Origin of the sequence: Colwellia sp. BRX10-3, from assembly GCF_014077505.1 — a bacterium.
Classification (GTDB): domain Bacteria; phylum Pseudomonadota; class Gammaproteobacteria; order Enterobacterales; family Alteromonadaceae; genus Cognaticolwellia.
This window is the reverse complement of record NZ_JACGWA010000003.1, coordinates 1-115343: the sequence shown is the minus strand read 5'-3', so window position 1 is coordinate 115343 and position 115343 is coordinate 1. Positions and strand designations below refer to the sequence as shown.

Genomic DNA, 115343 nt, shown 5'->3' with positions numbered 1-115343 from the left:
TTTAGCTTTAGCCCAAATATCATTGAAAAAACACCTTTACCTTATTTTAAAAAGTACTATAAGTTAATCATAAGCTTACACTTCAAAAGTATTAAAAATATAAAGTTAAATTAGATAAATAAATTGTCCAAGTTCAACTTTGTTCATTAAGCTACTTCGGCTATACTACGCGCCAATATTTATCAGGAATTTATTATGAGCGCAGTTTTAAAATCAGCCCTATCTCCAAGCCAAAACACGCAGTTAGAAAAGCTTGAAAAACGTTTACGACGTCATGTTGGTCAAGCTATTGCCCAATACAATATGATTGAAGACGGCGATAAAATAATGGTGTGTGTGTCAGGTGGTAAAGACAGCTATGCCATGCTTGAGATATTAATGCTTTTGAAAAAGTCTGCACCTATTCATTTTGACTTAATTGCGGTTAACCTCGACCAAAAGCAACCGGGTTTTCCTGAGCATATATTACCAAATTACCTTGAATCAATTGGTGTCGCTTATAAAATCGTTGAAGAAGACACCTACGCTATCGTTAAAGAGAAAATTCCTGAAGGGAAAACAACCTGTAGCTTATGTTCACGTTTACGCCGAGCATTGCTGTATAAAGCGGCGAAAGCGTTAGGAGCCACTAAAGTTGCACTGGGTCATCATCGCGACGACATGCTAGAAACCTTAATGCTAAATATGTTTTACGGCGGTAAGCTTAAATCAATGCCAGCAAAGCTTGTGTCTGACAATGGCGAACATGTAGTTATTCGTCCATTAGCATTTTGTAAAGAACAAGAGCTAATTCAGTATGCTGCGCTAAAGCAATTTCCTATTATCCCTTGTAACTTATGTGGTTCACAGCCTAACTTACAACGTCAAAACATTAAGGCAATGCTACAAGATTGGGATAAAAACCATCCTGGGCGAATAGAATCTATGTTTACTGCGATCAAAAACGTTGTGCCTTCACATTTATGTGACAGCGAACTCTTTGACTTTAAAGGTATCAATTCAAGCTCTGGGATTATCAACGGTGGCGATACCGCTTTTGATCAAGAAACCTTTGCTCAAGCAGTACCTGAAAATAACCCTGTTAACATTCATCAAGAAAATTTATTGAAAGTAACAGAGATAAAATAATATTACCTAAACTTTTCAATGATTAAGCCATATTTAACGTTAGCTTATGAAGCACAGCGTATTGCTTGGTTTAATGTTGGCTAACGGTTTAGTTTTAATCTTAGAGTAAATTATTTTACAGTTTTGCCGTTCAGTATAGTTTTATACTTGGAACGGCAAAGCTACTAAAGATCTATTTATTTGTAAGATTAAAGTATGGACGATTATGTCGGATCATCTCAGTGAGTTCTAAAACATAATCCGCACCACGTTCAGAGTAAGCTGTTAAGCCTGTAGCTAATATTTCTGGTGCCAGATGTTGGTTTTGTTCCCTTAATTGGCCACGAATAAGCCTAAATACGTTATAGGCCCGATGCGTATTAATGTTATGTAAATAGCGCTCAACGCCTTGTTTTACAGAACTGTATGCGGCGACTTCATGTGCTGCACCTGAATTACGACTATTCGGCACCATGCCACACCCCTCGCTATAACACCAAACACCGAAAAAATTTAAACCTATTCGGGCGAACCGAGAAGTCCCCCAAGCTGACTCATTTGCCGCCTGCACTAATACAAGCGCTTGCGGAATAACGTCTACTTTAAGCTGTAATTCATAGAGCTGCTTTAATAGTGAGAATTTTTTACTGACTTTATATTGCGTAATTAACTTTGCTACTAACGCTTCATCTTCGACGCTAAAAGGTTGCTCTAAGGTCAACTGTTCTATTAAACGCTCTACTTCAACACGCTTAGCAAGTATCTTTTTATTTTCAGCCATTACCGCAGGCTTAATAAAAGCGAAAAATTTTCGTTTTTTCTCTTTTACATCTCGAATTTTGGCAAAGTTAGGTAAATTAACATCATGCAGTGGTTGTTCAACTTTTTTAATCACCTTTTTTGGCGATTTTGTCGTTTTCTGCTCAATAATTTGTTCGGTCTGTGTACTTTCCGGTAAAGGTAAAAAAGTAAATGGTGCAATTAAACCAACACCAAACAAAGTGAAAAAAATCAATCCTAAGAAAAACTGTTTATTAAATTTCATCAAGTCAAAAGCTCCTTATGCAATTATTTTTAGTATTATTCACTGAGCAAACTTTACAAAGTAATAGCCATTAAGCAGAAAAAGTGTCCGTTATTGTTTTACTTTGATCTGCAGATGTTTGCATTTGTAAACCAAATATTTCTCGATACAAAATCCCCTTAACGTTATAAAACAATGGCGCTAAATAAGCCAAACAGAAAAGGAAAAATGCGATCGCAATAAAGCCTAATTCTGAAGCACCAGCAGCGGCAACAGGTAAAGCAGAAACCAAAACTGCCAACGCTAGAATCAAATAAATTGAAAATATTTTAAACCATTGAAAACGTGTCGCTTGAATACTGACCCAAATTGCTTTTATAGGTGACATTTTCTTTTCTACCACCAAAGGCAATACTAGCGACAAGGCTACCGCTAAAAATATTCCGGGTAAATAAAATAATGTTAAACCTATGGTAACTAAGGTAGACGTTAGTAAGGCACTAACCGCAACCCAACTGCCGCGTTTTAAAAAGCCAAAAATCAATTTTGGTTGAGTTTTTAAGCCAACAGAATGAAAAACGCCCATCATTTCAACACCAACAATAAATGGATAGACAACTAAAGTCACAATAATATTGAGTAGAGTTGCTGATTGTTGGTCTTGAATTGCTACTTCAATGCCACCTAATTGGCTGCTAACTAACATTGAAACCAACATACCAATGATCAAACAGGTTAATAACCCTAAATTAATCGCCATGCGCGACTTCAAGGTAATTTGCCATGCTTCTTTCAATATAGCCGCTACATCAAGTTCATACTCGCCTTTAACGGCTTCTTCAACACTACCACCAACTTTTACAACAGGAAGTTTTTCCACAAAAAATATTACCTAATGATTAAACGTATAATTAACGCTTATTTTATCTTAATTGCCGTCAGTATATCGCAATTCGTAGGTGTGTGTGAATAAGCTAAAAGAGTTATTCATATTATAAAAGGCTAAGCGTTGTTTTTAATATTTTTCAGTAAGGTTTGAAAATAATTCGCGCCTTTCTTCTCGGCTAAGGCGATATTATTATCAGGAATAGCTTCAGGGTTTTTATAGACACTGAGCACTTTAGCCATGCTTTGTTCGCGAATTAAATGCAAAGTGGGATAAGGTGAGCGATTAGTATAGTTGCCAGCGTCATCATAATTGGCATCTGCAAAACAATATTCAGGATGAAAGGTCGCCAGTTGAAATATGCCCTCAAAGCCATATTCAACGATAAGGTGATTGGCATCATCAACCAAATCTAAAAAACGATTAAAGTCTCGAAAACCTTGATTATAAATAACTAAACTCGTTTCGATTTCAGGCTTATCATGTAAGTAATGACATTGCGCTAAAAGTTCAACTAAGGCTGATTTAAGCTGTTCTTTATCACTGGAATGATAATGAATAGTGTTATTAACAAACTCTTTTTTTGCGAACGGGCAAAAGTTTAACCCTATAATCACTTGCTCTAACCATTGCTTGGTTTGTTCAATTTCAGGTATTGCGCTCATAACAACTTATCTCAATATTTTACTTAATTCACTTGCTGGCTTTCAATTATAGATAATCACTTACTGGCTTTTACTTCTCACAATTTTATAACTGAAAATCCATTAGCTGTTAGCACTTTGTTGTAGTTGCCACATATTATAATAATGACCTTTTTTAGCGATTAGGTCTTGGTGTGTGCCCTGCTCAATAATTTCGCCTTGTTGCATAACAATAATATTATCGGCGTCCACTATGGTCGATAAACGATGAGCAATGACTAAACTGGTTCTATGTTCAGCTACTTCTTTAATGGCGCTTAATATCGCTTGTTCTGATTGGCTATCAAGTGAAGACGTTGCTTCATCGAATACTAATATACGAGGATTCTTTAAAATAGTGCGGGCAATAGCAACCCGTTGTTTTTCTCCACCAGAGAGTTTTAAACCTCGCTCGCCAACGACCGTTTCCATACCATCAGGTAATCTCGAAACAAAATCAGACAAATGAGCAAGCTTAAAGGCGTTATTAACTCTTTCTTCATTGGCTTCAGGTTCGCCATAATTAACATTAGCAAAAAGTGTATCGTTAAATAGCACAGTATCTTGCGGCACAATACCAATGTTTTTTCTTAGCGAATGCTGTGTTACTTCACGGATATTTTGCCCATCAATGGTAATTTTCCCACTGTCACAATCGTAAAACCTAAACAACAACTTAACTAAGGTAGATTTACCTGAGCCACTTTCACCAACCACAGCAATTTTGTGCCCTGATTTAATAGTGAATGATATATTTTTAATAATGGGCCGTTTTACATTATAAGCGAACGATACACCTTCAAATTTAATTTCTGCCTGAGATAAAGCCAAAACAGCGGCATTTTCGCTGTCTTCTATTGTCGGCTTTCTTAACATCAATTCAAACATGTGTTCTATATTGGCAAGTGAGCCTTTAATTTCACGGTAAACAAAACCTAAAAAATTAAGCGGGATAAAAAGTTGCATCATAAAGGCGTTAATCAGTACAAAGTCGCCTAATGTCATATTTTCATAGGTTACTTCATACGCGGCTAGTGCCAACATTGCGGTCATCGAACAAGAAATAATAAGCGCCTGGCCGCCATTTAAAGCAAATAAAGATAAGCGGTTCTTCATTTTGGCCTGCTCCCAAGTAGCCAATTGGCTATCATAGGCTTTGGCCTCAAAATCTTCATTGGTGAAGTATTTTACTGTTTCATAATTGAGTAAACTATCGATAGCGCGGGTATTACTTGATGAATCAGCCTTATTGGCCTCGCGTATAAAGCGTGTGCGCCAGTCGGTAGCATAAACCGAGTAACCAACATATAACACGATAGAAGATAAGGTAATTAACGCGAACCAAATACCGTAATTTACTAATAAAATACCCACTACCATGATAATTTCTATCAGCGTTGGAATAATATTAAAAATCATAAAGCGCATTAAAAAATTAATGCCTGAGGTGCCACGGTCAATATCGCGCGATAAACCACCTGTTTGGCGATTTAAATGAAAGTCTAAATCCAATTTATGCAGGTGCTGAAAAACCTTTAAACCAATTCTGCGGATCGCGCGTTCGGTAACACGGCCAAATAAGGTATCGCGAATTTCTGCAAATATAACAATGGTAAGTCTTGCTAAACCATAAGCGCCAACTAAAGCAAATGGTACTAAGTAAATTCTATTCTCTTGTTGGTTATCTAAAACATCAACAATGTCTTTAAGAATAAAGGGTAAATAAACGCTCGCAATTTTTGTCAGCACTAAGCAAGCTAAAGCTAAAAAAATTCGCGTTTTAAATTCAAACAGATAGGGCATTAAAAGTTTAACAACACGCCAATTAAAGGTCGTTACTTCATGTTCGCTTTGATGGGAAGATCTGCGCATAATAGCTGGTAATTTCCACTTAAATTTTAGTTATGGTTAACTGTTTTAATGTTGAGTATATTAACATCGATACTATACGAATATCTGACAAAACTTTACTTTTGAATTAACATTTTTTTGCCCATGTACTTTCCAAGTAGTTGTGCTAACGTGAGGCTTTTCTATTAACACGGTAACTAGCAATTATGTTTGCCTTAATTAACAATGTTATTGATCGTTGTTTTTTCACGGTTACTTTTATATTAGGCGTGCAGCTGCCTGAGTTTATACAGCAATATCAACAACGTCTTGCCGGCCACTTAGCTGAATCCAGCTCGCAATTAGACCAATTTGAGATTATTGCTCAGCAACATTTTGATGGCAGCTTGATGACCATGATCACACGCTATAAAGAGAATACTGAAGCGTCTATTATCAGCACAGGCGAGTTGATTGAACGTTTGTCAGTGCGTGTTGATTATCTGGCAAGTCATTTAGAGCAAATTACCCAACCTGATTATCTAAACCGTGTTTATCAATTTATTTGGCATTTAGATCAACAAATTGCTCAGGGTACAGCAGAGCATTTTTCCATGGCTATTCCGCTTGAGTTAAATGCGATTGCCACAGGGGGAATATTAGCGATTAGTGCATTGTTAATGAAAGAATTAACTGTTTTTGCCGTTAAACGTCCTTTTATTAAAGTAAAGCAAGATAAGGTTATTGAAAATAATTCGAAGTAAATCATCGCGTAGAACTAAAAAAGGCTGCCGAAGCAACCTTTTTTATATTGTACTAATGCAAAACTGACTTGCTAACTTATTCGCCGTTACCGTCTTCAACGCGACTTTTAAGTTTTTGACCCGGACGAAATGTCACCACTTTGCGTGCTGAAATTGGAATGTCTTCACCCGTTTTAGGGTTACGTCCAGGGCGTTCGCTTTTCACACGAAGGTCAAAGTTACCAAAACCAGACAATTTAACTTGTTCGCCTGCTTCTAAGGTTTCACGAACTTCTTCGAAAAACACTTCAACCATATCTTTTGCGTCGCGCTTACTTAGCCCAACTTTTTCAAATAAATGTTCTGCTACTTCTGCTTTTGTTAGCGCCATTATTCAATCCCTCAGAGATGCATTTAGTTCAGTTTTCAATGTATCAACCACTCGGTTAACTACGTCAGTGATATCCTTTTCTTCTAAGGTTTTATTATTATCTTGCAATGTCATTGCGATTGCTAAGCTTTTAAAACCAGTTTCAATACCACTACCTCGGTATACATCGAACAAGTTTAGATCAACTAAATAATTTCCGCCAACCTTTTCAATAAGTTGTAGTACTTTATTTGCACTAACTTGCTCATCAATCACTACAGCTATATCACGTCTGTTAGCCGGAAAGCGAGATATGTCGCGTGCTTGCGGGATATTTAGTGTACAAACTTCAGCCAATAAAAGTTCAAAAACTAATGTGCGACCATTAAGGCCTAATTTTCGTTCTAATTCAGGATGTAAGGCTCCAACGTGTCCAACTAGCACACCATTTTTGTGAATTGCGGCCGTTTGCCCTGGATGTAACGCGTCAACTTCTACCTTTGAAAAGACAAAATCACTTTCGTTGTTTGTTAAACCCAGTAACGCTTCAACATCTGATTTAATATCATAAAAATCGGTTGCTGCTTTTTCGATATCCCAATGTTCTTCACTACGTTGACCACTTAAAACACCCGCAATCATATTATCTTGGCGAACACCATTTTCTACACTTTCATCAGGAATAAAGCGTAAGCCGGTTTCGAATAAACGTACGCGGTTTTGTTGACGATTTTGATTATAAGCAACAGATTGTAATAAACCTGTCCATAAGCTCACACGCATTTCTGACATTTCAGACGAAATAGGATGCGGTAAAGTCATAGTAGCTTGGCCTGGATGAAGCTGCGCTTGTACTTTTGGGTCAACAAAACTATAGGTGATCGCTTCTTGATAACCACGATTAACTAAAACATTGCGTAATTTGCTTAACGGTAACTGTGCTTCTTTTTGCTCACGCATTGCCAATGTTGCTTTTGGTGAAACATTTGGAATATTGTTGTAACCAAAAATACGGGCAACTTCTTCAATTAAGTCAACTTCAATGCTGATATCAAAACGGTATGCAGGTACCACAACGGTCCAAACTTTATCTTGGTTCTCGCCATTTTGTGTAATATTAAAGCCTAAACGCGTTAATATTTCGCTAACCGTTGCATCATTGATATGGTAACCAATACGGCCATCCAATTTTGCACGGCGAAGTGTAACGGTTCGCTCAGCAGGGATGTTTTCTATCGATACCGCTTCAACGATTGGTCCGGCTTCACCACCCACTATTTCTAGTAATAATTGTGTCGCACGCTCCATTGCATCACGCTGTAGTTGTGGGTCAATACCACGTTCATAGCGATGCGATGCGTCAGTATGTAAACCATATTGACGGGCTTTACCTAAAATAGCTAAAGGTGCGAAGAAAGCACTTTCTAAAAATATGTCTTTTGACTCACTAGTAACACCTGAGGCCAAACCACCAAAAATACCGGCCATAGCTAATGCTTTTACATTATCGGCAATCACTAACGTTTCTGTCGATAATGTTACTTCATTGCTATCTAACAAGGTTAGTTTTTCAGCTTCATTAGCGAAACGCACATCGATACCGCCTTCAATTGCTGACAAGTCAAAGGCATGCATCGGGTGACCTTGCTCGAGCAATACGTAGTTAGTCACATCAACTACAGGGTCAATTGAACGCGTACCACAACGACGGAGTTTTTCTACCATCCATAAAGGCGTTTGGGCTGCAATATTAATATTTTTAATCACGCGACCTAAGTAGCGCGGACAAGCTTTTTCAGCTGACAAAGTAATTGCCACTGTATCGTCAATGGTTGGCGTAACGACTTTAATAACTGGCTCAGTAACGCTTAAGCTATTTAATACGCCCACTTCACGTGCTAGACCTTTTAAGCCGAGACAATCGCCACGGTTAGCAGTTAAGTCAACGTCAATTGTTACATCGTTAAGATCAAGGTATTCACGAACACACATACCAATAGGCGCATCACTCGCTAATTCCATGATGCCATCAGCACTTTCAGATAAACCTATTTCTGACTCACTACACAGCATGCCGTTTGAGGCAACACCGCGAAGTTTCGCTTTTTTAATTTTAAAGTTACCCGGTAAAACAGCACCAACGGTGGCAACGGCAACTTTTAAGCCTAAACGACAATTTTTAGCACCACAAACAATATCGGCAAGTTCACCATCATTGTAATCAGGTCCTAAATTGATTTTTGTTACTTGTAATTTGTCAGCATCAGGATGCGGACCACATTCAACCACTTCACCAATCAACACACCACTAAATTCACCTGCAACAGGTTCTACGGCATCAACTTCAAGGCCAGCCATGGTAATTTGATGTGCTAATTCATCTGAAGATATAGCAGGATTTACCCACTCACGTAACCAAGATTCACTAAATTTCATTATATGGCTTTCCTACTTGAACTGTTTTAAGAAGCGAAGATCATTTTCGAAGAATGAACGTAAGTCATTTACGCCGTAACGTAACATGGTTAAACGTTCAACCCCCATACCAAAGGCAAAACCGGTATAAACTTCAGGATCAATGCCAACGCTGCGCAGTACATTCGGATGCACCATGCCACAACCTAATACTTCCAACCATTTGCCATTTTTACCCATAATGTCTACTTCCGCAGAAGGTTCAGTGAATGGGAAATATGACGGACGGAAGCGAATTTCCACTTCTTCTTCAAAAAAGTGATGTAAGAAGTCATGCAACACACCTTTTAAATGTGTAAAACTGACATCTTTATCAACCATTAAGCCTTCCACTTGGTGGAACATAGGCGTATGGGTTTGGTCGTAGTCGTTACGATAAACTTTACCTGGCGAGATAATACGCAAAGGTGGTTGCTCTTTTTCCATGGTGCGAATTTGCACACCAGAAGTTTGGGTACGTAGCACTAACTTAGGATTAAAGTAAAAAGTATCGTGGTCTTGACGTGCAGGATGATGCTCAGGAATATTCAAAGCATCAAAGTTATGAAAGTCGTCTTCAACTTCCGGTCCTTGCTTGACTGAAAAGCCTAAATCACCAAAGAAACTTTCGATACGTTCAATTGTGCGGGTAACTGGGTGTAATCCGCCTAGCTCATCGCCACGGCCTGGCAATGTTACGTCTATAGATTCAGCCGCAAGTTGTTGCTTGATAACTTGGGCACGTAGCAATTCACCACGTTCAGTTAACAGTTTTTGTACTTGCTGTTTAGCGATGTTAATCACTTGACCCGCTTTGGGCTTCTCTTCTTTTGGTAACTTACTTAGGCCTTTCATTTGTTCTGTGAACAAACCTTTTTTTCCTAAGAAATTAACGCGAACTTGGTCAAGTTCTGCAGGATCAGTCGCCGCAGCAATTGCTTGTTCTGCCTGCAATATAATATCGTCTAAATTCATGAGTTCCTCTAAAGCGTGTTTAAAGCGCCCATAGTTTTTAGTACAAAAATATAGGGCATTAACATCGGCCTAATATTGGCCTTTAGCTAGACTTTTTCGATTAATAAAATGGTGAATGATTTTACACAAAAAATCACTGATAGAGTAGCGTAAATCTACGTTTTTCAAGAAAAAGTTAGTGCTAATTCATTATTGATTTCTAAAATAGAAATTATTCGGACAATAATACACTTAAAATAACAGCTACCCCTAGATCTGAAAGATAAAGTGTTTGGTTTAGACAAATAAAAATGGCTTCAAATACTGAAGCCATTTACTTGTTCAAAGCATATTACTGTTGGGAGTTTCAATGCAGTTAACGAAAAAAATTAAAGATTGTAGCCAACTTCATCATGCTCAGTTAAATCTAAGCCTGTGATTTCTTGCTCTTTCGACACTCTTAGTCCGCCAGTCAATAACGCGACTAATTTAAATAATATGTAAGATACAACAGCGGTATAAAGAATAGTCGAGCCGATACCAATCAGTTGTACTGTGACCTGTCCTATCATAGTACTAATACCTTCAGCGTAACCGAAACCACTAAATGCACCTAACTCAGTTGAGGCAAAAACACCGGCGAGTAAAGTTCCTAAAATACCGCCAATACCATGCACTGGAAACACATCTAACGAATCATCGATTTTAAGTTTATGTTTGATGTAAACCGTCGAATAAAAACAAATTATACCGGCTGAAACACCAATAATTAAAGCACCGCCTGGCCCAACAAAACCTGACGCTGGCGTAATGGTACCTAAACCTGCAACCATCCCGGTTACTGCACCGAGCACACTGGCTTTACCAAATTTTTTCCACTCAATAGCAGCCCATGTAAGCGCCCCGGCTGAAGCTGACAAATGAGTAACTAACATCGCCATTGCAGCGTCACCATTTGCGGCTAATGCACTACCACCATTAAAACCAAACCAGCCAACCCATAACATACCAGCGCCTGTTACTGTCATCGTAAGGTTATGAGGCAACATAGGTGTTTTAGGGAAACCGTGACGAGGCCCTAAGACTAGCGCTGCCACAAGAGCCGCAACACCTGCAGTGATATGAACAACAATACCACCAGCAAAATCATAAACGCCCATTTGTGCAAGCCAACCACCACCCCACACCCAATGGGTAACCGGAGCATAAACTACCAAAAGCCATAATCCTGAAAATAACAAGACCGCAGAAAACTTCATTCTTTCAGCATAAGCACCAATAATTAGCGCAGGCGTTATCACGGCAAAAGTCATTTGAAACAGCATGAATAAACTTTCAGGAATATCACCCGAGAGTGTTTCTTTAGTCATTCCAACCATAAGGACTTTACTAAAATCGCCAACCCACGCATTACCTTCTCCAAAGGCTATGCTGTACCCTACGATAAACCACAAAATAGATGAAACACCCGCAATGGCAAAACACTGCATTAAAATTGATAGAATATTCTTTCTACGTACTAAACCACCATAAAACAAAGCTAAGCCTGGTAATGTCATCAATAACACCAGTGCCGTGGCAGTTAATATCCACGCGGTATTAGCGCCGTTAAGGGTTGATTCTTCAGCAAAACTCGGTAGAGAAAAAGTTAAAGCTAAAAGTGTGATAATTATTTTATTCATTTTTACATCCACTATTTGAATATTTTTAGGCTCAATGCTTAACAGCCAAATTTATTTCTATTGCTTGATAATATTTATTAAATAGCGTCATCATCTAATTCACCGGTACGAATACGCGTAATACTTTCAATATTAGTGACAAATATTTTTCCGTCACCAATTTTTCCTGTTTGAGCAGAGCTAACAATAGTGTCAATAACGCGCTCAGCGAAGTCATCCTTAACCGCAATTTCAAATTTTATTTTAGGTAAAAAATCCACCGAATATTCAGCTCCACGATAAAGTTCGGTATGGCCTTTTTGACGACCAAAGCCTTTAACTTCTGTCACTGTCATACCGTCGAGGCCAATTTCGTTTAACGCTTCACGGACATCATCCATTTTGAAGGGTTTAATAATTGCTGTTATTAGTTTCATTCGATCACCTTTAGTGCATTTACAATCAATTTTAATTTTATTATTCAGTAACACTAAGCACCATTTGTACCCAAAATAAAAAATGCAATCAATACAGAAGATTAAGCTATGAATAGTAAAAAAACGCCAACCTACAAGCACCAACTTAGCGCATAAAACATTCAAAAAAGTTCGATAATGGTGCAACACCTTAATTTTGCATCACAAATGGGCACATAAATTAAAGTGAAGTGGATAGCAGATATTCAGGCTAATTTTTTACAGAGTGGAGGTTAAAAATATATTGATTGAGTATCACTCTCTTTCACATCGACGTACTAATGCGATAGAGCCATGTTCTTAATGGACGTAAGTTATTAGAGTAATGCAGGAGCAATTACCGAGATGTACTAATGCCGTGGAGCCATGGATGGCTAGGAACGGCCATGTGATCGCAGCATACCGCTCGTCCTAAGTATAAAAAAGCCCCGCTATTGCGAGGCTGTTTTACGCTTAATCACTAAAACCTAGTCAATCAGTTGATATTCTTCACGTAAAATATCAATAATTTCTTGTTTAGGGTTTTGTGATAACACGATTTTTTTACCAATAATTTTTTCTGCAATCGCAAGATAAGTCGCTGATAAAGCCATTAGCACAGAGGCAGGTAACTCATTATCACGAGCCAGTGCTTCACGCTCGCTCATACGGTCTTTATTCAAAAGAATATCGGGATCAGGAAAGTGACTCAGTAATAATTGACGGAAACCTTCTTTAGAGTTTTCAACAATTTTACCCGCGCGATATTGCTCGCCATCCCAAATGCGTGATGAATCAGGCGTGCCTACTTCATCCATATAGATAAGCTTGTCATTGCCGTTACGATCTTTGACATAACCAAACTCAAATTTAGTATCAACAAAAATTTGATCAAGTTTCGCTAATGCTGCTGAAATAACATCAAAACCTTCGGTTAATAGCTTTTCATACAAGGCTATATCGTCAGCTGATTTGAAATTAAAGGCAGCGAAATTATCTTCAATGTTTTTACGCGTAATATTGACGTCATCAACGGCTGGCACATCAGGAACATCGAGTAGAATGCCTTTTGTTGATGGTGTTTGCAGCAATTTTGGTAATTTACTGTCTTTTTCAAGACCATCGCTGAGTTCAATCCCACAAAATTCGCGTTCGCCTTTTGCATACGAACGCCACATTGAACCCGTAATGTATTGGCGACAAATAGCTTCAATCATTACAGGTTTAGCTTTTTGCACTATCCAAACAAATGGGTGTGGTATATCAAGAATATGGCTATCAGCTAAACCTTGCTCTTTAAATAATTTAAACCAATGATTAGAAATGGCATTTAATGCTGCACCTTTGCCAGGAACGCCTTTCATGCCGCCCTCACCGCGCCAAATACAGTCAAACGCTGAAATTCGGTCACTGATCACCATAATAGCTAAAGGTGTATCTTGTGCAACATCATAGTTTTTTTCTTGAATTAAGCGACGACTGTCAGCTTGAGTTAACCAATAAACAGAACGCACTTTTCCGCTATGAACAGCAACATCAGTACGGATAGGTAAATCATTATTTACCGCTAGAATTTGATCAGCAAGACTCATAATAAGACCTTCACTTCCTATAATAAAATTAAACTTTTAAATAAACAGGCTTGATTATAGATTTGATAAACCAGCTTAGTTAACGGTTCATTATTGTGGTTTCATTTTTCCTGACTTTTTAGTCAATTTTTTATCTTCTAAAAAAAGAAAAGGACGCCTAGGGCGTCCTTATCTCAGAGCTAATATCTCAAACTATGCTAAAGAAGCTTGCGCTTTTTCAACTAAGAATGTGAAAGCTGCTTTATCGTATACTGCAATGTCAGCTAGGATCTTACGATCGATTTCAATAGAAGCCTTTTTAAGACCATTAATGAAACGGCTGTAAGATAAACCATTTTGACGAGCTGCTGCGTTAATACGAGCAATCCAAAGTTGACGGAATTGACGCTTACGTTGACGACGGTCACGGTATGCGTATTGGCCAGCTTTAGTTACAGCTTGGTAAGCAACACGATAAACGCGACTACGAGCACCGTAGTAACCTTTAGCTTGCTTTAGAACCTTCTTGTGACGTGCACGCGCTTGTACACCACGTTTTACTCTTGCCATTTTCTATCTCTCCTATTAACCGTGACGTAAAAGTTTTTTAACTGACTTAATGTCAGCAGCGGAAATCATGCACTTCGCACGAAGATGACGCTTAACTTTAGTACGGCGTTTAGTCAAGATATGACGAAGACCGGCTTGTTTAAATTTATAGCCTGTGGCTGTCTGTTTAAAGCGCTTTGCAGCACCTTTATTGGTTTTCATTTTAGGCATGTTAATAACTCCGCATTGTTATGCCAAATATAAAGTAAACTAGGCGAGAGTTTCTCAGCGCTTAGCGGTTAAGCTAAGATATCGAACTCTACTTGTAGGCCTTGTTTACCAGCTTAAAGATAATAGCGGTGAGCTAAATATTTCGAAAAACATTTAGCTGCTTGTAAAACCGGGTATTATCTATTTTTTAGGGGCTAAGACCATCACCATTTGACGCCCTTCCGCTCTACGAGGGAAAAACTCGACTACGGTCAATTCTTCTAAATCGTTTTTAACGCGAGTTAGAATTTCAAGACCAAGTTCTTGGTGGGCCATTTCACGGCCACGGAAACGTAATGTTACCTTGACCTTGTCGCCGCCTTCTAAAAAGCGTTTCAGGTTGCGTAGTTTTACCTGATAATCGCCTTCATCTGTTCCAGGTCGGAATTTAATTTCCTTAACCTGTATTTGTTTCTGGTTTTTACGCTGTTCTTTCTGCTCTTTAGCCTTTTCATAGATAAACTTACCGTAATCCATAACTCGACAAACAGGAGGTTTTGCTGTTGGGCTGATTTCTACAAGATCGACACCTGCGTCCTCTGCTTGGTCCATAGCTTCATCTAATGTAACTATGCCACCTGGTTCGCCGTCATATTTAATTAAACGAACTTCATTGTCCAGAATACCTGTGATTAACTCATTTAAACGATGCGCCGGCTCTTTTTGCCCGCCACGTTGTCCGCCTTTAATAGCCATGTTCCTCCAAAGAACGTTGTGACCAAGTAAGCACTAGTTTTAGCTTACTTGGGTTAAATAATAATATTACGTGTTTTTTATTTCAAAGTGCTTATCGACGGTTTTTAACTTCGTCCGATAATTTAGTAATAAAGTCGTCTACCGACATTGTACCTAAATCTTCACCACTTCGAGTTCGTACTGCAATTTCGCCAGTTTCCATTTCTTTATCACCGACGACTAACAAATACGGAACACGCTTTAAAGTATGCTCGCGGATTTTAAAGCCTATCTTCTCATTTCTCAAGTCTAGTTTTGCTCTAAATCCACTTTCTTTTAGTTTTTTTACAACTTTTTCACAATATTGACCCTGTTTGTCGGTAATATTCATCACAGTTGCTTGAATTGGCGATAACCAAGTTGGAAATTTGCCAGTGTACTCTTCGATCAAAATTCCGATAAAACGTTCAAGCGAACCTAAAATTGCACGATGGATCATGACCGGAATGTATCTTTCGTTGTCTTCACCAACATAAGTTGCGCCTAAACGCTCTGGCAAAGCAAAATCGAGTTGCACAGTACCACATTGCCAAGCACGTCCCAAACAATCCATTAAAGTGAATTCTATCTTAGGACCGTAAAAAGCACCTTCGCCGGGTAAATATTCAAAAGCTATATCACTATCAGTCAATGCTTTTGCAAGACCGGCTTCTGCTTTATCCCAAATTTCATCACTACCAATGCGATTTTCTGGTCGAGTTGACAGTTTAACGATAATATCTTCAAAACCAAATGAGCCATAAACGTCGTATACCATTTCAATACATTTGGTTACTTCGGCTTGAACTTGCTCTTCCATACAGAAAATATGCGCGTCATCTTGAGTAAAACCACGTACACGCATTAAGCCATGTAAAGAGCCTGATGGTTCATTACGATGACAACAACCAAATTCGGCTATGCGTAACGGTAAATCACGGTAAGACTTCAAACCTTGGTTGAATATCTGTACATGCCCTGGACAGTTCATCGGTTTTATCGCGTATTCACGCTTTTCAGACTCAGTGGTAAACATACCATCAGCATATTTATCCCAATGACCTGACTTTTCCCAAAGACTGCGATCCATCATCATAGGCGCTTTAACTTCGTCGTAATCATATTCGTGTAACTTTTCACGAATGAATTTTTCTAACTCAGTATAAATAGTCCAACCATCGTTATGCCAAAACACCATACCTGGAGCTTCTTCTTGCCAATGGAAAAGATCTAAAGTTTTACCAATTTTACGATGATCACGTTTTTCAGCTTCAGCTAAACGTACTATATAAGCTTTAAGTTGCTTTTTATCAGCCCAAGCTGTGCCGTAAACACGTTGCAACATTTTGTTGTCTGAATTGCCACGCCAATAAGCTCCGGCAACTTTCATCAGTTTAAAATGATGACAATGACGCATGCTTGGTACGTGTGGTCCACGACACATGTCGATATATTCTTGATGATGATAAAGCGCTGGTGTATCTGACTTATCGATATTCTCATCAAGAATTTGTAATTTATAACTTTCGCCACGCTCAGTAAAAGCGTCATAAGCGTCTTGCCAAGTGCCGGTTTTCTTAACAACTTCGTAACCGGTACGCGCTAATTCTGTCATGCGCTTTTCTAGCTTAACTAAATCGTCTTCGGTAATTGATTCTTCTAAATCAACATCGTAATAGAAACCGTTATCGATTGTAGGGCCAATCGCCATTTTGGTGTTAGGCCATAATTGCTTAATAGCATGACCTAATAAATGCGCACAAGAATGACGAATGATCTCAAGACCTTCACTGTCTTTACTCGTAATGAGTTGCAGTGCTGCATCTTCTTTAATTAATTCACAAGCATCGACCAACTCGCCGTTAATGCGACCAGCAATGGTGGCTTTTGCCAAACCAGGGCCAATATCTAAGGCGACGTCCATTACAGAAACTGCTTGTTCAAAAGTGCGTTGACTACCGTCGGGAAGCGTAATTACAGGCATGTATTTTCCTTTATTCAGTGGCGACACACACTAAGTGCCGCTTGAGTATTATTAATAATTTTTATCACGACATTATTGATTCTTAGGCAATTAATGGCGCTATATAAAGCTAAATTCGATACTATATCGGTGGCTATTAACACGAAGATAAAAAATTGCATTAAAGCGAGCACAGGAATATAGGGTAATTCGCTATAATTTGCAATGGACAGGACGAGTATATTGAGTAAGCGAGTAAAAAAATTTATAACCTTAAAAGTGCTGATAATTTTCAGCGTTTTACTTAGCTTATATTCAAGCTTTAATTTAGCGGCACAAAATACCGCTGAAGTTGCTAATAAAACCTATAGTAAAGTTAACGACGTGCCCTGGAAATTATGGCGATCAGACGATTATTTTAAAGTCAGCTATCGTATCGATGACATTACAAGTTTAATTGAAATAAAGGCGCAAGCCACGTTTGAATCAACGCTTGCTGGTTTCCTTTACTTTATTGAAGACTTAAAGATGACTCCACGCTGGCTAGACAATGCAGCGTCAGCCGAAATAATCAGTAAAATATCACCTAACGAATATATCTTCATAACGCGCTTTAAAAGTTTATGGCCGTTTTCAGCGCGCGAGATGATTGTGCATTCTCGTTATTGGCAAAATCAGGATTTATCGATCGAAATTGCCGTTACAGACGATGGCGATAACATTGCGAAGACCAAAGACTTCGTTCGCATGCAAGTGTTACATGCACATTGGAAGATTATACCCACTCAACCTGAGCAAATAGCTATTACTTATCAATTTAAGGTTGACCCAAAAGGTAGCATTCCACAATGGCTGGCCAAACCGATGACACTAAACGCTATTTGGACCACACTCAATAATATGAAAGAACAATTACCCAATAGTAAATACCAGCAGCAAGCTAAAGCCAACATTCAAGAAATACAGCATAAATAATTCTGCATACCTACTAATGCTAGGCTGTGCTACTAACTAACGTCAGATTACTTCAAGATACTGTCAGCGTAACTTGAAGTGTTTCTCTTTTGGTGTTCTAAAAGATAATGTTAATTATTAACTATTGTATAAAACTTTATTTATGACTTTTAAGCATAGAAAGCGCCATGGCTTCCGCTACTTTAATACCATCAATACCCGCAGACAAAATACCGCCGGCATAACCTGCACCTTCACCCGCAGGATATAACCCTTTGGTATTTAAACTCTCATAGCTATCTTTATCACGGGTTATACTAATAGGCGACGATGTACGTGTTTCAACCGCAGTCAATGTGGCATCCGCCATCGAGAAACCTTTTATTTTACGCTCAAATGCGGGTAATGCTTCACGAATAGCCTCGGTGGCATAACTAGGCAAAATGTCACTCAAATCACAGTATTTAACACCAGGTTTATAAGATGGCGCTACAACACCATGCTCACCACTTTTACGTCCGGCAAGAAAGTCACCAACCAACTGCACGGGTGCATCATAGTTTTCTCCACCAAGTTTAAAGGCCGCTTCTTCTAACCGACGCTGAAACTCAATGCCGGCAAGTACATTATCTTTACTGCCATTTTCGTCATAATCTTCTGGTGATATACCAACAACAATAGCACTATTGGCGTTGCGTTCATGGCGCGAGTATTGGCTCATGCCATTAGTAACCAAACGCCCTTCTTCTGATGCTGCGGCGACTACTGTGCCGCCTGGACACATACAAAAGCTATAAACTGAACGGCCATTTTTACAATGGTGAACAAGTTTATAATCCGCCGCACCTAAAATAGGGTTTCCAGCATTTTCGCCAAAACGGGCATCGTCAATAACCGATTGCTCATGCTCAATTCTAAAACCAATTGAAAATGGCTTAGCTTTTATAAACACGCCTTTTTCATGCAACATAGTAAAAGTATCACGCGCGCTATGACCAATAGCTAAAGCAACATGTTTAGTTTCAATCACTTCACCTGTTGCCAAGGTTAAACCTGTCACTTGCCTGCTGTCGTTTTCATCTTCAGTTTGTTTAAAATGAATATCATCGACACGTTGTTCAAAACGCACTTCGCCGCCGAGACGGTGAATTTCAGCGCGCATTTGCTCAACCATGGTAACTAATTTAAAGGTACCAATATGTGGCTTGCTAACGTATAAAATTTCATCTGGTGCGCCGGCGTCAACAAACTCATGTAAAACTTTACGACTATAATGCTTTGGATCTTTAACTTGGCTCCAAAGTTTACCGTCAGAAAACGTACCCGCACCACCTTCACCAAATTGCACATTAGATTCGGTATTCAGAATTTTTTTGCGCCAAAAACCGAACGTATCTTTAGTGCGCTGACGTACTTCTTTACCACGTTCTAAAATAATCGGTTTAAAACCCATTTGTGCTAATAATAAACCTGCAAATAAACCACAAGGTCCCATACCAATAACTACCGGGCGCTCGGTTATGCTTTCTGGTGCATGTCCAACAAACTTATAACGGGTATCTGGGCTGGCTTTAATATTTTGATCACTGGAATGCTCAGCAAGAAGCTGTTCATTTTTTGTCGTTTCTACGTCTAAGGTGTACATCAAAATTATGTTGCTCTTTTTACGTGCATCGTAACCACGCTTAAAGATTGAAAAACTTGTTAGCTGCTCAGCCGTGATTTTTAATGTTGCAAGAATAACTTGCTCTAACTCTTCAGGCTGATGATTGAGTGGTAATTTGACGTTAGTTAAACGCAACATATTGTGTATCCAAAGCGAGACTAGGGTAAAAATTGGCGCTATTTTACCTGATAGTACTAGCGATACCAAATACAAAGCTAAAACAATAATTGAAATTGTTCGCTAGCAAGGTATGATCCGCATATTAGTCGCACAAATGCGGATAAATTTCATCTCCCAACATAATAAACTAAGCAGAGTAAAATGGCGTTTGTAGTAACTGATAATTGTATTCAATGTAAATACACAGATTGTGTCGCAGTTTGTCCTGCCGATGCCTTTCATCAAGGACCCAATTTTTTAGTCATTAACCCTGACTCATGCATTGATTGCGACTTGTGTCCAGTTGAATGCCCTGCCGACGCTATTTATGAAGAAAGTGAAGTACCTGAAAGTCAAAAAGACTTTATCGAACTCAACGCTGAATTGGCCAAATCATGGCCGGTTATTACTGAAGTTATTCCTGCACCTGCTGATGCAGAGCAATGGGATGGTGTGCCAAATAAAATAGCAAACTTAATTATCGATATTGAATAAATAAAATATATCTCATATTTTTAGCCTTGTTTCAGCAACCTCTGCCATTATTAACATTTATTTTTCACCTTCAACTATAATTGCTATTGGTATTAGTACAGCCTAACGGAGTAGGTGAACATGTGGCAAAATATTGAACGAGATATATCACAAGTTATAGGTGAAGAATTTAGCATTAAGCATAAACAACTCGTCACTGGTGGCGATATAAATTTATGCTATTGGCTAAGTGACTATCAGCACAATTATTTTATAAAACTTAATGATAAACCTCGTCTACAACAATTTGAAACCGAGGCGTATTCTTTAGCAAAAATAAAACAGCTTAATGCCATTGCATGCCCTGATGTTATTACCACAGGCACTTCATTAGACAAAAGCTATTTGGTATTAGAATACTTACCCTTTAATCATGCTGGCACTAAGAATTGGTGGCTATTTGGCAAACAGCTTGCGCAAATGCATCAACAATCATCACATGGTCAATTTGGTTGGCAACATGATAATTTTATTGGTAATACACAACAACCTAACGACTGGCAAAGTAATTGGCGAACATTTTTTGCCGAACAACGTATTGGCTGGCAATTACAACTGTTAGCTGAAAAATCAATAATCTTTGGTGACATTGAACATATTATAAGTGTTTGTCATGACACCTTGCTGCACCATCAAGTCACCCCGTGTTTAGTGCATGGCGACTTATGGCAAGGCAATATTGGCTTTAGTGATAGCCGTGTGTTTATTTATGATCCCGCCAGTTATTATGGTGATCGTGAAGTTGATATCGCCATGACAGAATTGTTTGGTCAAATGCCTGATGAATTTTATCAAGGTTATCAGGAGACATACCCATTACAAAGCGGCTTCGACAAACGTAAACTAATCTACAATTTTTACCATATCCTTAATCATGCTAACTTATTTGGTGGGGTTTATATTGAACAGTCTAAAGCCAACTTAAACCGTATATTAGCACTGTATTAAGCCAGTAAAAGTGTATTTTTAACGGGGAAATATTCGCACTTTGGCTAAAGTTGTTCATACTAAAGTTACGGTTAAAAAAGTTAAAACCTAGGAGCCATTATGCCCCATGATATTAAAGAACAACGCATCGAATGCCCTCATTGCGGTCACCATATTCGTGTTTCCTTAGACGCCAGTGAAGGCGACCAAGATTATTATGAAGAATGCCCGGCTTGTTGCATGGAAATGCATTTGAATTTACATATTGATGAATACCGTAAAAAAATTCAATTAGCGGTTGCTAGTGATAATGAACAGTATTTTTAAATAAGCATTGTCTTATCAAAAACCTAAACATCGCGGTTGTGCACAGGTACTGTTAATAAGCTTAGCTTTCATATCAAAAAATTAATTAAGGCTAAGCTTCATGCGCTCAATAGTTTCAACAATGGTCATAGTTTGTTGATCAATTTCAATATTAACTTTATCGCCAACAAGCACATACTGTAAGTTGGTACGAGCTAAGGTTTCAGGTATTAAATGCACCGAAAACGACTCTCCTACATCCGCGCCCAGTGTTAAACTAATGCCATTAATACTGATAAAGCCTTTGGCAAATATATACTTTTTATATTCCGCTGCAATCGTAAAACTTAGTGTGCAATTATCTTGGCTATCGATACGATTAGCGAGAATGGCTTGAGTATGAACATGGCCACTGAGCATATGTCCGCCAATTTCATCACCAATTTTTAACGAGCGCTCAACATTAACCTCTGTACCCAATTCAATATCAGCAAGGTTAGATACCCGTAGAGTTTCATCAATAACATCAAAACTTATAAAGCTGCTAACTTCATCCAAACGACCAAATTCAACAACCGTTAAACAAACGCCATTTATCGCAACACTCGCCCCAATTTCAAGGTTATCTATCAGTGTGTTTTCTATGGCGATTTTTAATCTTATCGCATTATTTTTACTAATTATCGCAATTACTTCAGCTTGTGATTGCACTATACCGGTAAACATATATCATCCAGATAAATACTCTATTTTTTGCTATCTTAGCAAGAATAACCCAATGATATAATTGCCTTGATGAACATTAATCTTTTTTTTTCCAATAGCAAAAATTTAATGAAATTGGCTTACCCAATTTTAATCGCCCAATTGATCCAAAATTTAATGGGTTTTGCTGATACCGTGATGGCCGGTCGAGTTAGTGCTACCGATATGGCAGCCGTTGCCGTAGCGAGTAGTGTCTGGTTACCTTTAATTTTAACCATATCAGGTCTGGTGATGGCACTCGCCAGTATTATTTCGCAATTATCAGGTGCCAAACAATTCGACGATGTGGCAAAAGCTAGCTATCAAACCGCTTGGATAGCTGTTTTTTTCTCAATAATCATCATTATTCTGTACTACATTGCAACGCCTATGTTGATAGACTCTCTTTCGATGGATCCTGAACTCAAAAATTTGATGTTTGATTATTTGGGTTACATTGTTTGGGGCGGTCCGGGCTATTGCTTGTATTTAGTCTTACGTAATTATTCAGAAGGCTTATCTTTTACGCGCCCAACCATGATCATTAGCATATTAGGCTTACTGATTAACATACCAGCCAACTATATATTTATTTATGGTGAGTTTGGCATGCCAGCATTGGGTGGCGCAGGTTGCGGTATTGCAACCGCCATTGTTTATTGGGTTATGTTCCTAGGAATGCTTGCCTATGCTTATTTCTCTAAACACCTAAAACACGCACCACTGTTTACCAAGTTCTATTGGCCGCAATGGTCAGAAATGAAAATTATATTGGCATTAGGCACACCCATAGCATTTTCATTACTTTTCGAAGTAAGCCTATTTGCTGCAGTAGCCATAATATTAGTACCATTTGGCGCTAATGTTGTCGCAAGTCACCAAATTGCCATTAACTTTTCTGGTTTAGTCTTTATGGTGCCGTTAAGTTTAGCGATGGCTGTCACCATAAAAGTAGGCTTTGAAGTCGGCAATAAAAACCTTGATAAAGCAAAAGAGCTTTGCCGATATTCAGTTATTTTAGGACTGATTATTGCGGTTGTAACAGCAGCAGTTACCTTATTGTTTAGCACACAAATTGCAGCTATCTATACCATAGATACTGAAGTACTTGAACTTGCGGCTGGCTTAATGTTTTTAGCGGCTTTATTTCAGTTTTCCGATGCCATACAAGTTATTTCAGCAGGCGCATTACGTGGTTACAAAGACACTAAATCAATTTTGTATATCACCTTTTTCTCCTACTGGGTTGTTGGCCTATCTTTCGGTTTAATATTAGGATTAACCGACTGGATAGCCCCTGCATCTGGCCCTTATGGTTTCTGGATAGGCTTTATTTCTGGTTTAACCGTTGCTGCAGTGTTACTGGCTTGGCGTTTAAAAGTGGTACAAAATCGCTTTGATCAACAAGCAGTATTAGCAAGTTAACATTTATTATTCAGCTCGAATTAGATTATTTGTCGCTAAAATGAGCAAGTGCAATAGCCGCTGCTGAATTAATCAGCAGTTGCAGCGAGTTTTATATAAAACTGCTTGCACTTGCTAAAACAGATCGCTAACATAGCGCCTCGTTGAGTTACTCAACATTTTCACTTGAAATAAAGCTCGCTTAGCTCAGTTGGTTAGAGTACTTGCATGACATGCAAGGTGTCACTGGTTCGAGTCCAGTAGCGAGCACCATATTAGGGTTTATTAACCCAAAAAAACCCGAGAGCATTTAATTGTGCTTCTCGGGTTTTTTTATGTTTAAAGCGATGTAATACCACCTTGTATAATCATCACTTTTATCTGCTAAAATAACAACAGGATTAATAAATGCACACTCTGACTCAGTTAAAATCTGGCGAACTCATGGGTATAACGCGTTTAAAACTCTCCGAAGACTTAAGCTCATTTCCGATGGAAATTCTGTCGTTAGCAGACAGCTTAGAAATTCTAGATTTATCAGACAATCAATTAACCTCACTGCCAAACGAGTTAACCCAGCTCAAAAAGCTTAAAATAATTTTTGCCTCAAACAATTTATTTAAAGTATTACCTGAAGTTTTAGGACAATGCGAAAATTTAGAAATGGTTGGTTTTAAATCAAACCAAATTAATCAGGTACCTGCTAAAGCTTTACCAGATAAACTACGGTGGTTAATTTTAACCGACAACTGCATTGAAACATTACCTGACTCATTAGGCGAGCGTCCTCAACTGCAAAAATTAGCGCTAGCCGGCAATAAATTATCCAAACTACCATTAACACTAGCAAAATCAAGCAACCTTGAATTAGTGCGTATTTCAGCGAATAACATTACTGAGTGCCCTGAACAATTGTTAGGTTTACCTAAGCTTGCATGGTTTGCCTTCTCAGGTAACCCATTCAGTCGTTCTCAACTTAAGCTAGCAACCGTACCGTCATTGCCCTCATCAAGTTTTTCTTTGCATAATGTGCTTGGGCAAGGCGCGTCAGGTGTTATTTCAAAAGCTATTTGGACAGATAAGCCATTAAACTTTCCAGATGAAGTTGCTGTAAAAGTGTTTAAAGGAAAAGTAACTAGCGATGGTTACCCTGAAGATGAGTTACAAGCTTGCTTAAAAGTTGGCAATCATAAAAACCTAGTTTGTTCTTTGGCACAAGTTAATGAAGATAACTATTTAGCGTTAATCATGAACTTAATTCCGAATAACTTTAAAAATTTAGGTTTACCGCCCAACTTCCAAACTTGCACTCGTGACACCTTTCCTAAAGGCTTTACCTTAAGCACCGAGCAAATTGAAAAGATAGTGATACAAATGGAAAACGTGTTTGAGCATTTACACGCGAATAAAGTATGCCATGGCGATTTATATGCCCATAACACCCTGTTTGATGAAAACGCTAATATAATTTTTGGCGACTTTGGTGCAGCTACTATGTATCACATGCTAAACGGCGAGCAGCAAAAGTTAATCCGTAAAATTGAACGCCGAGCACTTTCATTTTTTATTGAAGACTTATTAAGTATTTGTAATGAACAAGCGCAAAGTAGCCAGCAATATAAAGTTATCGAGCAAAAACTTAATGATATTGCTGAAAATAAACACTAAATAGTCATTCAAAATTATTAATGAGTTATCACACAGCCTTGTTATAATGCGGCAACAATTACTTTATAGAAGACACCATGAATTACACCTCAATTGACGAATTAAAAAACGCTTGGGTCTTTAAGCATAATAGTTTACCTATTAGCGATAGCGACAAAACAAAAATAAAGCCTATGGCGAGTAATCGTGCAAAGGTACTTTGGGATGGCGCTATTAGTAAACAAGTTGATCATCCTGACTTTTTTAAAAAAGGTGATTGGCCTGAAAACGCAGCATCGTGGCTAGATAATGGTAAATGGGAAAGTACTTGGGATAGTGAAGAAAGTTTATTACCCGAGATGATTTTAACGCATCTAAAGTGGGATAATAATACCGTGGTTTATTATTGCAGTGCGAGAGACAATGTTATTGAAACCACCTGGGCGGTATTTCAACGTTGTTGGAAAAACTTTCTCTTTATGGATGATGGTGCAATTTTGGTTGGCAAAAAGCGCAATGAAGCCGTGCAATTTCTATCAACCGGGTATTTTAAGATAGGTAAAAAGCCAAGTTAAGACCGTTAAAACATATGTTTAATTACGTTATTCAGTTTTTTCCTCTGCAGTCCTCGTTCTTTTCTCCTTGTGAATTATTTTATTAATTTTGCAGGGAGGAAATATCAACTTAAGACAAATTAAATATTTTCATTACCAAAGCCTCTAATCTAGTCACAATATATTTATAAAACCATGGCGGCTATCCAACCAAAGGCAATTAGCGGTAAGTTGTAGTGAATAAATGTAGGGACTACACTGTCCCAAATATGGTTATGTTGTCCGTCAATATTAAGCCCTGCTGTTGGCCCTAGTGTTGAGTCAGACGCTGGAGAACCTGCATCTCCAAGTGCTGCCGCCGTACCAACTAAAGCTACAATAGCTAATGGTGAAAAGTTTAATTGCAAGGCAAGAGGAACATAAATTGCGGCAATAATAGGAATGGTTGAAAACGACGAACCAATGCCAATGGTTATAAAAAGTCCGACTAATAACATCAAAATAGCGGCAATCGCTTTACTGTCGCCCATTATATTGACCGAAGCCGCAACGAGTGAATTAATGTCTCCGGTTGAGCGCAATACTTCAGCAAAACCACCAGCGGCTATCATAATAAAGCCAATCATGGCCATCATACGCATGCCTTGCGTAAAAACATCGTCTGAGTCTTGCCATTTTAACGACCCTGATAATAAAAACACTAAAAAGCCTGCCACCCCACCATAAATCATTGAATGCGTCATAATTTGAATAGTAAAGGCTAAAACAATAGCGATTACAGCTACGGCAATGGTTCTGCCGCAATATGGGGTTTCATGGTCTTCTTCAATGCCTTCTACTTTTTCCAACTTTTCTAGGTCGTATACACGTTTATGACGATAACTATAAAAAACCGCAATCAGCAACCCTACCAACATGCCCGATGCTGGAATTAACATGGCCACCGCCGCATTAATACCATCGGTTTGCATACCACTTTGTTGAATATTGCCCAGTAAAATATCATTTAAAAAAATCGCGCCGAAGCCAACAGGAAAGAACATATAAGGGCTGACTAAACCAAAGGTTAAAATACACGCGACTAATCTGCGGTCAATACCCATTTTAGTCATCATAAACAATAAAGGCGGTACAAGGATCGGGATAAAGGCGATATGAATAGGCACAATGTTTTGGGATGAGAATGCGGCTAACAATAAAAAAGTTAACACAAAGTATTTAATTTTTCGGGTTTGGCTTTCGGTAGTTACGCCATTGAGTTTTTTAGTAATTTTACTCGCAAACATTGCCGGTAAACCTGATTTAGAGATGGTTGCTGCGAATGCACCAAGCAAGGCATAACTTAATGCGGTTCGGCCTCCTGAGCCTATTCCAGTATTAAATGCGTCAATGGTTTCAGTTATATTAAGCCCACCGACAACACCAGCAAAAATAGCAGATAAAAGCAGCGCAACCACTACGTTAACCCGGAGTAAACTTAAACTTAACATCAATAAAATTGAGACAAGCACAGCGTTAAGCATGGCAGAACCCGAACGCATAGATTCATAAATCATATAAGCAATAGCCATCGATAGTATAGATATAACAACTTTAATCTCTGAATACTTAACGCTATTGCTCTTAGGCTTAATATTTTCCATTGTAATACCTTTTGTTAACGGCCAAGTTGAGCTTAATTATTATTTTCCGTAAAAGGTTTTACGAGCCGATGCCGAGAGTGATACTCCAGGTTTATTGTTATAAGCAAGTACTACCATCATGCGTGTTGTATCGCCCATTGTCGGTGTTACTCTATGGATAGCATTACGTCCTCTAAATAACACTAATGCACCTGGTTCTATGGCAAGCATGTTCGGCGTAACATGACCCTTAAGTACTTTTTCTACACCAGAAAAATTCATTTCACCTTTATCTGCATCTCGAACATCTCTAACATACTGAAATTCTCCTCCACCTTTAGGTTTTTGAATCAATAAAGTAGTAGCAAAAGATGAATTGTCAAAATGCCAACCCAACTCTTGCCCTTCACTGGCATAATGTAGATTAATTGAAGAACACTCGTCAGCATAGGAATGAAGCTCTTTTTCATTTAACACAATTTTTAAAAATGAACGAAACAATTCGCTATCATATAAGGTGCGAAGTACAGAATCGCTACCAATTTGATCATCAGTAATACAGCCTTTGCTAGATGTTACTGACTGATTTCGGACGTGATCTTCAGGGTAACTAGGGTCGGCATCACTAATGTATACGTTATGTTGTTGATTGGTAAAAAATGCTAAACCTTTCTTTGCTTCACCTTCCAGTCGAACTTGCTCTAAAGCCTGTGCAGTAATAAATTTATCGATAACGATTGCGCCATCACGCTCAAGTATTTCTTTGCACTTTTGTATATAAGTTGGGTCTGTGATCTGATTTGATTTAAGATCTATAACGTCTTCAAACTTCATTAATACCTCCAATTTCTTAAATTATTAGTCATCAAGATCACATTGGCCGAAGCTAAATTTTCAACTGAATATGATTTTTCTTGTCACTCCATTATCTTGACTTCTAAACTAAGTACAATACACCAATATGGTAATTGTCTTTTACTCAGCAGTAATAGTAGTTAAAGTATTTGAGGCATATTATGAGTGATGTGCAGTAATAAATAATGTATAAAAACCATTAGTTAATTTTTAAATCAGCTTAATACGTACGAAAATTAGTTTTCACACCGCTTTTTCAGGTACAAAAAAGGGGAAGTAATTTCCCCCTTAAATATGCTGTTATTTGACTTTAGCTATACGCTAATTTTGCGTTATGATGCGCTGATCATAAATTTGATAGTCTACTATCCTGAGCTCTGCTTATTTAGCCTCTTCACTGGATAATAACACGGCAAACCAGCTTCCTTCTTTAGAGTTTTCTAGGGCTATTTTAATGATCATGGTCAAAGGTACTGATAACAACATGCCAACAGTACCAAGTAGCCAGCCCCAAAAAATTAGCGAAATAAATACCACTAAGGTCGACAGACCTAGGCCACGTCCTAAATAACGTGGCTCTACAACATTACCCATAACGGTGTTTATGGTTAAATAACCTAAGCCAATAAAACCTGCGGCGGCTGGCCCTAACTGTAAAACAGCTAGCGACATAGCAGGAACGGCTGCGATAATTGAACCAATATTTGGAATGTAATTTAGCAGAAATGCTAACACGCCCCACAGTAAGAAAAAATCTAAACCAAACGCCCACAACATAATTGAAACAATCACGCCGGTAGCGATACTGACTAAGGTTTTTATTGCCAGATAATTATTTACCGATGCCAAAAACTGGTCAATTTGTTTTAATCGCGCTTGTGGATCATCAAGGGCTAAATGTAATTTATGCGGTATTGATGACGCTTCAAACAGCATAAAAACAACCGTGATAATGATCAAAAACAAGTTCGCCATAACACCGCCCAAACCACTGAGCATGTTAGCGGCTAACCCCATGGCTGCCGCGGGATCAAAGTATTCAATCAATAATTCTGATGATATTATAATATTGTAATCGTCTAGTTGTTGGGTTAACCAAATAAACTGTTCTTGAAGTTGCGCACGATATACTGGAATAAGTTGCGACAATTCATTTAATGAATTACCGACCAGCCCAGCCAGTGAAAGCGCAATTGAAACAAAAATGCCAATCACAAAGACAACCGCTATCGGTTTTGGAATTTTATAGCGCGCTGCCATTACCACTAACGGGTTACAAATAATGGCGATAAACGCCGATAATAAAAATGGCACTAATAATGTCGCCGCGGTTTTTATACCCGCGAGTACCACAAATAATGCGGCAGTAACCAATAAAAACTTCACCGCGCCTTCCGACTTTCCTTGTAAACCCATTTTGTAAACCCATATGCATAAGTACTTAAAACTATACGCGATTTCATAGCATGCTCGCTAGTGTTAAAGGCATATAGTTTTATTAAATTGAGAAAGCTACATCGTTCGACGAATTAAAGTAACACTCGATAATTTAAGCAAGCGCCAACAACTGAGCATACCAATTGTGCCAACAAAAAATGCCCCTGCGCCAATGCCTAATAACCAATATTGAAAGTGAAAACTGCCTGGCATGTTAAATACTTGGCTTTGTAGAATATAAACCGCTATTTCCATCCCAATACTCGCCATTAATCCAGCAATTGCGCCTAATGCGACAAATTCATATAATACGCTATTACGCAGTAGGCTGCCTTTAGCCCCTAAGGTTCTTAATATCGCCAGTTCACGCTCGCGTTCTTCCATACTGGCTTGTACTTGCGCTATCAACACTAAACTGCCCGCGAGTACTACCAAAATCAAGATCAACTGAATCGCAACCGTTACTTGTTCAATAATGCTATTGAGTTGCGCCATAATAGCGGCAAAGTCCATCACAGTAATGGTAGGAAAGTTTGCCAAAAAGCGATATACCAAATCACGGTCTTTATCAAGAATTGACCAAGCAGAAATCGATGTCGTTGGAAATTGCTCGAGCACACTTTGATTAAAAACCATAATGAAGTTCAACTGGCGACTTTGCCAGTTCACTTTACGAATGCTGGTTACTGGCACCGTAAACTCATCAGAGCCTAGAGTGAAGGTTAAGTCATCACCTAGTTCAACCTCCAAGCGTTCTGCTATGTTACTTTCAATTGATACTTGGGGTTTTTCATCGCCAACTTGCCACCATTGGCCAGCAATAATTTCATTTTCCTCGGGTAATTCAGTACGCCACGTTAAGCCAAGTTCACGGCCCATACCTTGCCGGCTCTTTTTCTGCTCAGTTTTCTTGGTTTCTTGCTTTGCCTGGTTGCCAGATTTTTCATCGCTTTGCGCTGGTTTATCGTGGTCATCTTCATCGACGGTTTTTATACCATTTATTGCCGATAAGCGACCACGATAAACATGATAGAACCCTTGATTAGCAATGTTATTTTCTTCAGCAAAAGTTTTTAAAGGATCAATTTGATTTTGGGTGATATTGATCAAGTAATGATTCGGCGTATCTTCAGGGAATTGCTGTTCCCATTCCGATAATATTGAACTTTTCATTACCGTGATCAGTAACAAAAGCTTTATTGCGATAGTAAAACTGACCAGTTGTACGCTATTTTCACTGGCGCGGCGCTTTAAGTTTGCTAATGCTAAATGCCAAGACTTTCCAGCCTTAGTACCCACACTGCGCCCGGCACTCATTAATCCTCGACCAAGTAACAATAAAATGAAAGAGACAACAACGCCGCCCAATAACAAAGCAGCACTCATCACTAAATCTTGGCTGAAAATAAACAGTAATAAAAATAACGCTAATATTGGTGGTAATTGATGCAAACCAAAGCGCGCCACTTTGTCTTGGCTAAAGCCGCGAATAACATTTAATGGTGAGCTTTTTACTAAGGTCATAATCGGGTGAATAGCAAACGCAATCGCACACAATAAACCGGTAAATATCGCGGTTAAAAATGGCACAAAGGTCAGCGGCGCATCAGCCAACGATAAATAGCTCGCAATGGCGTTAACACCGAGCAACAATAAACCGTAGCCCACCACTAAACCTGTTGCGATACTTAAACAACTCAGTAAGGTCCAGTGCAAACAATAAAGTTTTCTGACATGTGAAATTGACGCCCCCAACGCTTTAAATATTGAAACAGTAGACTGATGGCGCTGCCCATAACGTCGACTTGCTACAGCCACGGCAACCGCGGCTAATACAATACCTAACATACTGGCGAGCGAAAGAAACTTTTCTGCAGTGTCTAATATTCTTGATAAACGATTTTGTGCTGCCTTAGCATCATACCAACGTTGTGATTCATTAATTTGAGGTTTTATCCACGTTTCAAAGGTTTCAATAGCGTCGGTTTCACCGGCAAATAAATACTTGTAGGTTATGCGACTGCCAGGCTGAATAAGCTCAGTTTTTGGCATATCAGCAATATTTAAAATAACCGTTGGGCCGGCAATAAAAGCGCGATAAGAACGGTCAGGAATATCAGTAACAATTCCGGCAATCGTGAGTGGTGCAACACCAATTTCGATAATGTCACCAATATTAACGTCCAAGCGGCTTAGTACACTTGGTTCAACCCAAACGCTGCCTTGCTTAGGGGCATTAACCACCATACTTTCGCTTTGTGTTAGCGAGGTTTTAATTCGCAGTTCGCCTCGCAAAGGATAGGTTTCAGATACCGCATCGAGCTCGCTAAGTAACATATTGTCGCCAGCAAATGCCATTGATTCAGTCTCAATTTTTCGTGCAGACTTTAGCGCTAATGACTGGCTTTTCTCAATAATACTAAGATCAACTTCTGACGACATGCGCAATACACGATCGGCACCTATAGTATTAGTACTATTGGCGACTATGGCATGCTTAATTTGCCCTGAGAATCCCGTCAGTGAAAACACCGTAGCAACGGCAAGCACAATAGCGAGAAATATAATGGTGAGTTCGCCCCGGCGAAGTTCATGATGCAACAAACGCAGTGATTGCGTGAACCACATTGTTGAGGCTTTTTGATTAGCACTACTCATCATTTAACCTACCTGTGGAGTAGTGGCTTGTGCCGCTGAGTTTTGAGTTTCAACATCATGATGCTGTGTTTTTGTACTCTCAACGTTACTTGTTTTCGCATTGTTTGATACTTGTTCAACAGTCGGCTCTGTTAGCACCCCACTGTCCATTTCAACCTGACGCTGACACCGTGCTGCTAATTTAGCATCATGAGTAACTAGCACTAACGTAGTGCCTTCTTTAGCATTTAAATCAAATATTAAGTCGGTAATATGTTGGCCCGTTTTACTGTCCAGGTTACCTGTTGGTTCATCCGCAAATAAAATGTCTGGTTTAGCGATAAATGCCCGCGCAATAGCTACCCGTTGCTGTTCGCCACCAGAAAGCTGAGAAGGATAATGGTCAAGCCTGTCAGCTAAGCCCACTTGTTCAAGTAAAGCTTCGCCACGCGCTCGAGCATCGGTTAAGTTTGCTAACTCTGCCGGCAACATCACATTTTCGAGTGCGGTTAAGCTGTTAATTAATAAAAATTGTTGAAAAATAAAACCCACATGTTGCGCACGAACTTGACTACGTTGCTCTTCATTAAACTGGTGTAGTGGCTTGTTTTTAAGATACACTTGTCCGGAACTTGGTAAATCTAAACCAGCTAAAATCGATAATAGCGTCGTTTTACCTGAGCCAGATGAACCCACAACGGCAATTGACTCGCCCGCCGCAACGGTTAAATTGAGTGGTTGAAGCAAAACTAGCGTTTTATCTTCAACTTGTACTGATTTAGTTAGGTCTTTAACGCTTAGAATATTCTCGGAATTTACATGCATGAAAAATTATCCACTTTTTATATTATTTATTAACTTACTTTTTATCACTACAGCGAACGCAGCTGCACAAGAGAAACAGATCAATACGGTTGATAACAGCATTAGTATCACACCAGCCAGCAATATTTTACTATTAGGTGATAGTATCAGCGCAAGTTACGGGATGAAACCCACTCAAGGTTGGGTACATTTACTCAATAAAAAGCTTAGCGAGCAAAAGCAACCTTACACAATAATAAATGCCAGTGTTAGTGGTGAAACGACGAGTGGCGGATTATCTCGGCTGGCGGGCATTTTAGCGAATGAAAAAGTTGACCATTTGTTAATTGAGTTAGGCGGTAATGACGGTTTACGAGGCTATTCTCCTAAATTGATAAAAAATAATTTGTTACAAATGGTTAAACTCGCGCAAGATAAAAACATAAAAGTTTCAATGATTAAGATAAAAATAACGCCAAATTACGGACCAAGATATAATAAAATGTTTGAACAAGCTTTTGAAGATGTCGCCAGTGCCAGCAATATCAACTTACTGCCCTTCTTTATGGAAGCCGTTGCAACGGATAAAGCACTTATGCAAGCAGACGGCATTCACCCTAATGCACAAGCACAACCGATAATCGCTGATTATGTAGAACAGCAGCTGAAAAATTTAATGACAATGGAGCCTTAATTTAAAATGGAATTTATCTGGATTGGTTTTGCTTTTATTTGTGGGTTAGTAATTAAAATGGTGGCTTTACCACCGTCAATTGGTTATTTAGCTGCAGGGTTCATTCTGCTCTTTCTAGGTTATGAAGCTGATAGCATGGTTAACGTATTAGCTGATATTGGCATTACATTGATGCTATTTACCATAGGGCTAAAGCTAAATATAAAAGACTTACTAAAAGCAGAAGTTTGGTTTGGTAGCTTAAGCCATAGTGTTTTATGGTTATTCATTGGCCTCGTACTATTAAAAGGCATCGCGCTTATAACTATTCCGTTTGTTAGTGGTTTAAGTATCACCACATCAGCATTAATAGTGTTTGCTTTAAGCTTTAGTAGCACAGTTTGTGTTGTTAAACTGATGGAAGAGCACGGTGAGATGCGCACACGCCATGGTAAACTTGCGATTGGCATATTGGTGATGCAAGACGTTATTGCGGTATTATTTTTAGTGGTTGCTACGGGCAAAATACCTAGCCCATGGGCTGGCTTGTTATTGCTTTTCATCCCATTAAAACCTTTTATTGGCAAAGCCATTAATAAAGCAGGCCATGGCGAGCTTATTCCATTAATGGGTTTTTTTATTGCGTTTGGTGCCTATGAGTTATTCGAATTAGTTCATGTTAAAGGTGACTTAGGCGCGCTTTTAGCTGGCATGTATTTAGCTTCACATAGTAAAGCGAGCGAAATAACAAAATCATTACTTAGTTTTAAAGATTTATTCTTAATTGGTTTTTTCTTATCAATAGGTTTTACCGCCCTGCCTACACTTGAAATGCTAGCTATAGCCTCAGTATTAACCTTATTACTACCGGTTAAATTTCTGCTATTTTTCTTTATTCTGGTCAAGCTTAACCTACGTGGACGAACGGCATTTTTATCAGCGTTAGCCTTAAGTAACTTTAGCGAATTTGGTCTTATTATTGCTGCGCTCAGTACTAAAGCAGGTTGGCTATCTTCTGAGTGGTTGGTCATATTGTCATTAGCGGTTGCGCTATCTTTTATTATCACTAATGTACTTTATAACTTTGCCCATGATTACTTTGCTAGTAATAAAGAAAAATTTAAGCGCTTCGAAAGTAAAAAGCGTTTAAGCGAAGATGATTTTGTTCAGCCATGCGAAGCACCTATCGCTATTATTGGCATGGGCCGTGTTGGCATCGGCGCTTACAAGGCTTTAAATGCTCAGGTTGGTAATCAAGTTTGGGGCTTAGACACTGATAAAGACAAAGTAAAATGGTTAAATGAACAAGGTATTCAAACCTATTGTGGCGATGCTGAAGATGCTGACTTTTGGGAAAGGATTGATCTTAGCAAAGTAGAACTAATACTTTTAGCACTGCCTTCGGTACTCGATATGAAGAATATTACGAGGCAAATAAAACGTACGAATTATCAAGGTAAGATAGCCGCTATTGCGCGCTATGATGACGAACGGTTAACGCTTGAAAGCTTCGGTGTAGATAAAGTGTTTAACTTTTATAACGAAGCTGGCGTTGGATTTGCTGAAGAAAGTATGAGCCTATTAAAAAAGAACTAAATCTACAATATCTGCTTTGCCTGCAGATTCATATGTTTATGTCTGGAACCACAAACATCTACAATCTATCCCAATAGCCTTTTTACTTCTCTTGCGGTTCTCCTTCCTTTCTCCCTGTGAATTATTTTATTATTTTACAGGGAGGAAATAATGAGAAAGGAATAAGTATTGACTGAAAAATATTTAGTTCGGTTGTATTCAGAATAAGCAAGTGGTCACTTACCTCATTTAATTGGTATTGAGATGAATAGTAAAGACTTAAACTCATAACGTTTTCACCAACCACTTGATATTGAACAGCTAATAAATTTTAGGCATAAAAAAACCGACATAAGTCGGTTTTTTTATTTCACTTTTAAGCACTTTTTATTTGACTAAAAGTAAAATAATTAGTGGCATCCCTAAGGGGATTCGAACCCCTGTTACCGCCGTGAAAGGGCGGTGTCCTAGGCCTCTAGACGATAGGGACACTAAAACAATATGATAATAGTTAATTAACTACTTCATGTTTTGTATCTGATTGTTAAATATTATAAAAACATTTATCAATCTAAGTTAATGGTGGCATCCCTAAGGGGATTCGAACCCCTGTTACCGCCGTGAAAGGGCGGTGTCCTAGGCCTCTAGACGATAGGGACACATTAATACCAAATAGAATACTTAACATAATGTAATTGTAAAAAGCTCTAGCCTAGTGAACTTATAATAACTTTATATATTCTATAGTATGTGTCAAAAAACACTTACCAATAAACTTGTCTAACTAAAAAATGAGTGGCATCCCTAAGGGGATTCGAACCCCTGTTACCGCCGTGAAAGGGCGGTGTCCTAGGCCTCTAGACGATAGGGACACATTATAAACTCGAAACACTTAGTATAATGAAACCGTAAAAAGCTCTAGCCTAGTGAACTTATGATTTACATTATATATTTCTTGTTTGTGTCAAAAAACACGAACTCATTTTCATTTTACTTCCGAAGAAGCTTCCGAAGAAGTGGCATCCCTAAGGGGATTCGAACCCCTGTTACCGCCGTGAAAGGGCGGTGTCCTAGGCCTCTAGACGATAGGGACACTAAAACGATAAAACAAAACTTAAAGCATTTTGTTTTTGTAATCCGACAACCTCGCGATATATCCAATTACATTATCTTTTTAACTATCTTTCATTAATGCTATCAGCACTAGTGAATAATATTGGTGGAGCTATGCGGGATCGAACCGCAGACCTCTTCGCTGCCAGCGAAGCGCTCTCCCAGCTGAGCTATAGCCCCACATAGAAATAAAATAAGTGGCCTAATACTTACCCTAATTCTCTCTCAACAAATAATCGAGTTACTCGTTGAAAGCGAGGCGCATTCTAAGCAGCGACCAAGATACTGTCAACCCTTATTTTAGATATTAGGCCATTTTTTTGAAAGATTTTATCTAACTGTTTACTAATAGTACAAGTTGACTAAATTTTGCCTTATCAACTATATATAATACCTAGGATGCTTTGATTAGCTGGTAATGAAGTAACAGTTCTATTAGTAATAATACCCTAGAATAAAAAAAGCTTAAAATGTTGCTTTATCTGGCTAACGACACCATAAACTATGGCTAGTTGCTTTATTTTTAGTTAATAAAACGTTATGGTAAATAATCAATTGAAAAAAATAATAGTTATATGCAGCTAAAAGAGCTCAATGTTGTTGCCATTGGCGGTGGTCACGGTCTAGGACGTGTACTTTCTACCCTCTCCTTTTTAGGAAACCAGCTTACTGGTATTGTAACTACAACTGACAATGGTGGTTCTACTGGCCGTTTAAGAAAACGCAGTAGTTCAATTGCTTGGGGTGACTTACGTAATTGCCTTACCCAATTAGTTGATGAAAAGTCAGTTGGCAGCCAACTATTCGATTTTCGTTTTGATGGTGAAGACGAACTTGGTGGTCATAATCTCGGTAATTTAATTTTATACGGCCTAGGACAAATACATTCACGTCCGCTCGATTCTATAAAACTTGTCCGTCGATTATTAAGAGTTAAAACACCGGTATTACCTATGTCTGAAACACCAACAGATTTGATGGCATTTTACCCTGAGGGCCTATGTCGTGTTGGTGAGTTATCTGTTGATAAAATGTCGATGATGCCTAAAAGCTTAATGCTAGCCCCTTTAGTTAAAACGCTACCAAGCTGTGTTGAAGCAATATTGAAAGCCGACTTAATTATTTTGGGCCCAGGCAGCTTTCTAACCAGTGTTATTCCACCGTTGCTCGTCCGTGATATTAGTAATGCGTTAAACCAAACCAATGCTCATCGCGTGTTTATTGATAATATTATTGCTGAAGATAGTCCTGCTGCGGCTTTAACATTAGATGAAAAGTTAGCTTGGATTGAAGAAAACGTCGGATGTCTGCCGATTGATAGCGCGATATGTCACGATGCGAACGTCACCTCAACACTTATAGATGTTTGCCATCATGAGTTAAGTAGTGACACTGTTAGTCATTATCATAGCCGCGACAAATTAATTTCTGCCTTGAATGTTTGTATTTCAAAAGTAAGTAACAACATTGAATCAGTGCGAAAAGCTTCGGTGAATGCTGACTAAGGGCTATTTTATCGACTCAGAGCTCAAAGCTTAATATGTAGTTAGCAACAAATTTTAAAAAATTTCAGGATAAGACAGTAATTAAAACTAAAAAGCCAACGATTATCTCGTTGGCTTTTTATTAGCAGTAAAGTTTTTTTAAAGCTTTACTATTTATGACTCTCATCTTGGCTAATGCGACTAGCAACAGCCCCCATTTGGCCTTTATACTTTGCATCTTCACGCTTGTTATAAGGGCGATCGGCGCTTGAAGACATAGTTTCAAAATTAAGCGCGGCTATTTTCATTTTTGGGCGCAATGCCAAGGGTAATTTACCGCTGTTATAAAACTCCAACACTATTTGACCTGACCAACCAGGGTCAATTCTATGAGCTGTAACGTGCACCATTAAGCCTAAACGCGCTAACGATGAACGGCCATCTAACCAACCGACAATATTATCAGGTAAGGTTACTGATTCTAAAGTAACCGCTAATGCTAACTCACCTGGGTGAAGAAAAAACGCTTGGCCGTCTGGAATATAAATTTCATCACTCATCACAGAGTTCATCGCATTTTGCATTTCTTCTTTTGGCCCACTTAAGTCGATATAAGGCGCGGTATGATCTTGAAATACGCGAAACTCATTGCCCAACCGAATATCAACACTGACACCAGAAATCATACTACTGTCTGGTGTTGGTGAGATCACTATCTGCCCTTTGCGAAGGCTTTCTTCTATATCTTTATCACTTAATCTCATGATTATTCTTCTTAGACTCAGTTGTTATACCAATCGAATTAATTCGATTGGTATTATTTCGACGAAAAGAACTTTGTATTCTTTTTTGCGTCTTAAAATTATATTGGCTTTATTTATTTTCTTTAACGACCACTTTAGCGGTTGTTGGGCTGCGCATATCTAATTGATAGTATAATTGTGCTGCGACATTACGCGCTATATTACGATACAGCAGCGCAACTTCTCCAGTGCTATTTTCATTTATTGCACAACTACCACTATCAGCGTCTTCTCGAATGCGGATATCTAGGGGTAATTGTCCGAGTAATTGTGTTTTTGCCGCTTCGGCAATGCGCTTGCCACCGCCCTCACCAAATAAGTGCGACTGATGACCACAGTTTTCACACTGGTGATAACTCATATTCTCAATAATACCCAGCACAGGCAACTTTACTTGCTCAAACATCGCCATACCTTTAATGGCATCAGCTAAGGCAATGTCTTGCGGTGTGGTGATCACCACGGCCCCTGCAACCGGCACTTGTTGTGCTAAGGTTAACTGAATATCGCCCGTACCCGGCGGCATATCGATAATAAGGTAATCTAAATCAGGCCAGTCAGTTTCATTGAGTAATTGCGAAAAAGCACGGCTGGCCATTGGGCCTCGCCATACCGTTGCATTGGCATCATCGACTAAAAAGCCAATTGACATAGCACTTAAACCATTTGCCTCAAGCGGTGTGATCAACTTACCGTCATTTGAGCTCGGTTTCGCGCCCTTAAGACCCAGCATAGTCGGTACAGAAGGGCCGTAAATGTCTGCATCTAAAATACCCACGTTACAACCTTCTGCAATTAGGCCATACGCTAAGTTAACTGCGGTAGTTGATTTGCCAACACCGCCTTTACCCGAAGCAACTGCAATAATATTTTTTATGCCTTTAATCTTGTGCTCTCTAACGGGCTGTACTTTATATTCAACATCAAAATTAACCGGTTGTTGCACTAACTCTGATAATTGCTCTGCAATATTATGTAATTGCCCATCACAGGGAAAAGGAAGTACCATCTTGATCAGGATGTTTTTTTTGGTCATCACCATGGTAACAGCCTGAGCAATAACCAGCAGCCCTTGAGGAAAAATATCTGAGCGATAAGCGTCTAAAAAAGCATTAATCGCTTTTTGGCTTTCGACACTGACTTCATTTTTAGAAAAGAAATTTGATAACATGATTAAAACGCGCTTTTATCTAGCCTTTATTGACATAAAGACGATAATTCTTAATGAAAAGTAACGACAAATTCTGTACCATTCCCTGCATAATTACCACCAATAATATGTAAACTTTATATGTCTTTATCAAAGTCATCTGTGCAAGCTGCAGATAAGCGTAAAATTTTAGTCACTTGTGCCCTTCCTTATGCCAATGGTTCTATTCATTTAGGCCATTTATTAGAGCATATTCAAACTGATATTTGGGTTCGTTTTCAACGTATGCGTGGTCATGAAACTTACTTTGTTTGTGCTGACGATGCTCACGGCACGCCTATCATGTTAAAATCACAAGAACTTGGTATAACGCCTGAAGAATTAATAGCAGGTGTTCGTGAAGAGCATATGGCAGATTTCGCCGACTTTCATATCAGCTATGATAATTATCATTCAACGCACAGCGATGAAAACAAAGCTTTTGCTGAAGAGATTTATAACCGTTTACATGCGAATGGTCACATAAAAACCCGTACTATTTCACAGTTATATGACCCTGAAAAAGGCATGTTCTTACCGGATCGCTTTGTTAAAGGCACTTGTCCTAAATGTAAAAGTGAAGACCAAAACGGTGACAGTTGTGATAACTGTGGTGAAACCTATTCACCTATGGAAGTTTTAAATCCACGTTCAGTAGTTTCTGGCGCGACGCCAGTGCTGCGTGATTCAGAACATTACTTCTTTGACCTACCCGCTTTTGGCGACATGTTGCAAGAATGGACACGCAGTGGTGCACTTCAAGAAGAAATGGCCAATAAATTAGCTGAATGGTTTGAACAAGGCTTAAAGCAGTGGGATATCAGTCGTGATGCACCCTACTTTGGTTTTGAAATTCCTAATGCGCCCGGTAAATACTTCTATGTTTGGCTAGACGCCCCTATCGGTTACATGGGCAGTTTTAAAAACCTTTGTGACAAAACCGGTATCGACTTCGATGCTTTTTGGCAATTGGACTCAGAAGCTGAGCTTTACCACTTTATCGGTAAAGACATCATTTATTTTCATAGTCTATTCTGGCCAGCTATGCTTGAAGGCGCTGGTTATAGAAAACCTACATCTGTTTATGCGCACGGTTTTGTTACCGTTAATGGCGCAAAAATGTCTAAATCAAAAGGCACTTTTATTAAAGGCCGCACTTATTTAGATCATTTAAATCCTGAGTACCTGCGTTATTACTATGCGGCAAAACTGACAAATCGTATTGATGATTTAGACTTAAACCTTGAAGATTTTGCTCAACGGGTGAATTCAGATCTTGTTGGTAAAGTAGTTAATATCGCCTCACGTTGTGCCAGTTTTATTACTAAACGTTTCGACGGCATGCTTTCAACTAATATTGATAATCAAGCCTTAGCTGACGAAGTTATGGTCGCTGGTGATAGTATTGCTGCCCATTACGAGTCGCGCGATTTTGCTCGTGGTATGCGAGAAATAATGGCACTGGCTGATAAAGTTAATGAATACATCGCTATTAAAGAACCATGGCAGTTAGTTAAAGACGAGACGAAACAGCAAGAAGTACAAGACATTTGTTCGCTTGGCATTAATATGTTCCGCACGTTAATGATTTACTTAAAGCCAGTACTACCGGTTTTAGCCGACAGCACAGCTGAATTCTTAAATGACGAACTTATTTGGGAAGGTCATAAAACCTTATTAACAGATCATAAAATCAACAAGTTCAAAGCATTATTACAGCGTGTTGATATGGATAAAGTTAATGCCATGACTGATGATTCAAAAGATAATTTAGCGGTAACATCTGATGAAGCTGATGCAAAAAAAGATAAAAAAGCGGATAAGAAGAAGTCTAAAAAATCTGAGCCTGTGAAAGAACTGACCGGTGAGCCATTACTAGATGATCCAATTTCGCCTGAAATTCAATTTGATGATTTTGCAAAAATAGACTTACGTATCGCAAAAATTGTTAATGCTGAGCATGTTGAAAAAGCCGATAAATTGCTGCGTTTAACGTTATCTCTTGATGACCAAGAAGGTGGTGAAACTCGCCAAGTATTCGCTGGTATCAAATCAGCTTATCAACCTGAAGATTTAATTGGCAAACTGACAGTTATGGTCGCTAACTTAGCGCCACGTAAAATGCGCTTTGGCATGTCTGAAGGCATGGTTTTAGCCGCAGGTCCTGGTGGCAAAGACTTGTGGATACTTAATCCGGATGATGGCGCTCAACCGGGTATGCGCGTTAAATAGTCATTATCAACGAAGTACCTATAAATAACCGTAAGCATAACGGCAGTATTTAAGGCAGAATAAGAAATAAAGGCAAACCTTGAGCGTATACAAGGGTTTGCCTTTTTAATATCTTGTGTCGTATATTTCATATTCTCGATTTATTGAAATGTATAAACGCTGATGTGCACATTCAAATGTGCGAATTAATACGCACTAAAATTATTATTACCCAATATGACAACATTTAAGCTCAGCAAAATTCCAACATCTACCCGTATTATCATTGCCATGGCCATGGGGCTTTTGATTGGTAGCTTTTCCAACACCTTATATTCAACGGTAAACCACCTTGCCGACGCTTTTGTGATGCTACTACAAATGACAGCGCTACCTTATATTTCTCTGTCACTTATGGTGGGTATTGGCGGTTTGTCTGCCAGCAAAGCTAAATCTGCACTTAAGAGCAGCATACTGCTGGTCATATTGCTAATTGCTCTGATGTTATGTTTTATATTGATGGCACCGTTATCATTTCCAAATTGGCAAACCGCTGAGTTTTACAGTGCCAATACCATCAAAGTTAGCCAAGAATTTAATATTATTGAATTATTTATTCCGTCGAATCCTTTTAATGCCTTCGCAAATGCCGTGATCCCTTCCGTAGTGTTTTTTAGCGTATTTATTGGCGTTGGCTTAATGCCGATTAAAAATAAGCGTCAGACGCTAGCCGTGCTAAGCAACTTAAAACAATCGGTGAGCAATATAAGTCACTTAGTTATGCGCTTTGCTCCTGTTGGCATTTTTTGTATCGGTTGGCGAGCCGCATCAACCCTTGATGCCTCTCAACTCGATGGTTTAATGATTTATGTTGCCAGTGCCTTAGTGTTGACACTTTTACTGGCTTTTGTGGTATTTCCGGCGCTATTAGCAACCGTTACACCTTTTGGCTATCGAGCAATTTTAAAAGCCTCAAGAGAAGCTATGATCACAGCATTTGCTACTGGCAGTTTTTTTGTCGTTATTCCGATTATTGTTGAAAAAACTAAACAGTTAATTGCCACCCAATATCCTGACACCGAAAATGCCGATAAAGTTTCTGATGTTATTGTCCCTATTAGTTACAGTTTACCGGTTGGTGGTAAATTGCTTTCCCTGCTTTTTGTGTTGTTTGCCGCATGGTTCTCAGGTGCCTACATAAGCTTTGAAGATTATGTGAAATTGGTGGTAATAGGTATTCCACAATTGTTTGGTACTAGCACTTTGGCGATGCAAAACCTATTAGAGATATTTAACGTTTCACATACCATGTTTGATTTTTTTCTTGTTTCTGAAAACTTAGTTGTTGGTCGTTTATCGGCATTACTTTCAGTAACTTTCGCCAGTTGCTTACCTTTACTTGTTGCAACCAGCATGGCTAAGGCTTTTACCCTAAAGAAAAAAGCACTGATTAAATACTTACTCATTATTCCTGCATTGTCTGTTTTATCCTTTATCAGCTTAAAGTATGCTTTTAGCTCAATAAGTTATCAGTACGAAGGCTATGTTAAGTTTATTGAACGCGACTTTTTGATGGATAATGTCAACAGTAAATATTTAGATAAAGCACTGGATAATAGCGAAACTGTAAAGCCTTCTATTGGTGTGTTAACTCGCATCAAACAGCGGGGTTTTATCCGTGTAGGATATTTTCGTGACGATTTACCTTATTCATTTCACAACAATAAAGGCAAACTTGTTGGCTTCGATATTGAAATAATGAACCAACTCGCCATTGATCTTAATGTCGGTATTGAGTTCGTTAAAATATTTCGCAACCAAGCAAGGGCGTTATTAGCATCAGGTTATCTAGACATCACTACAGGTGTGCCCGTTATTCCAGATAACATGACTAAATTCACCTTAACAATGCCTTACAGCTCACAAAATTTGGCGATTATCGTTAAAGATAAAAGACGCGCAGAATTTACCCAATGGGATAATATTTTACAACGAGATGATCTTATTTTAGGTATTCCTGAAAGTTTTTATTATGAAAAAGGCATCGCTAGAACCTTTACCCACGGCAAAGCCTGGGAGATATCGACTCCCCGATTATTCTTTAAAGCTGAATTTGCTCATATTGACGCCATGCTTTTTGGTGCAGCAGCGTCATCTGCCTGGACGCTATTAAACCCAAGCTATACAGTAGTGGTGCCTAAACCTGAATTAGCGCCACTTTTTATGGCCTTCCCGATTAATAAAAATGATCATAGCTTTGAGTTATTTATGCGCAATTGGATCACAATGAAACAACAAAGTAAAACCATCGATAAACTGTTTAACTATTGGATTAAAGGCGATAGTAGTTTGGCAAAACAGAAGCAGTAAAAAGATATATTCCATAAAGATCAGATGATAATGAGTTTATAAAAATGATTAAAAATTTCAAAGCAACCTCAGCAGCAACTAAACGCAATGCAAAGATTTTATTGCTTACGTCATTATTCTTTAGTGGCTGTGCAAAAATAAATGACATATCAACAAACTTAGACCGTGAAAATTTTAAAAATTATTTTTCGCCGACCAAAGTAAAAATTGTCACAAGTGAAAAAGACTTCGTCGGTAAATATAAGTTTCTAGGTTTGGTTGAAGGCGAGTCTTGCCAAGAGAAGGCACATCATGCTGCGCCCAATGAAATTGATGCTCGCACCGAAGCACGAGGCAAAGCCTATAAACTTGAAGCCAATGCCATCATTTTTAGTCAATGTGTCATGATAGAAGAAGATAAAGCCTCGAAATATTGTGTAGCATCTACCGTTTGCTATGGTCGAGCTTATAAGGTTGAGCAAGTCAAAAAATGACCGACAGCGTTAACTTAAATGTCATTGGCACTATCGACTCTCCCTACAAGGAAAAGTTTGCTATACCTAGGCAACCCGGTATTGTTACCGCCGCTCAAGGACAATTGCGTCTGACTGGCTCAGCCAATAATGCTGAGTTAGTCAGAGGCTTAGAACAATTTAGTCATATTTGGTTATTGTTTGTTTTTCATGGCACACAAGCACAAGGCTGGAAACCACTGGTACGCCCACCACGTTTAGGCGGTAATAAAAAACTCGGCGTATTTGCCACCCGCTCTACGTTTAGGCCTAATCCTATAGGTATGTCAGTGGTTAAACTTGACCGAATAGAGCAAGGTTTTACAGCACAAGACAATGCAGGACAGAGGGCTTCGCAGGTGATTTTGCATATAAGTGAATTAGATTTACTTGATGGTACGCCGATTATCGATATAAAACCTTACGTGCCTTATGCTGATATTATCGAAAATGCCCATGGCGGCTATGCACAAGAACAGCCGAACAACAATATTAAAGTGATATTCTCCAGCGCCGCACTAGTTACCTTAGATAACAATAGCGAGCATTACCCAAGACTACAAAACCTCGTCGAACAAGTGTTAAACCAAGATCCTCGCCCAGCCTATAAACAAAACAAAGCTGACGATAAAATTTACGGCATGACTTTGTATGATTTTAATATTAATTGGCAAATGACAGATATATCAACATTGCACGTTATAGCTATCGAAGAGATCAGCAGTAATGCTGTTTAATGCTGTTTAATGCTGTTTAATGCTGAAATTTACAAGCGCTGTCCGAATACCGCGACTATCCATCAGTTAACTATATAAACTAATGGTAAGAATAATAATTTTTAACTAAGGATAATTGTTGAAGATACCAGACACTCAACAACATACAGCCAGTATTGAACTACTATTATTAGCCGCCATTTGGGGTGCGTCATTTATGTTCATGCGGGTCGGCGCACCAGAGTTTGGTCCAATAGTTTTTACCACATTACGCACAGGTATAGCGGCTATCTTTTTGATCATGTGTTTAGTTTTATTCAAAGAAACTAAAGCTCTAAAAGGTCGGTGGCGAGATATTTTCGTGGTTGGGGCGTTAAATACCGCGATACCTTTTGCTTTGTTCAGCTTTGCGACATTAACACTAACGGCTGGAACAGCATCAGTATTGAACGCTACCGCCCCGATGTTTGGCGCAATAGTCGCCTATTTGTGGTTAAAAGATAAGTTAAGCCTAAGTGCCATATTTGGCTTATTTATTGGCTTTATCGGCGTGTATTTATTAGTCTCTGACAATCTACATTTTGGTATGGAGCTTACTGAAGAGTCAGTTAACAAAAATGCCTTACTGCCAACATTAGCAGCGATGTTAGCTGCACTTTGTTATGGTATTTCAGCAAATTATACTAAAAAATATCTCAGCACAATAAAGCCTTTAGCTTTAGCTGCTGGCAGCCAAATTGCCGCTACCGCTATGTTATTACCCTTAAGTTTATTTTTTATTCCTGAAACATTACCCAGCACAAATGCAATCTGGTCAGTAATATTGATTGGTGTTATCTGCACTGGCGTTGCCTATATATTATTTTTTCGACTTATCGCGCAGCTTGGTCCTGCAAAAGCGATTTCAGTGACCTATTTAATTCCTGCCTTTGGCATTCTTTGGGGCGCGTTATTTTTAGGTGAAACTATTAGCCTAATGATGGTTATTGGAGGCAGTGTGATACTGTTTGGCGTGGCATTAACAACTGGCGTTTTACAAAGGAAATAACGTAATATCGTTACTCTTGTGATCGCAGCATACTGCGCGTGAAGAGCATCCATGTGTTCGCAGCATACCGCTCGTCCTGAGCATAAAAAAGGCTGTTATAAAACAGCCTTCATTTAAACAATGTAATTTAATCGCTAATGCACTTATTTTTGCTTAACGACCTTGCCGTCTTTCATTACAAAATCAACGTCTAGCAGTTCATTAATATCGTTTAACGGGCTAGCATGCATAGCAATAATATCCGCCACTTTACCCACTTCTAATGTGCCTAAACTTTTTGACCTGCCAATTAAGTCAGCGCCGTTAATTGTCGCAGAAACTAAAATGTCTTGCGTGCTCATCCCAGCTTCAAACATTAATTGTGCTTCTCGCGCATTATAACCATGTTTTGAAACGCCACTGTCAGTACCGTAAGCTATTTTTACACCTGCTTTGTATGAGCGTTTAAAGTTTTCGATCATATCACCACCAACACGTATAGCTTTAGCGCGGATTGTAGGTGACATAAAGTCAGTAGTTTTGGCTAGGTTAACCACGGTATCGCCTGCCATTAATGTGGGTACTAAATAAGCACCACCTTTTTTGAATAGTTTAATGCTTTCTTTGTCGGCATAACTGCCATGTTCAATGCTGTCGACCCCTGCACGTAATGCCGCGTTAATGCCCGCAGCAGCATGTGCATGACTCGCCACTTTACGACCCAGTGCATGCGCAGTATCAACCACTTCTTTTAACTCATCATCTGCCATTTGCTGACCCGTGCCAGTATCTGTATCTGATAACACGCCACCCGTTGATGTGATTTTAATAACATCCGCACCAAATTTAATCGCATGACGAGTAGCTCGTCGACAATCATAAGGGCCATCACAAACCGTTTTTGCTGTATGTAGCTCCATTAAGTCAGGTGCCATGCCATCTACATCACCATGCCCACCAGTTACTGCGACACTACTACCAGCAGCAATAATTGTTGGCCCGGTTATCCAACCACGTTTTACAGCATCGCGTAGCGCAAATATCTGTTCAGCACTGCCTCCTAGGTCTCGCACGGTAGTAAAGCCAGCCATTAAGGTTTTATTAGCAAAATAGGCGCTTTTCATTAATACATCTGCGTCAGATAAATTAACCATTTCACTATCGTTGTTCGGCCCCAGTTCTCCTTGCAGGTGTACATGCATATCCATAAGGCCTGACATAACAAAACTTGAGGATAAATCAATTAATTTTGCATCTTTTGCAAAGCGGTTCAAATCAACAAAACCAGGTTTAAACTCAGTAATTTTACCATCGGTAATCACTAAAGTTTGTTGTTTAAGCGGTGTTTTTCCAGCGGTAACTAATAATTCACCGGCATGAATAACGGTAGTGGTCGCTAATGCTGACTGAGACAACGCGGCACTCACGATTAACGCTAGGGTTGTAATAGATGATTTCAATGTAAACATGTTCTGGACCTTATTGTTATTTTATGACCTGAATGTCTTAATAAATCGGACTAAATCGATTACTCACCATAACAGTATGTCAAAATAATAAAAATTGAATTCGATAAACGGAAAGTTTATTCAGTTCAATAACGGTTAACAGTCTTTAAGTTTCAAATATTAACAAACACCTTTGAGCTTTCACATCGACGTAAATGCATGTATTAATGCCGTGGAGCTATGTTCTACACGGAAGTAAGGTCATTAGTGAAATGCACGAGCAATTACCAAGAGAGCTAACAATGGCGATATGAACACGACATTGCCTGCATGGACGCAGGTACTTTGTTATTGTCTGGAATAAAAAAAACCAGCATTAAGCTGGTTTTTTGATTAACGAAAATTATTTTCGCTTAGTGGTGATGACCACCTGCACCATGAGCATGGCCGTGCTCAATTTCTTCAGCCGTTGCTTCTCGTACATCAGCAACCTCTAAATCGAAAGTCAGAACTTTGCCCGCTAGCGGCGGATTAATATCAACAGTAACCATAAATTTACCGGCTTTAACTACAGTCACTTGGCGTTGGCCACCATCAGTATTTACAGCGGCTGTCATGCCCGCTTTCCATTTAGCACTTGGCGTAGGTAAACCTTGCATGTGTTTTACTGGCACACGTTGAATAGCATCTTCTTGGCGCTCACCGTAAGCGTCTTCTGGTTGTAACGTTACTGAGAATTTATCACCCGTTTCTTTGCCTGTTAATGCGTTTTCTACGCCAACTAACATGTTTTTGAAACCGTGTAGGTAGGCTAAAGGATCGCCAGCATGAGAGTTTTCTATTTCAACACCCGCTTCATCTTTAAGTACATAGTGAAACTGAACAACGGTTTTATCGGTAATTTTCATATTATTTCCAAGCTAGTATTTAGTTTTAATGTGCCACATTTATATGGCAAAAAATTGTGCGTGAGTCTTTGCGCAAGAGTTTAGCAAAATAGTGATACCAATTGAATTAAGAATTGTTCTCATAGTGAGAATTAATGTCGTGTTAAGGTATAATTAACGCTAGAACTAGCTTTAGCGCTAAGCCCATAATAATAAAACCACTACACTCACAATAATTAACGACATACCAACATACTCTATGGCTGATATTTTTTCTTTAAAAATACGATAAGTGATAAACAAAGTAATAAAGAACTCAACTTGCCCTAATGCTTTAACATAAGCGACATTTTGAAAGCTCGCAGCGGTGAACCAACCTATTGAACCAACAACACTCGTGACACCTACAAATAAGCATAACCGCCATTGACTAAACATCGTAAGAAGCTGTCGCTTATCCTGACAATAAACATAAATAAAAGAAATTATCGACTGTACTGTGATCATAAAAGTTAAGGTAATCGCTGCACTTAGTAACAAGTCACTATTTAATGCTAAGCTCGATTGGCGTATAAGTAGTGTTGTTATGGCTAAACCTAAACCTGATGCTAAACCAAAGCCAGCTCCAGGATTTTGAAAGACATCTTTAAAAGTAAATTTCACTTTAGACACTAACAAAACACCCACCACACCAATAATTACTGAAAACCAACCCATCAGCGATAAACTGGCCGAAAATAACAAAGCGCCCACAACGGCTACTTGAATGGCTTCGGTTTTAGCTAAGCTCGTGGCAACAGCAAAATTGCGATATTTAAATGCCGCAACTAAACAAACCGTACCAATAATTTGCATAACACAAGCGATAAGCGCGTATTGTAAAAACTCATTATTTAATGGTGGCAGAGGCAATGCTCGGTAATCTAGTACCCACCATAAATATAGCCAAGCAAAAGGTAGCGCGTAAATATACCTAACACCAGTAGTTGCCATAGCATTGAGATGTTGAGTAAGCTGTTTTTGGCCAGCAGTACGAATGGCTTGCATAAAAGCAGCAAGTAAAGTGAAGTAAATCCAAAGTTCCAAGAAAAATCCAAGTATCAATACTTTATAAATACTATTGTATGGTTTGATGAAACTAAAAACCATTATTGAAATTTTCTATTTAATTACTAGGTGGTCTACTAAAATTATCAGTTGAATAAATAATATATTGCACGTGGAAATACGATAATATAAATAGCTTATCAATGTGTGGTCTTACCTGTTGAGGTTTCAACAATAACAAGGTAGTTTAATCATAACTAAATCGTCATAGTCGCTTTTATGATCAAACTACATTACTTAAATGGTTATATTCAAAATATTTATTTGGCCGAGTACGCTGACAAGCTTTTATTGCTTGATGGCTGTTGCCGAGCTGATATTGCCATGATAGAAAATTTTATAGTTAAAGAACTAAAACGTTCTATGTCTGATCTTGCCTTAATTGTCGTCACACATATGCATCCAGATCACGCAGGGGCGGCAAATATTTTACGTAAAAAATATGGTTGTAAAGTAGCCGCAGCAAATGTACCAGGGCAATGGTATTCAGGAATTGACGGTAAATTAATGCATTTAACGGATATGTTATTGACGTTATGGGTAGCTGGTCGCCAGAAGAAAGCAAAAAAGTATATCTATTACTCAAGCTCCCTGACACCTGATTATTATCTAGTTGATCAGGCCATTTTACCTGGTTTTGAAGATTGGCAAGTGCACTTTACGCAAGGTCATACTGATAGAGATATATCGTTGCATCATAAAGCTAGTGAACAAATATATGTTGCCGATTTGATGGTAAAAGTTAGAGGCGCTTTTATACCACCCTACCCGGTTTTTTACCCTAATCGCTATATTGAGTCGTTAAAAAAAATTAAGGCGTTGAATGTTGAGTCTGTACTTTTAGCACATGGTGCAAAAGTTCAATTAACTGAACAGCAATGGCAACAGTTGATAGCGATAGCACCAACTAAACCTGCGACACATTGGCGTTCAGTCAAAACAAAACTCAAACGGGTGCTATTAAATCAATAAAGTAACTAATCTAAAGCTTAACTAAGCGTTTTTAAAGTAACTTGTAATAGCTAGGGTTTGGTTTTTAGCTTTGGTAAATCCAAGCTAGAAACGATTTTGACTCATTTACATTAGTAAATGAGATTAATTTTGTGCCGTTTTTATCTGTCACTGCAACATTATTTTTGTTAACAGAAATTGATTGAACGGGTGAGGCGATCGAATAGATCGTACCTTGGTATGTATAAGACATAATAAACTCTTTTAATGTGCGTAATAACGCATGAACAAAAGCTATATTATTGTGTAGTTGTTCTTTTTATATGTGAAAAATAAAAAATATTTACGAAAAAAACTCGAAAAATCAGACAATAATTTAAGCTTAATAAATTAAGTGATGACTAACTGTGAAAGGGAAAGGCATAACACGATTTTTTAAACAATCGGCTAAATAAACTAGATAGGAATAATTAACGACTGCACTATATCCCCAACAATTGACAAAGTAAACTTTTATTTTAATTTATCTTATTAATAGCGGCATAATTTAATTTTAAAACATTAGCCGCTACGTTTTTAACTTCAATGCTGAAATAATAGCCATACCTTCGATATTACAAAAATTCACCGCTTCATCTAAATCAGCTAAAGTAATACCAAGATCTTCCATAACATGTTGACCAACGAATGATTTTTTTGAATACATACCTGGGTGAGAATTTAGTAAGGCCAGCCTAGTACAGATATAAAGTAGTGAAACCGCCTCATCTTTATCTTCATTATAAGCTTGATGATATTGTTCAATTGGAGAAATTATACTTTGTGGAAGTTGCCATAAATTTAATAATTGCGCACTACAGTCGGCATAGGTAAAACCAAAAACATCTTTTTGCCTTTGCCATGGGGTTTCATTTTTATCATAGCCTTGACAATATTGAGCCTTCTTAGGATCAGATTGCATAACGACTAATTCACCAATGTTATGAAGTAAGCCCGAAACAAATAAACCTTTAGCATTCTTAATGCCTTTTTTCTGCGCTAAGAACTTACACAACAATGCACAATCAACACTAATTTCCCAAAACCTATCCATATCAATAATACTAGTATCAATCGCTGAAAAAGCCGTGGTTGCACCATAGGTGTTAATTAAATTGTGAACTTCATCAGTACCAAGAATAGATATTGCTCTTGAAATGCTGTCTATTTCTCGAGGAAAATTAAATAGCGCACTATTTGCAACGTTTAGGAGTTTAGAAGATAACGCAGGATCTAGTGCAATGATATTGGCAATATCTACCAAAGTTGATTGCTCGTCATCCATCATCTCTTTTAAGCGTAAATAAACATCGGGTAAAACACAGAGTTTCTCTGCTTTTTCTGCATATTCAAGCGCTGTCGTTAACATCTCTTTCTCCTATTTATGCAATTTAACATCACAAAATAAACTGTTAATATATTCAGTCTTAATGTACTTAAAACAATATATGCTTCTGTATGTAGTGGTCAACTTAAATTTCCCCAAGGAAAATATTCACACCATAATATATTTTCATAATCGTTGGGTATTAGTTTTGAGTAATAGCAGTTTGAAGTGGTGTAGTTATAGTAGATAAAATAAACACATAAGCTATACTTGTTTGTATTTTAAACACTTTACATTTACGATACTGTGTATAGGCATTTACGATAAGTTTAGTATCAATAGCTTCGCCAGCTGTCTAACAAATCGGAAGTTAAGACATTAAAAAATATGACCTCGTATAATTTCAATACTTAAGGATAAGAGATATATGAAACGGCCAAAAATAAGGATTTTTTTGATAAGTATTTATACCTTTTTTTTGATCCTAATTTCCGTGCCTCTATTAGCAGAAGAAAAACTTGTATTTGCCACTCATGCTAGACCTCCCTTAAGTTTATATCTAAAAGAAGTTATTCAAGAAGCGCTAAAACCTTATTCGATTGAAATAAACGTAATTGAAATGCCGGGTAGCAGAGTTATTTCCCAAGTAAACAATGGTTATGTTGATGGGGATCTATCTCGAGTTATAAATTTTAAAGATATTTCAGATGCCGACACTTCTAACTACGTACTGGTTAACGAACCTATCGTATTAACTGAAATTGTAATGATTACCTTGGCGCAAAAAAAGATCACCCGCCCGATTACATGGGAATCTATCAACCAAGGTAAAGTATCATTTCTGCGTGGCTCGAAAACGATAAGAAAGTATCTCAAAATAGAAAATCGTGTTGCAGTTTCTTCCAATAAGCAAGTGTTAGAAATGGTCGCGAAAAAACGAGTAAATTCGGCCATCATGTTTGCATCAGTTGCAAAAAATCTATTAAACCAGTTTCCTGAATTAAATAAACAATTAATGATACAAAGCCCTGCAGTACTTTCATTTCATCTTTTTACCTATCTCAATGAAAAACACGCGGCATTAATACCGAAACTTGAACTTTCGTTGAAGCAACTTAAAGATAACGGTTTTTTAGAAAATACCGCCAACAAATATCAGGTAACTGCAGCAAGCGCCGCAACGTTATCAGCGGTTAGTCTATTGCCGAAAATTAACGCCTATAGACCAATGCTATACAATGAATAAAACTTAACTATCAAGATAGCGATAACGGCAGCTAACTCACTCACTACAAGTCCACTTTGTTTCTTCACTTCTATTTGTACCTATATACGTTTTAGATTTAAATCGCCTACGAAGTAAGCAGAACCTTCTAGCATCTGCTTAGACTGCACCAACCGTTAGATACCTTCACAGTGATAACATTTAACTCCACCAATGAATATTATTTAGATTGGGCAATAAGTTGTCAGGAATTGATCCTCGTATCTATACGAAAGTAGTCGTTATAAATATTAGAGTTAACAGCAACGGCTCCGAAAAAAAAGACATCCAGTTTCGTCTCAAAAGTTCGATGAGCAGCTATGATAGGCACTGTCGGATTAGATATTGCCCCTCAAGTCATTACAATGTTAATTTCACATAACAACAACGGAGAATTTTCTGAAAGTTACAGTAAATAAAGCATGTCAAAATCATCAACTTATCAAGTCATTCTTCACTTGGGAGAATTGGCAAGATACGTACCTATTTTCTCCAGGCAGATACGATTAGCAATCGAAAAACGGTAAGTAAATAAAGTGCCATGTTTGGGTTATTCCCCAAACCCGACATTGTGTTCAAAAAACAGACGATTGTCAGGCCTACTCATAGTCGCTAATATTAGAAAATTTATTCAAACCTTGCCTTTATATTTCGTATATTGTTAATAGATTTATCAGTGCGTGCCCTGTTACATTACATAGACTCTTTTCAAGGATAGGAACATGACAATGAAATATATAGTAATAGCACTATTATTTTTTTCGTTTGGCGTAAAATCATCTGCAGATTTTAGCCAATTAGAGACGCTTTTTATTCAGTGGCGTACTTTTGAGGTAGCGCCGTTGCACGAGCTTGCACCTGACTATCGTAAAAATACTTTCGAAAAACGTCATGTAAAATGGGCGCAATTTAAACAGCAATTATTAGCCTTTGATAAATCAGCATGGACCGTTGCACAACAAGTCGACTGGTTTGTAATGTTAGCAGAACTTAATGGCTATGAATTTAATGAGACAGTGCTAAAACCATGGCAAAGAGACCCAGCGTTTTACAAGCAGGTATGGACATATAAAAGTGATGTGCCTGCTCACGAGGGACCTACTCCCCATTATGTTACTGAACTATGGAGCTATTCATTTCCACTGACTGCAAGCGAGCAGAATAGGCTTAGCAACGACCTATCTCGCATAAAGCCTTTTCATATTCAAGCTAAAGAGAACTTAACAGGCAACGCCAAAGAACTCTGGATAGCGGGTATACGTGATATTCAAGAGCAGCACAAATCACTGTTAACTCTTCAGCCACAAATTGATAGTACGAATAATGCTCGGCTCATAAAAGAGCATAAAGAAGCACTGCAATCAACCCGCCAATTCGTTGTTTGGTTACAGCAGCAAAGTACAGATAAAACCGGGCCTTCAGGACTTGGAATGGCCCAGTATAGTTGGTATCAAAAGCACGTACATTTATTGCCTATGACATGGAAAGATGAAGAAAGACTTTTACGCCGTGAGCTTGATAGGGCTTGGTCTTCATTAAAGTTAGAGGAACAAAGAAATAAAGACCTCCCCCCTTTGAAGCCGGTCAAAAATTCTGCAGAGTATGATCTATTAGCAAATCGTTCAGCTGCGTTTTTTCTTAAATTTTTGCATGAAAAAAATATCCTAACAGTAGCTGATTACTTTGCACCTGCCCTTTACGAACGCTTAGGTAACTTTGTGCCCGAAGCAACACGAAACTTTTTCTACATCGGCAGCCACCTTGATCCAACCCCCTTGTATTCGCATTTTTATCACTGGTTTGAGCTAGCTATAATTGAAAACGAACCTAATCCAAGAACCATGAGAAAAAATGCCCTGCTGTATAATATATTCGATACGCGTAACGAAGGCACTGCCACTGCTGTGGAGGAAATATTTATGCATGCTGGTTTGTATGATCACAATCCCAGAACACGGGAAATTGTTTGGATTATGCTTGCTCAGAGAGCAGCTCGAGGGCTTGGTTCACTGTACGCTCACGCCAATCAAATGACGATGGAACAGGCAGGTAAAATCCATATGAACTACACCCCTAGAGGATGGATGAAAACAGAACCTGAATTACTTATTTTTGAACAACATCTTTATCTACGTCAACCGGGTTATGGTACCAGTTATGTTACGGGTAAAGCTTTGCTAGATACTGCAATAGCGCAAAAAGCAAAGTTAGTCGAGGAACAGGGTCGCAGCTTTGCTTTTAAGCAATTCTTTGACGAATTGAATAGCATAGGAGGAATACCAATCACTTTAGGAATGTGGGAAATGACCAACAATAAACCCGCTTTTCTAGCGGAAGTTGAGGCTGTTGCAAAAGAGCAACTGTAATTTACTATTACGTATTCAAAGTTGCCCTTATGCAGGTGAATCTTGATGATGGTAAGTTGCAATAGTAATGCTAAATTTATCTCGCTCTGTGGCACAAAGCGAGATAAATTTAATCTCAATATAGCTTGGTCTGTGCCCATGACTGACGCTTTAGCGACGTTCATCAAGGTTAACAGCTCCGACACAGCGATCGTTCGCATCAATTGATTTTTGTGACTTTTCAATGCTCAAAAGATGTAGAGCTACCTTTGCCCTGATAGACAACTAAGCCAACACAGCAGTTAGACACAATACTTCAAAAGCATGACTTTAAAATGAACAAAACGGTTATAAATGGCTTATCACAATCAACATATCAGCCATTTTTACTTAAACAGAACTAACTAAGCTGAGCTTTATAGCAATTAGCATCAATACAAATCCTGATACTTTATCAACTTTTTTCTTTTGTCGATTGAAACGAGGCAATATACTTGGATGTGATAACAATAAAACCACACCGCCATACCAAATAAAATGTGCCAACATAATGATCAAACCATAACTTACTTGCATTATTAACGGAGTATCTATCGACACAACTTGCGTAAAAATACTTAAGAAGAAAATAGATGTTTTAGGGTTTAATATATTGCAAGTAAAGCCTAAACGGAATGCCATAAAAGGTGACATTTGAGTCGTAGGGTTACTTTGATTTTTATTTAAACTCTCGCGTGTTGTTAATAACTGCCAAGCAATATAAATAAGATAAGCCGCTCCTAGAAATTTAATTGCTGAAAATAACCATGGCGAATTTGCTATCAATACTGCTAATCCGGCAATAGAATAGCTAGCATGAATACAAACAGATAAACACATACCTAAGCTCATATATAAACCTGCCAAACGGCCATTGTTGATGCTCGTACGCGTCACCATCACAAAATCAGCACCGGGTAACATAGCCATAAAAATAGCAATTGTGCTCACCGCTATAATTTCTGCCATATAAGTATTTATTAACAATTCCATATTTACCTCTACAATTTTAAGTATGCTCGCAGCAACTCATTTATTCACTGCAACTATGTTAATATATGAGCTATTTTAAACAATACACTTAATTGGAAAAGGACTTGTGCTTCATGGACACAAATAAATTAATCCCTTTATTATCTGATATGGCTATTTTTGTTTCTGTGGTCGAGCAAGGAAACTTTAGCAAGGCGGCAAAAAAACTTGGGGTCACACCTTCAGCAGTGAGCCGTCAAATTAGCCGATTAGAAGATGCATTAGGCATCAAATTATTACAGCGAACTACACGACAACTGGCATTAACGGAGTCAGGGAAAATAACATTTAATTATTGTAAGCAAATGGTAGAATCTGCTGATCAAGCTGTTAATGCTAGCCGCTCTGCAACATCGACAGTTAGTGGATTATTGAGAGTAGCGGCACCAAAATCACTAGCCAATAAAGTATTAAGACCACTGTTTGTTGAGTTTTTGAAATGCTATCCCGATATCCAGTTGCATTTAAAGGTATCCGACCGTATTTTAGATCCTATTCATGACGGTGTAGATTTTTTGATTCATATTAATAACACCCCCATTGAAGCCTTGGTAAACGTCAAACTTGGCCATGTTGAACATGTTGTGTGTGCTAGCCCTGATTTTCTATCCAAACACACGCTACCATTACACCCCGATGATTTAAAAAATTTAGCATGCATATGCTTAGGCGAAAATATGGCTGATAGTCGTTGGCGATTTAGTAATAAAAATCAACAAACTACGGTACAAGTGACAGGGTCATATCTAATTAATCACAGTGAAATGCGCCGAGATGCTATTGAACAGGGCTTTGGTGTTGGTTCTTTACCAGATTATATCGCGCAACAGGGTATTGAAACAGGGAAACTCATTCCATTGTTAGAGGACTGGCAGTTACAAGGAAATTATCAAGGTGATATTTGTTTGCAGTATGTGCAAAGTAAATACCTACCTAATAAAAATCGCGTTTTTATCGACTTTATGAAACAAAAGTTACTTATAATTCAGCCTGGTTCGTAAGTGGTGGTTCTGTTTTGTGGTAAAATTTAGTGTTTACAACGAAAAATCATCTGAAGCTTCAATCAGACTTATTCATCTTTGTGGCTTTATCCGCTTTGCAGACATTCAGTTTTATAAATTATTATGAGTGGCTTGATAATTACTTACGTTGCGTACATTAGTACCTATAAAGCGTTTCATCCATCCAGAGCAAAAGAGAATTAAGTAATCCCCATAGCACCGAATTAAATTCCTGCGGTTTTCTCATTGTAAGCTTTTAGACATCTGCCATGTGATGATGAGTTGTTGATAGGTTTTGTGCATTAGCTGGTATCTCAAAACCTTAACAAAGTGAACGCTAAGGTTTTTCAGTCGTGACAATTTATTCATGAGCCTCAACTTGATGGCTCAAACTAATTTGAACCTTGTTCCTTGGTGGTAAAAAGGGTACAGAAATCATCTTAATCACATGTTCAGCAATACCTGCACCATTGTCATGTCTTAATGGGACCGAGTTATAATGATCAGTAAATCAGTAGCAGAACCAGTAGTATTAACCAAGGCTACTAAGCTTCTATTATTTGTTAGTGCTATTTAAATTTTATTTTATTATGACGTTATATTATCAATAATGGTCGCTTTTTTACTATTTTTACCAGCCATCCTAATTTAGCCTTATTGTAGATTTGCTAAGAAGTAACTGCAAACGGTTTAAACTAAACAATAATAATGAAGGGTAAATAATGAAATTTAAATTAAAATATGTTGCTGCAGCAACAATATTAGCATTGAGTACAACAGCTGCTCAAGCGGGTAACCCAACATCAAAGCTAGATGTAATCGTGAAGTTGAATGCTAACTTAGCAGTGTCTGGTCACGAGTCAAACAAAAGCAATGCCAAAAATATTGCTGCTGGTATGGGCGTAGGAGCAGTTAAATTTTCATATGGCTCGGCATTTTTTGGTTTTGCCGCTTCAGTTACTGAAGGTCGTTTGAACGCTTTGCGTAATAATCCTAATGTTGCCTCAGTTGAATTTGATGGTGAAAAAAGCATTAACAAAGGAAAGCCTGGTTCTGGTGGCGGTACTCCTTCCCCACAAGTGATGCCTTGGGGCATTTCGCGTACTGGCGCAGACTCCAATAGTAATAACGGTGCTGGCGTACATGTTTATGTACTAGATACAGGTCTTGATTCCGATCATGCAGACTTAGCTGGCAATATTGGCAACGGTATGGCTTTTGAAAACTGTAAAGGTAAAGACTGTAGTCAACCATGGGATGACGATCATGGTCACGGAACTCATGTTGGTGGAACGATAGGCGCAATTGATAACAGTCAAGATGTTGTCGGTATGGCTCCAGGTGTTACATTACATGCTGGTAAAATCTGTTCAAGCCGTGGCTCATGTCCTAATTCAAGTACAATTGCTGCGCTTGATTGGGTTACATCTGAAGTAACAGCACGTGGCGAAGCCGCTGTTGTTAATATGTCTATTGGTGGCGGCGGAAGTGTAACAGGTACCTGTACTAATAATGGTTTTACTGGTATTGATTCATATCATGAAGCGATTTGTAATGCTCGTAATGCTGGTGTTGTTGTAGTTGTTGCCGCTGGCAACGACAGTGATAATGCTGAAAATTACACTCCTGCTGGTTACGCTGATACTGTAGTAACAGTTAGTTCAGCCAAAGAAGGCGACGATTGGAATAGCTTCTCAAACTGGGGGATTCAAAGTGCAAGCTGGACTAGTAATAATTCTGCACCGGTAGCTATTGCGGCACCAGGTGGTAGCATTTTATCACTTCGTAAAGGCGGTGGAACAACAACAATGAGTGGAACGTCTATGGCATCTCCACATGTTGCAGGTGCGGCGGCTCTTTATTTAGCAAGCAACCCACAAGCAGCAAATGGCAGTGCTTTTGTAAATACGCGTGCTGCTTTATTACAATCAGCTGAAAGTACAAATGGCTTTAGCAATACTTCAGGCGACCCGCACACAGAAGATTTTCTAGATGCAAATAATCTATAATTTTTAGTTAGTTAACAAAACTTATAGTAAAGTCCTAACGTTAACTCGTTAGGACTTTTTTAATTTTTAGGGAGGCAGTCACTTAAAACGGTTACTTCAATATTGTAGCCAACTATTTTTCTACAATCCGTGTTTTTTTATCAGTAGGAATAATTAAAGTTACATATGCTTTCCAACCTCAACTTCGAAAATTTAAATTATCAGATTAGTACCGATATACATTATGAAACTAACCATTATTTGCTGAACCAGTCGATAAATGAAGGTGATTTCAATTCCTTCAATATGCTAATTTCTGAATTTGATGGCTTTATTGAAGGTAAAAATTACTCCACTGGTTTTATAATGAAAATAGGGAAATTTTATTCAGATAACGATGCGATCAAAGAAGCGATTATTCTTTATAAATCGGAGTTAGTTAAGAACCCCGAGTCTCAAAGAGTAATCGACGAGTTATTTAGAATAACCGATAAGCACCAATCATAGAAATCGGTAGCTATACTTCTAAATTGGTACACACTACGTGAGACGAAAAACAGGCTCATAGTTAACATTCAAAGAGATTATATTAACGGTAACTTTGAGCTTTAAAGACGACGTAGTCCTTGGTTATTCCTTATGACAAGTTTATTGAGAAAGCCGACCTAATTTAGACACGTATTTATCACAATAAATAGTATGTTCAGCTACCATTGCCATCAGTCATTAAGTTGAAATGTGATGACTGCTTGGTGAAAATTTCATATTAAAAAGCCATGAAAAATATCATTTCATAAACCCTTTTGAAGAGTGAAAATCCTATTTTTATACATTTTTCAAACGAGGTAAAGAATAAACCTATCGGTAAAACACCTTGAATTAATAGCTATTCTGATTTACTCATGATTATATAATAACCTGTATAAATTATACGCTGATGCACTCATTTGATGCTCCTACCTCACGTATTAACTATGAGTATTAATTTAAACAATACTCAAGCGTGATAACAGGTCTAACTTTCTATAAGGATATTGTGCTACCCATGACATATACAACTCCTGTTCAAAACTTACTAAAGCAGAGTAAAAATAATCCAGACAAGGTTTATTTGCACCAACCCATTGAAAGGCATTGGCAAAAGTTCACTTGGGCAGAGGTAGAGCATCAAGCACGTTGTATTGCAAAGGGCTTACAATCGCAGGGATATGAAAAAGGTTCGCGAATAGGTATTTTATCAAAAAACTGTGCCCATTGGATTATCAGCGATTTAGCGATAATGATGGCTGGCTATATACCTGTAGCAATTTTTTCAACTGCGCACCACAACACAATAAGCTTTGTAATTAAACACGCAGACTTGAAAGCCATATTCGTAGGTAAATTAGACGACACAAGCGCAGCCGAATCAGCAATTAATAGCGATGTACTGCGTATAGCTTTTCCTTACCCTACCGCTTCAACTACAGAATCATTTACGTCTTGGTTAAGCAAATATCCGCCTATTGAAAACGTTCATCAAGCGTCGATAGATGATACCGCCACCATACTTTATACGTCTGGTTCAACGGGCGAGCCGAAGGGTGTTGTATTAACCTATAAAAACTGGATGTCGGCTGCACAAAGCACAGCATTAAAATTTAATATGACGTCGAATGATCGCCAAATGTCTTATCTTCCTTTAGCGCACGTGGTTGAGCGAAGTTTAGAAGCGTCATCACTTTTCATAGGATATGAAATCTATTTTGTTGAATCTCTTGAAACGTTTATTGAAGACCTAAATTACGGTAAGCCAACCGTTTTTGGTTCAGTACCAAGACTATGGACAAAATTCCAAAGCCAAATATTGAAAAACATTCCTGAAAAAAAGTTAAACTTTTTAATCTCAATCCCAATTATTAACAAAATTATAGCTAAAAAAATAAGAACAAAATTAGGATTGGAATGTGCAAGGTACTTTGCTTCAGGTACAGCTCCAATACCTCTTTCTTTATTACATTGGTATGAAAAATTAGGAATTAATATTAGTGAAGCATGGGGCATGTCAGAGTCGTCCAGCATGTCTTGTATTAACCTACCCTTTGTCAAAAGGGACTTAGGAACAATTGGTAAGCCAATTAGTTGCGTAACGATGAAACTTTCTGAAGAAGGTGAAATTTTAATTAAAGGTGATGCCGTATTTAGTGAATATTATCGAGATACTGAAACCACCTTAGAATCGTTTACCGATGGTTGGTTTCACACGGGTGATTGTGGTGAAAATACTGCCACTGGTGCATTTAAAATTGTCGGCCGAATAAAAGATAAATTTAAAACGAGCAAAGGAAAATATGTAACGCCCGTACCGATTGAAAGTATGCTAAGCGCCAATACCGATATAGATCAGGTTTGTGTGATGGGATCAGGCTTAAAGCAACCTGTAGCAATCGTGGTGTTAAATAATTCAATTTCAAAAGAAAATTCTGAGGCCGTTGAAAGATTAAAAAACATATTAACAGATGTAAATAATAAATTGGAAAGTCACCAAAAATTAGATTACATTCTCGTTTGTTCTGAGGTATGGGATATAGATAACGGGCTATTAACACCCACGTTAAAAATTAAACGAAACGCTATTGAACAAAAGTATATGCAATTAATAAATGGTGAGTTACTCGGTGATATTATTTGGGAATCCGAGATAGCTAGCATATAAAATGAACGTTAATTCTGTTGATGGCGTTCTTATTTATGATAATCAAAATTCCACAGTCGTCTTTGAGGCTTGAAGCGACGTTAGGATTAGCTAGCTGCTAATTTCCGCTTAGCGCACAAACCTGACTTAATTCATTGGTCAAAACCAACCCGTTTTATGTTCACTTTGATACGATAGCGGACGCTAGCCTTACCTTATATAACGGCAGCTATTACGATAAAAAGTTAATACAACGATTAACGACATATTAATTCTATGTACATGTGCCCACTATTATCGAAATAAAAACGCCTCTGTTAAGCAAAGGCGTTGTAGTTTCCTATTTAAAAGAAGATAACAAATGTCTCTGACTTTTTTCATTTTATAATTACTAGTCTAAATAATGCTTAATAGCTAGCTATTCGTTAATCGAAAATTTTTCCTTCCATTGAGCACAGCGTGCATAATCACGACTCTCGTAATGATGAATAGCGGATGAAAGTTCAATGTTGAAATCACCATCGTTATCACTTCCAATTGCGGATAAAAGCATCGTGTACCATGCCGTTATTCCGCCAGAAGGTGGCGCTTTGAATTTAGGGAAGTCAGGCTCATTATTTGTGCCTGTTAGCCAGTCATTCGCAATGTTTGGGTTAATGACTAATGCTCGCGCTAAACCTACAAAGTCGACAGCGCCAGTTCCCAGTGATTCTACAGCCTGATCGCAAGTTTTAAAGCCTCCCGTTACCATTAAAGGTATAAGCGTTAGACATCTTGCTTTTGCTGCAAATTCGATAAAATATGGCCCATTTGAAGCTCCTTCAGAACTAGGTTTTGCTCCTGGGAAATAAGACCCCCCACTTAATTCTATTAAGTCAATCGAGGTATTATCGAGAATGCGGATAACTTCTAACGCATCCTCTTGTGTTAAACCACCCTCCAGCTGATCTGTTGAGTTAATTTTAATTCCTATAGGAAATGAATCACCAACCGCATCTCTGACCTTATCAATTATCTCCACAATAATTTTGCATCGTGCAACTATAGAACCACCATACTTATCTTGACGATGATTGAATAGTGGAGATAAAAACTGACTGAGTAAAAAGCCATGACCTGCATGGATTTGAATGCCTGTGAAGCCAACGTCTTTCGCGATCATTGCTGCTTTAGCATATATTTCAGGTAACTGAGATACTTCTACATCCGACATTCCGGCACACTCAAAATTATCAAGATTGAGGGCGGAAGGCCCTTTGGGTTTACTTATGGGTAAATGAGACAACCCTCCAGCATGACCTAACTGAGGCCATATATGAGCGCCATTAATTGAGGCCCGTGAGGCTAAAGTACGTAACATATCTAGATCTATTCCCTTTTCTAAAACTAAGTTTCCTGGTTTTTCAGGATAACGGTGGTCTACCTGCACCTCTCCTATAATAGATAACCCAACTCCACCCTCAGCCCATCTTTCATAAAGCCGAACTTGAGCATTTGTAGCATTACCTTCACCATCGGCAAGCGAATCTGACATTGCTGACTTTACCAATCTATTTTTAATAACTGCGCCACATGGTAGTTGTAGTGAGTGATTAAGCAAATTTTCAAATATAGCTGAATTAGTCATCATTACCTCTTGTTAATCAATATATTTATAAAGAATTTAAGACATTATCAACCATTTTCTATAAACTAAAAACACATCAATACTTAAGACACTATTAAAAATAAGTTTACAATGAACATATCAGATCTAAGTCTATTTATTCGAATCGTTGAAACCAGCAGCATAACTGAAACTGCGAAACAGTTGGGTGTAACACCTCCTGCTGTCAGCTCCGCTCTTAAACGATTAGAAAAACAGCTAGATGTTCAATTGTTTATAAGAACAACTAGACAACTACGTATTACTCCACAAGGAGAACAATTTCTACACCATTGCCGACAGGCGTTGAATAGCTTAGAGCAAGGGAAAATAGCAGCTCATCAGATGCAAGGTAAGATAAGCGGAAAATTACGATTATCGGTTTCCTCGGATTTAGGGCGTAATATAGTTCTTCCTTGGATTGATGAATTAGCAGAACTTCACCCTAGCTTATCAATAGATTTACATGTAGGTGACTCCCTCTCAGATTTTGTGCTAGATCACGTTGATGTAGTCCTTCGTTATGGTAAACCCAAAGACTCAACAATGGTTTCATTTCTTATTGCAACTATGAATAGGATTACTTGTGCATCTTCGGGTTACCTATCTAAATATGGTGAACCTTCACAACCTGAAGATCTAAGAAAGCATAATTGTTTACTATATAAGAGAGATGGATATCTATTTAGTAATTGGGAATATATGGATAAGTCAGGAAACTATAGAGTCAAAGTTGGGAGTAATAAAGTAAGTAACGATACAGATATTGTTCGACGTTGGGCTATTAGCGGAAAAGGCATAATAAATAGAGCACATATTGATGTATTTTCAGATTTAGGCAGTGGAAAATTGGTACAGATCCTTTCCGATTATCAGTCACCATCAGTAGAACTCCACCTAATCTGCCCAAGTAGAAAACAAGTCAGCCCAGCAGTAATAGCATTAAGGGAATTACTTAGATACAAGTGCTCGCAAATACTTGGAGGTTGATATCTACTTACTAAATTATAATCGCTTATGTCTTCTGTAGGCTCCGAATTGCCGTTAGTAACTCAAAAGCTAACGTCTTCTTTTGGCTATTTGTTGACCCAAAGAATAATCAACAGCTATCGTCAGCAAAGTTCGAGGAGCGATCATTAAGAATTTGAGGAGACCCGTGCTTTTGGATGTTGAGAATTTTTTAATGTAAGATAAAGTAATTCCATCATTAACCTCAACCAGTTCCATGATGGAAGACACCCTCAAATAAATAATTACAAGAGATATTGCACAGTCATATGAAGACTATTCTTACTTTACTATTGATATTCTCTTTCTCATCCCTATGTTCTGCTAAAGATAAAAGAGAACCCCGTGAAAGTATCAGAATTATAGGTGTGGAAAATTCCAGTCCATTTAGTTTTACACTTCCAGATGGCACAACTACAGGACTTTACCTTGAATATTGGCGTCTTTGGTCTAAATCAAATAATATTCCCATCGAAATAGTCATGCAACCATTCGATGTTGCAATGGATACAATAAAAAATAAAGGTGCAATAATTCAGGGCATCTTCATTAATGATAAAAGAAAACAATGGGCTGATTTTTCAAATCCTATTCATAACCTTGAATCAGGAATCATTTTCAGCAATAAGTATGCTAAAGATATTAAGTTTTCAGGATTATCAGATGCAAAAGTTGCTGTTCAAGCTGAGAGTTATCAAGAAAGTTATATTGCCAAAAAATATCCGTCACTCAAGCTTGTAAAGTATGAAAATACTTCAGAAGGTATTAAAAAGTTACTTAATAATGAAGTTGATGCCGTTGTTGGAGAAATTCCCAACCTAAAAGTCGAATTAACGATATTAAGACTAGATGGTGTATATACCATCTCTGACGAAGTGTTATTAAATAATACTGTCCATGCAGCTTTAGCTAAAGGACAACCTAGTTTATTAAAAATAATAAACGATGGTATCAATAATATACCAATACAGTCACTCATTGAATTAGAAAAGAAGTGGTTACCGTCCATAAAACCTTTTTTTAGCAATAACACATTTCTTACCAGTTTAACCATGGCAGAAAGAAAATGGTTGCTACAACTTCCTTCTCTAAGATTAGGTATAAATTCCAACGGGCATCCCTATGAATATGTTGATGATAACGGTGGTTTTTCAGGTCTATCTTCCGATTATATTGATCATATAACAAAGGCACTTTCATTAAAGATTGAAGCAGAAAAAAACTATAGTTGGGTTGAATTGCTCACTGCCGTTAAAGATAATGAAATTGACGTTATGTCAGCCATTGTTAGAACTCAAGAGCGTGAAAAGTCAATGCTTTTTACCGAGCCATACTTTTCTTCACCCACCGTACTAATTTCTCGTAAAAATGGATTTCATGCAGATACCTTAGAGAGCTTGAAAGGGCGAGCCATAGGAATTCCTTCTGGGTATGCTTTAGTGGAGTTTATTGAGACTGATTATCCTGAAATAACAATAATTCCTGTTGATTCAATCACCGATGGGCTTAGTAAATTAAATAATAATAAGTTCGACGCCTTTATCTCTGAGATTTCAAGCGCCAACTACACCATCAATAAAGAACAATTTGCTGATCTCATTATCACAGGTTTTTCACCCTATAACTTAGAAATATCTATGGCAGTGAGAACTGAATTAGAGCCACTGGTCGGCATTCTCAATAAAGTTTTTCTGAGTATAAGCGAAAAAGAAAAAACTGCGATTGCTAATAATTGGTTGGCGGTAAAGGTACAAACAGGTATTAAATTATCAACCGTTCTTCTTTGGGTACTTCCCATATCCTCATTTATAATGCTGATTGCCATTTTAATATTTGTCCGTTTGAACCGAAAGCTCAAGCTTGAAATTATTGAAAATGCAGAGCATCAAGAGCAACTACAGCGAATGGCTCATTACGACGTACTCACCAATCTGCCTAACCGTGTATTACTAGCTGACCGTCTGAGCCAATCCATGGTGCAGTGTCAACGCCGCAATAAGTCATTGGCCGTTGCATTTATGGATTTAGATGGCTTCAAAGCCGTCAATGACCGCCATGGCCATAATGTAGGAGATGAACTACTCATTGAAGTGGCACATCGCATGAAAGAAGCATTACGTGAAGGTGATACGCTGGCACGTATTGGCGGTGATGAATTTATCGCAGTAATGGGTGATTTAGAAAAGTCCAAGGATAGTGAGCCTGTATTAAAACGACTACTAAAGGCCGCTGCTGACCCTGTTACTTTGGGCGATGCTGTAATGCAAGTTTCAGCCAGTATTGGTGTCACCCTCTACCCACAAGACGCTGCAGACGCAGACCAACTCATACGTCACGCCGACGAAGCTATGTATATCGCTAAGCTCGCAGGCAAGAACCGTTATCACCTGTTTGATACCGCCCAAAATAATGCTGTCATTATTCGGGGGCAAAGTATAGCTGATGTTCGTTCAGCTTTGGATCGACGAGAGTTTTTTCTGCACTATCAACCCAAGGTAAATATGAACACCGGCGAAGTGATCGGCGTAGAAGCGTTAATTCGCTGGCAGCATCCTGTTCGTGGTTTAGTCCCACCTTTAGAGTTCTTGCCGGCGATAGAAGGTCACGCCATTAGTCTGGATCTGGGTGAATGGGTTATAGCCACTGCTTTGAGCCAAATAAACCAATGGCAAAGCATTGGCGTTAACCTGCCTATCAGTGTCAACATTAGTGCTTATCAATTACAGCAAGATAACTTCACCACTCGCCTATCAGCATTATTGGCAGCCCATCCCGAAGTTAACCCGCACTATTTAGAAATGGAAATACTGGAAACCAGTGCGTTAAATGACATCAGTCAGGTGTCTGCGACCATGAATGCTTGCCATGAGCTGGGCGTAGGCTTTGCCTTAGATGACTTTGGTACGGGATATTCGTCACTCACTTATCTTAGACGTTTACCTGCGCACATGATTAAAATCGACCAGAGCTTCGTGCATGACATGTTAGAAGATGAAGACGATCTAGCGATTGTTAAAGGCGTTGTTGGCTTAGCTAAAGCATTCAAGCGAGAAGTAATTGCAGAGGGAGTCGAAACAATCGAACACGGAGTAGAACTGCTGAAACTAGGCTGTGAGTTGGCGCAGGGTTATGGCATTGCTCGACCCATGCCTAGTAGTGGTATTCCTGAGTGGATATCTAACTGGAAAGCGGATGACTCTTGGCAAGCTTATAAAGGATAACTGACTTGACCACTGAGCCTCACCAGAAATGATATTTTAGAGTAGTCTGGTATGTCCGCTATGGCTATCAGTTGACCTAAAGAATAACCAGTAGCTAACTTCTCCAATGCGCACAAAACGGACATTCTCAGTTATTGAAAACAAATTAGAATTGGATTGCTTTGTGCTAAAAGCCGACGAAAGAAAATAGTACCGAGGGGTCCCCTTAGAGAGTTAAGAGGGGGATTCACCTATAACATCTTCCCAACACCTCATTCTTTTCATGTTATTGATATTCCTCAGTGACAAGTTTACCTAGATCTTAATTAATGCTTTAATATACTTAAGTGCTCTGATTTTAAGCTAAGTAAATATTGGAAACCATCAGGAAAAGGAAACTGTATGATAGAAAGAGGGGTATCGGAAAAAGTATTGCTATTTCTCAATTTGCTTGGCTCTATATGCATATTCCCGTTTGCAATATTACGCTGGCACTACGGTGACATTACTTTAGCTATTGTTGACGGTATAATATCAATAACATTATTAGTTTTTTTTTCGTACATATTTATAACCCGAAAAACGGCTGTTGTAAGAATTTTAAATGCCATTTTTTTAGCTATTGCACTCCTAACAAGTATAGCAATAAAAGGACAATCACAAATTCTTTGGGTAGCCCCTACCATTATTGCAATCCACTATTTAGTGCCAGTAAAACATGCAAAAATCATCAACACAATACTGTTGTCTATAATGCTAATCATTGTTTTCCCACATACAGAATTGATTGAGTTCATAACAATCTTATCCACTACTATTTTAACGGCATCTCTATCCTTCGTAATGTTTCGTGCATACAATAATAAACAACGCGAACTAGCACTACTTGCGACCATAGATCCATTAACAGCTTCAGGTAATAGGCGATTATTAGAAACAAAGCTATCGGGCGTAATTGCTAACCAGAGCCGTGAACAATTTTCAATGTGCTTAATACTACTGGACTTAGATGGCTTTAAAGACATAAATGATGAATATGGACACGCTATTGGAGACCAAATTATAATATCTGTATGCAACTTAGTAAAAGAGCATACACGGGTGTTGGATTCACTTTACAGATACGGTGGTGATGAGTTTATTATTGCCCCATTGAGTATGAACTTAAAAACCGCTAAACACCTTGCTGAAAAAATACGCCATATTGTTGAGAATCATAAGTTTATTCACGATATCAAATTAACCTTATCTATAGGTGTTTCTGAGTATAATATTGATGATACACCTGAATCATGGATTAGTCGTGCAGATATATCTTTATACAAAGCCAAGAATAATGGTAGAAATAAAGTTTATTAAGCGCAGGTAAGTAAAATTATAAACGGGCATAATCGTTATTTTATGATTATATATTGGCAGAATAATAGGTCACAAGTTGTAAGGTTCTGTATGAATAAACAATTGTGACCTAATATATTTAAACGTTGACCGCGTCTTTTAATGCTTTTCCAGCTTTAAAAGCAGGTACTTTTGCAGCAGAAATTTGGATTTCTGCACCAGTTTGAGGATTACGACCAGTACGAGCAGCACGATCATTGACTTTGTAAGTACCAAAACCAACTAATGCTACATCACCACCACTAGCTAGTTCAGTTGTTACAGACTCAATTAAGCTGTCTAATGCACGGCCAGCAGAGGCTTTTGTAATGTCAGCACCTTCAGCAATTTTTGCAACCAATTCACTTTTGTTCATTATTTTTTATTCCTTATTTATTGTTGTATTTAACATATTAAGAAATAACAGAGCATTGAGCAATATAAAAATTTTTCTCCTCATTAATGATTGGTTGATTTTTAGGTCAACTGTTTCGCTGAGCACATCATAGGTATTATTAACGACAATTTATTTTTAACCTATACTTCAATTCTTGTAACTTGATTATTGAGTTATAACGTTAAAAGATAAAAGGAGAATATTAAATGAAGTATAAATTACTGATAATAACATCCTTGTTATCTGTTAATTTTGCCGTATTAGCAGAATCAAGCGAAACCAAAATTAATCGAGCCATGGCCGCCGCACCTCAGTCCATTAGCCAACAAGCTACAATCGTCGATTCAGATGGGAAAGTTTTACAAAAAGGAACTAACGATTGGACTTGTATGCCTGACACAATGCCAGGAGATAAAGCACCTATGTGTAATGATGCGCTTTGGATGAAAATGATGAGCGCGGTTGGTTCTAAATCAGATTTCAAGGCAAATGGAATTGGTATTTCATACATGTTAAAAGGTGATATTGGTTCAGGAGTAAGTAATGCAACGCCTTACCATCCTGATCATAAAAACGCTGATGATTATACAGAAACAGGTCCTCACCTAATGATTATTGTTCCTAAAGAGATGTTAAAAGGAATAACTCAAGATCCTCAATCAGGAGGACCGTATGTTATGTGGGGAGATACTCCATATGCTCATATTATGGTGCCGATAAAATAACTCGGTATTTCAAGCAGCCCAATAATGGCTGCTTGAAATAAAGGATTAGACAATATAGAACAAATAACTGCTTAAAATTTTCATAAACCGAAAGTTTAATAATAATATAAGAATACAAATTCGGTATCTAATGGGCAAGTTTCACCACATTTTTAACTATCCCACTTAACAAGTAACGCTAACTCGTCCTGACAATAAGCTTGTGTTAATCATTAAACCCTACTGACTTTTCGGATATAAGTTCGGGAACTTATTCGGAGTTGTCGACGGCTGATTATATCATCAATACTTTAACCCTAATGAAACTGCTGTAAAGTACTCGACCAAAATGCTTGTTAACGCTCAATAAAACTGATTTATTTTAATAATTTATTTTCAATCGTTGAAGCTATTTAATGCCATAGCCAAACTATGAGTGGCCTGCTTGGCGCGAGCACTCAGTTTAGTTACTGAAATAAAACCATGCATGCAATCATCATAATGTTCATGATAAGTTTTTATATCTGCCGCTTTTAGTCTTTCAGCATAGGCAATACCATCATCTCTTAACGGATCGTATCCTAGGGTTAATATATAGCTGTCTGGTGACTCACTAATATCTTTTGTTTGAAGTGGGCTTACTAATGGCAGGGTTACTTCTTCTGGTGCATTTAAATAATGATGGATAAAATAATCCATCAGATCGCGTGTTAAAATTAAATGCTTATTGAAAGAACGATAAGAGTCTGTCAAACCTTGCAAATCTAACATTGGATATATTAAAAACTGAAATTTCGGTTTTACTTTGGCCTGCACTGGTAACTCTTTTTGCAGTGAATTCAATCCTATTAAACAAGCGAGATATCCGCCTGCACTATCGCCACCAACACCAATGAATTCAGAATTAATATTAAGTTTTTCAGCATGGTCATTAATATAATTCCAAGCATCAATGGCATCGCAAATAGGAGTGGGGAATTTATATTCTGGCGATAATCGGTAATCTACTGACACAATATTCATGTTGCCGTGCTTGGCTAAATATCGACAAAAGCGATCATGGGTATTAATACTGCCAATTACGCAGCCCCCACCATGAAAATATACTAATGTTTTTTTAAGCTTTTCGATTTTAGGATAGTATGTGCGTATTTTTATTGTTGTGTCGTCGCTGTTATGAGTACTAATAGGGATGTTTAAATCGACAACCTGAAACATTTCAATTTTTTTGAGGCCAAGCACCCGGTCTATAAATGAAAATAAAACTCTAAATAGTTTCGGTGGTAGCTTTTGCAAAGGCAGCATGTATGACATAAACTTCGCCGCCATTAGTTGCTTGGTTTCTAACTGTTTACTTTGTAGTTGTGTGCTTTGCGACTGTATAAATTGCTTATTGGTGCTGTGCATTATAAAGGGCCTTTTTACTTTACGAAGGTTAACAACAAACTGAATTGACCTAGAAACTTCATCAATTAGCGATTCATATCAAGTTAAAATAGCCTATTAAAATTAGTTAGAACAAAGTGGTATCAATGTGTTCCATCTGTGGGTTTTTCATTTCGTCAACCCATCTCTGCCATGTATATGGCCATAAAATAGGGTCGCCATCGGCATCTAAATACCAGCTTTGGCATCCACCTACCCAACTTGTTGCTTTTAATCCTTCTTTTACATAAGCATTAAAATCGTCAATAGCCTCTTGCTTAGCTTCAAACTCGTCAAATTCATGATCACGCCATCTATTAATCATTTTAATAACGTAGTCAGTTTGAACTTCACTCATGGCAATAACAGAAAAGTTACCAATGGGAGTATTAGGGCCTAGCATTAAAAAGAAGTTAGGGTATCCGGCTAGCATCATTGACCGGTATGCTTTAATTTTATGTTGCCAAGCGGTATCAATATGTAAATTGTTACGCCCTATTAAGTTCATTGGCCGCATAAAATTAAAGGCATTAAATCCAGTCGAAAAAACTAAAACGTCTATCTCATGAAGTTTGCCGTCTTTAGTGATAATACCTGTTTCAGTGATGCGCTCAATTCCAGCGGTGACTAATTCAGCATTCGGCTTTTGAATGCCTTTATAAAAGCTTGTATTGATAATTACACGCTTGCAGCCTACTTGATAGTTAGGTTTTAGCTTATCTCGTAATACCTTGTCTTTTATACTTAATCTTAAGTTAGCTTTACATAAAAAGTTAAGTAAATGTTTTTGTATAAAATGCCCCGTTACTGCTTTGGTAAAAATATGCTCTAAAAAGAACTTTCCAGCATTACGATGAATTTTTGTGATTAAGGGAAAACGGGTCATAAGTTTTCGCATGGTTACTGAAAACTTAAAATCTGGCAGGTGCATTAACCACTGAGGTGTGCGCTGAAAAACAGAAACTTTAGCACCAGTATTAATGAGCTCAGGAATGGCTTGAGCTGCGGTTGAGCCGGTTCCAATTACGCCAATACGGGTAGTGTCAGATATTTTGACATCATGATCCCACTGAGCAGTATGAAATTTAGTCCCTTTAAAGTCGTTTAAACCTGGGATATCTGGAAATTTTGGATGATGCAATATACCGGTAGCACAGACAATAAAATCAGCTACATAGGTTTGACTTTTACTGCTCTTAATTGTCCATTTACCTTTGTTATATTCTGCATCGGTAACTTCTTCATTAAAACGTATATCGCGTTTCACGTCATACTTGTCAGCCACGTGTTCAAAGTACTGCTGTATTTCTGGTCCACGGGCAAAAAAACGGCTCCAATTTGGATTAGGCTCAAATGAATATGTATACATATGAGCAGGCACATCACAGGCTGCACCGGGATAGGTATTCTCTCGCCATGTGCCGCCCACAGAAGCCTTTTTCTCTAAAACGACAATATCTGTAATGCCAGCTTGGCGCAGCTTAATTGTCATTAAGATGCCGGTCATGCCTGCGCCAATGATTACAACAGACGGATTACGCTTTATTTGGCTCATAGGCATCTCAATTATTTGTGCTGGTTTGAATTAAATACCAATAAAGCCTAATTGCCAAGATAGCGATAACAATCAGCTAATTCACTCACGCCAAGTCCACTTTGTTTTTTCACTTCTATTTGTACATCAATACGTTTTTTTAAGGCATCTACATGGCTTATAACACCAATCATTTTGCCACTGGCGTTTAAGGAATCAAGCGCAGACAAGGCGATTTCTAAAGTATCGTTATCTAAAGTGCCAAAGCCTTCATCGAGAAATAACGAATCAATACTGGTTTTTGCACTGACTAAATCGGATAACGCCAGTGCTAACGCTAAACTGACTAAAAAGCTTTCGCCACCTGATAATGTTTTAGTGTCACGCACACTATCTGCTTGCCAAGTATCTAGCACTTCTAGTGCTAAACTGTCTGATTGTTGGCGTTGTAATTGGTAACGACCATGCAACTTATTTAACTGCTGATTGGCTAAATAAACTAGATGAGAAAGCGTTAACCCTTGGGCAAATCGTCTGAATTTTGCACCATCAGCCGCACCAATTAAGCCGTTAAGGTGTGAAAGATCATCCAGTTCATCTTGTTGTTTAACTATTTCAGCAAGTAATGTTTGTTGTTCATTACGCTGGTGTTGATCTTGAGTGATTTGCTGACTTAATTGTCCTTGGCGAATTTGTAATTGTTTCAAGGTATGCGTGCAAATAGCAGCTTTATTGTCAAATTCAGCTAAATCTAAATGATCATCTATTTCAAAAGATTCAGTGAACATTAAATCTTTCAGCAGTTCATCGATATTACCGGCATTTTCTTCATTCGCGTGAATAGCGGCAACAAGTTGCTTTGTCTGCTTTTGAAGCTGACTTTTATCTTGTCCAAGTTGCAATAACTGTTGTTGCACTTGCTGTAATTGTGCATTAGCTTGTTGGGTTTGTTGCTCAATATTTTGCTGTATTGCTTTTAAGCTTATACGCTGTTCTTGGCTTAATAATGCCGCTTTAAAGTCTGCTTCAGTTTCAAAGTCACTATTGGTTAATTGCGTTTGCCAAGTTTGCTCAGCAACTTGCTGTTGTGGCGTTAAACGGCTTATCGCCTCTACATTTCCGTTTAACTTCCCGGTAATGTTTTGTTGAAGGTTTGTCTGTTCATTAACGCTATTTTGCAGTTTAACAAGCGCTTGTTCTTGCGCTTGTTGTTGTTGCTTTAATTGTTGACGCATTTGTTGAGCATCTTGCTCTGCAAACAATTTTTGGCGTTGAGCTTTAGCTTCATTGTGCTGATTTTCTATTAACGTTAACTCAGCTTTTATCGTTTGTTCTGACAGCCCAAGTTGTTCAATTTTACTTTGCACTACAGCAAGTTGCTGCTGCACTTGCTGTAGTTGTTCATTATCGGTTGCCACTGCATTAAGGGCCGTTTGATACGCATGGCTTTGTTGTTCAAGTTCATTTATCCACGTTTGTTGTAATTGCACAACATCAATAAATTCATTAGGCGAAATACCACTCCCTTCAGTAGTATCAGAGAACTGATAAACACTAAAACATTCTGGCATTACCAGCTGACATTCTTGCATAAATAGGCTTAGCTTTTGCCACTCTTGTGATATTTGCTCAAGCTTATGATTAAGGTTTTGCTTGTTTTGCTCAATGTGTTGTTGCAACTGGTTTAACTGCACGGTTTTATTTTGGCGCTGATTAGATAAGTTTACTAACTGCTTTTCTAGCCCTAAAACTAATTCAACTTGTATTTGCATGCCCTGCTTTAATTGCTGTAATTGGTTGTTAGCATTATTTAGCTGCTCAAAATGTTGTCTCCGTGCTTGAATATCAGCTTTTATTTGCTCAAAGGCTGATAGCTCAAAATCAATTTTTAATAACTCTCGCAGTGCTGACCATTGCTGAGATAATTGTTGCTGCTCTTGTTGTTTTATTGCTTTATTTTCAATGGTTAAATTAAGCTTTTCTTTTAGTCTGTCTTGCTCTGAAGACAAGGTTTTACCTTGAAGTTCAAGTTGTTCTAACTCAACACTCAGCTGTTTTAAGCGCTGTTGATGTTCGCTTTCAATTGAATTATTGTCACCAAGGGCCTGATAATCTGCTATCGCCGGATGCTGTTCTGAACCACATAATGGACAAGCTTCATCTGCTTTTAAATTGGCTCTGTGCGCACTTAGCGACATAATGGTTTTTTGTTGTTCTACAATTAGCTGCACATCAATAAACTCAGATTTTTGGCTTTTATAGCGTTCACGCAACGGTGCTAATTGCGCTGCTAAGCTTGCTAATTGTTGATTATCTGCGGCTAATGTTTTATCAATACTTTGCAATTCAGTGGTTAATGTTTGATAACGTTCTGCATTATGTAGAGCTTGTGCTTGCTCGTTTATAGTCGATTGCATTTCATGTAATTGCTGACTAAGCGCTTGCTCATTTTGACACTGATATTGTTGCAACAACTGGGATACATCGTTTTCTTTTGTGTTGAGCGTTACTTGTTGTTGTTTACATTCTGCTTCTAGTTCTACTAAGTGTTGTTGCTCTTTGGTAAGTTCATTCGCTACTAATTCGGCTTGTTTTTGTAGGTTTTCATTTAGGGTGAACAGTTCAAAACTCAGCTGTTTTTCATTAACCATTTGAGCAAGAATATTGCGCCATAACGGCAAGTGTTCAGGCAATGTAGCCAAGTGCCCTTGTTGCTGAATAATAACTTGCGCATTGGTGATTTTATCTAGTTGCAACTGCTTTTGTACGGTTAACTGCTCGTTTTGCAGAGTCGCTTGAACTAAGGCTTCGTTCGCAGCATTTACTCGAGCAGTTTGTTGATTTTTATGCTCATTCAACTGAGCTATTTTGCTATCAAGCGGTAAAACTTGCTCAACAATTAACTGTTCAGTTTCATGCTGTTGAGCAACAAATTTTTCATGCGCTATCAAAAACTCTGCGAGTGATTGCTCGGCATTATCTACCTGAAATTTACTGTGCTTAGCATCAGCTTCAAGTAACTTTGCATGCTCATTCAGCTCAACAAGTTGCTGATTAAAATAATTAAGTTGTTGATATTCGGCGCGTAGGTTTTCAGCTGGCTCTGACAAGGCTAACGCTTGCAGCTCTGTAGCATGTTCTTGTTGTGTTTGCTGTGCTGACGCTTGTTGTTGCTCAGCAAGTAATTTTTGTTTATTAGCGCTTTGCACATTCATCAACCAGCTACTAATTTTCTGCCAATGCGCGAGTTGTGCTTCAAAAGGTTGCTGCATTGCGGACGCTTTGTTCAGTTCCTCATTAATTTGCTGTTGTTGCTCAGGCGATAACAATTGCATGCCAGTACTTTTAGCGTGCAATAGTTTTAACTCGTTACTGGCCTCTTTATGTTGTTCAAATACCGCTTTCGAAATATCGCCATAAATTTCACTGCCCGTTAACTCTTCTAATAAATCGGCGCGATCATTGGCTGGTGCATTTAAAAAAGCAGCAAACTCACCTTGCGAGAGCATCATTGATTTTCTAAAGCGAGAAAAATCTAAACCAGTTAATCGTGCTATTTCTGTGCGAATGTCGGAAACTTTTGTCGCGATAACTTCGGCTTCACCAGTGGCTATTTCACTGTCACCTTCAATGTTGACTTCACCTGTAGCGACTATTTTAGCTAACTCGGCGGTCGGTTTTTGTAAATTACCTTCAATACTATTTTTTGCTCGGCGTTGACTCCAAAATGCACGGTAAGCTTGGCCTTTAACTTCAAACTCAACTTCAGCTAAACAATGCGCGGTATGGCGAGTCATTAACTGGTTTTGCTTATCTGAAATGGTTAGTCTTGGTGTTTGATGATATAGCGCCAAACACATAGCATCAAGTATGGTGGTTTTACCTGCACCTGTTGGACCAATAATGGCAAAAAGCGCACTGGTATCAAAGGGAGACTGAGTAAAATCAATTTTCCAATGGCCTTTTAAAGAATTAATATTTTCAAAGCGTAGCGATAATATTTTCATTATTTTGCCTCCGCTTTGATAGTCGAGCTAGTATCAGCTTCGCTATGCTCTGTTAAAGCACGCTTTGTTGAACTGGTCAGTTGTGTTTGCTCTGCAATATTGAGGTACAAACTATTTAAGCGAGTTTTACGCTGTTGCTGTTCATCGGTTTGCCAAGGCTCTAATGCCAAGCGTGCTTCAAATACTTCCTGAACACTTAGTTCACTTAAGGTGACTTTCTTCTCATGACTAGGCATTTGTTGACGCGCTTTTTTACTGCGCCTAACGAGTAACACTTCAACAGGCATTTCTTTTACTATTTGCTCAATTCTGGCGCTTAAATCTAGTAAGTATTCTGCACTTTCAATTTCAATATCAAGCCAAATTTTATCTTGTTTCTCAGCCCGATTATTTTGTGAACCTATATTTTTTAAGTCTGTATTTTTCGATTCTTCAGTGCTCGACTCTGCGTTTTTTGATTCTAATGTTTTAGATTTAACAACGGCAGAAATATCTTCAGTTAAGGTTTCTAAATGTGTTTTTACCATCGACAAAGGTTGAAAGCATGGCACATTGCATAGCTCAACGTTGCTAAGCTCTCCGGCCTTAAATTGTGCAATAACAATACTCTTTTGCGTATTAGCTTCATCAAAACTTAATGCGATGGGTGAGCCGCTATAACGAATATGCTCGCTCTTGGTTACTTTTTGAGGCCGATGAATATGGCCTAAAGCAATGTAGTCTGCCGCGGGGAATTCACTAGCAGGAAATGCTTCTAGAGTGCCTATATAAATATCACGCACAGACTCACTAGTAGATGCGCCAATGGTCGTTAAATGTCCCGTGGCAATAATAGGCAAACGAGTCCCTTCCTCTTGATTAGCCGTTGATAATACCTGTGCATGTTCAAATAAAGTTTGGTAGTGACCTGTAATTGCTTGCTGGAGCGAACGTTGTTTTTCATTGGCAGATTGCCCAGCATAACTTTTAACAATATCGCGCGGCCGAATAAAGGGAATAGCGCAAATCACGGCTTGTTGTTTAGTTTTAAGGCTTTTGATGAGAAATACTTGCTCAGCCATGTCATCACTCGCCGCTGAAATAACCCGTGTTGATAACTGCTGCAGTAACTTTTTCGACTCAGATAACATAGCAACTGAGTCGTGATTACCCGCTAAGACTACCAACTGGCAATGTGTTTGATGCAACTTAGCAATAAAATCAAAGTACATTTCGCGAGCATAACTCGGTGGCGTGCCAGTATCAAAAATATCACCCGCTACAATAATGGCGTCTATTTTCTGACTTTTAGATTGCGTAATTAACCAATTTAAAAATTGCTGATGCTCACGTGCTCGACTTTTCCCATAGAAATGTTGGCCTAAGTGCCAGTCAGAAGTGTGAATAATTCGCATAATGTCGTGCACGCCAAAGTTATAAAAATCAAAGCAATTATTCTACCGACTCTCCGGCAAGCTTACTACTAACCAGTATAGAAACCTTTAAAAAGTCCGATAATTAAATTAAGCGTCCACACTATAAATATGGCTAATTAAATTACTCAACTATACTTATTAACAACATAAAGGTTGTTTTTGTTCCATATTAATACCGTAAATTACAAAATAAACAACGAAGGAAAGCACTATGGAAAATCAAATTGTTTGGGTTGATATTCCCGTTATAGATTTATCGCGCGCTATTGAGTTTTATAGCGCGACCCTTAAAGGAATTGTTAAAAAGGAAGAGTTTGAACATTTCACTGTTGGCATTCTACCGCATGCCCAAACCAATGTTTCAGGCTGCCTTGTACCCTCACCGCCTGAACAAATTTTCACCTCAGGGCCACTGATTTATTTTAATGTTAATGGCCGACTTGACGATGCGATTAAACAATCAGAAATGCATGGCGGCCGACTGGTAGAAGATAAAATATCACTTGGAGGCCATGGTTTTCGCGCCATCATTCATGACTCAGAAGGCAATCGTATTGCGCTACATAGCAATACACTTTAACTTAAAACCCTAATACTCAGTGCTTATATAAGCTGTCAGTTTTAAGCTATCAGTAAAAGCAAAAACAAGTGCCAACCTAAAAGCCTCCTATGAGTTACTTATCGCTGACAGCTCAAAACTTAAAGCTTTATCTAGCTATAAGCTGTCAGTTTTAAGCTATCAGTAAAAAAGCGCTGTTGAGGTAGATGTTAAGTTGAACCAAACTAAGCTCGACTGGATTTTATTACTCTGGATAGCCAGTTATTTTCTTAATACTTTGATAAATAGGTTTTAATTGTTGGTACATTTTTAAATATACCTGCTGATATAATTTGTTATACAGCACCACGTTTGCCTGATTGGGTATAAATGTTTTTTCAATGTGTGTCATAGCAAGTGCTGCTTGTTGGTAGTTGTCAAAATAGCCCAAACCAACAGCGACATTGATTGCCGCGCCTAACCCTGATGCTTCAAAAGTATGTGGCCTATGCGCGGGTAAATTAAAAATATCGGCGGTAAGTTGCAATGCCGCATCTGACTGCGATCCTCCACCTGAAACCATTAACTTGGTTATTTTACATTTTTGTCGTTTTTCTAAATTCTCTTTACCCTCTCTCAACGCGTAAGCTAAGCCCTCTAAAATTGAACGATAAATATGGGCGCGGGTATGCACATCACCAAAACCAATAATGGCGCCTTTAGCTTCAAGATTTTTTAATCCCGGCGACCAATAGGGTTGTAACATTAGTCCCATCGAACCCGGCGGCACTTGGGCAACTAGCTGGTCAAATAAACTCTCTGCGCTGACACCTAAGGTTTGGGCTTTTTCAATTTCATTTTGTCCAAATTCTTGTTTAAACCAATTCACCATCCAAAAGCCACGATAGATCATCACTTCACTATTATAATGATTAGGAATAGCTGAGGGATAGGGTGGAATAAAAGTGTGTGGTTCAACATACTTTACATTATTAGTATTGATGGTAGCCGTTGTACCATAACTTAAACTTGCCATGTTTGGGCTAATACAGCCCGAGCCCAAAACTTCACAAGCTTTATCAGACGCGGAAGCAATTACCTTTGTGCCTAATTTTAGGCCAATATGAGCCGCAGCTTCGGGAGTCAAACCACCAAGTTTTTCACCCGGTTTAACTAAGCTAGGCAGCATTGATCTTTTCACGGGTAGCGCCTGCCATTGCCAGCGCCACGCACTCGCCCATGTTTGTTTTTTGTAATTAAGCGGAAAATAACCAGCAATACTGCCTACGGAGTCTTTAAACTCCCCGGTTAATTGGTAAGTTAAAAAACCTGATAATAATAAAAATTTATCGGTTTTCTGCCAAATTTCAGGTTCATAGTGTGCCAACCAATTTGCTTGAGATTTACGACGAAAATAGTCCACCACTTTATGCTGACGAATAAGAGCAAAGCCGACACGCCAATACCAAGGCATGGGCTTATTTCTTTTACATAACCGTTGATCGAGCCAGAGAATTGCAGGACGCAAGGCTTGACCATTTTTGTCCAAGTTAATAACAGTGCCACGCTGTGTGGTTAAGGTGACAGCTGTAACTCTTGCACGATAATCATTTTCAATTACCTTTTTTTGTTGCCATAGTTGCTGACAACACTGCCCTAACATTTGCCAAAAGTAATCAGCGTGTTGCTCGGCCCAGCCAGGCTTTGTAGAAAAGTAAGCTTCTAATTCTATGCGGCTTTTAGCCACTAAATTGCCCTGTAAATCAAATAACAAAGCACGAACACTTTGTGTGCCGTTGTCTATGGTTAAGATCAAGTCACTTGGGTGATTTTTCGTACTTTCTGTTGAACAACTTTGGGTCATATATTTACTTATTCTTAGTTGTTTCACGATTGCCAGGCTTCAATTATTTAGCCACAAGTAAAGACAACACCGAGCAATGATGGTGCAGTATATTATTGCTCATTTATTCGAAGTTAAAATGATAACGACTATAAACAAACGCTAATGGATATATTTACTTTAACCTAGTGGAACACTATTTATTATATAGCTTGAGATTAACACGATAAAAACTTAAGCAACATAACCCAGTATTTATTGTTTAATATCATCACTCATAGTTGACTCACATGAATGATTAAACCGAATATTTTTACAGTTACCAGAAGTGCCAAAGTCAATACAAGCCAAGTAAAGCTATAGGTTTAGCCACTAGCACCTAGTTAAACGTCAATAAATCACAATAAAAGTAAAGTAAACTTGACATACGATGTAGCATAACCTACATTAATAAATGTAAAGTAAACTTAACTTTTAGTAAAGTACAATTAACAGTGGAGTCAGACTGATGACAGACAATAACAATGAAAATACAAGCAAACCAACATCGTGGCAGAAAAAAAATAAAAGTAATACCGCAAAAATGGGCTTTTGGACTGCAGCGTGGGTATTAAGTATGGCGCTGGCAAATTTTGGCCAACGATTTATTTGGGACTTTAACCTTACCTTAACAGTTTTAGCTGTGTTGCTAAATTTAGCGTTAGGTTTGAAAATGGTATTCGCGAATATACATCATCTAAAAGGCTTAGATGAAATGCAGCAACGCATTCAACTAAATGCCATGGGCATAACCTTAGGTTTGAGTTTAGTGGTTGGTTTAACTTACTCAAATTTAGATGTATTAAACTTAATAAGCTATCACGCAGAAATTTCTCACTTGGTTATTTTTATGGGGTTAACTTACATAGTGGCAACTTTTATTGGTCAGAGTAAATACCGATGAAAAATAAACTTAAAGTACTACGGGCTGAAAGAGACTGGACACAAGCACAACTTGCTGAGGCATTAGAAGTTTCTCGCCAAACCATTAACGCGATAGAAAAAGGTAAATTTGATCCCAGTTTGCCATTGGCTTTTAAAGCCGCAAGGTTATTTAAACTGAGCATTGAAGAAATATTTCAGGATGAAGCCTAAGTCAATAATGAGTTATATGCTGCTAAATATGCCACACAAAATGCATAATAAAAGGCCTACCCCATGAATTAGGCCTTTAGCTTTCAAAACTTAACTGACAATTACTAATTGTTAGCTAATGATTTAGAAGAAAACATCAGGTCTGGGTTAAATGGTATGATTTAACCATGCTAAATCCACCTTCACACACTTCTATTAGCATCACTAAGTATGAGTTACTTCACAAGAAAATAATTAACGCGATCCTGAACTTGCTGGCTTGCTACTTTCATTTCAACACTTTGCTCATTTGATTGATTAACTAACTTGGCGTTGTCTTCGAGTAGCATTTGTATTTCATGCATATTTTTACTTAAATCTAAAACTACAACACTCTGTTCTTCGGCTGCAGCGGCAATTTGATGTGATTGGTTATTCACTAAATCAACTTTGGTTTGAATTTTTTCAACTAAACCGTTACTTTCGCCAACTTTTTCTTGTAGGGATTTAGCCGTATCAGAACTTTCGACCATTTTTTTAACTGCCTCATCACCTGCTTTAGTCAAGTTACCTAATAAACTTTCAATTTCATTAACAGACTCTTGTGAGCGTTGTGCAAGTCCTCGCACTTCATCGGCTACAACTGCGAATCCTCGACCTTGTTCACCCGCCCGTGCGGCTTCAATTGCCGCATTTAAAGCGAGCAAATTGGTTTGGTCAGAAATACCACGAATAACTTCAAGAATTTTCTCTATATTACTTGTCTCTGATTTTAGTTGTTGCACCACATTAGCAGAAACACTGAGAGAGTTGATTAACGAACTAATTTCTTTAACTGATTGATTAGATGAGAGCAAACCTTGTAATGTTAAGGCTTGAATTTCAGTGGCAAAAGAAGCTGATTCTGTGGTGTTTTTTGCAATGCTATCAGTGGTTAACGACATTTCTTCAATAGCCGTTGCCACTAAATTAGTATTATCTGTAATTGAATCTGAACTAGTTAACATCGCTTCATTTAATTTCAGGATATTGGTGCTGTTTTTATCAACTAACTTGCCAGATTCGCTAATAGATATAATGGTTTCTTTTAAGCTATAGATAGTATTATTTAGCGCTTGGGCAAGTTCTAAAACTTCATCATTACTATTCACTATTGCTTTTTGTTCTAAAGAGCCTTTCGCTAAATTCTCTGCTGTATCTCGAACATTCCTGATGCCGGTACTTATTCTATTGGCAATAATAAAGCTTAAAATAAGTGAAATAATCACAGCAAAAATAATACCGATATAAAAAACCACACGGTTATCTTCAATATTATTAACAACTGAATCTCTTGTCTTGTCGGCAGATAAATCTACTTGGGTTTTGAATTCGCTTAAGAAGGCAATTAAATCATCATACGAGTCCATGAAGGCTTTAAATACAGGATATGGCGCTTTGTTCTCTGGCGAGTCTTGCATTGCTGAAACAAATACAATCGCTTTGTTTTGAAAGTCTATACTGAGTTTCTTTAACTGTTCTAGTTCACTTATATTGCCCGAAAAATTGGGTGTCATTTCATTAAGTAATTTTGGTGTTAGTGCTTTATTATTTTTAATTGATTTTAAATAGCCTGGCGTTTGATCGCTGAGTGACAACAGATAGCTAATTTGCAATCCGCGGACATTAACCATAGTGTCAATTTGCACTTCTTTAACGCGTTCAAACTGTGAGGATATTTTATAATTTTGTTGATAAAAAGTTTCAAAATCATCGGCGACTAAATTGCTATTTGAGCGAATAATTAAAATTACAACAGTAAACAGAATAATAATGGTTACAGCCATAAACTGTAATTTACGTAAAATATTAAATGACATAAATTCATATTCCCTTTCGTACTTGTGTAGTTAATATAACCCAATGTAAAGTAAATAAAAGAAATTATCTTTATATGTTGGCTTAAAAAATTTAAACCAACAGTATATAAATAACACAGATATCGTCGCTGAGCGTCAAGCAATCAAAATGTGTAATACATAGTTATTATTAGCTTTGCTTTTTGAGTTAAACTAGCTTTAACATCAATCTAGCCGTATATTTCATGCCTTTGATGGTGTTATTATAATCGCCCAAATTCAGATTCCAAATTGCGAATTTTAAAAGCTATATTCGGCTTATTCATTTTGTGATGCGCCTGATATAAACAAACGTAATTAGTCCAATTTTGAGCAAATAACCTATCTATAAGCCGTTTAATTAATGCTAAGTGAACAATTATTTAATTCGATAGGTATAATCATCGTCAGATTTTTATGGAAAATAAAAGTAAGGTAAACCATGAATACAAAAATATACAAGCACGTACATGCTCTGGCTAAAGACTTATTACAAGCTTCGGTGAGAAAAAACCAAGTTCTCTTTGATGAATATTATTCTGAATTACAGCAAGTCTGTGACGATAATGAAGATAGTGATAAAGATCATCCCGTACAATGGGAAACTCTTGCTGACTTTACAGATGATTTAGCATTAGCTGTTACTATTTATGAAAAAGCGTTAGTAAAAGCACAAGCAATAAACTCAAAAGATTTTCTCTCGTCAATAGCTTTTGCAATCGCATCACTACAAGTAGAATTAGGTGATAAAACAAGTGCAATTGAGCATTTAGAAAATGCTAAAATTAACAGTAATAAAATTGCTGATAAAGATTTAAAAGTTGAAATTCAAGAGTTGTTGGAAGAGTTAAAAGGTGCTTAAAACTTAGCGCGAAAGTATTTGATAACGCCAGTTTAGTGTTATGAATACAACTCTGTTTTACGAATGAAATAGCGATTTAAAAGTATATATTAAATAAGTTATTAAACTTTAATACCTTAACTAACCTGCAATGGCAGGAATAGTTAAGGTATTAGATAAATTAAATGTCAGTTACTTCTATTAAAAATCACATCAAGTCGGATTAAAAACTAAAACTTATAACCAATATTTAATGTGAATTCAGCTTTTATGTCTTCTTGTTTTTTTGGTTCACTTTCACCATAACTAGAAAAATCAACAAATGTGTCACCTAAGCTCTCTCCTCGAGTAAAGCCAAAGCCTGTTCCAATGACAAATCCAGGGTTAGAAAAACCATTAAAATGATAATCATATGTTGCGAAGATAAATCCATGATCACTTTCCCATGCCTCCACTCCAGCAACTAAGCCATAGGCATGTTTTGAATTTTCACTAAAGGTTGTTTGAAAGCCAGTCGCAATACCGACGTAACCTAATGATGCATAATATTTAGTAGATTCTGTTTTATAGCCGAGCTGCGCGCCTAAAATACTGCCATATTGATGGCCTAAACCAACCGCTGTTTCAAACTCGCCTGCCGAATTGAACAAAGATACAAGTGATAAAGCAAAAATATATTTTTTCATTAAAAATCCTTTTATTAGTTTTTATTATAATTATTTTAGTAAGTTAGCAGTAGGATTTAATGAATTCAACTTTATATATATTTTTAATGTAAGCGTTTGTATCACTTTTAATAATAAATTGTTGGTCAATTATTCTTGCTATTTAAACAGCAAGATTAAAGGTATTAAATAGCGATTATTAAGTAGGATAAATAGATAAACACTGTTATTAGTTTCACATAAAGCGACGAATTTTATTGACTATGTAAAACGAAAAAGCACTTTCTAGCAAAGTAATTTACTAGAAAGTGCGGTCTAATTTCATCAATACTTATTAGCTATCACTAACTCAATAAGCATCTAGCAAATTAACGCCTAAAAGTACTTAACCTAACAGTTGACCTAAACCGTCAGTTAACACTTGTTTTGCTTGTTGGCCTTGTTCAGTGTCTAAGTAGTTTTGCGCAGTGGAAATAAAGTTACCGATCATTTCAGGCTTTAATCCTAAAGCTTCAAATTGCTTTTTTACATCATTAATAGATTTTAATGAATCGCTGTATTGTGACGCTTTTTCAAGTAAGCCACCAAAGCCTTCGCTTGAACCTGAGTTAAGCTTGCTAATATCAGGCATTTGACTAACAAGTCCTTCTACACCGGGAACTGAGTTAGCCAGTTTGCTAAATTGCTCAGTTGAAACATTATCTTTAACATAATTAAAAATAGCTCCCATTCCGCCAGATGCTTGTTCAGCATTAACTTCTAATGAGCTCGTTAACATATCAACCAAACCATCAGTGTTTTGCACAGCAGGAGTATTAGCTTCAACAGTTTGCTCAGTTGTATCACCTAAACCTACCAAATTTTTCAAGCTTTCAAACCAACTTGTTTCTTGTGCGATAGCCGAGCTACTTAACGTTGAAATAGTTAACAGTACGATCAGTTTTTTCATTTGAGTTATCCGTTATTATCAAAAGTTACTACTTAGTTAAAGCAAGTGTACAACATTTATTAGAACTGCAGGCACTGCTTTATTTCACATCACTTAACATAGAGGTAAAATCAGCACTTATCACCCAAGCATTTCGGTGTATAATATCAAGTAATGTCGGTCAAACTAAGTCAACCATGAGTCAAGAAAACGAACAACTACACAATCCTTTACATGGATTAAAATTAGACACACTACTAAACGAATTAGTAACTCACTATGGCTTTGATATTTTGGCTGAGTACACGCGAATACATTGCTTTAAAAGTAACCCAAGTATGGCGTCAAGCTTAAAGTTTTTACGTAAAACTGAGTGGGCTAGAGAAAAACTTGAACGTTTTTACCTTTATGATTACAAAAACTTACCAGAAGCCGGCGAAGACGAATTTGAAATTCCACCGCGCAAACGCGTTATTCCGTTGCATATCAAACCGAAAAAACCAAAAGTGTTAGTACGTGGTGAAGCGATTATCCCCTTAAGCAAAGATAGCTTTAAAGAGACTCATCGCTCTAAGCCTGAATATAAAAAAGAACATAAAAAAGAGCATAAAAAAGAGTATAATAAAGAATATATACCTGAGCATAAACGTCAAAGTAGTCGCCCTCAGTCAAGCGAAAAGCCAAATAGTGTCAATAGCCGTTCGGATGAAAATAAACCATTTGATCCTTACGCTGATGCACCTAGGTAATTATTCTATTTTTTAAGAATTTCATTAAATACCTAAACCAAATAATGCCCGTTAATCACTTAAACCATTAATTATAAAGATTTTATTTTTTTGCTCATCATAAAAGTTAACGAGGATAAACTGACCAACAGTTATCTATTTATCTTATATTAAAACCTTGGCTTCCCGACATGCACTAAGTCGCTTTGTCGTTAAAGGTACCCTTTTGTTATTGGGTGGGAGTTTAATTATTCTATTAGGGTTTAAATTATTGGCTAACATTTGGCTAACGAGGGTTTTGAATACATAATTAATTCTAATAAAATAAAACGCTTAATACACAGGGTAATAAGCGTTTTGATATCCATTTTAAAACCTAGTAAAACGGTTGGTCATCAATTAAAAATTAATGGTCCAAGAGTCAATAATACCCGTATCTCCGTTGGCATTGTCATACACTTCTAATCGCCAATTACCATTTTTCTCGATACCTGTCGCATTAATTGAGTAGGTTTGGAAGATATCGTTAGCTGAGCCGCCAGTATGGTTGTGTAAAACTGCACTTGCACCATTTGGGGCAATAAGCGTTACTTTTAGATCACCAATGTAAGTGTGCTTGATATCAACATCAATCGTAATAGCACCTGAGTCTCCACTACCCGTAACATCAATTGAGCTTATAGCTGTGCGTTTGTTTCTGATGTTAACATTGGTATCATTAGTGTAAGAACCTCCACCTGGTGGTGTAACGACTTCATCAGTAAAGTTACCCACTAAGCTAACATCACTAAAGGCCGAATAGCCATTAAGTAAAACATAATATGTACCGTTATTACTCGTACCAGCACAACTTTCATTATTACCATTTAGATAAGGTCGACAATCATAAGTTGAAGTTGTTGGCATTGAGCCAAAACGAACGTACATATCAGCATCGCCAGTACCACCACTCATAGCAAAACTAATATCTGTTGCGCCAGCAGGAACAGCCATACTGAAACCTAATTCTGCACCTTGAGCGCCAGAAATACCTGTTTGTGCAACACCATTCACTAATACGCCATCTTCTGCTGGCGGCGGTGGTGGTGGAGTTACCACATTACAACCGTTAGCACTTAACGAATCATACATAGCTTTAGCTTGTACCAAGCCGTAACCGTAACTATTATCTCTATTTGCTGTACCCAAATCTTGAGCGGTAGCATTCATTACATTACGAATTTCTTCACCCGTACAGCTAGGAAAGTGACTCCATACTAAAGCGGCAACACCAGCAACATGAGGTGTGGCCATAGAAGTTCCATCCCATGTAGCATAGCCATTATTTAAGACGGTTGATGTTATAGCTACCCCTGGGGCAGAAATTTCAACTTGTGAATTTTTTTGAGAAAATGAGGCAACATTTTTATTTGAATCAATTGCTGCCACTGACATAACTGAGTCATATGATGCCGGATAAGAAAGCGCGGTATTACCGTCATTACCCGCTGCTGCAATGTTAATTAATCCAGCATTTTTTGCTGCGACAAACGCACTTTCTTCTGTCGCACTTGATGCCCCGCCGCCAAGGCTCATACTAATAATATTCGCACCCGCTGCTTGACATTGTTCTACAGCTCTAACCATATCTGAACCGTAACCCCAGCTACCTGCGTTATTGAACACTTTTATTATGTGTAAATCCAACAGCCCACTTGGGTTAACGCCTGTTACACCAACACCATTCCCACTTAAGCCAGCAATTGTTCCAGCAACATGTGTACCGTGCGCATGGCCCGGTTGCCACCAGTTGCCTGTGTTATTTCCTAAGCCGTCGTCATTGTCACCCGTGATACCTGCATCGGTATATGGACGAAGATCTTCGTGATTACCTTCATAACCGGTATCCGTAATACAAACTTTCATATTACCTGTAGCAGCATCACTTACCTGGTTTGCTTGCACCATGGTAATACCATAAGGAGTTGATTCAGCAGAAGGTGTAATTGCCGCCGTTTGATAATCATCAAAAGTACGAGTTATGGTATCAATTAAGTACCTTTTAGGATCAATTTCTACATATTCAACGGTAGGATCTTTTTTAAGCGAGGCTAATTGGCGTGCTGTTAAGCTAGCGGCGGCTGCATTAGATCGCTTCATATGAATAATAGCTTTTGTGCCGTGCTTGTCTAAACGTTGCGCATTTTTGTCACGTAACGTTTTTCCATTGCTCGCAGAAGGACTATCGTTAAAAGTAGAATATGTACTATCTTTTTTAAATTTAACAATATAGCGGACTTTTTCTTCCTCCTTTACCGTCTTGAGCTTTGAAGCCCCTTTGGCTGGAATGGCTTGGGCAGTTGCCATTGATAATGCTAAAACGCTCGCTATAGTTGCGGCAAGTATATTTTTTTTCCCTAATTTATCATGTGTCATTTCGTTATCTCTTATCATTATTAGAATGGTATACATGAACTGCTAAGCGAAATAACACTTATCTACTGTTCGCTGAGCAGCTAGACATGGTTAGTAAAGATTGAAGCTGAACCTTTGTCAAAAACAATACCGACACACAATAAACTTAGTTATATATTCATTTATTTTAGTTATTTATTCATGCAAGATAAAGCTACACCCATCTAAAATAATTAAAAAATGAAACTATAACCGAAATAGATTGTTGAATATTTATACAATAAAGCACATTTATAATGACGATATTTTAGAATTTCATCGTGTTTTTGTCGTTTTCTTACGAAATAAAGTCGTAAAATTATTCAAAATAATGACAAGGAATTGTAATTTTAAAAAAAATTTATATAAATTGAGCTGAGATTGCTCGCGGCGAGAACTTTAAAGACAGTAATTGCATTATTTTAAGCTCTGAATCGAGATATGAAAGTGCCCTAGAACTGTTTTGTTAATTATATAAAAAGCGCTTTAAGTTATTAATTTTAAATAACTTAAACAACCCTAGCGATATAACCCTAAGATTAATTATAAGCTTTTTACTATTTAGAAGTATTTTTCTGTTTATTCACAGGCTATTAGATACGAGTTTACGGATTGTAATTTCAAATCAACGTTAGCTGGGGGCATCTATGCGACAGATATAAATCTGTCGCATATGCTTATATTTTTCATCCCAGTTCTGGTTAATAAGTCTAAACATTATTGCAATGACTTTACCTGGCTTAATCGGCTGTATCCTATAATTGTGACAATTTAACTAAATTATCATTCTAATCCCTAGATTTGTTTGGACCCTCTAATTGTTTCGTTAGAGCTTAAATCGCGCTACTGAATCAGTTAACGAATTAGCTAATTTATTGACCTCATCACTGCGGTTCGATAAATCTTGTGACTCTGCTGCATTATGCGTTGCCGCTTCTGCGGCTTCATTCATTGTCACTTCGATGTCTTGACTAAAGCCAAGTTGTTCATTCGAAGCAAGGCTAATGCTTTTACTCATTTTATCAATAGTATGCAGTGCACTTTCAATTTGTTTGATGGCGTTACTTAATTCTTGGCTTTGAGATACACATTCAGCCGCTTGATTCTGCCCTTGAGAAATGGCTACTTCTGCTGTTTGTGTTTCTTTTTGCAGTGAATTAATCATATTTTGTATTTCAGCTGTTGATGCCTGTGTGCGAGAGGCTAACGATCTCACTTCATCTGCAACAACCGCAAAACCTCGGCCATGCTCTCCGGCTCTTGCCGCTTCAATTGCCGCATTTAATGCCAGTAAATTAGTTTGATCAGCAATGCTACCAATGGTATCTAAAATGCCGCCAATACTATCGCTGTGTTTACTTAAACGTGCCATCACTTCAACTGAGTCACTTAAACTTGTCGATAACGATTCAATGCGATTACTGTTGTTGTCTGCAATTGTTCTCACTTCAAAACTATGCTTTGAGGCTTCTGAAACATTATTAGCCGTGAGGTTTGCCTCATCAGTCACACTTGATGAACTGATAAACATTTTTTCAGCAATTTGTTTAGCGTTATTTACCCGGGTAATTTGTTCGGATGTAGATTGGGCAATGCGATGGCTCTGCTCGCTAGTTACTTTTGCAGATTCATCTAAAGAATAAGCATTTTGGCTAATATTTTTCAGCAACGATGTTAAGTCATCACTAAGTTTGTTGATGTTGTTAAATAAATCACCAAATTCATCTTGGTTCTTAATGGTTAATCTTCGCGTTAAATCCCCCTGCGCAATCAAGGCTAATGATTTATTCGCTTTCGCTAAAGGGCCTAACATTATTCGGGTGGTTACCACGGCAATAAAAGTAGCTAAAGCAACAAATATAAGCGCCATATATATTGCCAAATTTACGCCAGTATTTACTTTCGCCTTTGTTGTTAACTGTAACTCATCAAAACGTGCTTCAGCGAGGGAAAGCAGCAAGGTTAATTGCTGATAAGTGGCATTGAAGCTATCTACAGAAAGATTATAAGCGCTATTAGCGTTAACATAATCATTAAGGGCTTGTTGCTTCTGTTGATAAAGTTTACCTGGCTCGACCAATAAGTTATTTAAAATAGCAAATTCAATGGCAAACTCTTCAAGTAGAGTCTTATCGTCTACGCTAGAAAATAGTCGCAGCATAAAGTCGTAGTTGTTATTTATATTAGCAATTAAAAAACTTACGTCATCTTTATGTTGAGCCAATATATCAAGGTCAGTAACTTGTTTTAAACCTGACATAGTGCTTTGTAGGGTAAACAACATATCGTCTATCCGTGTACCATTGCCAATAATATCTTCTAGTAATTGCCCATTATCAGGTAGTTCAAGTAATTCTAAATCAAGCATTTTATTGCTGGCTTGGTTACGACTTTCAATAAACGATTGAAAATCTGTCACAAAAGCTTCATTAGCTGTGGCTACATTTTTTTTCGCTAGATAAAATTTTTCGCTTTGGGCAACGTATTCTTGAAAATGATTCTGCGCCTGGTTCAAGGCTTGCAACATTTTAGGTTGGTCCATCACTTTACTACTTAAAACCCTAGCAGCAGATTGAAACTCTTGATTTAAATTCGCGTACTCTTGCTCACTTATCACTAATTTGGAATATTCTTGTTGGGTGAAGCCCAAAGCACCTACTTTTATCATATTAAGTAATGTGATTTGCAAGGCACTACTTTGCTTTTGTACTGGAACAGCCAATAACTCAACATTACTATTAGCCTGGCTGATTTGCGTTAATGAGTTATAAAAGAAAATGCTGCTAGCAATTAACAAAATTCCTATTGTGCTGAACCCCATTATTATTTTTTGTTTTATAGTTAATGATAGGTTGTACATGGGCACCTCTGAATAAATTTTTTATGCATATCTTAAAATTTAGATCATTATGATTGACACACGATTATAGGTCGCTCGAGACAAATGTAAACAGTACTGAAAACAAACATAACAACAAACAAATAAAACACCACCAAGTCATCATTTAAATTATGGTTGATAAATATTAGTTTTAGCAATTTTCACAAGAAATAAATAGTACGGGGTAGATTATAATTAAATACTGCTCTATTATCAGCTCAACTGGTCGAACGTCCGATGAGTTGTGGATATATAATAAAAATATGACGTAATAAAAAAAACTATAAAAGTAATTGGGGAAAATATGAATACAATCAAAAGTGTAGCTGCTATTGCAGCACTCGGTCTATCGCTCTGCTCGACTGCCGCGTACAGCAAAGAACACAAAATAGTACTAATTCACGGCCTTCAGCCACTACAACTAATATCTGATGGTAACGTCACGGCAGATGGACAAGACTACTGGAAAGGATACTGGAACAATCTAAGTGACGCTAGAATTGACTGGCCTTCTTATGAACGAATTGAAGGTAAAATAGCCACTGACTACCTATGGCCAAAATTAAAATCATTCTCTGAAAGTAACTTCTGCGATCCTGGTTGTATATTTGTCACGCACTCTACGGGTGATTTAGTTGCTCGCTATATTATCGACAATCAAGAAACTTGGTTAGAAAATGCTGGATTAGCACCACTTAATATTGTTGCCACATTCGATATTGCTGGCGCTGGCGGTGGTAGTGAACTTGCCGACTTAGCAGTTAGTGTTGCTCAAGGTACAGAAAGCTGGACCTTTATCATCGAAGCCGCTTTAGAAGCTTGGCTTGGTGGCGACCTAGGCGATGAAATGGGCGTACTTCATGATTTGAAAGTGAATAACGCCAGACAACTTGCGCCGTTACCAGACGCGCGTATTCCACGTTTACGCTTCGTTGGCGATGCTAGTGAATACTTAGGCGTTACTAGCCCATTTATTCAAGGTAATGACGACGGTGTTGTTGGTAGCCATTCTTCATGTGGCGCTAATCGCCAAGCTCGTTTTGGCAGTTGTAGCTCACAAGTGGCATTCAACGGTAAAATTTCATACCAAGGTGATGCCGTTTCGGGCTTTATGCCTTATCACTACCCAATGCTGATGGGCGAAAAATATAGCCACGGTTCATTACTTGAACCATGGCAAGCAGGTAAAGTAACGGCAGCGAGCGATCAGCAAAACACCTTGTCTGGTGAAAGTGTTCATTTTGATACTTACACTAAAACATCTGGCTGGTGGATCTGGAAAAGCAATTACCTTTATGTAGAAAACTCAGCTTCTGACAGCATGTCAACACTGATTTATGACGCTATTCCAAACTAATAAAGTTAAAAGCTAACTAAAAGTAAGTAATTTTAGTTTAGTTGATTAAAGGCGCTGTTTACCTTTCAATATTAATCAGGAAAGTTAAACAGCCCTTAAAAATTAATTGCATAGAAAGCTAAGTAAACAGGCAAGTTAGCATCAGAAAAGGTAAGAAAATCCGTTATGAAAAACAAACCCTTTTTAAAACGAATAGCAGTAATGAGCATTGTTGTTGTCACGGTTTGGCTTTTTTGGCCATCAATACCACAGCCGCAAATCACTGTTATCAAATCAACGGTGAGTACACCTACAATAAAACCTGCTAACCCTACCCCAAAAAAAATACCCGTTAAAGCAAATACAGAGATCGCCGCTATAGCACAAAAAATTACCGCGAACGACTCTGCAACATTAGTGGCTAAAGCATACGCTGGAGAACTAAATTTCCCACCCTACTCACAACCCTTGAGCAATCAAGATTTTGACCGATTAGAACCCAATTATTTCAACCCACAAGCTATTCCGGTTGACGATCTTGGCACTACAATATCAGCAGAGTTATCAAAATATCGTTATACCTACCCTGAAACGGTTTTTGCCAAGCTCTCAGGTGAAAATATTGATAATGCAGAACTTGTGCTTGTCGACATAGCGAGCGGAAAATCACTACTAAGACGCTCATTTGAACAAAATGATAATATTTGGAGTGCAGAATTTGACGGCGAACGTAACTTTCCATATCAGCTACAAGCTACCGTAAAAGCACGCGTAAATGGTAAGAATATTAGCATTGCTTTGGCACTTAAATATATTGATTCAGTTGCCACACTTGAAAGCTTCGACCCCGCATTTAATCAAGATGCTGATATGGTAATAAAAGCGAATTTAACCACCAGAGAAAAAGGCCTATATCGCGTACGTGCCAATTTATTTGATGCCAACAACCAACCTATTGCTCATTTAGTCAGTAAAGAAAAGCTCAACAAAGGTAGCGATACTATAGATTTAAAAGCGCACCAAAGTGTTTTACAAGGTAAAACTGCACCATTTTATTTATCAACGTTTTCAATTGAGCTAATGTCGCCAGCCCCTGGTACGCCAACGAAGTATGGCGATAGCGCTATTAATCAATTTGAAATAAAAGACTTTGCTACATCTAGCTTAAGTAACATACCTTATCAACCCAGCAAGCAGGAACAGCAAAGATTACAGTTGTTACAGAATATGGCGCAAGGAGGTTAAAAATAACAAAATATTGCCAAATATAGCAATATGAAAATTTTTAATCTTTGCAGATATTACTTCACTGCCGATTTTATTAAGCTACTTATCTCTATTCAGTTCAGTTGATCTTTAATGTTTAATTTTGCTTTAAGACACCTTAGGTGGTGTTGAATGCTCAATTTCACCAGCCAGTTCAGGGTTAGCCGCCACTAGGGCTAACCTTAATTCGGCCGCATACACGGGTATAATTTCACTCATCGTTTGATACATTTTCAAAACATTGATATTAGGTAATATTGCCAAAGCTTCTGCCACAGCTATGCCCCGCTGTGCATTTACTTTTGCTATAGCTAAAGACAATTCAACGGCAAGCGCTGGATCAGTTTCAGCCACCATCAGTGTTGTTTCTACCTCAGCACGTGGTCGGTGTTGAGGTTCGTTATACTCAGTACGAGGATCAAGTTCAACAGCAGAAGAGATTACCGAACCTTGCATGACAAAATTTTCTTGTTCTTCTATCGGTAATGCAGCGCGAACTGTCATCCGATAAATAACAAAACAAGCTAACAGTAACTGAATAAAGGCTAGAAAATAGAATAATGCGCCACCACCGAACTTATCCATAACAAGTGACGCAGAATATGGACCTAAAACGCCACCTAACGCAAAAGCTAAAATCATTGACGACATGGCTGAAACCATTTCACTTTGTCTTAACTTATCCAATGCTTCAGAAATACTTAATGGATAAGTACAAGCAATAATGCCACAGGTAATACCGGTTGCTAAAAATACCGCCCATGTGATCCCGAGTGGCGCTAAAATAGTCACAGCGATACCCGCACTTGCAGAAATCAATAAAAGCACAAATAATACGGTACGTCTGTCGAAGCGATCTGATAAAAACCCCACAGGAAACTGTAAGATAAAAGCCCCAAATATAGCGGCGGCCATGTAAAGCGAGAGTTGAAAGCCGGTAATGTCATAATCTTTTGCAAACACTGGCAATAAGCTAAAAACAGCAGAATAAAGTATGCCTGACATCAAACAACTGACAACGCCAAGTGGCGAACGTTTATATAACAAACGCAGAGGCATCGAACTAAACTCTTCGATCACTGGCCCAATATGTCGACTTAATACAACAGGAATAACCGCTATACACATTAATATACCGGCAATAACAAAAAGCATATTATCTTGAGGGTTAGCAACATTGATAAAAAATTGCCCACCAAAAAGCCCCGCTAATACAACAGCATTGTATATAGCTAATACTTGACCACGAGTTTCTTTACTTGAACTATCACTTAGCCAACTTTCCATCGCTGTAAATGCACAAGCGATACAAAAACCCATCACAATGCGCATTGAGCCCCAAAGTACAGCTTCTGAATAAAGACTACAGATTAATATACTTACAGCGCCCAATGAAACACAGCCAGCAAACATGCGGATATGCCCGGCTCTTTTGATCAAGCTAGTGCTGTAAAGTGCACCTATCAATAAACCGACATAGTATAATGACAAAACAATACCGATTGATTCAGTGCTCAACCCATCTAAGTTCATTCTTACTGGCAATAAAACATTAATTAGGCCAATACCTAACAATAAGATGAAACAACTTAAAAATAGAGAAAACAGAGATATAAACTTTTTACGCAAGGACCTTCCTTTTCATCATTATTTGTGTGCTAAGTAAAAAAATGCGCAATATGCCAGTTTTTTAATTTTTGTGAAAGTTAAATCACATGATTAATACATTTTATTACAAACGTACTAATTTTTATTGCAGGATCCTAGTGTAAGCAATAGCTGAAATAGCATTTTTCACGTACTAAGCTGTCAACAATTATGACTCTTCTATTAGATCATAAGGTCTGAAAACACTCAGAATATACTTTATTAAATATAGTTAATTGAACTATCACCGTAACATAACTAGAGGGTATTAATCATTGACAGAAAGTAGCTGAGGTAAAATGATTTATCATTCAAAGTTATAAAGACTCTGTCAAGGTTACTAGTCCAAATTATTAGTCTAAATATTCATTGTAGCATCACTAAGATAAAACAAAGCCAACGGCTTCTGACAAGATATATTACTAGGCGACAAGCCGATCGTTTATCACTATGCTATTGAGTAACACACGTTCAACCTAGCGAATTTTTGTATGGGTAACTCATTAAAACGGCTTGCCCTTTTAAGTTTCTATCACGCTCAGTTGCAACGTTTCGCTTAAAAGAGAGTTTACATGTCAAAACCTACAAAAACATCGCCTGCATACTCACCACCTGCTGGTGGTTGGGGAGCGCTTAAAAGCTCGGCTAAACATTTGATCAAAAGTGAAAATGCCACCAAAAATGTTAAAGCGTTATTACGCGCCAACCAACCAGGTGGCTTTGATTGCCCAGGCTGTGCGTGGGGAGATTCAGCTGACGCAGGTAAAGTAGATTTTTGTGAAAATGGCGTAAAAGCTATCGCATGGGAAGCAACGAGTAAAAGGGTTAACGCTGAATTTTTTCAGCAATATTCCATAAGCGAGTTACAACAATGGGATGATCATTCCCTAGAAAAAAGTGGCCGCTTAACTCAGCCAATGTATTTTGATGGTAAAAGTGACCATTACCAAGCCATAAGCTGGGACGACGCCTTTAGTATTATTGCCGACAACTTACAAAACCTTCCATCACCAGATGAAGCGCTGTTATATACCTCTGGCCGAGCGAGTAATGAAGCGGCTTATTTATATCAATTATTTGGCCGCGTGTTAGGTACCAATAACTTCCCTGATTGTTCTAACATGTGTCATGAAGCCTCAGGCATAGCCATGACTAGCAGTTTAGGAACAGGTAAAGGCACAGTTACAATGGAAGATTTCGATGAAGCCGACGCTATCTTCGTATTTGGCCAGAACCCCGGGACTAATCACCCTCGTATGTTAGGTACCTTGAGAAAAGCCAGTAAACGAGGCGCGACCATTGTCAGCATTAATAACTTACAAGAACGCGGATTACAGCAATTTCTCGATCCGCAAAGCCCGAAAGAAATGATCCTGTTCACTGGCACCAATATTAGCCAATATTATTTCACACCGCGATTAGGTGGTGATATGGCAATTCTTCGTGGTGTCGCCAAGTCATTATTCGAACGATTTAAAGATGACAAAACCGTACTTGATAGCGATTTTATTGCTGAACATTGTCATGGAATTAAAGCATATCAGCTTAGTATTGAAGCCACCTCATGGGAAAAAATAATCAGCCAATGCGGACTGAGCCGACAAGACATAGAACAAATTACCGATATTTATGCCAGCAACAAAAAAGTTATTTTCACGTGGGCTATGGGAATTACCCAACACAAGCATTCGGTCGCCACCATTCAAGAATTGGTTAACGTGTTATTGCTCAGAGGCAACATAGGTAAATCTGGTGCGGGCGCTTGTCCTGTTCGCGGTCATTCGAATGTGCAAGGCAATCGAACAGTAGGTATTAATGAAAAACCCTCAACGGAATTTCTTGATGCATTAGATAATCACTATGCTTTTAAAACGCCACGCAACCAAGGTCTAAACACAGTTGAATCGATACACGCTATGCTGTCAGGTAAAGCCAAAGTGTTTATTGCCCTAGGCGGTAACTTTGCCGCTGCAACACCCGATACGGCTAGAGCTTATCAAGCATTACAACAATGTGATTTAACTGTGCAAATTAGTACTAAGCTCAATCGCAGCCATGTTATTACCGGTAAAAAGGCGATAATTTTTCCTTGCTTAGGACGTACTGAAATTGACAGTCAACAAAGCGGAGAACAATGCATTACCGTAGAAGACTCGATGAGTATGGTGCATAGCTCAACTGGCCAAAATGAACCCGCATCACATCATTTACGTTCAGAAACCGCCATTGTTGCCGGCATAGCCAAAGCCTCAGTAGGTGAGCACATCGTTAATTGGACAAACCTAATGAACGACTATGGCTTAATTCGAGAAGACATTAGTAAGGTGCTGCCAGATTTTTTTGACTACAACCAGCGTATAAAAGTAGGCAGAGGCTTTCATTTAGAAAATAGAGCTGCCCAACGCGAATGGAAAACGACAACGTCAAAGGCGACATTCTCAAGTGCCCTGCTACCTGAAAAATTAGCTCATGAAGTGGCAAAAGAGTTTACCGACAAGCCTATTTTAACCTTGCAAACATTACGTTCGCACGACCAATACAACACATCAATATACGGTATGGACGATCGCTACCGAGGAATATATGGCGAGCGACGAGTGGTATTTGTTAATGCTGACGATATGGCGAAACAGCAATTAAAAAATGGTGACAAAGTAAAGATAACCACATTATCGAACGATAATATAGTGCGCTCGATTACCGATTTCAAAGTGGTTGAATATACTATCCCTGCAGGTTGTGTAGCGGCGTATTATCCTGAAACCAATCCGCTTGTACCGTTAGAAAGTACGGCTGATAATTGCGGCACACCGACTTATAAATCAATTGCGGTTTCTATTGAGAAAATATAATACTGAGCAAACTAGGTATTACGAGTGTGCTCATATTTGCGCACTCTAAAGCACTAGATTAGTAGAATAAAAACTAATTTGATTTGTACTATCTTCAAAAAGCAGATATTACTAGTCCATTCAACGTTAAATGAGTGTGTTTATGCAAGTTCAACATTAAAAATAACTACACAAAAAGTAGTTTTGCATAGTGCCAAAAAAATAGGTAAAACTTACTAATTAATGACTTATCAAAAGTTGTAATTCAACCTGTACTCATCACGGCACCAAGGTTATTTAATTGATATTCCATCCGAATCAAACTAATCTATAGAATATCTAAAATCAGTAATAAATATATAATGAGTATACTTAATTATACTTTTCGTAAAATGAAAATTGCACGAAAAATCCCCGCAGCTATCAGTGTTTTTATTATCTTACCTTTAGTCATAGCACTCGTAGCTATGAGTTCAACTGATACAATTAATAAAAACGGTCAAAAAATTTATGATAATTATTTGATAAGTTTTGTAAACTTAACCGACGCACGAAAATATTTATATGAAGAATTTGTTTTAATAAAAAGTCATATCATTTCTCCTGACGATAAGTCAATGAGGCATGCTGAACAACAAATTAATAAAGCATCATTCAACTTTCATCAATCACTGAATAAATTTGAACAAACATTAGATACCGGAGAAGAAACAAAATTACTCTATGAATTTAAAACTAAATTAAAAGTATTCGAAGAGTTAGCAGCACGAATTATCGTATTAAGTCAAAAAAACCAAGATATCGAAGCAGGCCGACTAGCTAATGATGAATATCGCGTTATTTTTGATGACATGCAAATAAATATTGAAGGCATGCTCCACACTAATATTGTAGGAGCCCAAAACCTTTATAGTAACAATCAACAACACTTTCAGGATTCGCGCTCAATTATTATTTTAGTAACAACAATATTAATTACCATAGGTTTATTTATTGGTTGGCTTTTAATCAGAACTATCTTAGAACCACTTCTTAACATACAGCGCCATATAGCAAACCTAACAAGTTCAGGTGACCTTTTACAACAACTAGAAATAGAAGGTAAAGATGAAATCACCGAATTATCTGAGGCATTTAATAAGATGATAGCGTCATTATATCATACACAGAGTAAGCTAATTCAAGCAGAGAAACTTACATCTCTCGGTTCCTTAGTTGCTGGAGTGTCTCATGAAATCAATACGCCTTTAGGCATATCAATAACCATGGGGAGTACTATAAAAGATAATTTTCAGAAATTTTCAACTCTTTTAAAAACAGGTAAAGTTAGGCGAACTGATTTAGAAAGATTAGATAAAGAAATTTTTGAATGCTTAAATATTTTACTACCTTCTTTGGATAAAGCTGTAATCCTAATTCAGAGCTTCAAACAAGTGGCGGTTGACCAAACCAGTGAGTCAAGGCGTACTTTTCTCCTGTCAGATGTCGTGGAAGAAGTCGTAAACACCCTTCACCATAAAATAAAAAATACTGACATAAAATTTGAATATTTAATTGATAAAGACATCGAAATGGATAGCTACCCGGGACATTTAGGTCAAATCATTACTAATTTATTTAATAATGCCATTATCCACGGCTTTGACAGTACAAATTCTGGCGTTATTTCTATTTCAGCTAAACAGAATAATTCATCAGTAATTATCAAGTTCGAAGATAATGGTAAAGGCATATCAAAAGAGTCTATTAGTAAAGTTTTTGACCCTTTTTATACGACAAGACTTGGTGAAGGGGGTTCAGGTTTAGGCCTGAATATCATTTTTAATATTGTAGTCAGCTTAATGGGAGGCAAAATTAAAGTAGATAGTGAATTAGGAAAAAACACATGTTTTACTTTAGATTTCCCCTTAATTTCTCCCCAAAGAGGTAACTTGCATATGTAATTAATTCATAAACGTGTTAGTTGAAAACGCCCAGAGTAATGCATTATCTTATAAGAGCGACAATGATTAACAACAACCTTGGAAAGTTAATATAATCAACCACAAATACTTGCCCTATCAATCTAATTTTCAATTACAATAAATTAAACCAATCACCCTTTCGCAAGCAAATAATCCAACCAACGTGCTGGCAATAGTCGTTTCAATACTGCAAAGAGCTTTGTCGGTGTGGTAATTCTATAACGTAATTTTGGCCGCTTACTTTCCAATGCATGAATCAAGGCTTTTGTGACATCAAGGGGCTCTAAAGTAAAAGGGGCATTAGACTTCTCACTGCTTAAGCGCGCAATTTGCTGTTGATATTGCACTTTATGATCGCTAGCTTCAATATCAACATGAGCTTGAATAGCCGCTAATGCATTGGCTCTAAACTGTGTATTTATTGGCCCCGGCTCTAGCAAAACCACCGCAATATTAGCGCTTTTTAATTCTAATCTTAAGGTATCGGTTAAACCTTCAATGGCATATTTTGAGGCATTGTATGCACCACGATAAGCCATAGAAACAAAGCCTAGCACTGAGCTACATTGAATAATACGGCCATGGCCTTGCTGCTTCATCACAGGAATTATTTGTTTGGTAAGTTCGTGCCAGCCAAAAACATTGGTTTCAAACTGCTCTCTTAATGCGGCTGTCGGCAAATCTTCCAACGCGCCCGGTTGTCCATAAGCAGCGTTATTATAAAGATAATCTAAACGTCCACCGGTTTCTTTCAGCACTTGCACAACAGCTTGAGTAATACTTTCAGATTTAGTGAGATCTAACTGAAACGCAGTTAAGCCTTTGGCTTGTAAATCGGCAACATCTTGGGCTTTTCGCGCTGTGGCAAATACCTGATAACCGCGCGCAGCAAGTGTTAACGCTGCATGCAAGCCAATGCCGCTGGAACAGCCAGTAATTAAAATAGATTTTGTTGACATAAAGTGGTATCACGAATTAATAACAGATAAACAGTAGCTTACTTGATTAGGTTAGCCTTTAAAATTAATTATCAAATTCATCTTCGATGAATAACCACAGTGCCAGCTATTTTGTCATGCCAGCCCTGTTTTTTTTCATCCCAAGCAATCCAGAAAAAGCCTAAACCTAGCGCAAATAAAGACACATAATAACTCAGGTATCGAATGATATATTGCTTAGTCGTTGGTTTACCACCGGTATTTCCATCAACTATTTTTGCCGATATCGCCATTTTACCTGGTGTTGCTGACTTATAAATCCAAAATAAAATAACGGCAGCAATAGGAAGTAGGTAACTAATAATGAAATCAGTCAAACCATGAGTCGCCCCATAAGAATCAAAATACTCGCCACCATAAATTAAATACAGAATAGGCGACGTAAGCATGAATAATATCACTGTATCAATAAGGCTTGCGATAACTCTTGGCCAAAAACCGACATATTGAATAGGTTCGTCCATCTCGACCATTTCACTATTAGTTATATTACTATCTATCATACCTGTGAGTCCTTAGCTTTAATCTCGTTACACTTTGTAAAAGTTAGCTGAAAACCTAACTAAACCGATAAAACCAACTGCACAAATATCGTTATGCAGTTGATATATATTTAGTCCTTAATAAATGGGTCGAAAAATTTTTATTCAATAAATTCTGAAGCAATATTTTCAAACGCTGTTGTTGACCAATAATTTAGCGCTTGACCAATACCATTATACATTACGGTCAATTCTTTTTTACCTAAAGGTTGTTGGTAAAATTGTGTGTATTGTTCGATTTCTTGCTCGGTTAATTGGTCGTAAATGAAATAAGAAACCATGATCATTTGCTGCTCTAACGCTGGTCGCATCATAACTTCCATCTGTGTCATTTGCGTTTGAATTTGCTCTTCATTAACCCCCTGCCCTGGGTTTGCCACCATTAAACCTTCGATGGTACCTCGTGCAACTGACATAATAATTTTCAGCGAGTGCTCGACCAAATTTGTCACTTCTACAAAGTTTCTAATCACTTTAACGCGCGCTGTAGTTGGCGGCGTAGTTTGCAGTGTTGCCATATAACTCATGAAGTCTTGATTGAAACTAGGTGCAGAGGCTCTTGCCTCAGCCATTTTTATTCTGCGAGCTAAGTCACTATTTAACCATGTAAGTAACTTTTGCATTTCAGCAACAGAAAAATTGTCTTTTACATGCTCAGAAACAACGAGTTTCACATCCTCTAATTGCCAAGCATTTAATAATAAATCCATCACCTTTTGAGCTTGTTCAGGATCTTTAGTTGTCATCTGCATTTGCTGATTCATGGCACTCATTTGCGCTGGAATGCCTTTAAGCGCAGAGTCAATGCCAGAAAGCGCCATATATTGCGCAACATCACTATCACTAATGGCTTTAGCCGAACTAAGTTGACTAAATGTTGCGACCAGTAAAAATAAAACTAAATACAGTGAATTAATGTTTTTCATAGATATTCCTTTAACTTATTAGGTGACTTTCACCCGTAAACCATAGCACACAGCAAGACTATTTCACGAAATTCTTTCATTAGAAAACTGAGTATTTATAAAGTGTAACTTAGCCTATATACTAGCCTTTATGGCAATCAGCTGTTACATATTAACGCTAAATAACACCAATTTTTTGTCTAAAAAGCACCTAAATCTTCGATTGTAAATTACACTCATTAATAATCGCTTAAGCTAGTTACAAAAAAATTCCGGTAAGCCTTACTCATTAGAATTAGCATTAAAACAACTGCAAGCTTGTTGCTGTAATCGCTACCTCTGCACACGAAAAATAGTAAAAAAGCTTGATGAATTAAGTGCCAGTAAAGTGTTTACCACTTTGTTCACCCAAATTTCAGCAAATTATACTATTGCTGATTATCTAATACCGTTAGGTTCATAAGGTGCTGAGGCGAAACATGGCAGTATAAGATTAAATAACCAAGCTAAGCTTAGTCGACAAAGAAAGCTATTTTTACCGGTATTTTATTACTTGCTTGATAAAGCCGCTTTAAATCATTGAAAATACAGTTGAACAACCTCGAGTAATTAACTAATCTATCGCTTATTGTTATTAAACACTCGCGCGATAAACACCAAAGGAAGTTACATGCTGAAAAGCCATTTTTCATCACTAAAAACATACATAATGATTATTTCATTAATTACATTAACCGGTTGTTTTAGTCCTGATCCCGCAGTAAAAGCAGTAAATGCCTATATTGAGCAACAAAAAATAGATAAAACTCAAGGCAACTGGAAAACTACACTTGCAGAGCCAGCGTTGGTTGAGTTTAATCCAGAAGCGCAATATTTTTGGGATTTAGAAACTACTGAAGGAAAGTTAGTGGTTAAGTTATTTCCAGAAACCGCGCCAATGCATGCCACTAGCACTATTTATTTAACCAAGCTTGGCTTTTATGATAATTTAGTTTTTCATCGTGTGATCTATAAATTTATGGCACAAGGAGGCGATCCGTTAGGTAATGGTAGCGGTAATCCAGGTTATAAATATGCTGGTGAATTTGAAGGGTCATTAAGTCACGATAAGCCTGGATTATTAAGTATGGCGAACTCAGGACCAAATACCGACGGCAGCCAGTTTTTTCTTACTTTTGCAGCAACGCCTTGGTTAGATGGCAAGCATACTATTTTTGGTGAGGTGGTTGAGGGATTAGAGACAACATTGCCGGCCATTGAAAGTTTAGGCAGTCGTTCTGGGCGCACACAAAAAGAAGTGAAAATTATTAAAGCGACTATACGCGTAGAATAACTTTGCTAAATTTCTGACACAAAATTTTTTCTAAATTAACAGCAGGGTAAAGTCACCCTAGCCCTGCTGCTAATTTGATATTATGGGTTTTCTTTATTTAGCGCAGACTTAGCCGCTTCTACTTTCGAAAAATCTAATCCTAATTCGTTTACCGCTTCTTTAATCAAAGCTGGATTTTGCATTAGCATCATCATCAATGCTTGTAACTTGTCTTGTGGAATACCCAATTGCTGTACTATCGCCATAGCCATAATTGGGTTTTCTGTTAGCGCTTGAAATACCGCTTTAGTTTGCTCATCACTAACGTTATGTTCTTTTAAAATTGCAATAATTGGGTTCATTAAATTTCCTATACTCTTACTTGTTTATGATTCTTAATTCGTCTTTCTAGCAGCTTAAAAGCAAGCGTCTATAACACTATGCTTATTCTATCATTGCTACATTGAATGTAAAAATGAGATCAATACCTTTGGAATTGAGCCGCATATTTTATCTAACTACGTTTGTTTTTAGGCACATAATTTAAAATTGACACTGGTACCACTTTTTTAACCGGAAATTCATCAAACTCCCGGCGCTCAATAACATGTCCTAAGTTACTTTCAATCGCGCAAAGGTTTCTAAAGTTGTCTTTGGCGACAAAAGATATCGCTTCTCCGTTTTTACCTGCACGACCTGTACGGCCAATACGGTGAGTATAGTCGTCTACTTTATCAGGTAAGTCATAATTGACCACGCGAGCTAGTTCGCCAATATCGATACCGCGCGCTGCGATGGCCGTAGCGACTAGAAATTCAATTTTACCCGCTTTAAAATCATTTAAAATTTGTTCGCGTATTGCTTGCGTTCGACCACTGTGAATTGACTCAGCTTTAATGCCACGCTTTTCTAATTGGCTAACAAGTTTTGCCGCGCCATGCTTAGTTTCAATAAAAATAAGGGCTTGGTGCCATTGTTGTTCTTTAATCAGATAACTTAATAAGGCTGACTTATTACCTTTATCTACCGTAACTAACCATTGTGCTATTTTAGGTTCAGAATCACTATTTTTAGCGATAGAAATTTCCGTGGCATGATGCAGTGTTCTTTTAGCCAGCGCCCTGACATCGTCAGAAATAGTGGCCGAGAATAATAAATTTTGGCGTTGTTCTGGCAAACGTTCAATAATTTTATTAATGTCATCAATAAAGCCCATATCCAACATTCTATCGGCTTCATCAAGTACGAAAGCTTCAAGTTGATCAAAGTACACCGCCCGTTGATGCGCCATATCAAGTAATCGACCTGGGGTTGCGACCAATATATCAATGCCCCAAATTAAACGCTGCTTTTGCGGCTCTATTTCTGTGCCGCCATACATCGCCATAGAGCTTACGTTTAAATATTTGCCATATTGAGCAATATTAGCTTCAACCTGAACCGCTAACTCGCGAGTAGGCGTTACTATTAGCACTCGAATGCGCTTACCACGTAAATTACGCTCAGTATCACTTTCAGCAGCCTGAAGTTTTTCTAACAAGGGCAAAACAAAACTTGCGGTTTTCCCTGTACCAGTTTGCGCAGCAGCGATAACATCTTTACCCGATAAAATAACAGGAATGGCACGTTTTTGAATATCAGTGGGTTGATGATAACCTAAATCAGCTATCGCATTTACAAGCGGGTTTGATAACCCAAGTTGGGAAAATGGCATTAAAAATCTCTTTAAGTCTATGGCTAGCATGAAGGCTAAAGGCAAGCCCGCTCAAAATTGGCGGCGATTATAACATTCACTTTGATTTAATGTAATTTTTAAAGCGCCAGCGTCCAGTTAAAGTTACTGATATAATCGTTTATATGTCGCTAGATATTATGGTTGGCATTTAATTTTTAATAAATTATTGAAACCGCCATATAGATCATCAATTTAGGTTAATTATGTAATGGAAAATACTGAGCAACCCACCAATACCAAAGATGTTGCCTATGGCAATGTTTATGTAATGACTCATTCATTTTTTAGCGATGTAATCAAAATTGGCTGCACCCCTATAGATCCAATACAATACGCAATTACATTGTCCGCTAAAACACCTGGAGACTATACTCTGGTGTTTTCACTGCAATGTAAAAATCCATGTAAAGTCGAAAATAAAATTCGAGAATATTTAAATGCGAAAGCATACGTTAACGAATTTTATCAAGTTCCTGCTGAGGTTGCAGAGCGTCTTTTAAAACGTGAAATATTAAGAATACCTACCCTTAGCGATGTTTAATCTATCATTGCACTCAATAATCAGACTTAATTATTGAGTTCTAAATAAGCTGTAATAAAATTTTATTAAGACATTTATAAGCTTAACAGTACCCCAAGCTAATCAACCAAAGTAAAATGGCTCTATAAAGTATAGAATTCGGCTTGCTAATATTTATAGTTTTCTGATGGATTTCAACAAAATGAAAGATTTGACACAAGGTTCAATCCCAAAACACTTAATCACCATGGCAATGCCTATGATGATAGGAATGTTTGTGCAAACATTATACTTTCTTGTCGATTTATATTTTGTTGGTAAATTAGGTGCAACCGCATTGGCTGGTTTGAGCTTAGCTGGCAATGCCATGTTTTTAATTTTTGCCTTAACACAAATTATCAATATTGGCACAGCAACACTTATCTCCCATGCTGTTGGCGCAAAAGACCAACTAAATGCAAATAACATTTTCAATCAATCCATGATGATCTCAAGTGTCATTGGTGTGGTAGTTTGCGTGATCGGTTATTTAGGTGCTCAAAGTTATCTTAATACTGTTTCTCAAGATGTTGAAACAGTAGCAATGGGCTTAGACTATTTAAATTGGTTTATTCCCTGTATGGCGTTGCAGTTTCTTATGGTTTCTATCAGCGCAGCACTTCGGGGGACCGGGATAGTTAAACCTACCATGGTGATCCAAATGATGTCTATTTTAGTTAACATTATACTCTCACCTATCTTAATTGCTGGTTGGGGTACCGGTTACGCAATGGGTATTGCTGGCGCGGGGTTGGCGAGCTCTATTTCGGTTGTTTTTGCTGTTATTCTCTTGATTTACTACTTTAAAACCTCAGAAAAATACGTAGGTGTTAACTTTTCTCTTTGGCGAGTTGATACGCTTTGCCTCAAAAAATTATTCGCTATTGGCTTACCGGCTGGCGGAGAGTTCTTTTTAATGTTTCTTTATATGGCCACTATTTATTGGCTAATCCAGCAGTTTGGTCCCGACGCACAAGCAGGGTTTGGTTTAGGTTCAAGAATTATGCAGTCGTTATTTTTGCCCGCTATGGCTATTGCTTTTGCCGCACCCGCTATTGCTGGACAAAATTTTGGTGCAAAAAACTACCAAAGGGTTAGAGAAACATTTACTTGGTCTGCGATCATGACCTGCTCGTTAATGGCACTACTTACTATCGTTTGTTTATGGCAAGCGGAGTTATTACTAGAGGGCTTTACCACAGATAAGCAAGTGATCGTTATAAGTGCGGCATTTTTACAAATTATATGCTGGAACTTTGTTCCTTCAGGCATTGTTTTTACCTGCTCAGGTATGTTCCAGTCGTTAGGTAACACTTGGCCCGCATTATTAAGTACAGCAGCGAGGTTACTAACTTTCGTTTTTCCTGCGCTTTGGTTATCTAACCAAGATGACTTTAAGATTGAACAGCTTTGGTATATTTCCGTCACAACCGTTTGCTTGCAAGCAGTACTTAGTTTTTATTTATTACGCCGCGAGTTTAAAAAACGCTTGCCGACTAAGCTAACGCCATTAACAATAGTTCAGCTTAATTAACGATTGAATCTACCTCATTAATGCTGTCAGAAATGCCGCTATAAACAACCTCTACAAGTATGTTAGAGCCACTTGATGCTTTAGGCTTTATGGTTTATGGTTTATGGTTCAACTTGCATGGGTTGGCATTGCTGATCACCATAGTAATTATTTATGTAGTTACATTCAGTTTGTTGCTCCGACTTCACGTCAGTATTACGGTGATTAGTTAAATTCAATAGGATTTGAATGTTTACAATTATGTTTTTCATTATTTCTTCCTTTTAATTATATATACCTCCATTGTTGCTCACTTAATTAATCCAGTAAATTTGATAAAATCAATAAAGTCATTCTAAAAAACAGATGTATCGCAATGCCAAACCTCGTGCCTAAGCCGTTACGATTAAATGCTTCAACCACACTTTTTAGTTAACTCTTGATTAAATATATCTCTTAACATTGTCAGTTCGTTAGTTCTAACATAGTTAGGACGAATAATTAACGATATAGTGCGATGCGGACCAGGTTCATTTAAATGTATCGCCCTAATTTCTGACTCGTTGTAAATCAATTGATCTAGCGCCATTTGCGGAACTAAAGTCGTACCCAATTTACCCGCTACCATTTGAATTAAAGTATGTAAACTTGCTGAATCAAAATCGCTGTCTTGTTTGTCATTTTGCATACTACAAGCCGCTAATGCGTGATCTTTTAAACAATGGCCATCTTTTAACAGCATAAGTTTGTCAATTTCTAATTCTTCACTGGTTATTTCTTCTAGTTGACTGGGGCATTCATCTTTGTGACTGACCCAATAAAAATCTTCATGCCAGAAATTAAAGCTCATTAAACCTTCTATAGGAAATGGCAGTGCTAGCACAGCAGCGTCAATATCACCTCGCCTGACCATATCGACTAATACTTGCGATTGATCTTCTATTATTTTCAATTTAAAGCTGGGATGTTGTCGCCTAACTTCGGGTAATACTTTAGGTAATAGATACGGACCTATCGTTGGAATAACACCAATAGTCATAGGGTTAATAAATGGCAACTTGTTCGACTGTGATATTTGTAAAAGTTCGTCAATTTCTAGCTTGATCATTTTTGCTTTATTTAAAATTAACTGGCCATGTTTAGTGATTAACACTTGTTTATTGTTACGCTCAAAAATGGTGCTACCTAACTGCTTTTCAAGTTCAATAATGGCGGTACTTAATGCCGATTGAGAAACATTACAGGCATCAGCGGCTTTTTTAAAATGTAAGGTTTTTTCAACGGCAAGCGCATAATGTAATTGTTTTAGTGAGATCATAATTTTCCGTTTGAGTTACCTGTGATCGTTAAAAGTTAGAGTTGATAGATATTATCGAACATAAAACCTAGTTTAATCAGTTTTTTATCATCCTGTTAGTCTAAGTTTATGCTCAAATAAACTATTTCTAGCACAACACCTACAACACCATGATTTAATGAAAAAAATTCACTCATTCAAAAAACAGAACACTATCTTCCATTCAATCGATTATCAAAAAAAACTGTTCAGCACTATGCTTAAACACATTGATTCCCACAAATGAATCAACAGTCATAAAATACTGAGGAACTAAAATGTTTAAAAAAACACTTTCATTAACTGCCGCTATTTCAGTTGCACTTTCATCAATCACGCTATCAAGTACAGCACTTGGAGCTGACGCTGCCAAAACCAACCAATTTTGGTGGCCAGAGCAATTAAACTTGAGCCCGCTGCGCCAACACGGCGCTGAATCTAATCCATATGGTGAGCAATTTAACTATGCTAAAGAATTTTCCACCATAGACATAAGCCAATTAAAAAAAGACATAGAAACAACATTAACTGATTCAAAATCTTGGTGGCCTGCCGATTGGGGACATTATGGCCCATTAATGATCAGAATGGCGTGGCACAGTGCTGGCGTTTATCGCGTACATGATGGCCGAGGAGGAGCCTCAGGTGGACAACAGCGTTTTGACCCGTTAAATAGCTGGCCTGATAATGTTAACTTAGATAAAGCTCGGCGTTTATTATGGCCAGTAAAACAAAAATACGGTCGTAAAATTTCATGGGCTGATTTAATGGTACTTTCTGGCAATGTAGCATTAGAGTCAATGGGCTTTAAAACCTTTGGTTTTGCCGGTGGCCGGAGTGACGACTGGGAGCCTGATTTAGTTTACTGGGGTCCAGAAACCGCTATGCTTGATGACAAAAGACGTGATAGTAAAGGTAAATTAAAAGGGCCACTTGCCGCAGTAGAAATGGGGTTGATTTATGTTAATCCCGTTGGACCACATGGTAATCCAGACCCGCTATTAGCTGCCAACGATATTAGAATGTCGTTTGGACGTATGGCGATGAATGATGAAGAAATAGTGGCGTTAATTGCTGGTGGACATACCTTAGGCAAAGCACATGGTGCTAAAAAACCACAAAAATGTGTTGGCGCAGAGCCAGCCGCAGCAGGCATTGAAGAGCAAGGTTTAGGCTGGAAAAACAAATGTGGCTCAGGTGTTGGCGCTGATACAATTAGCAGTGGTTTAGAAGGCGCTTGGACTGTAACACCAACACAATGGTCATCTAACTACCTTGATAACTTAATGAGCTTTACTTGGGTACAAACTAAAAGCCCAGCAGGTGCAATTCAGTGGATACCTAGTGACGAATCAGCGGCTAATTTAGTGCCTGATGCACATATAGCTAATAAGCGTAATGCGCCAATCATGTTCACTACTGACTTAGCACTTAAAGAAGATCCTAGTTTTCTTAAAATTGTTCAACGCTTTAGAGCTGATCCAAAAGAATTCGACAAAGCATTTGCTAAGGCTTGGTTTAAATTAACCCACCGTGACATGGGGCCACGTGCTAGATATGTTGGTTCAGACATCCCAAGTGAAATACTTTCATGGCAAGATCCGATCCCTGAGGTTAAAGACCCGTTAGTCTCGACATCGGATATCGCTCAATTGAAACAACAACTACTTAATTCAGGCCTATCAATCTCAGCATTAGTAAGAACAGCTTGGGCGTCAGCGGCCAGTCATCGAGTTACCGATATGCGTGGCGGTGCAAACGGTGCGCGAATTCAACTTGAGCCACAAAAAAACTGGCAAGTAAACAACCCTGCTGAGTTAAGTAAAGTGTTAGCTAAATTAAAGTCAATTCAAAGTGGCTTTAATCAGCAATCGCCAAGTAGCAAAGTTTCGTTAGCTGACCTAATTGTTTTAGGTGGCGCTGCAGCGATTGAACAAGCGGCTGAAGCGGCCGGACATAATATTGTCGTGCCTTTTAATGCCGGTCGTACTGATACGACTCAAGCTCAAACTGATGTGAAATCTTTTAATTATTTAAAGCCAAATGCTGACGGATTCCGTAATTATTACGATGAAGAAAGTTATATGTCGCCAACCGCAATGCTGGTCGACAAAGCAAATTTACTGAGCTTAAATGTACCAGAAATGACCGTTTTAGTCGGTGGTATGCGCGTACTTAATGCCAATTATGATGGTTCAGCTTTAGGCGTACTGACTAAAACACCAGGGGTGTTAACCAATGACTTTTTTATCAACTTACTCGATATGTCGACCACTTGGCGCAAAGACAATACCCAATCTGGGGTATATCAAGGCTATGATCGCATGTCAGATAAATTAAAGTGGCAGGCAACGCCAGTAGATTTAATCTTTGGATCAAGCTCTGAATTACGCGCTATTGCCGAGGTTTATGCTTCAGATGATGCTGACAATAAGTTTGTCGCTGACTTTGTAAAAGCTTGGGTTAAGGTGATGCAGCTAGATCGCTTTGACCTAAAGTAAGTCTGGTATAGGTAAATATAAATGAGTTTAGCGAGTATTACTGAACAGTAATACTCGCTTTTTTATCATTTTAAAAAAGCGTTACCAATAGATCGGATCAACATGGTAATACTGAGTTAGTTGTTGATAAAGCTTGGGGTGTTGTTGGCTAAATTGCCGAGACTGCTCAAAAAACACTTCACTTGCTACCGCAAAAAACTCTGCAGGGTTTGTCGCACCATAATAATCGAACAGCGAGGGTTCACCAGCATTGGCTTGCTTTTGTAGTATTTCAAACTGTTTAGAAAAGACTTCAGACCAACACTGATAACTTTGCCCTGCTGATAATATTGGTGCACCATTAGCACGGCCATCTTCTTGGTCAAGTTGGTGTGCAAACTCATGGATCACCACATTGCGACCATCGTCTGGAATTTTTGCCCCCTTTAAAGTGTCTTGCCACGACAACACTATTTTGCCAAAATCCCAAGACTCTCCAGCTAAGACCATTTTTTGAGTAAAATATACCCCGTCACCGCTTCGTGTCTGCTGCTGTTTTACAAAGGCACTTGGATAAACCAATATGGTGCGTAACTTTGGGTAATAATTAGTTTTACGATTCAGTAATAACAAGCAAGCTTGAGCCGCTATGGTAATTTTTATTTCGTCGGTAATAACAACGCCATTACAACCAACAAATTCTTTTTCAGCCAAAAAAACCTGAATGTGCTTTTTTAATTGCAACTGTAAGTCAGCTGGCATTTGCCTGAAATACGGCATTCTTTGCTGAATAATTTTTCGCCATTGCTTTTTAAAAGGTTTAACTTTGATTAATCTACGCTTATATTCAAGCCAATAGGGCTTTCCAGCCAAATAAGACATCAGCAATAAACCAATTAACACAGGTAATAAATAAGACAACATTATAAATTTCACTAAATAAGCTTTATTATTAAGTGTGGACAAATTGACCAAATATCAAATTTTTTCTTAATAATCAATAATAAAAATTCAATAGAATAAATAAAATGTTATTTCTCGTTTTTCAGGCGGAGCAGGTGATCCAAATAACTTTGGCTTGTTTTGTTTATTGCTGATTTACTTTTACTTGCCGACCATTCC

The 115343-nt window shown here is 37.9% G+C and carries 90 protein-coding genes and 6 tRNA genes; 41 read left to right on the top strand and 55 right to left on the bottom strand.

What is annotated here, in order from left to right; genetic code table 11:
• Nucleotides 1-195 precede the first annotated feature (195 nt).
• Nucleotides 196-1128 (top strand): tRNA 2-thiocytidine(32) synthetase TtcA, encoded by a 933-nt coding sequence (ttcA, locus tag H4J38_RS07330; RefSeq protein WP_182130986.1) that lies wholly within the window; start codon nt 196-198, stop codon nt 1126-1128.
• A 172-nt stretch (nt 1129-1300) separates the two neighbouring features.
• Here the strand turns inward: ttcA and H4J38_RS07325 are convergent, their stop codons facing one another.
• The 4 genes from H4J38_RS07325 to H4J38_RS07310 form a co-directional block, all read right to left on the bottom strand.
• A complete protein-coding gene (locus tag H4J38_RS07325; protein WP_182130985.1) occupies nt 1301-2152 on the bottom strand; it encodes a glucosaminidase domain-containing protein in 852 nt (283 codons plus the stop codon).
• A gap of 70 nt (nt 2153-2222) precedes the next feature.
• A complete protein-coding gene (locus H4J38_RS07320) occupies nt 2223-3011 on the bottom strand; it encodes a hypothetical protein (protein WP_182130984.1) in 789 nt (262 codons plus the stop codon).
• A gap of 122 nt (nt 3012-3133) precedes the next feature.
• Nucleotides 3134-3682 (bottom strand): DUF1415 domain-containing protein, encoded by a 549-nt coding sequence (locus H4J38_RS07315; RefSeq protein WP_182130983.1) that lies wholly within the window; start codon nt 3680-3682, stop codon nt 3134-3136.
• 102 nt (nt 3683-3784) lie between these two features.
• On the bottom strand, nt 3785-5572 hold the full coding sequence (locus H4J38_RS07310; protein ID WP_182130982.1) for an ABC transporter ATP-binding protein/permease: 1788 nt from the start codon (nt 5570-5572) through the stop codon (nt 3785-3787).
• A 185-nt stretch (nt 5573-5757) separates the two neighbouring features.
• Here H4J38_RS07310 and H4J38_RS07305 point away from each other — a divergent pair, with 185 nt between their 5' ends.
• Nucleotides 5758-6294: a DUF2937 family protein gene (locus H4J38_RS07305; protein WP_182130981.1), complete on the top strand. Its 537-nt coding sequence runs from the start codon at nt 5758-5760 to the stop codon at nt 6292-6294.
• 76 nt (nt 6295-6370) lie between these two features.
• Here the strand turns inward: H4J38_RS07305 and H4J38_RS07300 are convergent, their stop codons facing one another.
• The 10 genes from H4J38_RS07300 to thrS form a co-directional block, all read right to left on the bottom strand.
• On the bottom strand, nt 6371-6664 hold the full coding sequence (locus H4J38_RS07300; RefSeq protein ID WP_081178180.1) for an integration host factor subunit alpha: 294 nt from the start codon (nt 6662-6664) through the stop codon (nt 6371-6373).
• 3 nt (nt 6665-6667) lie between these two features.
• Nucleotides 6668-9079: a phenylalanine--tRNA ligase subunit beta gene (gene pheT, locus H4J38_RS07295; protein WP_182130979.1), complete on the bottom strand. Its 2412-nt coding sequence runs from the start codon at nt 9077-9079 to the stop codon at nt 6668-6670.
• A gap of 12 nt (nt 9080-9091) precedes the next feature.
• The gene (pheS, locus tag H4J38_RS07290) at nt 9092-10072 is read right to left on the bottom strand and encodes a phenylalanine--tRNA ligase subunit alpha (protein ID WP_081149673.1); all 981 of its coding nucleotides are present in this window, start codon (nt 10070-10072) and stop codon (nt 9092-9094) included.
• Nucleotides 10073-10440: 368 nt separating this feature from the next.
• Nucleotides 10441-11733 carry an ammonium transporter gene (locus H4J38_RS07285; RefSeq protein ID WP_182130977.1) on the bottom strand — a complete coding sequence of 431 codons (1293 nt, stop codon included), beginning with the start codon at nt 11731-11733 and terminating at the stop codon, nt 10441-10443.
• Nucleotides 11734-11810: 77 nt separating this feature from the next.
• Nucleotides 11811-12149 (bottom strand): P-II family nitrogen regulator, encoded by a 339-nt coding sequence (locus H4J38_RS07280; protein ID WP_182130975.1) that lies wholly within the window; start codon nt 12147-12149, stop codon nt 11811-11813.
• Nucleotides 12150-12655: 506 nt separating this feature from the next.
• Nucleotides 12656-13759, bottom strand: coding sequence for a phosphoribosylaminoimidazolesuccinocarboxamide synthase (locus tag H4J38_RS07275; RefSeq protein ID WP_182130973.1), 1104 nt, complete (start codon nt 13757-13759; stop codon nt 12656-12658).
• A gap of 192 nt (nt 13760-13951) precedes the next feature.
• Nucleotides 13952-14308 (bottom strand): 50S ribosomal protein L20, encoded by a 357-nt coding sequence (rplT, locus tag H4J38_RS07270; RefSeq protein WP_182130971.1) that lies wholly within the window; start codon nt 14306-14308, stop codon nt 13952-13954.
• Nucleotides 14309-14323: 15 nt separating this feature from the next.
• On the bottom strand, nt 14324-14518 hold the full coding sequence (rpmI, locus tag H4J38_RS07265) for a 50S ribosomal protein L35 (protein WP_146878580.1): 195 nt from the start codon (nt 14516-14518) through the stop codon (nt 14324-14326).
• A gap of 180 nt (nt 14519-14698) precedes the next feature.
• Nucleotides 14699-15253: a translation initiation factor IF-3 gene (infC, locus tag H4J38_RS07260; RefSeq protein WP_182130969.1), complete on the bottom strand. Its 555-nt coding sequence runs from the start codon at nt 15251-15253 to the stop codon at nt 14699-14701.
• A gap of 91 nt (nt 15254-15344) precedes the next feature.
• The gene (gene thrS, locus H4J38_RS07255; RefSeq protein ID WP_182130967.1) at nt 15345-17255 is read right to left on the bottom strand and encodes a threonine--tRNA ligase; all 1911 of its coding nucleotides are present in this window, start codon (nt 17253-17255) and stop codon (nt 15345-15347) included.
• Between the two features lie 222 nt (nt 17256-17477).
• On the opposite strand from thrS, the gene H4J38_RS07250 reads away from it, so the two are divergent.
• Entirely contained in the window at nt 17478-18209 is a 732-nt protein-coding gene (locus H4J38_RS07250; protein ID WP_182130965.1) for an START domain-containing protein, read from the top strand.
• Nucleotides 18210-18345: 136 nt separating this feature from the next.
• On the opposite strand, the gene H4J38_RS07245 is transcribed toward H4J38_RS07250, so the two are convergent.
• Nucleotides 18346-19992, bottom strand: a complete 1647-nt coding sequence (locus tag H4J38_RS07245) for an NAD(P)/FAD-dependent oxidoreductase (protein WP_182130963.1) — start codon at nt 19990-19992, stop codon at nt 18346-18348.
• Nucleotides 19993-20175: 183 nt separating this feature from the next.
• Between H4J38_RS07245 and fdxA the strand changes: the two genes are divergently transcribed.
• The 3 genes from fdxA (at nt 20176) to H4J38_RS07230 (ending at nt 21801) form a co-directional block, all read left to right on the top strand.
• Nucleotides 20176-20508 (top strand): ferredoxin FdxA, encoded by a 333-nt coding sequence (gene fdxA / locus H4J38_RS07240; protein ID WP_182130961.1) that lies wholly within the window; start codon nt 20176-20178, stop codon nt 20506-20508.
• Nucleotides 20509-20628: 120 nt separating this feature from the next.
• Entirely contained in the window at nt 20629-21495 is an 867-nt protein-coding gene (locus H4J38_RS07235) for a fructosamine kinase family protein (protein WP_182130959.1), read from the top strand.
• A gap of 99 nt (nt 21496-21594) precedes the next feature.
• The gene (locus H4J38_RS07230; RefSeq protein ID WP_182130958.1) at nt 21595-21801 is read left to right on the top strand and encodes a CPXCG motif-containing cysteine-rich protein; all 207 of its coding nucleotides are present in this window, start codon (nt 21595-21597) and stop codon (nt 21799-21801) included.
• A gap of 81 nt (nt 21802-21882) precedes the next feature.
• Here H4J38_RS07230 and H4J38_RS07225 read toward each other — a convergent pair whose 3' ends face one another.
• Nucleotides 21883-22506 carry a riboflavin synthase subunit alpha gene (locus H4J38_RS07225; RefSeq protein ID WP_182130956.1) on the bottom strand — a complete coding sequence of 208 codons (624 nt, stop codon included), beginning with the start codon at nt 22504-22506 and terminating at the stop codon, nt 21883-21885.
• A gap of 108 nt (nt 22507-22614) precedes the next feature.
• Between H4J38_RS07225 and H4J38_RS07220 the strand changes: the two genes are divergently transcribed.
• The 4 genes from H4J38_RS07220 to H4J38_RS07205 all read left to right on the top strand — a co-directional run bounded on the left by H4J38_RS07220 (nt 22615) and on the right by H4J38_RS07205 (nt 26150).
• A complete protein-coding gene (locus H4J38_RS07220) occupies nt 22615-23949 on the top strand; it encodes an MATE family efflux transporter (RefSeq protein WP_259365435.1) in 1335 nt (444 codons plus the stop codon).
• Nucleotides 23950-24124: 175 nt separating this feature from the next.
• Nucleotides 24125-24201 (top strand) — tRNA-Val (locus tag H4J38_RS07215).
• 135 nt (nt 24202-24336) lie between these two features.
• Nucleotides 24337-25596, top strand: coding sequence for a leucine-rich repeat-containing protein kinase family protein (locus H4J38_RS07210; protein ID WP_182130952.1), 1260 nt, complete (start codon nt 24337-24339; stop codon nt 25594-25596).
• A gap of 77 nt (nt 25597-25673) precedes the next feature.
• Nucleotides 25674-26150, top strand: a complete 477-nt coding sequence (locus H4J38_RS07205) for a DUF2947 family protein (protein ID WP_182130950.1) — start codon at nt 25674-25676, stop codon at nt 26148-26150.
• Between the two features lie 164 nt (nt 26151-26314).
• Here H4J38_RS07205 and H4J38_RS07200 read toward each other — a convergent pair whose 3' ends face one another.
• From H4J38_RS07200 to H4J38_RS07180, 5 genes are all read right to left on the bottom strand, one after another.
• A complete protein-coding gene (locus H4J38_RS07200) occupies nt 26315-27652 on the bottom strand; it encodes a Na+/H+ antiporter family protein (protein ID WP_182131256.1) in 1338 nt (445 codons plus the stop codon).
• Nucleotides 27653-27811: 159 nt separating this feature from the next.
• The gene (locus H4J38_RS07195; RefSeq protein WP_182130948.1) at nt 27812-28585 is read right to left on the bottom strand and encodes a 2OG-Fe(II) oxygenase family protein; all 774 of its coding nucleotides are present in this window, start codon (nt 28583-28585) and stop codon (nt 27812-27814) included.
• Between the two features lie 402 nt (nt 28586-28987).
• The gene (locus tag H4J38_RS07190) at nt 28988-30022 is read right to left on the bottom strand and encodes an AI-2E family transporter (RefSeq protein WP_182130946.1); all 1035 of its coding nucleotides are present in this window, start codon (nt 30020-30022) and stop codon (nt 28988-28990) included.
• A 96-nt stretch (nt 30023-30118) separates the two neighbouring features.
• The gene (locus H4J38_RS07185) at nt 30119-32704 is read right to left on the bottom strand and encodes an ABC transporter permease (protein ID WP_259365434.1); all 2586 of its coding nucleotides are present in this window, start codon (nt 32702-32704) and stop codon (nt 30119-30121) included.
• Nucleotides 32705-33505, bottom strand: a complete 801-nt coding sequence (locus tag H4J38_RS07180) for an ABC transporter ATP-binding protein (protein WP_182130944.1) — start codon at nt 33503-33505, stop codon at nt 32705-32707.
• Between H4J38_RS07180 and H4J38_RS07175 the strand changes: the two genes are divergently transcribed.
• Together H4J38_RS07175 and H4J38_RS07170 are read left to right on the top strand one after the other, a co-directional pair.
• A complete protein-coding gene (locus H4J38_RS07175; RefSeq protein WP_182130942.1) occupies nt 33504-34178 on the top strand; it encodes an arylesterase in 675 nt (224 codons plus the stop codon). The two genes, H4J38_RS07180 and H4J38_RS07175, sit on opposite strands and share 2 nt — an antisense overlap.
• A gap of 6 nt (nt 34179-34184) precedes the next feature.
• Nucleotides 34185-35753, top strand: coding sequence for a cation:proton antiporter family protein (locus H4J38_RS07170; RefSeq protein WP_182130940.1), 1569 nt, complete (start codon nt 34185-34187; stop codon nt 35751-35753).
• Between the two features lie 393 nt (nt 35754-36146).
• On the opposite strand, the gene H4J38_RS07165 is transcribed toward H4J38_RS07170, so the two are convergent.
• The 5 genes from H4J38_RS07165 to H4J38_RS07145 all read right to left on the bottom strand — a co-directional run bounded on the left by H4J38_RS07165 (nt 36147) and on the right by H4J38_RS07145 (nt 37025).
• Nucleotides 36147-36222, bottom strand: a tRNA-Glu gene (locus H4J38_RS07165).
• Nucleotides 36223-36315: 93 nt separating this feature from the next.
• A tRNA-Glu gene (locus H4J38_RS07160) sits at nt 36316-36391 on the bottom strand.
• 137 nt (nt 36392-36528) lie between these two features.
• Nucleotides 36529-36604, bottom strand: a tRNA-Glu gene (locus tag H4J38_RS07155).
• A gap of 145 nt (nt 36605-36749) precedes the next feature.
• Nucleotides 36750-36825 (bottom strand) — tRNA-Glu (locus H4J38_RS07150).
• 124 nt (nt 36826-36949) lie between these two features.
• Nucleotides 36950-37025, bottom strand: a tRNA-Ala gene (locus tag H4J38_RS07145).
• A 395-nt stretch (nt 37026-37420) separates the two neighbouring features.
• Between H4J38_RS07145 and yvcK the strand changes: the two genes are divergently transcribed.
• A complete protein-coding gene (gene yvcK, locus H4J38_RS07140; RefSeq protein ID WP_182130938.1) occupies nt 37421-38350 on the top strand; it encodes a uridine diphosphate-N-acetylglucosamine-binding protein YvcK in 930 nt (309 codons plus the stop codon).
• A gap of 149 nt (nt 38351-38499) precedes the next feature.
• On the opposite strand, the gene dcd is transcribed toward yvcK, so the two are convergent.
• Nucleotides 38500-39093, bottom strand: coding sequence for a dCTP deaminase (dcd, locus tag H4J38_RS07135; RefSeq protein WP_182130936.1), 594 nt, complete (start codon nt 39091-39093; stop codon nt 38500-38502).
• A gap of 109 nt (nt 39094-39202) precedes the next feature.
• Nucleotides 39203-40303, bottom strand: a complete 1101-nt coding sequence (gene apbC, locus H4J38_RS07130) for an iron-sulfur cluster carrier protein ApbC (RefSeq protein WP_182130934.1) — start codon at nt 40301-40303, stop codon at nt 39203-39205.
• Nucleotides 40304-40423: 120 nt separating this feature from the next.
• On the opposite strand from apbC, the gene metG reads away from it, so the two are divergent.
• The 5 genes from metG to H4J38_RS07105 all read left to right on the top strand — a co-directional run bounded on the left by metG (nt 40424) and on the right by H4J38_RS07105 (nt 47157).
• Nucleotides 40424-42553 carry a methionine--tRNA ligase gene (metG, locus tag H4J38_RS07125; protein WP_182130932.1) on the top strand — a complete coding sequence of 710 codons (2130 nt, stop codon included), beginning with the start codon at nt 40424-40426 and terminating at the stop codon, nt 42551-42553.
• A gap of 216 nt (nt 42554-42769) precedes the next feature.
• Nucleotides 42770-44902, top strand: coding sequence for a cation:dicarboxylate symporter family transporter (locus H4J38_RS07120; protein ID WP_182130930.1), 2133 nt, complete (start codon nt 42770-42772; stop codon nt 44900-44902).
• Between the two features lie 44 nt (nt 44903-44946).
• Nucleotides 44947-45375: an Rcs stress response system protein RcsF gene (gene rcsF / locus H4J38_RS07115; RefSeq protein ID WP_182130928.1), complete on the top strand. Its 429-nt coding sequence runs from the start codon at nt 44947-44949 to the stop codon at nt 45373-45375.
• Nucleotides 45372-46130 carry a tRNA (N6-threonylcarbamoyladenosine(37)-N6)-methyltransferase TrmO gene (gene tsaA, locus H4J38_RS07110; protein WP_182130926.1) on the top strand — a complete coding sequence of 253 codons (759 nt, stop codon included), beginning with the start codon at nt 45372-45374 and terminating at the stop codon, nt 46128-46130. The genes rcsF and tsaA overlap by 4 nt, the downstream gene beginning before the upstream one ends.
• Nucleotides 46131-46248: 118 nt before the next feature.
• Nucleotides 46249-47157, top strand: coding sequence for a DMT family transporter (locus H4J38_RS07105; protein ID WP_259365433.1), 909 nt, complete (start codon nt 46249-46251; stop codon nt 47155-47157).
• A 143-nt stretch (nt 47158-47300) separates the two neighbouring features.
• Here the strand turns inward: H4J38_RS07105 and H4J38_RS07100 are convergent, their stop codons facing one another.
• The 3 genes from H4J38_RS07100 to H4J38_RS07090 form a co-directional block, all read right to left on the bottom strand.
• Nucleotides 47301-48605, bottom strand: coding sequence for an amidohydrolase family protein (locus tag H4J38_RS07100; protein WP_182130924.1), 1305 nt, complete (start codon nt 48603-48605; stop codon nt 47301-47303).
• Between the two features lie 392 nt (nt 48606-48997).
• Nucleotides 48998-49492, bottom strand: a complete 495-nt coding sequence (locus H4J38_RS07095; RefSeq protein WP_182130922.1) for a peptidylprolyl isomerase — start codon at nt 49490-49492, stop codon at nt 48998-49000.
• Between the two features lie 177 nt (nt 49493-49669).
• The gene (locus H4J38_RS07090) at nt 49670-50557 is read right to left on the bottom strand and encodes a DMT family transporter (RefSeq protein ID WP_182130920.1); all 888 of its coding nucleotides are present in this window, start codon (nt 50555-50557) and stop codon (nt 49670-49672) included.
• 243 nt (nt 50558-50800) lie between these two features.
• Here H4J38_RS07090 and H4J38_RS07085 point away from each other — a divergent pair, with 243 nt between their 5' ends.
• Nucleotides 50801-51550, top strand: a complete 750-nt coding sequence (locus H4J38_RS07085) for an MBL fold metallo-hydrolase (protein ID WP_182131250.1) — start codon at nt 50801-50803, stop codon at nt 51548-51550.
• A gap of 64 nt (nt 51551-51614) precedes the next feature.
• On the opposite strand, the gene H4J38_RS07080 is transcribed toward H4J38_RS07085, so the two are convergent.
• Nucleotides 51615-51782, bottom strand: coding sequence for a hypothetical protein (locus tag H4J38_RS07080; protein WP_182130918.1), 168 nt, complete (start codon nt 51780-51782; stop codon nt 51615-51617).
• 315 nt (nt 51783-52097) lie between these two features.
• Nucleotides 52098-52937 (bottom strand): HDOD domain-containing protein, encoded by an 840-nt coding sequence (locus H4J38_RS07075; protein ID WP_182130916.1) that lies wholly within the window; start codon nt 52935-52937, stop codon nt 52098-52100.
• 436 nt (nt 52938-53373) lie between these two features.
• Between H4J38_RS07075 and H4J38_RS07070 the strand changes: the two genes are divergently transcribed.
• A complete protein-coding gene (locus tag H4J38_RS07070) occupies nt 53374-54141 on the top strand; it encodes an ABC transporter substrate-binding protein (protein WP_220465472.1) in 768 nt (255 codons plus the stop codon).
• Between the two features lie 746 nt (nt 54142-54887).
• Nucleotides 54888-56525: a DUF885 domain-containing protein gene (locus H4J38_RS07065; RefSeq protein WP_259365432.1), complete on the top strand. Its 1638-nt coding sequence runs from the start codon at nt 54888-54890 to the stop codon at nt 56523-56525.
• A gap of 369 nt (nt 56526-56894) precedes the next feature.
• Here the strand turns inward: H4J38_RS07065 and H4J38_RS07060 are convergent, their stop codons facing one another.
• Nucleotides 56895-57536 carry a LysE family translocator gene (locus H4J38_RS07060; protein ID WP_182130910.1) on the bottom strand — a complete coding sequence of 214 codons (642 nt, stop codon included), beginning with the start codon at nt 57534-57536 and terminating at the stop codon, nt 56895-56897.
• 113 nt (nt 57537-57649) lie between these two features.
• Here H4J38_RS07060 and H4J38_RS07055 point away from each other — a divergent pair, with 113 nt between their 5' ends.
• The 3 genes from H4J38_RS07055 to H4J38_RS07045 all read left to right on the top strand — a co-directional run bounded on the left by H4J38_RS07055 (nt 57650) and on the right by H4J38_RS07045 (nt 63259).
• Nucleotides 57650-58576 carry a LysR family transcriptional regulator gene (locus H4J38_RS07055; protein ID WP_182130909.1) on the top strand — a complete coding sequence of 309 codons (927 nt, stop codon included), beginning with the start codon at nt 57650-57652 and terminating at the stop codon, nt 58574-58576.
• 722 nt (nt 58577-59298) lie between these two features.
• Nucleotides 59299-60585 (top strand): S8 family serine peptidase, encoded by a 1287-nt coding sequence (locus tag H4J38_RS07050; protein WP_182130908.1) that lies wholly within the window; start codon nt 59299-59301, stop codon nt 60583-60585.
• Between the two features lie 1024 nt (nt 60586-61609).
• The gene (locus H4J38_RS07045) at nt 61610-63259 is read left to right on the top strand and encodes an AMP-binding protein (protein WP_182130907.1); all 1650 of its coding nucleotides are present in this window, start codon (nt 61610-61612) and stop codon (nt 63257-63259) included.
• 397 nt (nt 63260-63656) lie between these two features.
• Here H4J38_RS07045 and H4J38_RS07040 read toward each other — a convergent pair whose 3' ends face one another.
• Nucleotides 63657-64865: an NADH:flavin oxidoreductase/NADH oxidase family protein gene (locus H4J38_RS07040; protein WP_182131248.1), complete on the bottom strand. Its 1209-nt coding sequence runs from the start codon at nt 64863-64865 to the stop codon at nt 63657-63659.
• A 111-nt stretch (nt 64866-64976) separates the two neighbouring features.
• On the opposite strand from H4J38_RS07040, the gene H4J38_RS07035 reads away from it, so the two are divergent.
• The 3 genes from H4J38_RS07035 to H4J38_RS07025 all read left to right on the top strand — a co-directional run bounded on the left by H4J38_RS07035 (nt 64977) and on the right by H4J38_RS07025 (nt 70450).
• Entirely contained in the window at nt 64977-65873 is an 897-nt protein-coding gene (locus tag H4J38_RS07035) for a LysR family transcriptional regulator (protein ID WP_182130906.1), read from the top strand.
• Nucleotides 65874-66259: 386 nt separating this feature from the next.
• Nucleotides 66260-69112, top strand: a complete 2853-nt coding sequence (locus H4J38_RS07030; protein WP_182130905.1) for an EAL domain-containing protein — start codon at nt 66260-66262, stop codon at nt 69110-69112.
• Nucleotides 69113-69493: 381 nt separating this feature from the next.
• Nucleotides 69494-70450 carry a GGDEF domain-containing protein gene (locus tag H4J38_RS07025; protein ID WP_182130904.1) on the top strand — a complete coding sequence of 319 codons (957 nt, stop codon included), beginning with the start codon at nt 69494-69496 and terminating at the stop codon, nt 70448-70450.
• A gap of 118 nt (nt 70451-70568) precedes the next feature.
• On the opposite strand, the gene H4J38_RS07020 is transcribed toward H4J38_RS07025, so the two are convergent.
• Entirely contained in the window at nt 70569-70844 is a 276-nt protein-coding gene (locus H4J38_RS07020; RefSeq protein ID WP_182130903.1) for an HU family DNA-binding protein, read from the bottom strand.
• 227 nt (nt 70845-71071) lie between these two features.
• On the opposite strand from H4J38_RS07020, the gene H4J38_RS07015 reads away from it, so the two are divergent.
• A complete protein-coding gene (locus tag H4J38_RS07015) occupies nt 71072-71590 on the top strand; it encodes a hypothetical protein (protein WP_182130901.1) in 519 nt (172 codons plus the stop codon).
• A gap of 375 nt (nt 71591-71965) precedes the next feature.
• Here the strand turns inward: H4J38_RS07015 and H4J38_RS07010 are convergent, their stop codons facing one another.
• The 4 genes from H4J38_RS07010 to sbcD form a co-directional block, all read right to left on the bottom strand.
• Nucleotides 71966-72976 (bottom strand): alpha/beta hydrolase, encoded by a 1011-nt coding sequence (locus H4J38_RS07010; protein WP_182130899.1) that lies wholly within the window; start codon nt 72974-72976, stop codon nt 71966-71968.
• A 106-nt stretch (nt 72977-73082) separates the two neighbouring features.
• Nucleotides 73083-74549: an NAD(P)/FAD-dependent oxidoreductase gene (locus H4J38_RS07005; RefSeq protein ID WP_182130897.1), complete on the bottom strand. Its 1467-nt coding sequence runs from the start codon at nt 74547-74549 to the stop codon at nt 73083-73085.
• A gap of 47 nt (nt 74550-74596) precedes the next feature.
• The gene (locus tag H4J38_RS07000) at nt 74597-78535 is read right to left on the bottom strand and encodes an AAA family ATPase (RefSeq protein ID WP_182130895.1); all 3939 of its coding nucleotides are present in this window, start codon (nt 78533-78535) and stop codon (nt 74597-74599) included.
• A complete protein-coding gene (sbcD, locus tag H4J38_RS06995; RefSeq protein WP_182130893.1) occupies nt 78535-79929 on the bottom strand; it encodes an exonuclease subunit SbcD in 1395 nt (464 codons plus the stop codon). Before sbcD ends, H4J38_RS07000 begins: the two co-directional genes overlap by 1 nt.
• 232 nt (nt 79930-80161) lie before the next feature.
• On the opposite strand from sbcD, the gene H4J38_RS06990 reads away from it, so the two are divergent.
• On the top strand, nt 80162-80530 hold the full coding sequence (locus H4J38_RS06990; RefSeq protein WP_182130892.1) for a VOC family protein: 369 nt from the start codon (nt 80162-80164) through the stop codon (nt 80528-80530).
• Between the two features lie 223 nt (nt 80531-80753).
• On the opposite strand, the gene H4J38_RS06985 is transcribed toward H4J38_RS06990, so the two are convergent.
• Nucleotides 80754-82352, bottom strand: a complete 1599-nt coding sequence (locus H4J38_RS06985; protein WP_182130890.1) for an FGGY-family carbohydrate kinase — start codon at nt 82350-82352, stop codon at nt 80754-80756.
• Nucleotides 82353-82839: 487 nt separating this feature from the next.
• Between H4J38_RS06985 and H4J38_RS06980 the strand changes: the two genes are divergently transcribed.
• Both H4J38_RS06980 and H4J38_RS06975 read left to right on the top strand, forming a co-directional pair.
• Nucleotides 82840-83274: a hypothetical protein gene (locus H4J38_RS06980; protein ID WP_182130888.1), complete on the top strand. Its 435-nt coding sequence runs from the start codon at nt 82840-82842 to the stop codon at nt 83272-83274.
• The gene (locus H4J38_RS06975) at nt 83271-83465 is read left to right on the top strand and encodes a helix-turn-helix transcriptional regulator (protein WP_182130886.1); all 195 of its coding nucleotides are present in this window, start codon (nt 83271-83273) and stop codon (nt 83463-83465) included. The genes H4J38_RS06980 and H4J38_RS06975 overlap by 4 nt, the downstream gene beginning before the upstream one ends.
• A gap of 215 nt (nt 83466-83680) precedes the next feature.
• On the opposite strand, the gene H4J38_RS06970 is transcribed toward H4J38_RS06975, so the two are convergent.
• Nucleotides 83681-85303: a methyl-accepting chemotaxis protein gene (locus H4J38_RS06970; protein WP_182130884.1), complete on the bottom strand. Its 1623-nt coding sequence runs from the start codon at nt 85301-85303 to the stop codon at nt 83681-83683.
• Between the two features lie 460 nt (nt 85304-85763).
• Between H4J38_RS06970 and H4J38_RS06965 the strand changes: the two genes are divergently transcribed.
• The gene (locus tag H4J38_RS06965) at nt 85764-86183 is read left to right on the top strand and encodes a tetratricopeptide repeat protein (RefSeq protein ID WP_182130882.1); all 420 of its coding nucleotides are present in this window, start codon (nt 85764-85766) and stop codon (nt 86181-86183) included.
• Between the two features lie 209 nt (nt 86184-86392).
• On the opposite strand, the gene H4J38_RS06960 is transcribed toward H4J38_RS06965, so the two are convergent.
• The gene (locus tag H4J38_RS06960; protein WP_182130880.1) at nt 86393-86848 is read right to left on the bottom strand and encodes a hypothetical protein; all 456 of its coding nucleotides are present in this window, start codon (nt 86846-86848) and stop codon (nt 86393-86395) included.
• A gap of 364 nt (nt 86849-87212) precedes the next feature.
• Nucleotides 87213-87776 (bottom strand): DUF2780 domain-containing protein, encoded by a 564-nt coding sequence (locus H4J38_RS06955; protein WP_182130878.1) that lies wholly within the window; start codon nt 87774-87776, stop codon nt 87213-87215.
• Nucleotides 87777-87952: 176 nt separating this feature from the next.
• Here H4J38_RS06955 and H4J38_RS06950 point away from each other — a divergent pair, with 176 nt between their 5' ends.
• Nucleotides 87953-88504, top strand: a complete 552-nt coding sequence (locus tag H4J38_RS06950) for a VF530 family DNA-binding protein (RefSeq protein WP_182130876.1) — start codon at nt 87953-87955, stop codon at nt 88502-88504.
• 378 nt (nt 88505-88882) lie between these two features.
• Here H4J38_RS06950 and H4J38_RS06945 read toward each other — a convergent pair whose 3' ends face one another.
• Nucleotides 88883-90898, bottom strand: coding sequence for a S8 family serine peptidase (locus H4J38_RS06945; protein ID WP_182130874.1), 2016 nt, complete (start codon nt 90896-90898; stop codon nt 88883-88885).
• 844 nt (nt 90899-91742) lie between these two features.
• Nucleotides 91743-93737: a methyl-accepting chemotaxis protein gene (locus H4J38_RS06940; protein ID WP_259365430.1), complete on the bottom strand. Its 1995-nt coding sequence runs from the start codon at nt 93735-93737 to the stop codon at nt 91743-91745.
• A 364-nt stretch (nt 93738-94101) separates the two neighbouring features.
• Here H4J38_RS06940 and H4J38_RS06935 point away from each other — a divergent pair, with 364 nt between their 5' ends.
• Together H4J38_RS06935 and H4J38_RS06930 are read left to right on the top strand one after the other, a co-directional pair.
• On the top strand, nt 94102-95154 hold the full coding sequence (locus tag H4J38_RS06935) for a hypothetical protein (protein ID WP_182130870.1): 1053 nt from the start codon (nt 94102-94104) through the stop codon (nt 95152-95154).
• A 165-nt stretch (nt 95155-95319) separates the two neighbouring features.
• Nucleotides 95320-96378: a hypothetical protein gene (locus H4J38_RS06930; RefSeq protein WP_182130868.1), complete on the top strand. Its 1059-nt coding sequence runs from the start codon at nt 95320-95322 to the stop codon at nt 96376-96378.
• Nucleotides 96379-96507: 129 nt separating this feature from the next.
• On the opposite strand, the gene H4J38_RS06925 is transcribed toward H4J38_RS06930, so the two are convergent.
• On the bottom strand, nt 96508-98028 hold the full coding sequence (locus H4J38_RS06925; protein ID WP_182130866.1) for an MFS transporter: 1521 nt from the start codon (nt 98026-98028) through the stop codon (nt 96508-96510).
• A 590-nt stretch (nt 98029-98618) separates the two neighbouring features.
• On the opposite strand from H4J38_RS06925, the gene H4J38_RS06920 reads away from it, so the two are divergent.
• Both H4J38_RS06920 and H4J38_RS06915 read left to right on the top strand, forming a co-directional pair.
• Nucleotides 98619-100898, top strand: a complete 2280-nt coding sequence (locus H4J38_RS06920; protein ID WP_182130864.1) for an FdhF/YdeP family oxidoreductase — start codon at nt 98619-98621, stop codon at nt 100896-100898.
• 341 nt (nt 100899-101239) lie between these two features.
• On the top strand, nt 101240-102820 hold the full coding sequence (locus H4J38_RS06915) for an MCP four helix bundle domain-containing protein (protein ID WP_220465471.1): 1581 nt from the start codon (nt 101240-101242) through the stop codon (nt 102818-102820).
• Between the two features lie 152 nt (nt 102821-102972).
• Here the strand turns inward: H4J38_RS06915 and H4J38_RS06910 are convergent, their stop codons facing one another.
• The 3 genes from H4J38_RS06910 to H4J38_RS06900 form a co-directional block, all read right to left on the bottom strand.
• Nucleotides 102973-103800 carry an SDR family oxidoreductase gene (locus H4J38_RS06910; protein ID WP_182130860.1) on the bottom strand — a complete coding sequence of 276 codons (828 nt, stop codon included), beginning with the start codon at nt 103798-103800 and terminating at the stop codon, nt 102973-102975.
• 77 nt (nt 103801-103877) lie between these two features.
• Nucleotides 103878-104342, bottom strand: coding sequence for an RDD family protein (locus H4J38_RS06905; protein WP_259365429.1), 465 nt, complete (start codon nt 104340-104342; stop codon nt 103878-103880).
• A gap of 140 nt (nt 104343-104482) precedes the next feature.
• On the bottom strand, nt 104483-105307 hold the full coding sequence (locus tag H4J38_RS06900; protein WP_182130858.1) for a hypothetical protein: 825 nt from the start codon (nt 105305-105307) through the stop codon (nt 104483-104485).
• Nucleotides 105308-105956: 649 nt separating this feature from the next.
• On the opposite strand from H4J38_RS06900, the gene H4J38_RS06895 reads away from it, so the two are divergent.
• A complete protein-coding gene (locus tag H4J38_RS06895) occupies nt 105957-106619 on the top strand; it encodes a peptidylprolyl isomerase (RefSeq protein WP_259365428.1) in 663 nt (220 codons plus the stop codon).
• A gap of 80 nt (nt 106620-106699) precedes the next feature.
• Here H4J38_RS06895 and H4J38_RS06890 read toward each other — a convergent pair whose 3' ends face one another.
• Nucleotides 106700-106960, bottom strand: a complete 261-nt coding sequence (locus tag H4J38_RS06890; RefSeq protein WP_182130856.1) for a DUF2999 family protein — start codon at nt 106958-106960, stop codon at nt 106700-106702.
• A gap of 152 nt (nt 106961-107112) precedes the next feature.
• Nucleotides 107113-108312: a DEAD/DEAH box helicase gene (locus H4J38_RS06885; RefSeq protein WP_182130854.1), complete on the bottom strand. Its 1200-nt coding sequence runs from the start codon at nt 108310-108312 to the stop codon at nt 107113-107115.
• Between the two features lie 229 nt (nt 108313-108541).
• Between H4J38_RS06885 and H4J38_RS06880 the strand changes: the two genes are divergently transcribed.
• Both H4J38_RS06880 and H4J38_RS06875 read left to right on the top strand, forming a co-directional pair.
• Nucleotides 108542-108874 carry a GIY-YIG nuclease family protein gene (locus H4J38_RS06880; RefSeq protein ID WP_182130852.1) on the top strand — a complete coding sequence of 111 codons (333 nt, stop codon included), beginning with the start codon at nt 108542-108544 and terminating at the stop codon, nt 108872-108874.
• 181 nt (nt 108875-109055) lie between these two features.
• Nucleotides 109056-110426 (top strand): MATE family efflux transporter, encoded by a 1371-nt coding sequence (locus H4J38_RS06875; RefSeq protein WP_182130850.1) that lies wholly within the window; start codon nt 109056-109058, stop codon nt 110424-110426.
• A gap of 101 nt (nt 110427-110527) precedes the next feature.
• On the opposite strand, the gene H4J38_RS06870 is transcribed toward H4J38_RS06875, so the two are convergent.
• Both H4J38_RS06870 and H4J38_RS06865 read right to left on the bottom strand, forming a co-directional pair.
• On the bottom strand, nt 110528-110677 hold the full coding sequence (locus tag H4J38_RS06870) for a hypothetical protein (protein WP_182130848.1): 150 nt from the start codon (nt 110675-110677) through the stop codon (nt 110528-110530).
• 143 nt (nt 110678-110820) lie between these two features.
• The gene (locus H4J38_RS06865) at nt 110821-111723 is read right to left on the bottom strand and encodes a hydrogen peroxide-inducible genes activator (RefSeq protein ID WP_182130846.1); all 903 of its coding nucleotides are present in this window, start codon (nt 111721-111723) and stop codon (nt 110821-110823) included.
• A gap of 296 nt (nt 111724-112019) precedes the next feature.
• Here H4J38_RS06865 and katG point away from each other — a divergent pair, with 296 nt between their 5' ends.
• Nucleotides 112020-114242 carry a catalase/peroxidase HPI gene (gene katG / locus H4J38_RS06860; protein ID WP_182130844.1) on the top strand — a complete coding sequence of 741 codons (2223 nt, stop codon included), beginning with the start codon at nt 112020-112022 and terminating at the stop codon, nt 114240-114242.
• Nucleotides 114243-114323: 81 nt separating this feature from the next.
• Here the strand turns inward: katG and H4J38_RS06855 are convergent, their stop codons facing one another.
• Complete coding sequence (locus H4J38_RS06855; protein WP_182131242.1) at nt 114324-115145, bottom strand: zinc-dependent peptidase; 822 nt, start codon at nt 115143-115145, stop codon at nt 114324-114326.
• Nucleotides 115146-115343 lie beyond the last annotated feature (198 nt).

Excerpts from the sequence above, each read along its gene's own strand:
- H4J38_RS07315 (WP_182130983.1), bottom strand. The coding sequence starts at position 3,682 with ATGAGCGCAATACCTGAAATTGAACAAACCAAGCAATGGTTAGAGCAA.
- H4J38_RS07025 (WP_182130904.1), top strand. The coding sequence starts at position 69,494 with ATGATAGAAAGAGGGGTATCGGAAAAAGTATTGCTATTTCTCAATTTG.
- H4J38_RS07285 (WP_182130977.1), bottom strand. The coding sequence starts at position 11,733 with ATGAATAAAATAATTATCACACTTTTAGCTTTAACTTTTTCTCTACCG.
- H4J38_RS07080 (WP_182130918.1), bottom strand. The coding sequence starts at position 51,782 with ATGTCTTATACATACCAAGGTACGATCTATTCGATCGCCTCACCCGTT.
- H4J38_RS07175 (WP_182130942.1), top strand. The coding sequence starts at position 33,504 with ATGAAAAATTATCCACTTTTTATATTATTTATTAACTTACTTTTTATC.
- H4J38_RS07050 (WP_182130908.1), top strand. The coding sequence starts at position 59,299 with ATGAAATTTAAATTAAAATATGTTGCTGCAGCAACAATATTAGCATTG.
- H4J38_RS07280 (WP_182130975.1), bottom strand. The coding sequence starts at position 12,149 with ATGAAACTAATAACAGCAATTATTAAACCCTTCAAAATGGATGATGTC.
- H4J38_RS06955 (WP_182130878.1), bottom strand. The coding sequence starts at position 87,776 with ATGAAAAAACTGATCGTACTGTTAACTATTTCAACGTTAAGTAGCTCG.
- H4J38_RS07220 (WP_259365435.1), top strand. The coding sequence starts at position 22,615 with ATGAAATTGGCTTACCCAATTTTAATCGCCCAATTGATCCAAAATTTA.
- H4J38_RS07210 (WP_182130952.1), top strand. The coding sequence starts at position 24,337 with ATGCACACTCTGACTCAGTTAAAATCTGGCGAACTCATGGGTATAACG.
- thrS (WP_182130967.1), bottom strand. The coding sequence starts at position 17,255 with ATGCCTGTAATTACGCTTCCCGACGGTAGTCAACGCACTTTTGAACAA.
- H4J38_RS07020 (WP_182130903.1), bottom strand. The coding sequence starts at position 70,844 with ATGAACAAAAGTGAATTGGTTGCAAAAATTGCTGAAGGTGCTGACATT.
- H4J38_RS06940 (WP_259365430.1), bottom strand. The coding sequence starts at position 93,737 with ATGGGGTTCAGCACAATAGGAATTTTGTTAATTGCTAGCAGCATTTTC.
- H4J38_RS07170 (WP_182130940.1), top strand. The coding sequence starts at position 34,185 with ATGGAATTTATCTGGATTGGTTTTGCTTTTATTTGTGGGTTAGTAATT.
- H4J38_RS07095 (WP_182130922.1), bottom strand. The coding sequence starts at position 49,492 with ATGAAAATTACCGATAAAACCGTTGTTCAGTTTCACTATGTACTTAAA.
- H4J38_RS07055 (WP_182130909.1), top strand. The coding sequence starts at position 57,650 with ATGGACACAAATAAATTAATCCCTTTATTATCTGATATGGCTATTTTT.
- H4J38_RS06890 (WP_182130856.1), bottom strand. The coding sequence starts at position 106,960 with ATGAACCCAATTATTGCAATTTTAAAAGAACATAACGTTAGTGATGAG.
- H4J38_RS06950 (WP_182130876.1), top strand. The coding sequence starts at position 87,953 with ATGAGTCAAGAAAACGAACAACTACACAATCCTTTACATGGATTAAAA.
- metG (WP_182130932.1), top strand. The coding sequence starts at position 40,424 with ATGTCTTTATCAAAGTCATCTGTGCAAGCTGCAGATAAGCGTAAAATT.
- H4J38_RS06900 (WP_182130858.1), bottom strand. The coding sequence starts at position 105,307 with ATGAAAAACATTAATTCACTGTATTTAGTTTTATTTTTACTGGTCGCA.
- H4J38_RS07035 (WP_182130906.1), top strand. The coding sequence starts at position 64,977 with ATGAACATATCAGATCTAAGTCTATTTATTCGAATCGTTGAAACCAGC.
- H4J38_RS06885 (WP_182130854.1), bottom strand. The coding sequence starts at position 108,312 with ATGCCATTTTCCCAACTTGGGTTATCAAACCCGCTTGTAAATGCGATA.
- H4J38_RS07180 (WP_182130944.1), bottom strand. The coding sequence starts at position 33,505 with ATGCATGTAAATTCCGAGAATATTCTAAGCGTTAAAGACCTAACTAAA.
- H4J38_RS06895 (WP_259365428.1), top strand. The coding sequence starts at position 105,957 with ATGCTGAAAAGCCATTTTTCATCACTAAAAACATACATAATGATTATT.
- H4J38_RS07195 (WP_182130948.1), bottom strand. The coding sequence starts at position 28,585 with ATGAAGTTTGAAGACGTTATAGATCTTAAATCAAATCAGATCACAGAC.
- pheT (WP_182130979.1), bottom strand. The coding sequence starts at position 9,079 with ATGAAATTTAGTGAATCTTGGTTACGTGAGTGGGTAAATCCTGCTATA.
- H4J38_RS06905 (WP_259365429.1), bottom strand. The coding sequence starts at position 104,342 with ATGATAGATAGTAATATAACTAATAGTGAAATGGTCGAGATGGACGAA.
- H4J38_RS07010 (WP_182130899.1), bottom strand. The coding sequence starts at position 72,976 with ATGCACAGCACCAATAAGCAATTTATACAGTCGCAAAGCACACAACTA.
- rcsF (WP_182130928.1), top strand. The coding sequence starts at position 44,947 with ATGATTAAAAATTTCAAAGCAACCTCAGCAGCAACTAAACGCAATGCA.
- sbcD (WP_182130893.1), bottom strand. The coding sequence starts at position 79,929 with ATGCGAATTATTCACACTTCTGACTGGCACTTAGGCCAACATTTCTAT.
- yvcK (WP_182130938.1), top strand. The coding sequence starts at position 37,421 with ATGCAGCTAAAAGAGCTCAATGTTGTTGCCATTGGCGGTGGTCACGGT.
- H4J38_RS07325 (WP_182130985.1), bottom strand. The coding sequence starts at position 2,152 with ATGAAATTTAATAAACAGTTTTTCTTAGGATTGATTTTTTTCACTTTG.
- H4J38_RS06870 (WP_182130848.1), bottom strand. The coding sequence starts at position 110,677 with ATGAAAAACATAATTGTAAACATTCAAATCCTATTGAATTTAACTAAT.
- H4J38_RS07230 (WP_182130958.1), top strand. The coding sequence starts at position 21,595 with ATGCCCCATGATATTAAAGAACAACGCATCGAATGCCCTCATTGCGGT.
- tsaA (WP_182130926.1), top strand. The coding sequence starts at position 45,372 with ATGACCGACAGCGTTAACTTAAATGTCATTGGCACTATCGACTCTCCC.
- H4J38_RS06960 (WP_182130880.1), bottom strand. The coding sequence starts at position 86,848 with ATGAAAAAATATATTTTTGCTTTATCACTTGTATCTTTGTTCAATTCG.
- ttcA (WP_182130986.1), top strand. The coding sequence starts at position 196 with ATGAGCGCAGTTTTAAAATCAGCCCTATCTCCAAGCCAAAACACGCAG.
- H4J38_RS07075 (WP_182130916.1), bottom strand. The coding sequence starts at position 52,937 with ATGTTAACGACAGCGCTTGAATATGCAGAAAAAGCAGAGAAACTCTGT.
- H4J38_RS06985 (WP_182130890.1), bottom strand. The coding sequence starts at position 82,352 with ATGACCCAAAGTTGTTCAACAGAAAGTACGAAAAATCACCCAAGTGAC.
- H4J38_RS06975 (WP_182130886.1), top strand. The coding sequence starts at position 83,271 with ATGAAAAATAAACTTAAAGTACTACGGGCTGAAAGAGACTGGACACAA.
- H4J38_RS06880 (WP_182130852.1), top strand. The coding sequence starts at position 108,542 with ATGGAAAATACTGAGCAACCCACCAATACCAAAGATGTTGCCTATGGC.
- H4J38_RS06980 (WP_182130888.1), top strand. The coding sequence starts at position 82,840 with ATGACAGACAATAACAATGAAAATACAAGCAAACCAACATCGTGGCAG.
- H4J38_RS06930 (WP_182130868.1), top strand. The coding sequence starts at position 95,320 with ATGAAAAACAAACCCTTTTTAAAACGAATAGCAGTAATGAGCATTGTT.
- H4J38_RS07120 (WP_182130930.1), top strand. The coding sequence starts at position 42,770 with ATGACAACATTTAAGCTCAGCAAAATTCCAACATCTACCCGTATTATC.
- H4J38_RS06910 (WP_182130860.1), bottom strand. The coding sequence starts at position 103,800 with ATGTCAACAAAATCTATTTTAATTACTGGCTGTTCCAGCGGCATTGGC.
- rplT (WP_182130971.1), bottom strand. The coding sequence starts at position 14,308 with ATGGCAAGAGTAAAACGTGGTGTACAAGCGCGTGCACGTCACAAGAAG.
- dcd (WP_182130936.1), bottom strand. The coding sequence starts at position 39,093 with ATGAGATTAAGTGATAAAGATATAGAAGAAAGCCTTCGCAAAGGGCAG.
- H4J38_RS07190 (WP_182130946.1), bottom strand. The coding sequence starts at position 30,022 with ATGGGTTTACAAGGAAAGTCGGAAGGCGCGGTGAAGTTTTTATTGGTT.
- H4J38_RS06935 (WP_182130870.1), top strand. The coding sequence starts at position 94,102 with ATGAATACAATCAAAAGTGTAGCTGCTATTGCAGCACTCGGTCTATCG.
- H4J38_RS07275 (WP_182130973.1), bottom strand. The coding sequence starts at position 13,759 with ATGAGTCTTGCTGATCAAATTCTAGCGGTAAATAATGATTTACCTATC.
- H4J38_RS06970 (WP_182130884.1), bottom strand. The coding sequence starts at position 85,303 with ATGTCATTTAATATTTTACGTAAATTACAGTTTATGGCTGTAACCATT.
- H4J38_RS07205 (WP_182130950.1), top strand. The coding sequence starts at position 25,674 with ATGAATTACACCTCAATTGACGAATTAAAAAACGCTTGGGTCTTTAAG.
- H4J38_RS06875 (WP_182130850.1), top strand. The coding sequence starts at position 109,056 with ATGAAAGATTTGACACAAGGTTCAATCCCAAAACACTTAATCACCATG.
- H4J38_RS07305 (WP_182130981.1), top strand. The coding sequence starts at position 5,758 with ATGTTTGCCTTAATTAACAATGTTATTGATCGTTGTTTTTTCACGGTT.
- H4J38_RS07245 (WP_182130963.1), bottom strand. The coding sequence starts at position 19,992 with ATGTTGCGTTTAACTAACGTCAAATTACCACTCAATCATCAGCCTGAA.
- infC (WP_182130969.1), bottom strand. The coding sequence starts at position 15,253 with ATGGCTATTAAAGGCGGACAACGTGGCGGGCAAAAAGAGCCGGCGCAT.
- rpmI (WP_146878580.1), bottom strand. The coding sequence starts at position 14,518 with ATGCCTAAAATGAAAACCAATAAAGGTGCTGCAAAGCGCTTTAAACAG.
- H4J38_RS07235 (WP_182130959.1), top strand. The coding sequence starts at position 20,629 with ATGTGGCAAAATATTGAACGAGATATATCACAAGTTATAGGTGAAGAA.
- H4J38_RS07065 (WP_259365432.1), top strand. The coding sequence starts at position 54,888 with ATGAAATATATAGTAATAGCACTATTATTTTTTTCGTTTGGCGTAAAA.
- H4J38_RS07300 (WP_081178180.1), bottom strand. The coding sequence starts at position 6,664 with ATGGCGCTAACAAAAGCAGAAGTAGCAGAACATTTATTTGAAAAAGTT.
- fdxA (WP_182130961.1), top strand. The coding sequence starts at position 20,176 with ATGGCGTTTGTAGTAACTGATAATTGTATTCAATGTAAATACACAGAT.
- H4J38_RS07005 (WP_182130897.1), bottom strand. The coding sequence starts at position 74,549 with ATGAGCCAAATAAAGCGTAATCCGTCTGTTGTAATCATTGGCGCAGGC.
- H4J38_RS07225 (WP_182130956.1), bottom strand. The coding sequence starts at position 22,506 with ATGTTTACCGGTATAGTGCAATCACAAGCTGAAGTAATTGCGATAATT.
- katG (WP_182130844.1), top strand. The coding sequence starts at position 112,020 with ATGTTTAAAAAAACACTTTCATTAACTGCCGCTATTTCAGTTGCACTT.
- H4J38_RS07040 (WP_182131248.1), bottom strand. The coding sequence starts at position 64,865 with ATGACTAATTCAGCTATATTTGAAAATTTGCTTAATCACTCACTACAA.
- H4J38_RS06990 (WP_182130892.1), top strand. The coding sequence starts at position 80,162 with ATGGAAAATCAAATTGTTTGGGTTGATATTCCCGTTATAGATTTATCG.
- H4J38_RS07200 (WP_182131256.1), bottom strand. The coding sequence starts at position 27,652 with ATGCTTAACGCTGTGCTTGTCTCAATTTTATTGATGTTAAGTTTAAGT.
- H4J38_RS06915 (WP_220465471.1), top strand. The coding sequence starts at position 101,240 with ATGAGTATACTTAATTATACTTTTCGTAAAATGAAAATTGCACGAAAA.
- H4J38_RS07100 (WP_182130924.1), bottom strand. The coding sequence starts at position 48,605 with ATGTTTACATTGAAATCATCTATTACAACCCTAGCGTTAATCGTGAGT.
- H4J38_RS06855 (WP_182131242.1), bottom strand. The coding sequence starts at position 115,145 with ATGTTGTCTTATTTATTACCTGTGTTAATTGGTTTATTGCTGATGTCT.
- pheS (WP_081149673.1), bottom strand. The coding sequence starts at position 10,072 with ATGAATTTAGACGATATTATATTGCAGGCAGAACAAGCAATTGCTGCG.
- H4J38_RS07045 (WP_182130907.1), top strand. The coding sequence starts at position 61,610 with ATGACATATACAACTCCTGTTCAAAACTTACTAAAGCAGAGTAAAAAT.
- H4J38_RS06965 (WP_182130882.1), top strand. The coding sequence starts at position 85,764 with ATGAATACAAAAATATACAAGCACGTACATGCTCTGGCTAAAGACTTA.
- apbC (WP_182130934.1), bottom strand. The coding sequence starts at position 40,303 with ATGTTATCAAATTTCTTTTCTAAAAATGAAGTCAGTGTCGAAAGCCAA.
- H4J38_RS07000 (WP_182130895.1), bottom strand. The coding sequence starts at position 78,535 with ATGAAAATATTATCGCTACGCTTTGAAAATATTAATTCTTTAAAAGGC.
- H4J38_RS06920 (WP_182130864.1), top strand. The coding sequence starts at position 98,619 with ATGTCAAAACCTACAAAAACATCGCCTGCATACTCACCACCTGCTGGT.
- H4J38_RS07060 (WP_182130910.1), bottom strand. The coding sequence starts at position 57,536 with ATGGAATTGTTAATAAATACTTATATGGCAGAAATTATAGCGGTGAGC.
- H4J38_RS06945 (WP_182130874.1), bottom strand. The coding sequence starts at position 90,898 with ATGACACATGATAAATTAGGGAAAAAAAATATACTTGCCGCAACTATA.
- H4J38_RS07310 (WP_182130982.1), bottom strand. The coding sequence starts at position 5,572 with ATGCGCAGATCTTCCCATCAAAGCGAACATGAAGTAACGACCTTTAAT.
- H4J38_RS06865 (WP_182130846.1), bottom strand. The coding sequence starts at position 111,723 with ATGATCTCACTAAAACAATTACATTATGCGCTTGCCGTTGAAAAAACC.
- H4J38_RS07015 (WP_182130901.1), top strand. The coding sequence starts at position 71,072 with ATGAAGTATAAATTACTGATAATAACATCCTTGTTATCTGTTAATTTT.
- H4J38_RS07185 (WP_259365434.1), bottom strand. The coding sequence starts at position 32,704 with ATGATGAGTAGTGCTAATCAAAAAGCCTCAACAATGTGGTTCACGCAA.